The organism is Streptomyces sp. NPDC039480 (genome assembly GCF_055597165.1).
Window position 1 is genome coordinate 171,223 of sequence record NZ_JBVITX010000003.1, and the last position, 110,155, is coordinate 281,377.

Genomic DNA, 110,155 nt, shown 5'->3' on the forward strand with positions numbered 1-110,155 from the left:
CGTGCGGGAGGAGCGCGGCGCCCGGGCCGTGGACGAGCAGCACTTCGCGGCCGGCGGGTCGGCGCGGCCGCGGGAGGTCGTCGAAGAAGTCGCGGAGGGGGGTCTCGGCGAGCTTGGCGTAGTAGGGATCCGCGGCGTCCTCGGGGGATTCGGTGCGGTGGCGCACCGCGGTGGGCGGGGCGTGGTGGGCGCGCAGGTCCAGGGTCCGCACGGCGTTGCCGCGCGCGGTCAGCTCCGCCGTGAGTCCGGCGGCGAGTGCGTCCCAGTCGACCGTCGGCGGGCCGTCCACGGCGACGGTGACGGGGCCCTGGGGCAGTTGCGCGGCGACGGCCTGCCAGCCGGTGGCGAGGACAGTCCCGGGCGCGGGGGCGTAGCGCGGGTCGAGCCGGTACACACGTTCTCCTTCGCGCGGACGTACGGGAACAACGCTCGGGGGCGGGTTTCAGGGGCGTATGGAGGGGTCGGAGGGCGAGTCGTCGCCGGTCAGTCCGGCGAGGGGGGTGGTCCGCTCGAAGAGCACGGCCGTCGTGCCGAGCGTCTGCACGTCCAGCGTCACCTCGCCGCCCGTGCACGCCAGTTCACCGGCGGGGGTGCCGAGGTAGTCCGCCCGGTGTGCGGTGGCGACCGGGAAGCGGGCGTGGATCCGGCAGGCCACCGGCTGCTCCGCGAACGACTGGAGGCGCAGCAGGACGTGGCCGGGGCGCGGTGTGGTGGCGCCGACGAGGCGGACGCGCGGGTCGTCGATCTCGACGAAGCGGTGGAGGTCGTGCGCGTGCGGCGCGCCGTCCGAGCTCCCCCTGGCTCGGACGGCGCGCATCGGGCGGCTCCAGGCGGCGGCCGTTCGCGGACCGAGGCCGCCGGCGCCGGCGCCGCTGGTACCGGGGCCACAGGCGAGGCTGTAGCGGTAGGTGAACTCGAAGCCCTGCTCGCTGGGGAAGTTGGTGTCCCAGAGGTTGTTGTGGATCCAGGAGAAGACGGTGGCGGGCTCGTCGTGGCCCATGGTCTTCGGGAACGGCGCGTAGGGCAGGGCTATGTTGCCGAACTGTACGAGCGGCGCGTCCTGCGTGGACCAGGCCACCGTCAGGTCGTCGTCGCCCAGGGTCACCCAGCGGCGCACGGCCCGCATGTGCAGGGCGGAGCCCGGCACCACCGGCAGTCCGCTGCCCGTGGCGCCGCCGGAGGCCTCCATGCGGACGACCGGGTCGTCGAAGGCGAAGGGGAAGGCGAAGTAGGCGCTCTCCTTGCCGAGCCGGGCGTCCTTGTCGAGGCGGTTCTCGATGTCGAGGCGGGGCACGCCGTGCGGCAGGGTGAGCGTGGTGCGCAGCCGGTTGGCGCCGGCCGGGCGGGTCTCGTATGTGATCGTCTCGGCTGTTGCCGTGGAGCGGCGGGCGATGAGCGCGGCGGGCGGGGCGACGGCGCGGGCGCCGAGGTGTTCGAGGCGGTCGGATGCCGTGGTGCGGCTGGAGTTGTGGTTGAAGGCGCCCGCGGTGGTGTAGCTGTCGTGGAGGTAGCCGTTGAAGCCGACGACGGCGTCGGCGCGGACCAGTTCGCGGCCGGTCCTCTTGTCGGTGATCGACGAGACGCAGGCGTGCGCGAGGTCCACGCGGACGGCGAGGTGCTCGTTCTCCAGGAGGGTCGGGTCGGGGTGGGCGAGTGCTTCCGCCGCGGACTCTGCGGGGTCCTCGCGTTCGGTGCCGCCGGTCGGGTTCCAGCCGGTGGCGGCCTTCACCTTCGCCTCCTCCGGCTCCTCGGCGGTCCCGGTGGCGGCGGCGACGATGTCCAGGCGGACCGATCCGGTGGGCGGCACGTCGTCGACGCGGACGAGGAGGAAGCGCCCCGCGTCGCGGTGGTCGTCGTTGGTCTGCCGCTCCTCCTCGTGGGCGAGTCGCCGTCCGTCGCGGGCGTCGCGGACGGTGACAGGGCGCTCCAGCGGCACGGTGCTCTCGGGCAGGAAGACGCGGACGACGTCGGTGCGCGGCCAGGAGCAGGTGTTGACGACGTGGTACGTCGCCGTCGCGTCCGGCGAGGCGGCGAGCCGCTGTCCGAGGCGGGCGCTCGCGCGGGCGAGGAGGGCGTTGCCGTCGTCGTGGGCGCACATCGCCTGTCCGTACTTCCAGTGCCACTGGTGTTCTCCGGAGTGGCCGCCCTCGTCGCCGTGGGTCCACGGGTCGCCGGCGCCCCAGGTGTGCTCGTCGAAGAGCGACACCGCTTCGTAGACCCCGGCGGCGTCCCTGCTGTCGTCCTCGGCCCCCGTGGCGCCGAGGAGGGCGGCGAACGTGCCGATGGTCTGGGCGTCGGCGACCACGGACTGGGCGGTCCTGGCCAGGGACAGCGGGCGCGCCCCCGACCCGACCCCGTCGACCCACCAGTCGGTCCAGTCGCCCTCGAAGGTGCGGATCTCGTCGCCGAGCCTGGCCTCGGCGTCGGTGAAGAAGTCCTCGTTGCGGGAGAGCCGCAGCCGGGGGAAGGCCCAGGTGTCGTTCCAGCGGCGGACGGTGTCGGCGATGACGCGGCGGGGCGGCGCGTTGTCGCCGAACTTGCCCTGGACGCGCAGGTGGAGCACGTCCCAGGGATAGGGCTCGCGCTTGATCTCCGTCCGGTCCATGGCCCAGCCGAAGATGCCGCCGCGGTAGGGGTAGGGGTTCGTGGCGAGGGAGGTCAGGTAGGCGGGCAGCAGGTCGTCGACGTCCGTGTAGGCCGTGTCGAAGCCGAGGAGCGGGCCTTCCATGTACGCGAGGCCGTGCGGGGTGTCGGTGACCCAGACCAGGACGCTGTTGCCGCTCGGCGCGCGCCAGCGGAAGAGGCGGGGCAGCTTCTCGCCGCCGACCAGGTGGGGGACGGAGCGTCCGGCCCAGTTGTGGGCGACGGAGAGGTACTTGACGCCTGCCGAGGCCAGCGCGTCGACCAGGCCGACGACGGCGCCCGGCACGTCGGTCTGCATGGCGGAGGTGAACTCGACGCCGTGTTCGTCGTGCACGGTGCGGGCCAGGCGCAGGAGTTCGTGCAGTTCGTCCGTGGAGCAGGTCTCGGTATGCAGGTTGAAGGGGAGCGCGGTCAGCTCGATGCGGCCCTCGCGGACCCGGCGTACGAACTCGTCGACCTGCTCGGCGGGCCGGGCCCTCGCCCACTGCTGGAAGGACCACAGCGACTCGACGCACCAACGGAACCGGGACTCGGCGGGCCAGTCGTCGGTGGCGCGGGTGAGCTCCAGGCAGGAGTCGAGGAAGGACAGGTGCTCGGCGAGGACCGTGCCCTGGGGGTCGGTGTAGCCGATGTCGAGGTGGGAGTGGTGGATGAGGTGCAGGGTCCAGCGGCGCTGCGGAGTGAGCGGTACGTCGATGCCGTCGCGCCCGTCGGGGAGGCCGACGGTGACGCGGGTCGCCGCGTCGACGGCGGGCAGCAGCAGCCGTACGGAGCGGCCGGGCCCGGCGACGCGCTCGCAGCGCAGGGCGGCACCGGACTCCGTACGTACGCTCAACTCTTGGGTCAGTCCCGTGCCGTTGACGGGTTCGACGCGCAGCGACTGGAGCAGCGTGCCGTCGTCCGCGTGGCGCAGGAGGGGTTCCTCGGTGAGCCGCAGGGCGGTGCCGTCCGGGAGTGTGCCCTCCGCGCTGACGACGCCGGCGCGCAGGCTGTCGCGGATCCGGTCGTTGTCCCAGTCGGTGGTGCGGACCAGAGCCCGTGTCGTCATGCGGATCTCTCCCGGGGAGGGTGTGTCGGGTCAGCGGGCGGATGCGGTGATGCCGCGCAGGAACAGGCCGCGGAACAGCAGGAAGAGGACGAGGGTCGGTATGGACACGATCAGCGCGCCGGCCAGGATGACGGGTGGGCCGGTCGAGGCGTAGGCGTTGTTCAAGGTGGTCAGGGCGGCCATGACCGGCTGGACGTCGGGACTGCGGCTGAGCGTGATGCCAAGGAGCAGGTCGTTCCAGACGGCCGTGAACTGGAAGATGAACGCCGCGCCGAGCCCCGCCTTCATCAGCGGCACATGGATGCGCCAGAAGATCCGCGGGAAGGACGCGCCGTCGATCAGCGCCGCCTCCGTCAGCTCGGGCGGCATCGTCGTCATCTGGTTGCGGATCAGGAAGAACGCGAAGGGCACCGCCCACGCCGTGTACACGAGCATCAGGCCGAGCCTGGTGTCGTACAGGTTGGCGTCCGCGTACAGGCCGAAGAGCGGGGCGAGGAACATCTGCAGCGGGAAGAGCGTCCCGGAGTAGATCAGCCAGAACCAGAAGGCGGGCTTCGGAATGGGCAGGACGACGACGGCGAACGCCGCCATGGCCGCCACCAGGACGGCGACGAGGCCGCACACGACGGCGTACAGGAGCGAGGCCTGGAAGCTGTCGCCGATGCCCGCCACGTCCCAGGCGGTCTTCGTGTTCTGCCACAGGTCGAAGCCCTGGAAGGTCCAGTCGGGCTTGCCCTCGTACTCGGCCACCGGCGTCAGCGCGTTGACGATCAGGAGGTACAGCGGGATCAGCCAGAGCACCACGCATCCGGCGACGAAGACAGTGCGCACCGCGCGTCCCATGGTCCGCCCTCCTCAGCTCTTCGCCATGCCGGTGTCGGGCATCTGACGGCGCAGGTACATCCAGGACGAGGCGACGACGATCACCGAGAGGACGAGTGCGATCGCCGAGCCGTAGCCCACGTGGAACAGTCGGAACGCCTCGCGGTACATGCTTAACGCGAGGGTCTCCGAGGAGCGGGACGGGCCGCCTTTGGTGAGGATCCAGATCATGTCGAACGCCTTGAGGCTGTTCACAATGGCCATGCCGACCACCACGACGGTCACTGCGCGCAGCCCGGGCAGCGTGATGTGCCGGAACATGCGCCAGCCGCTCGCGCCGTCCAGTTCGGCGGCCTCGACGGTCTCGCGCGGGATGGCGCGCAGTCCGATCGCGAAGAGGACCACGTTCAGGCCGGTCGCCTGCCAGGTACTCGCGACGATCATGGCGAGGGTGTTCTGGGGCCATTCCAGGAGCCATGTCTGGGCCAAGCCGTCCAGACCGACGCCGCGCAGCAGCTGGTTGACCGCGCCGTCCGACGTCAGCATGAAGTTCCACAGGACGGCGGTGGCGGCGGCCGAGATCGCGAACGGCAGGACGATGATCAGCTGCGCGATGCCACCGAACCGCGTCCGGTGGGTGGCGACGGCGATCAGCAGCCCCATGAGGACGGGCAGCAGCAGTGTGCCGGCCACCCACATCAGGGTGTTGAGGACCGACCGGCCGAAGATCGGGTCGTCGGCGAGGCGCGCGTAGTTGTCGAATCCGGTGAAGCTGCTGGTGAAGCCGTTGTCCTCGAAGAAGCTGCCGTAGACGCTGCGGAAGAAGGGGTAGACGAGGAGGACGCCGACGAAGGCGAAGGCGGGCAGTGCCCAGGGCAGGGCGGAAAGGGGGCCGCCGAGCCTGCCGCCGCCCGCCTTCGCGGCCTGGTGCGGAGTGCGGGTGGGCACCCTGCGGCGTGTGCGTACGGTTCGTGCGGCGCCGTGCGCGGGGGTCGCGGTTCCGGTCATGTCTCCTCCGCCTCCCGCCACACCCGCCAGGCGTCGTCGGCACGGTCCTGCATGGTGCGCAGCGTCTTGCGGTACGAGGACGGGTCCAGCAGGAATCCGGCGAGGTCGTCGACGGTCGCCTCGACGAGTTCGGGCGGCCCCTGCTCCCAGAAGCGGTTCAGGAGCCACAGCTTGTCGCCGCGCACCTTGCCCGCGAGGGAGCCGATCACCGGGTTCGCGGCCTCGACCCGCGGGTTGGGGCAGCCGTCCTGGAGGGTGTGCGTGAACGCCTTCATGACGGTGGGGCGCAGCCAGTTCCTGGTGGCCTTCAACGCCTCGGCCCGGTCGGGTCCCTTGACGGTGGCGACGAGTGCACTGGACTCGAAGATGACGCTCGGGCGTGCCTGGGGGTCCGCCATGGGCAGCACGAACGCCTGGAGGTTCTTGCCCGGTTTGCCTCCGGCGGCCGCGAGGGTGGAGCCGAGCCAGGTCCCGCAGGGCACCATGCCGACCTTGCCGCGCAGCATGGCGGCGGCCGCGTCGGTGTGATTCATGTCCATGGGCGTGAACCAGTCCTTGTCGAAGAACGACGCGATGGTGCGCAGCGCGCGTTCCGCCCGTGGGTCGGTGTACCGCTCGCGGCCGCCCATCAGGTCCTGGTAGAAGGCCGGGTCCTGGCGGCTGAGGATCTCCTGGAACCAGATGAAGGACGGCCAGCGCCCGTCGGCCGTGCCGTGCAGCGGCGTGATGCCGCCCTTCTTCAGGCGCGTGCAGGCGGCGAGGAAGTCGTCCCAGGTCACAGGGGGTTCGAGGCGATGCTCCCGGAAGACCTCTGGGTTGTAGAAGAACACCCAGTACGCCAGGTTCATCGGCAGGCCGTAGACACGTCGCCGATACGTGAACGCCCCGCGGAGGGAGGCGTCGACCCAGCCCCTGGAGACGGCGGCTTCCCACTGCCGGGTCAGATCGACGATGCCGCCGGTACGGGCCAGGTCCTGCAGACGGTAGCCCGACCAGTACTTGAGCATGTCCGGCGTCCTGCTGGTCCGCAGCGAGGACTTCACGATCTGCTCGAACGACTCCAGGGACGGGTTGACCTCGGGCACCAGTCGCAGCGCCGCCACCGACTCCATCGCCGAGCCCGCGGCGGCCATCGGCTTCTCCCACGCCGCGCTGTCGCCGAGGACGGCGACCTTGCCCGGCGGCTGGCCTTCGGCGGAGCCGCAGGCCGTGGCGGCCGTGGCGGCGAGCGCACCGGTCGCGGCGGCCCGGAGCAGGGTGCGGCGTTCGAGGGGCGGGCTCGGCGCCAGGGACGCTCCCGCCGCGGGATGCCGGCTGTGACGACTTTCATGACTGTGGTGACTGTGACGACGACGACCTGACATGGATGACTCCCTCAGGTGTGCCTCAGCCCGTTGTTAGCGTTAACACGGGCGTCTTGGAGCTTCACCTCGGGGGCGGCGGATGTCAATGGGTCGAGAGCCGGTCGATCTCCCGGACGACGTACTGGGCGTGCGGCTTCACCTGTGGGAGGAGGTCGTCCCAGTGCTCCTCTTCCTCCCCGAGGTAGACGGCGCGGGCGCGGGCGAGAACGGGCCGGTGCTCGGCGGGCAGGCGGTCCAGGGCCCAGTCGGCCGCGCTGTCCTTGGACGTGATGTCGCCGGTGGCCAGGGTGGTCCAGACGCGGGCGAGGGTCAGCAGGACGTTGCGGGTGTCGGTGTCGAGTTCGGCGAGCAGCTCGGGGACGCCGGCGACCATCGCGCGGGTGACGTCCGCGGCCGGAACCGGGTCGAGGACCCGGTCCGGCTCCGGCCCCAGCAGGGGCGTCCGCCCCCGCAGCACCATCGTGACGAGGAGCGCGAGATCGGGGCTCGGCGCGGGCTCCGGCGTCCGACCGAGCAGGTACGCGTCGCGCAGCCACTCGCCGTACTGGAACTCGCACCGGGGCGGATACGTCCAGGGGCGGATGTCGCCCTGGACGACGACGGTCAGCTCGACGGGGCGCAGGGCCTCGCCCGGGGCGCCGCCGCCGGACAGGGCGAGCAGACCGTCGGTCAGGGCCTGGCGCTGCCCGGCCGTGGTGTGCCGCCGCGCCACGACGAGGAGGTCGATGTCGCTGTGCGGGCGCAGTCCGCCGAGGACGGCCGAGCCGTGCGCGTAGACACCGGCGATGTCTTCCGCGGCGAACACGTCACGAATCAGGCGGACCACGTCATCGGTCTGTGCCACTCGCGGCTCCCGTCGTTCCGTGTTCGCTCGGCTCGGGCTGCGTCGCTCCATCGACGTAACGCATCGTAGACACGGGGCGCGCCCGGCCGTCGGACGGGTCGGAACGGACGGGTCAGAACGGCTTGGTGGGCAGGTACTTGCCGTCGAGAGTGATCACCGCGCGCTCGCCGCCCTCAGGGTCGGCGACCTTCTTCACGTCGAGCTTGAAGTTGATCGCGCTGATGATGCCGTCGCCGAACTGCTCGTGGACCAGGGCCTTCAAGGTGGTGCCGTAGACCTGGAGCATTTCGTAGAAGCGGTAGATCGTCGGGTCGGTCGGTATGCCGCCGGGGATCGAGCCGCGGGTCGGGATCGTCTGGAGCAGGGCCGCCGCGTCGTCGTCCAGGTCGAGCAGGGCGGCGACGGCCTTCGCTGCGGGCTCGGGCAGGGCGTGCTGGCCGAGTACGGCCGCGGTGACGAAGGCGACGGACAGGCCGGCGGCGTCGGCGATCTGCTGCCAGGACAGGTCCTTGCGCGTCTTGGCCTCTACGGCGAGGACGGCGAGGTGCTGGCGGGCGGTGGGGTCGAACTGGGCGTGGATCATGAGGGGTTGTCCTTTCGGGGGGATGCGGGCAGCTGGGGGGTCAGGCTGCCGCGGTGGTGGTCCGGGTGAGGTCGTCGACGGCGCCGGTGGCGATGTCGTAGACCCAGCCGTGCAGCGTCAGCTCGCCGCGGGCGAGGGCGCGTGCCACGGAGGGGTGGGTGGCGAGGTGGGCCAGCTGGGCGAGGACGTTCTCGCGCACGAGGGCCGACACCCGGTCCGTGCCGGTCACGGAGTCGGACGTACGGGCCGCGGCGGCGTCCGCGTGGCGCAGCCAGTCGGCGACGGCCGGCGCGCCGGTGAGATCGTGGCCCTCGGCGAGGGCGGTCATCGCGCCGCAGGCCGAGTGACCGCACACCACGACATCGCTGACGCCGAGGACGGCCACCGCGTACTCGACGCCGGCGGCGACCCCGTCGGCCGCGTACGGCGAGTGGGACGGCACGAGGTTGCCTGCCGTGCGGACGACGAACAGCTCGCCCGGCTCGCGCTGGGTGATCAGTTCGGGCACGACACGCGCGTCGGAACAGCCGATGAACAGCGTGTCCGGCGCATGGCGGGTGGCCAGGCCCGCGAAGAGCTCCGCCTTGGCCGGGAAGACGTCCCGCTGGAAGCGTCTCACTCCCGCCGTGAGGTCTCGCATGGTCACTCCCTTTCGTATTACGGGGGCCCACCCAGGGGCGGAGAGCCCGTAGGGGGGTGGACGGTCCCGGGGTCGGTAGCCCCTGAGGAGCCGGTGCAAACAACCATGCATGACCTGCACCTATAGCGTCCAAGACACAGAAGGCATACCTCTCATCGATGCCATCTATAGTTTCTGTATGGCACCTGAACTACGTCATCTGCGCTATCTGCTCGCGGTCGCCGAGCACGGCAACTTCACGCGCGCGGCCGAGGAGCTGCACATCTCCCAGCCGACGCTGTCCCAGCAGATCCGGCAGCTGGAACGCGCGGTCGGCGTCCCGCTCCTGGACCGCAGCGGCCGCGCGGTGCGGCTCACGGACGCCGGCGCCGCCTACCTGCCGCACGCGCGGCGCGCCCTGCAGGACCTGGCCGCCGCCGAGCGGGCCGTGCACGACGTGACGGACCTGTCCCGCGGCAGTCTGCGGCTGGCCGTGACACCGACGTTCACCGCCTACCTCGTCGGGCCGCTCACCGCACTGCTGCACGCGCGCCACCCCGGCATCACCCTGTACCTCCGGGAACTGCCGCAGGACCGCATCGAACCCGGCCTGCTGGCCGACGAGCTCGATCTCGGCATCGCCTTCCACGGTCCCCATCTGCCGGGCCTGGCCGCGACGGACCTGTTCACCGAGCGGCTCAGCCTTGTGGTGGGCGACCTCCATCCGCTCGCCGGACGCACCGATCCCCTGTCCCTCGACGAACTCGCCGCGACCCGGGTCGCACTGCTCAGCGCCGACTTCGCCACACGGGTCCACATCGACGCCCATCTCGCCGGGCACGCGGTACGCCCGGACGTCGCCGTGGAGGCCACGTCGATCATCGCGCTCACCGAGATCGTCCGGCACACCCCGCTGGCCACGGTGCTGCCCGACGCGCTGACGCGCGACCGCCCCGGCCTGCACACCGTCCCGGTGTCCCCCGCCCTGCCCGCGCGGACGGTCACGCTGCTGTACCGCGAGAGCGGCTACCGGAGCGCCGCCGCGCGCGCTTTCACCGGGCTGGTCCGGGAATGGGCCCACACGCAACTTTCGCCGCAGCACCTGGCCGACGACACAAATAACTTTTGATTTTTGTTTGGCGGCGCTCCGACAGGACACTCGATGTGCAGGAGCGGTTGATCATGACGACTCCCTCCGGTATTCAGATTCCGCACTACAGGTATCGACTAAGGAGTCCTGAATGAGCAACGAAATGTGGAGCTACGTTCCGACCGCCGGTCACGGCCCGGACAGTGACCTCACGGGGTACAAGGTCGAAGCCGCCGACGGCCACATCGGCAAGGTCGACAAGCATTCGAACGAGGTCGCCAACCAGTACATCGTCGTCGACACCGGTGTATGGATCTTCGGCAAGGAAGTTCTGCTGCCCGCCAGCACCGTGACGGCCATCGACAACGACGAACGGCGGATCCTGGTCTCGCTCACCAAGGAGCAGATCAAGAACGCGCCGGAGTTCGACAAGGAAAAGCACCTGGGCGACCCCGCCTATCGCGACCAGCTCGGCGGGTACTACGGCGGTTCGGGCCACTGAGCACGCTCAGAGCCGCGCCGACTCGCCGGTCAGAGCACTGTCTCACCGGTCAGCGGGCGCTCGACAGGCGTACACTTGAATTGTTCTGAGGGTTGGAGGATCCATGATCGCACTCGGCCTCATCCTGCTCGTCCTCGGTCTGCTGACCGGCGTTTCCATCCTCTGGACCATTGGCGTCGTTCTCGTCGTCATCGGTGCGGTCCTGTGGGTTCTCGGGGCAGTGGGACACTCGGTGGGCGGACGGAAGCATTACTGGTAGCGGTGGCTGCCGGAGCCCAATAGCTCCCCATAGGCGCACCAGATCCCTTAGGGGCACGGGAAGGGGGCCGGAGTATTCACTCCGGCCCCCTTCCCGTGCCCCTTTTTTTCGAGCTTTTTTCTCAGTGGTGGCCGTGGTTCTCAGTGGTGGCCGTGGGCGGTGTCGGATGCTCCACCGAAGAGCCGCGCGACCGCGCGGAACGGCAGGGTGACCACCGTGGCGATGGCTCCGCCGATGGATCGGAGAACGTCTGCAATGGCCTTCAGCATGATCGGGCCTCCAAAGAGCAACAGCTCAATAGCGGTCAATTGCCATGTGTCACCACACAGCCTTACACCCGTCGCTTGCCCCCGAAGAGCGCACAAAAACTGCCGGCCCCTGCCCGCCTCTGCTCGTACCCCCGCCCTGCACACGCGTACTCCCTCTGCGGCTGACGAGAGGCGGATGCCGCACCGGGTGGCCAGGATGAGGCCATGGGCAACAGCACGGCACATGACGGAACGCGGCGGACCGACGGTCTCGACGCCGTCACCACCCGCTGGACGGCACGCGACACGTCCTCGGCGCACGGACGCCTGCGCGACGCGCTGCTCTCCTGGCGCACTTCACTGCCACCCGCGTTCGCCGCCCCGCAATCCGGGCGGCCGACCGGTGAGCACGTGCGGCTCGTGGTCGCCCCCGCCGCACCGGGGGCGCCCGAGGACGCGCTGCTCCTGCACCTCAGCCCCGGCGAGGTGGACCGACTCATCGCACGGCTCGTCGACGACGACGTGGGTACCCGGCTTCCATGACGGGAGACCCCACAGACCGCTCCCCCCAGGAAAGGCAGACCCAATGACCCCAACGCACGACGTCGTCGAGCTGATCCTCCAGGACCACCGCACGATGGAGGACCTCTTCCGCGACATGCGCAGCGTGGAGGCCGACCGGGCCGCCGCGCTCAGCGAGTTCGCCGACCTGCTGATCGCGCATGCCCTGGCGGAGGAGGCCGAGGTGTATCCGGCGCTGCGTCGGTTCAAGAACATCGACGACGAAGAGGTCGAGCACGGCGAGGAGGAGCACGAAGAGGGGAACAAGGCGCTCCTCGAACTGCTCCAGGTCGAGGACGTCGGCTCGGACGAGTGGGACGAGAAGCTGGAGAAGCTCGTCGAGGCCGTGAACCACCACACGGACGAGGAAGAGCGCACGATCCTCAACGGCGCCCGCGAGAACGTGGCCACGGAGCGGCGCGAGGAGCTCGGCTCGGCGTTCCTGAAGGAGCGCGACAAGCAACTGTCCGCGCACTGCGGCAGCGTGGACAACATCCGCCGCATCCTGAAGGACTGAGCTCCGGACACCGATGCCGATGGGGGCGAGCAGCCGGTGGGCTGCTCGCCCCCATGGGTATGTGGGGGGCTGCTGAGGGGATGCGGGAGGGGTGGGTGGGGGTGGGGAGGGGCTCCCTGGTGGGGTGGGCGGGCTCGGTCGGCTCGGCGGGGCCGGCAGGTTGGGCAGGGGCGGCGGAACCGGGCGGGTTGGGCGGGGTCTGCGGGTGGGGGGTTTGTCATTCGGGTGCCAATGCCTGCGGCGTGGATGCGCATGCGGGCGCGTAGTGCATCGCAGAATCTTGCTCTACCTTGCACAAGCCTTACCTGAGCACCCGGCCTGCCTCCCCTCACGCACTTGCGCCCCCTCCCCCACTTCCTCCCTCCCTCAGGAGAACCCCATGCGCATGCCCGCCCCGCGTCGCACAGTGGCGGCCCTTGCCGCCGCCACCGGAATCGCCGCTCTCGGTCTCAGCGCCGGACCCGCGGCCGCCGAGGACACCAAGGCTCCCCTGCGCTACGTCGCCCTCGGCGACAGCTACAGCGCAGGTTCGGGCGTGCTGCCCCTCGACCGGGGTGCACCTCTCGTCTGCGCCCGCACCTCGCTGAACTATCCGCATCTCCTCGCCGCAGCGACCGGCGCCCAGCTGACCGACGTGACCTGTGGCGGTGCGCAGACCAAGGACTTCACCACGTCCCAGTACCCGGGTGTCGCCCCGCAGTTCGACGCGCTGAAGAGCGACACGGAGCTGGTGACGCTCACCATCGGCGGCAACGACAACAACACCTTCATCAACGCGATCCTCGCCTGCGGCAGCGCGGGCGTCCTCTCGGGCGGCAAGGGCAGCCCCTGCAAGGACAACTACGGCAATAAGTTCAAGGACGAGATCGAGTCGAAGACCTATCCGGCGATCAAGGCGTCCCTCAACCAGATCAAGGCCAAGTCGCCCAAGGCGAAGGTCGCGATCCTCGGCTACCCGTGGATCACCCCCGCGAAGTCCGTGCCCGGCTGCTTCGCCAAGCTGCCCATCGCGGAAGGCGACGTCCCCTACCTCCGTGACGTACAAGCGCACTTGAACGGCGCGGCGCAGCGGGCCGCGCAGGAGACCGGCGCCACGTTCGTCGACCTGGCCGCCGCGTCCGACGCGCACGACGCCTGCCGGCCGGTGGGCCAGCGCTGGATCGAGCCGGTCCTCTTCGGCACGAACTTCGTGCCCGTGCACCCCAACGCCCTCGGCGAGGCCGGAATGGCCAAGGAGGCTGTCAAGGCGCTCAACCTGCCCTGAACAGAGTGCCCGCGCGGTCGGGCGCCCGGCGCACGGGCCCAGCGCCGGGGCTGCGATCCTGTTCGGGTGAACGGGATCAAGTGGCGTACCAGCAGGAACCGCTCCGCGCGGAGCGGCGAGACCCCCTCCGCGCGGCGGCCGGCAGGCGCGTCGGGTGCCCTGCGCGGCAGGGGCGCACGCCTGCGGGCCGGTGTGAGCGGTGCGCTGCTCCTCGCCCTCCTCGCCGGCTGCTCGACCGGCGGATCGGACGGACCCGGTGGATCGGACGGACCCGGCGGATCAGGTGACGCCGGCACCTCCGGCCGCGACCGCGTCCGGCAGCCGCCGGTCGACGCCCCCTTCGACTACCAGCTCGGCGGCCCGTACGCGCCGCCGTCGAAGGTGCGCGCCGTCTCGCGCGACCGCACCGCCGACCCCGCCCCCGGCCGCTACAACATCTGTTACGTCAACGCCTTCCAGGCCCAGCCGGGCAAGGAGGCCGCGCGCTGGTGGCAGCGCGAGCACAGTTCTCTTCTCCTGCGTGACGAGGAGGGACGCACGGTCGTCGACGAGGACTGGCAGGAGCCCCTGCTCGACATCTCCACCAAGAAGAAGCGCGCGGCCCTCGCCGAGATCGTCGGCTCGTGGATCGACGGTTGCGCGAAGGCGGGCTTCGACGCGGTGGAGCCCGACAACCTCGACTCCTACGAACGTTCGGACGGCCTGCTCACCACCGACGACGCGGCCGCCTTCGCCCGCCTCCTGGCCGAGCGCGCGCACCGCCAGGGCCTGGCCATCGCCCAGAAGAACACCACCGACCTGCTGGACCGCCGCAAGCGGATCGGCTTCGACTTCGCCGTGACCGAGGAGTGCGCGCGTTACAAGGAGTGCCCGGACTTCGTGTCCGCGTACGACGGGAAGGTCTTCGACATCGAGTACGTGACGAAGGACTTCGACACCGCCTGCCGCACCTGGGGCAAGAAGCTGTCCGTCACGCTGCGCGACCGCGACGTCCTGGCCGCCGGCGAGGAAGGCTACGTGTACCGGCACTGCTGAGGACCCCGGCTACCGGCACTGCTGAGGACCCCGGCTACCGGCACTGCTGAGGGCCCCGGCCGCGGGCTCCAGCGGCCAGGGCCGCCAACTCCTCCGCGGTACGCGGCTCCTCCCCCGCCTCCCCCGCGAGGCCGCACGTGCGCAGCAGCTCGCCGACGGCGACGCCCCACGGCAGGTGCAGCCCGGCCTCGGCCAGCAGGTCCCGGCGGGCAAGCGTCTCGGCGACCGGTCCCGTCCGCACCCCGGAGGGTGTGAGCAGCGCCGCGTCGTCGGCCCAGCGCAGCGCCAGATCGACGTCGTGGGTCGCCATGACCACGGTCGTCCCGGCGTCCCGCAGCCGTTGCAGGGTGGCGAGGAGGCGTTCCTGGCCGTCGGGGTCGAGTCCCGCGGTCGGCTCGTCGAGGATGAGCACGCGGGGGCGCATCGCGACGGCTCCCGCGATGGCGGTCCGCTTCCGCTGGCCGTAGGAGAGCAGGTGGGTGGGCCGGTCGGCGAGCGCGGTGATGTCGAGGGCGGCGAGCGCCTCGGCGACCCGGTCCCGGACCTCGGCGTCGGGCAGGCCGAGGTTCAAGGGGCCGAAGGAGACGTCCTGTTCGACCGAGGCGGCGAACAGCTGGTCGTCGGGGTCCTGCACCACGAGCTGCACGGTCGTACGCAGCCGGGTCAGGCCCTTCCGGTGGTACGTCACGGGGACGCCCTCGACCGTCAACTCGCCGGAGGCGGGCCGCAGTCCGCCGCTGAGCAGTCGCATGAGGGTGGTCTTGCCGCTGCCGTTGCGTCCGAGCAGGGCGAGGGCACGGCCCTCGACGACGTCGAAGTCGAGGCCGCTGAGCACGGTGGGCCCGTCCTCGTACGCGTAGGACACCGCGCGCAGAGCGACCACGGCCTCGCTCATGGCGCTCGCGCCGCCCCCGGCGCTCGTGGCACTCGTGGCGCTCATGGAAGGAACCTTTCCAGTACGAGGGTCAGGGCCACCAGGCCCACGAGAAGTGCCGCGCCCGCGGCCAGGAAGGGCCGGGAGATCCGGGCCTCGGGCACGAGGACGCGCAGGGTGCCGTCGTAGCCGCGCCCGGCGAGCCCGGCCTGCAGCCGGCTCGCCCGGTCGAAGGCGCGCACGAACGCGGTGGCGCCGAGACCGGCGAGGGAGCGCCAGGTGGCAGCGCGGGTAGTGTGGCCGAGCCGGGCGGCCTGCGCCTGCCGGATCCGGCTCATGGAGTCCAGGAGCAGGAAGCTCATGCGGTACGTGACGAGTGCCACGTCCACGACCGGCGCGGGCACCCCCGCCTTCACCAGGCGGGGCAGCAGGTCCGACATGGGCGTGGTGAAGGCGAACAGGAGGACGCCGAGCGAGGCCGCGGAGGTCCGCAGAAGCAGACCGCCCGCGCGCGCCGGGCCGCCGTCCGCGAACGCCACGAACCCGTCCGGGCCGCCGACCTGGACGAGCAGGGTCAGGGCGCCGGTCACGCAGAAGCCGAGCGGCACACGGTAGGCGCGCCACAGTTTGCCGGGCGGCACGCCCGCCGGGCCGAGCAGCAGGGCGAGCGCGGCGACCAGCACCAGGACGGCGCCCGGCCAGGGCGGCAGCGAGATGGCCAGGACGGTGAGGCCGAGACCGAGCACGGCCTTGTCCACGGGATGCCGGCGGCGCCAGCGACTGCTGTGCGCCGCCGCGTCGATGGGCAGCACGCCGGGTCAGACCCGCTCGGTCCCGGACCGGGGGCCGTCCACGTCGACCGGCTCACCGGAGCCGGTCGACGTGGACGGCCCCACTGCTTCCGTCCCCGCTGCTTCTGGTCGCGTCGCTTCGTCCCGTGCCTGTTCCGCGCCCTGGCGGCGGCCCTTGCGCAGCCCGAAGTAGTACGCGAGGACGCCCGCGCCGATGGCCGCCTGCAGGGCGAACAGCGCCGACTCGACTTCCCCGGACGGGGGTTCGTACAGCGGCGAGAACCATGGATCATAGTCCGGGTCGATCTCGGTGATCGCCGTCTCGGCCTGGGCGTCGGCGCCGGCGAACGGCTCTTCCTCGTCGTCGCCGAGACCGAGCGCCAGGGGAAGGACCGCGAGCGCGGCGACGATGAGGAGCAGCAGTGTGTTGATCTTCGCGTTCCGGCTCATCAGGCGCTGGCCCCCGTCTCGGTCTTCTTCGTCGTGTCCGCCTTCTTCGCGGTGTCCGCCTGCTTGCGCTGCAGCAGTACGCCGAGGCGGGTCAGTTCGCCCTTGCTGGACTGCACGAGCAGACGCATCACCAGGACGGTGAGCAGGCCTTCGCTGACGGCCAGGGGGATCTGCGTGACGGCGAAGATGCCGCCGAACTTGCCCAGGGCGCCCAGGAAACCGCTGCCGGGGTCGGGGAACGCGAGGGCCAGCTGGACGCTGGTGACGCAGTACGTGGTCAGGTCGGCGACGAATGCCCCGAAGAACACGGTGACCATGAGCGGCACGTCGTACCGCCTCAGGAGCCGGTAGACCGCGTAACCCGCCCAGGGGCCGATGATCGCCATGGAGAACACGTTGGCGCCCAGGGTGGTGAGTCCGCCGTGGGCGAGCAGCAGGGCCTGGAAGAGCAGGGTGATGGTGCCGAGCACCGTCATGATCGGTGGCCGGAACAGGATCGCCCCGAGCCCGGTCCCCGTCGGGTGCGAGCAACTGCCCGTCACCGAGGGGATTTTCAACGCGGAAAGGACAAACGTGAAGGCCCCGGAGGCACCGAGGAGCAGCGTGCTCTCCGGGTGTTCCTTGACTTCACGGGTCAGGGAGCGGACTCCGTGGACGACGAACGGCGCGGACGCTACGCCCCAGGCGATCGCGTGCGCCGGCGGGAGGAAACCCTCGGCTATGTGCATGGCTCAGCAGACCCTCTCCAGCACCTCGTGGATGGACAACGTGCCTTGGCCGGTCTCCTGGCTGACGGGTCGTACCGACCGGACTCCGCCTTCCCGGGTACGTGTGCACCCAGTGGCTGCCGCGAGGGCTGGAGCCGGACTTCCCGATCACAGTGGCGAGGGCCGCACCGGCATCACACCGGATTTCCCGAGCACCAAGGCGTGGTGACACTAGTGCGCAAAGATCTGCCTGACAACTTGCACGCGGGTCGCGCCGGTGGCACACCCGAGCGCACACCACCACCGCGTACGCCCCTGCTCAGAGGCTGTCCGCCCGGTCAGAAGAATTCGTCGAGCAGCCGGTAGAAGTCCAGCTTCTCCTTGTCGGCCGCGGTCGCCGTCTGCTCCTCGTACCGCCGCAGGAACCGTTCGGCGTACTCGGGTCCGAACCAGGGGTCTTCCTCGTGCGCCAACTCCCTTACGAGTATGGCGAGATCGGTGTGCCGGTCCGCCCTGCCGAGGCGGACGACGTCGATGACTCCGGTGACGCGGCAGGTGTCGGGGTCGAGGAGGACGTTCTCCGGGGTGAGGTCGCCGTGGGTGACGACCAGGTCCTCCGCCGCCGGGCGGGTGCGGCGCAGTTCGTCGAGGAGGCGCTGCCCGGTCCATCCGGCGCGCTCCTCGTCGAGATCGTCCAGGTCCAGCAGGCCTTCGGCGACGTGGTGTGCGGCCTGCTCCATGGTGACCGGCAGGGAGCGGTCGAACGGGCAGTCCTCCAGGGGCAGTCGGTGCAGGGCTCCGGCGAGGTCGGCGAGCGACTCGGCCACGGCGTACCGCTGCTCCGCAGGCCACTCGTCGGCGGCCGGTCTGCCGGGCACCGCCTCGGTCACCAGCCACGCCGTGCGGTCGTCGGCGCCCCGCTCGACGATGCGCGGCACCGGGATGCCCCGCCCGGCGAGCCAGGCGAGGCGGTCGGCCTCGCCCTGCAGGTCGGAGGGTGATCCGTCGTGCGTGACGGGGGCGGTCTTCACGTACAACTCGGGTTTGCCCGCGTCCGCTCCGGTGAGGCGGTGCACCCCGGCGCCCGATGCGCCGTTCGTCGCGCGGGTCCAGCGGTATGCGGCGTACCTCTGTCTCAGATCGCTGCTCATGATCGGCATCATGGCAGCGACTTCCTGCGGGGCCCACTTGATATTTCGGAGGGGGTGTTGATCCGTTGCCGGTGCGAACTTTGTCAGTTTGCGTGGGGGGTGACTCCCTGCAGGCTGCAGAGCCCAGGCCGTCCCACCCCACACTGATCGCCACGGCGACATTCGCCGTGGGCGCGCCCCTCATTACGCGGGCACCCCTCGGAGTGCCTCGCCATCGTCCACGTGGAGCGGTCGGAGGCAGCAAGAGCCGCCTAAGGGGCGTGCACTTCAGCAAACTGCCACGGACGAACAGACCGGTGCGGTGCGGCGCGCGTCCCGCCTCGCGCGAGGATGTCGACGGCACGGTGGTGCCGTACATCGGTCTCTGCGGGCCGTTGCTGGCGCCTCGGTTCATCTGCCCTGGAGCCGGGCTGCGGCTTCTCTGATCGTCGGCATCTCGGCGGTCAGGGACGCTCCGGGGCAGGACGTGGCGTAGCCGTCCTTGTGGGCCGCGATCGTGTGGAAGACCGCGTCGGTCCCTGCCGCGAACCGGCTCCGGCTGTTGGTGGAGACCAGCCGCGCCGAACCGCGCGGGTCGACGCCCGAGAGGCCGAGCTTCCAGGCGGCGAGCGCGGCGATGGCGTCGGTCATCGCCTTGGGCACCGGAGTCCCCGCCGTGAATGTGCCGATCGCCGCCACGCCCGTCGAGCCCCGGTTGAAGCCCTGCGCGTGCGCCCCGACGACGGGCCTGTCGGTGCCGCCCGCGCGCCCCTCGTAGAGCGTGCCGCAGCGGTCCACGAGGAAGTTGTAGCCGATGTCGTCCCAGTCCCTGTCCGCCTCCTGGCCGGTGTAGAGCGAGCGGATGATGCGTGGGACGTCGTCGCAGTCGTAGCCGTTCGGGGAGTCGGTGTGGTGGATGAAGACGGCCTCGACCCGGTCCGCGTAACGGGCGGGCGGCGGGGTGGCTGTCCCCGGCGCCAGCCAGGCCGTGCGGGGCAGGATGCGTGGGGGCGCCGCGCGGAACGCCGCGTACGACGAGGGCACCTGGCGCGCGGGCCGAGCGGCGGCGGGCATGACGGAGCGATGTCCCGGGGCGGTCGCCCGGAGGGAGGTTCCGTCGTCGCCGGCGGGCACCACGGGATCGATGCCGGCCGCGCACACCAGCAGCGCTACGACGGCCGCCGCACCGGGCAGCACCCCCAGTGCCCCACGCAGGGCGCTCGGCAGCACAACCTTCGGCAAGTGCATCCCGGGCTGCGCGAGGGCGCTCGGCACACGCGCCCCTGCCCGCGTGAGGGCGTTCGGCACGCACGAACCGGATGCCGCGAGGGGGTTCGGCCCGCGCGACCCGGACCTCACGAAGACGCTCCGCACCCGCGACCCGAACCGCACGAAGACATTCCGCACGCGCGACCTGGACCGCGCAAGGACGTTCCACACGCGCGAACCGGACCGTGCGAAGACATCCCGCACCCGCGACCTGGACCGCACAAGGACGTTCCGCACGCACGAACCAGACCGCTCGAAGACGCTCCGCACGCACGACCCGGACCGCACGAAGACATTCCGCACCCGCGACCCGGACCGCGCGCGAGCGTTCGGCACGCGTGACCGGGACCGCCTGGAGAAGACACGCATGGTGTCACCCTCCGACCGGCCGGCAAGCAGCGCGCTACCGGCTGCGGCAGTCGGCGCAACCGGCGGGCGGCCCGTCCGCGGACGGGGGAGAAGGGCCGGGCGGGCCCCCGGCAGCGGACGCGGGGGAACGAACCGGAATGGCCAGCCCGGACACTTTTCCCCCAGCGGCGACGCGAGGGGGGAGGGAGAGAACCGGGCGGCCCCCGGCGGATGCGAGCGAACGAACCGGGTGGACCAGCTCGGACGCTTCTCCCCCAGCGGCTACGCGGGGGGGGGGAAGAACCGGACGGCCCCCGGCAGCGGACGCGGGGCGAACGAACCGGGATGGCCAGCTCGGACTCTTCTCTCCAGCGGCTACGCGGGGGGGGGGGAAGAACCGGGCGGCCCCCCGCCGACGGACGCAGGGCGAACGAACCGAGTAGACCAGCCCGGACGCTTCTCCCCCGGCGGCGGACGCGGGTGGAAGAGAGCCGGGCGGTCCCCCGGCGGGGACGCGGGGAAAAGAACCGGGCGCCCCCCCCGGCAGCCACGCGGGGAAAAAGAACCGGGCGGACCGGCCAGGACGCCCCCGTCAGTGGGAGTGTCCCGGCCGGCCCGCCCGTGCGGCGGGGGCGGGGTGTGTCAGCGGCCCACGCGGGCCAGCTCCCGGTCCGTCTCCGCGTCCGGCGCCCCCGTGTCGCCGAGGTTCCTGTGGAGCTTCTCGCCCTCCACGTCCACGTTCGGCAGCGCCTTGTCCAGCCAGCGCGGCAGCCACCAGGCGGACTTGCCGAGCAGGGCGAGGACGGCGGGCACGATCGCCATGCGGACGACGAACGCGTCGAAGAGGACGGCGACGGCCAGGCCGAAGCCCATCATCTTGATCATGTCGTCGTTCTCCATGATGAAGCCGGAGAAGACGCTGATCATGATGACCGCGGCCGCGGCCACGACCCGCCCACCGTGGGTGAAGCCGGTGACGACCGACTCGCCCGGGCGCGCCCCATGGACGTACGCCTCGCGCATGCGGGTCACGAGGAAGACCTCGTAGTCCATCGCCAGGCCGAAGACCACGCCGATCATGAAGATCGGCATCATGCTCATGATCGGGCCCGGCTGGTCGACGCCCACGACGTCCGCGAGCCAGCCCCACTGGAAGACCGCGACGACGGCGCCGAGCGCGGCGGCCACCGAGAGCAGGAAGCCGAGCGCCGCCTTGAGCGGGACCAGGACCGAGCGGAAGACCAGCATCAGGAGCAGGAACGCCAGGCCGACGACGAGGCCGAGGTAGGGCAGGAGCGCGTCGTCCAGGGTCTGCGAGAAGTCGATGGTCATCGCGGTCTGGCCGGTGACCAGGATCTCGGAGCCGGTGTCGGAGCCGATGCCGTCGGCGGTCGAGCGGATCGTCTTGACCAGTTCTTCGGTCTCGTGGTCGCTCGGCCCGGTCTCCGGGACGACGTTCATGATCGCGGTGTCCCCGGCCTTGTTGGGCTGGGCGGGCGTCACCGCGGCGACGCCGTCGATCTTGGCGAGCGAGTCGCCGACGGTCTTGGCGGCTCCCGCCACGTCGGCGTCCTTGCTGATGGTGACCATCAGCGGGCCGTTGAAGCCGGCGCCGAAGGACTCCGACAGCATGTCGTACGCCTTGCGCTGGGTGGTGTCCGGCGCGGACGAACCCTCGTCGGGCAGGCCGAGCTCGAGGCTGGCGGCCGGGACGGCCACGGTACCGAGGCCGACGACGGCGACGAGGAGCACGGCGAGCGGGTGGCGCAGCACGAAGCGCGCCCAGCGGGTGCCGAGCTTCGGCTTGGCGTTCGGGTCCTGGAGCTCGCTCGCGGACTTCTTGCGGTCCTTGCGGCGCAGCACCTTGCGGCCCGCGAAGCCGAGCAGCGCGGGGATCATGGTGAGCGCGATGAGGACGGCGATCACGACGGTGGCCGCCGCGGCCAGACCCATCTTGGTGAGGATCGGGATGTTGACGATCGCGAGGCCCGAGAGGGCGACGACGACGGTGAGGCCCGCGAACACGACGGCGGAGCCCGCGGTTCCAGTGGCCCGGCCCGCCGCTTCCTCCGGTTCGCGGCCCTCGGCTATCTCCGCGCGGTAGCGGGAGACGATGAAGAGGGCGTAGTCGATGCCGACGGCGAGGCCGATCATCATCGCGAGCGTGGAGGTCGTGGCGGAGAGGTCCAGCGTGCTGCCGAGCGCCGCGATGCCGGAGATGCCGATGCCCACGCCGATGATCGCGGTCAGCAGCGGCATGCCCGCGGCGACCAGCGAGCCGAAGGTGAGGATCAGGACGACCGCGGATATCGCGATGCCGATGAGTTCGGCGCTGCCGCCCATCTCCTGCTCGGCCATGACGGCGTCACCGCCGGTCTCGACCGTCAGGCCCGCGTCGCGGGTCTGGTCGGTGGCCTTGGTCAGCGCGTCCCGGGCCTCGTCCGTGAGCTCGGTGGCGGGCACCTTGTAGGTGACCGACGCGTAGGCGGTGGAGCCGTCCTTGCTGACGGTCTTGGCCTTGAACGGGTCGTCGACGGAGCCGACCTGCGGGCCCTTGCCGATGGCCGCGACCATCTTCTCGACCTCGGCCTTGGGCTTGGCGGAGTCGATCTTCTCGCCCTCGGGGGCGCGGATGACGACACGGGCGCTCGCGCCGTCGGCGCTGGCGTCGGGGAAGCGCTCCTCAAGGCGGTCGAAGGCCTTCTGCGATTCCGTTCCCGGCATCGAGAAGGAGTCCTCGGGCGCGGCGGGGGCGGCCGAGGCGGCGAAGATGGCACCGGCCATCAGCCCCACCCAGAGCAACGCCACATAGCGGCGGCGCCTGAAGGCAAGGCGGCCTAGTTTGTACAAGAACGTAGCCACGGCGAAAGGGACTCCCGTCGAGTTCGGCAGGCGTGGACGACCCTCTGCCGGTGCGATCGGCGCACGTCAGCGGGTCCAGCAGGATTCCTCTCCATCCTCACTGCCGAAAGGGGGCCGCAAGTCCGCCTGCAAGCCGGACTATCGGCCCACGGTCGCTGTACTGCACTGCGCGCGGAGTCATCCCATGGGAGGAGAGCGGATCTCCCTTTCTAGGCCACAGGGTGCAGTCACGTGTCAACGGTTCTTTCATCATTGGCGCGGAACTTTCGCCTCCTCTTCCGTCCCGCCCCAGCTCGGTCGGCATGTCTGCACCACACACGCATCAGCACCGGGAGGTGACGGAATCAGCTGATGGCTGGATTCCGCCTCAGCGCTCCGGGTTCCGTCTCAGCGAGTGCCCAGGGTTCCGCCTCAGTGCTTGAGGGCCGCCATGCCCTCGGCCGCCTGGTCCGCCGCCGTGGCGCGGGCCGCGGCGGCCCGCGCGCCCTCGCCGAGCGCGTCGGCGAGACGCGCCCGCGCCAGCCAGTTGTACGGGCAGACGGGGCGCAGGTTGACGCGTTCGCTCAGCAGGGTGCGGGCCAGCTTGTGGCGGCCCGCGCGCAGGGCGGCCTCCAGCAGGGTCTTGTGCACGGCGTCGCGCTGGGCGTGACTTCCGCCGTACTCGCCCAGGCGGTGCCGTACGGGGAGCAGGAGGTCCACGGCCCGGTCGTAGTGCTGGTTTCCGTAGGCGATCAGCGCGCGGCACACGGGCAGTCCGACGTCCGCGGTCATGGCGTGGTTGGACAGGCGCGGACCGCTGCCCGCAGCGTACCGTTCGCGGTCGCGCACCAGGCGTTCGGCGTCCGCGGTGCGGCCCGCGCCGGTGTACGCCATCACGGCGTGCACGTCGTTGAAGGCGTAGTACGCGCCGTCGTGGCGGGCGGCCCAGGCGTCGGCGAGCCGCTGCCACCGGTCCCCCGCGTCCTGCCTGGCCAGGTGCAGCCGCCACAGGAGCGCCGCCGCGTCCAGGAGTTCCATCGCCGCGCCCGTCGATCCGGCGTGGTGCAGGGCGCTGTCGTAGATCTCCAGTACGCGGGAGACGTCGCCGGCCTCCAGGGCGTAGAGGCAGTAGTGCCACCAGTTGTGCACGTTCAGGTAGTTGCCCGCCGCCCAGTCCGCGGCGCGTGCGTCCAGGTAGCGGATGCCGTCGGCGAACCGGCCCTGCATCTCGTAGGTGTGTACGACGGCGTGGATGGCCCATACGTCGCGCGGCCGCCGGTCGACGGCCGCCAGGCCGGTGTCCCTGGCCTGCTCGTAGTGGCCGGCTTCCTCCAGGCCGAAGGCGTACATGCCGAGGACGGGGCCGTAGTGCGGGTCCGCCGGGTCCCAGGCGGAGAGCGCGCCGCCGATGCGGTCACGCAGCCGTGGCGCGTTGCCGGTGAAGAAGTCGATCTGGTGGCCGACCGCCAGGGCGAGCACGTCGCGCGGGTACTCCACGGAGATCTCGCCGAGCACCCGGCCCGCCTGGTGGAGGTCGCCGTTGAGCCAGGAGGTGGCGGCGGCGACGTGCATGCGCTCGCGCGGGGTCAGCTCGCCGCGGTGGACGTGTTCCTTGAAGCGCTCGAAAGTGGCGCGGGCGTCGGCGGCGTCCTTCTCCTCAGTGCCGAGCAGGCCGAGGTGGGCGGCGAGGACGTGGCCCATGACCGAGCGCGGTGCGGCGGACAGTACCCGCCCGGCCGCGTCCGCCACGTCGGCGCGGAAGAACAGCAGGTGTTCCAGAGCTTGCTCGTAGTGGTCGACGGCCTCGGTGCTGGTGCGTGACATCGGGTGACCGTGCCGGTCGTCTGCCATGGTCGGCTCCTTCCGCGGGGTGGCGCCGGGCGGCCCGGGGCGCGGGTCGCCCGGCGACAGGAAACCAATCCTGCCCGCCTCGGCGGCTCTTGACGCACCGTGACCGGTGGTGGCAGGGCACGGGAGCGGCCTCCACAGGCACTCTGGCATCGCCGCTGCGGGCGGCCTACCTTGGCAGCGGTGGACGCACCACTCGAACGGCTTGTCATGCACTTGTCCATTTTGTCCCGGCAAGAGGCACGAGGTGAGCCATGTTCCTCCGTCACAGACGCTCCACGCACAGCCGCCCCGAGCACAGACGCTCCGCGCACGGACGCCCGGCCCGCCGGCGCCGCACCCCGGTCCGGCGCACCACCGTCGTAGCCGCCGTCCTCGCCGCCCTCGCGGCCGCCGCCGTCGGCACCGCCCGGGCGACGCCCGACGACACCGGCCGGACCGCCGAGGCCCGGCCCTCCCTGACCCGGCCCATCGACCCGCAGAACTGGCGCAACCCCGACGACATGACCTGGCGCGAGTACCGCTCCGTCCCCGGCACGAACTGGGCCGACCCCGACCTCGAACCCACCGACAAGACCTTCAAGGGCGCACTGGTACTCCTCGACTATCCCGACGAGGGGTTCACCGTCAGCAGACCGCCCGGCTCGACCGTATTCGGCAACCCCCAGACCACCGCCGCCAACGTCCCGCGCGGGCAACTGCCCAAGTTCTACGAGGACTTCCTCAACAAACCGGGCGCACTGAACCGCGGCCACACCATCAACGAGTACTGGATGGAGGACTCCGGCGGCCGCGTCGGCGTCGACCTGGAGGCCTTCGGCGTGTACCGCATGCCGTTCAAGTCCTTCCAGTACGGCATCGAGCCCGGCATGAACCCCGGCGCCTGCCCGACCGTCACGACCTGCGGCAAGGACATCCGCGCCAACGGCAGGGCCGCCTGGGTCGCCCAGGTCGGCGAGCGGAAGGCCGCCGAGTTCGACTTCGTCTTCTACCTCACCGCCGGCCAGGACGAGTCCTCCACCTGGCAGGAGTTCGGCCAGATGAAGTTCGGCTCCGAGGGACAGGTACCGGCCGTCTGGGGGCCGCCCTCCCCCATCGCCTCCGGCGGCAACTCCGCCGCCACCCGCTACGTCCCGTGGACCTCCTGGCAGGCCGCGGCCCGCATCTGGCCGAACGCCACCGCAGGCTCGTCCACCCAGGCCGAGAGCTCCGGCATGGGGGTGTACGCCCATGAGCTCAGCCACATCCTGGGCATCGGCGACAACTACAACAACCCCTACGGCAAGCCCCTGAGCCGCGCCTACACCGGCATCTGGAGCATGCTCTCGCGCGGCTCGTTCAACGGTCCCGGCGGGCCGCACACCCGCTGGAAGATCCCGGCCACCGAAGGCGGCTCGATGGGCTCCCAGCACATCCTGCGGGACAAGCTCCAGCTCGACATCGTCGACGAGAAGAACGTGCTGCGCCTGGACCGTGACGCGCTCGACGAGTCCGGCGTGGCCGTCGCCAAGGTCACCGCCCGCTCCGCGCCGCCCGGCAAGAAGGGCCTGGCCGGCGTCAACATCGCCATGTCACGCGACCGGTCCCCCGCCTGCGACCGCGACACCGACCCGCTGTGCGACGGCGGCGGCTACCAGAACTACACCCTCGAGGTCGTGGACCGCATGGGCATGGACTCCTTCACCCCGGACAACGGAGTGCTCATCACCAAGACCAAGAACGACGACAAGGCTCCGTTCGCCTGGGTGATCGACGCCCACCCCGAGGACATCGACATGGTGGACTTCGTCCGCCCCGACGGCACCCCGCAGAAGATCACCATGGGCGACTACCGCCAGCTCAGCGACGCCCTCTTCCATGCCGGGGCGGACTCCGGCAGTTCCTACGAGTACGTCGACCGCGCCAACCGCCTGCACTTCTACGTCACCGACATCCACCGCACCCGCGCGGGCGTGCTCTCCTACACGCTCGCCGTGAAGTCCCTGGACGGCTCGGGTCCGCAGCGCCGCGGCACGGCGCTGGGCCGCGGCGAGGCGGCGGGCGACCCCGTAAAGAGCCGCGCCACCTGCACCTTCCCGCTGACCAACACCGGCCGCGCCATGACGGATCCGCCGGGCGACCACCCCGAGGACGTCGCCCGGTACCTCGGCTCCGACGTCTACCGGCTCTCCGCCAAGGCCTCCGGCCGCGGCTGGTCCGCCTGGCTGCCCAACAAGCTGACCACCGCCAGGGCGGGCGCCACGGTCGACGTGGACGTCGCCGTCGCCGCGAAGCCGGACGCCCGCCCGCAGGGCCGCCTCACGCTCACCGCCCGCTCGGTGAGCGACCCGCACAAGACCGCCGAGGCCACCTGCACGCTGCCCCGGAAGGGCGGCCGCTGACAGCGCTGCCGCGGATTCTTCCGCCCCTCCAGGGTCCTGTCAGACCGTGGGCCGCAAGGGGCGGAAGAAGGCGCGCAGTTCGCGTGCCACCTGGTCCGGTTCCTCGTGTGCCATGAAGTGGCCTCCGTTGTGCGGGGTGCTCCAGTGGCGCAGGTCCGTGAAGACGCGCTCGGCGAGGCTCTTCGGGTAGTGCGCGAAGGCCGGTTCGTGGCTGAGGGTGACGGCGCCGGGCACCGTGATGGGCGGCACGGGCGTGTTGTGCCGTACGTAGTCGTAGTACTGGCGGAAGGAGGAGCCGATGCTGCCGGTGGCCCAGTAAAGGGTGGCGACAGTCAGCAGGGTGTCCTTGTCCCAGCGCGCCTCCAGGTCGCCGGCGCAGTCGCTCCAGTCGCGGTACTTGTCGATGATCCAGGCGAGCAGGCCGGCCGGGGAGTCCCGCAGCGCGGCGGCGATCGTGTCGGGCCTGGTGCACATGATCTCGCTGTAGCCCTGGTCCTCGGCGTCGTACGCGTCGAGGTGGTCGAGATAGGCCCGCTCCTCGGCGGTCGGCGGTCGCGCGTCGAAGTCGGCGGAGACCACCGCGGAGGTGATGTGCACGCCCACGACCTCCTCGGGGTACAGGGCGCCGAGCCACTGGGTGACGCCTCCCCCGATGTCCCCGCCGAAGGCGCCGAAGCGGTGGTGGCCGAGGGTCTTCGTCATCAGCTCGTGCCAGATCCCGGCGACGCCCCGGCGGGTGAAGGGGCCGCGCGGCAGCTCGGAGTGGAGGAAGCCGGGCAGGGAGGGCACGACCACGTCGAACGCGTCGGCGGGGTCGCCGCCGTGTCCTGCCGGGTCGGCGAGCCGCCGGGCGAGCGGCAGCATCTCGACGTAACTGCTCGGCCAGCCGTGGCTGAGGATCAGCGGCAGCGGCGCGGGCGCGCCCTCGGGCCGCACGCCGCGCAGGTGCACGAAGTGCACGCGGGAGCCCGCGACGTCGGCGACGCGGTGCGGGAAGGCGTTGAGCGCGGCCTCGGCGGCGCGCCAGTCGAAGCCGTCCGCCCAGTAGGAGACGAGCTCGCTCAGATAGCCGGGGTCGGTGCCGGCGGCCCAGTAGGTGGGGTCGGAGGCCGCGGTGAAGAGGGTGCGCCGAAGGCGCGTGCGCAGGTCGTCGAGGACGTCGTCCGGGACGGAGACCTGGAAGGGCGTGGCGTTCACGGTGGTTCGGTTCCTTCGCTCAGGAGGATGCGATATCTCGATCGCGGGGGGGCGCTCCTGGCGGTGGCGTCACGCCTCTGACGGTGAACTTCAGACGAGGCTGTGGACGCGGACTGCGGTCAGGAGGGCCCGGACGGGGTGGTGCGTGCTGTGGCGCGCGGTCATCGGGCTCACCTCCTTGCGTCTCTCGTGGCGCACGGCGCCGGGTGGGGCGCGTGCTCGCCGGTGAGCATACACACGTACCGCCGCACGGCACCCGCGATTTCCCGTCGTCCGAGGTCGTTCTGAAGTCCTAGGGCCCATGGACGGCAGCCCTAGGGCCCACGGACGGCGCGAGGGCCTTCCGAAGGTCATGGCCTCGGCGGCGGCCGCCCGGCGACACTGGTGCCCATGGACACCGAACAGATCGACGCCTACCTGCGGCGCATCGGCATCGAACGCCCCGCGGGCCCCACGACGCAAGCCCTCCGCGACCTGCATCTGGCGCATCTGCGCAGCGTGCCCTTCGAGAACCTCTCGATCCACCTCGGAGAGGACATCGAGCTCACCGACCAGGCCTTGGTGACGAAGGTGGTGGACGCGCGCAGGGGCGGCTTCTGCTACGAGCTCAACGGCGCCTTCGCCGCCCTCCTGAGGGCCCTCGGCTTCGACGTCACACTGCTGCAGGCCCGCGTGTACGACGACGCCGGAGAGCCCGGCATCCCCTACGACCACCTCGCTCTCCGCGTGCGCACCGAGGACGGCGGGGACTGGCTGGCCGACGTCGGCTTCGGCGCGCACAGCCACCTGCCGCTCGCGTTCACCGAGCGTGGCGGGCAGGCCGACCCCGGCGGGGTCTTCCGCATCGCGGAGGCTCCGGAGGGCGACCTCCAGGTCATCAAGGACGACAAGCCGCAGTACGTGGTCGACCGGCGGCCGCGCGCGCTGGCCGACTTCAAGGTGGGTGCCTGGTACCACCGCACCTCGCCGGACTCCCACTTCACACGCTCCCTGGTCTGCTCCCGCGTCACCGGGGGCGGCGGGCGGATCACCCTCGGCGGACGCACCCTGACCACGACCGTGGACGGCGAGCGGCGGACGACCGAGCTGACCTCGGAGGCGGAGGTGCTCGCGGCGTACGACAAACACTTCGGCATCGTGCTGGAGAGGGAGCCGCAGATACGCGAGATTAGGTGATCCGGTGATCCGGTGACGCCGGGCGGCGCGATCCGGTCGCCGTGCGGCGATGACTTCCTGGCGGTGCGAGAGTCCACATAGGCAGACAGGAAGGGCGGACAGGCCCGCCGCGTACCGACAGGAGAGCGCCATGCCCAAGATCACGCCCAACCTCTGGTTCGACCTGCAGAGCGAGGAAGCGGCGAAGTTCTACGTCTCGGTCTTCCCGAACTCGGAGATCAAGAACGTGTTGTACTACGGAGAGGGCGGCCCGCGCCCGGCCGGCACCGTCCTGACCGTGGAGTTCTCACTCGACGGCCAGCTGTTCACGGCGATCAACGGCGGCCCGGAGTTCACGTTCGACGAGGCTGTCTCCTTCCAGATCGACTGCGCCGACCAGGCCGAGGTCGACTACTACTGGACGAAGCTCTCCGAGGGCGGCGAAGAGGGCCCCTGCGGGTGGCTCAAGGACAAGTACGGCCTGTCCTGGCAGGTCGTGCCCACCGTGCTCGGCGAGCTCCTGACCGACCCCGATCCCGGGCGTGCGCAGCGTGCCATGCAGGCGATGCTGGGCATGGGGAAGCTGGATGTGGCGGCGCTGCGGTCGGCGGCGGACGGCAAGGCGTAGCAAGCCTTCGCCGCCCACGGCCGGTCGCGGGCCCGGCGCCGCTAAGCCTTCCTCGCCTCCACCAGGCACCAGCGGGGGCTGCCGTCGGGCCGCCGTCCGAACTCCTCCAGGGGGCGGAGGCGCACGTCGAAGCCCGCGTCGACGAGATCCTCGCGCACTCCGCCGAGCGGGAAGGTCCGGTAGTACATGACGAACGGCGGGCGCCACAGGCGGTTCCGCACGCGCATCACGCCGTCGAAGCCGAGCAGCGCCCAGTACCAGGGCGAGGTGACGGGCTGCGGCGCGCCGATGGGGAAGGCGAAGAGGCCGCCGGGGCGCAGCGCCCGGTGGACGCCCGCGAAGAGGGCGGGCCGCTCGGAGGGCAGAAAGTGACCGAAGGCCCCGAAGCTGACGGCGAGGTCGAAGCCCTCGGTGAACGGCAGGGCGCGGGCGTCGGCCCTGACCCATTCGACCGCGGGCCCGCCGGGACCCGGCGCCGGGACCGTCTGCGCGGCGGTCGCCAGCATGCCCGCGCTGAAGTCCACGCCGGTGACCCGCTCGCGGCACAGCGGCAGCAGCGTCCCGACGCCCGCGCCGGTTCCGCAGCACACGTCGAGGCCCGCGTCGAAGGGGCCGAGGGGGCGCAGCGCGTCGGCTGTCGCCCGCAGGAATCGGCCAGGCGTGCGGAAGGGCGTGCGGTCGAATTTGGGGGCGAGCAGGTCGTATCCGTGCTCGGTGGAGGAGAGCGCCTGAACGGCGAGTTCACGCAGCGTGGGACCCTGGGAGGAGAACATCGGCTCCAGGGTAGTCAGCGGGGCCGGCGCACGGGTCCACGGCGGGGCGGCGCCGTGGCCGGATACCGCCACGAGGTCTACCGGGGGGTGGCAGAGGTCGGGTAGAGGTGCACGTCTGCCCCAGACCCGTTCCCCGCTCCCGGAGGTGCCCCATGGCCACAGACCGGCACAGGACAAGGACCGCATCGGGCAAGACCCGGTTCGACGACATCTACGACCAGCCGGACCCGCGTGCCTACTTCCGGACGCTGGCGCCGTACGAGTACGAGATCCCGCAGCACGCCCAGGCGGTCTTCCGCCGCACCCGTGAGCTGCGGGCGCGGCTGTCCGGCGGCGAGGGTCCGGTGACGGTCCTGGACGTGTGCTGCTCGTACGGCATCAACGCGGCTCTGCTCAACCACGATCTGACGCTCGCCGACCTGTACGCGCACTACACGTCGGACGAGGCCGCCGCGCTCACGCCGCACGAACTCATCGACCGCGACAAGGAGTTCTACGCCTCGCGGCGGCGCCCCGACGCCACCCCGGTCATCGGGCTGGACCTGGCGGCGAACGCCACCCGGTACGCGCTGGACGCGGGCCTGCTCGACGAGGCGTATGCCGAGAACCTGGAGCGGCATCCGCCCAGCCCGCAGCTGCGCCGGGCGGTCGCCCGCACCGGTCTGATCACGGTCACCGGGGGCATCGGCTACATCTCGCACCGCACGTTCGACGCGCTGCTCGACTGCGCTCGGCTGCCGGTCTGGGTGAGCGCGTTCGTGCTGCGGACGGTGCCTTACGGGCGCATCGCCGAGACGCTGGCGGCGCACGGCCTCGACACCGTGACGGACTGCTCACGGACCTATACGCAGCGGCTCTTCACCAGTCCCGAGGAGCGTCGCGACGCCATCCGTCAAGTGAAGCTGGCGGGTGAGGACCCGGTCGGGTACGAGTCGGAGGGCCGCTATCACACGCGGCTGCACGAGTCGCGGCCGCGCGGCGACTGACCCGGGCGTCCCCCGCCGCGGCGCCCGGCGGCTTCAGAGCGTCAGGGCGTAGCCGGTCCCCGGGAGGCCGTCGAGCCGGACGTCCCCGACGGGCACGAAGCCGGCGCGGAGGAGCACGGCCCGCGAGCCCGGGTTGTCCAGCGTCGTGGCGGCACGCAGCACGGTCAGGCCGTACGCGGTGACGGCGAGGTCGCGGACCTGCCGGACGGCCCGGGTCGCGAGGCCTCGGCCCGCGGCCTTCTCCGCGACGCGGTAGCCCAGTTCGGCGCTGCCGTCCGCGACGTCGACGAGGTTGACCCGCCCGAGGATCTCGCCGCCGTCGTCCACCAGCACGTGGAAGAAGCACACCCCCTGCTCCTGCTCGGCCAGGAGGGCGCGGTGCCGTGCGTCGAAGTCCCGGAAGTAGGCGTCTCCCCGGTCGGGCACCGACGCGGCGAAGTAGGCCCGGTTCGTCTCCTCGAAGGCGAGCAGCGCGGGGGCGTGGTCGGCCCGGAGGAGCTGGAGCGCGGGGGTGGTCGTCGGTGCGGACATGCGAGAACTCTACGCAGGGTCCTCGCCGGGCCGTACCTGCTCGTACATCGCCACCAGCACGCCGTGCACGGGCTGTTCGTCCGCGTCCTCCTCGGCCTCGTCGACCAGCCGGGCGAGGGTCTCGGCGAGTTCCCTGGCCTTGTCGGGGCCGAGGCGCACATGCCGCAGGGACAGGGTGGTCCGCGGGGACCGGCCCAGCTCCTGGGCCACGGCGCCGAGCATGGCGGCGGTGCCCTCGGTCCGCGGCTCGGCGACGGCCATGCGTTCGGCCACGCGCTGGTAGTACTGCTCGGTGCCGCCCCTGACCTTGCGGGTCTCTGCGACGCGGACGAGACCGGCGGTGCGCAGCACTTTCAGATGGTGCGCCACGTTCCCCTTGCCGGTGTCCAAGCGGGTCGCCAACTGGCTGGTGGTGGCGGGCTCATGGCCGAGCGAGAAGAGCAGCCGCTGGCGCAGGGGGTGCGCCAGCGCGGCGTGCTGTGCCGGTGACTCGATCTCGACGACCTGGCGCGGCGGGGGTTGTTGGGGCGGTGGGCTCTGCTGGGGCTGATCGGACATGAATCAAGTGTCTAATGTTCTTGACGCTTTCGGAAGGGGGCTGTTCTACTCACCTGCCATGACCACAGTCACCCAGCGGCTCAGCGTCGCCACCGTCGTAGAAGAAACCGCCCAACTCGTCGACCGGCACTACGTGTTCCCCGAGCTCGGCGAACGGCTCGCCGCCCTGCTGCGGCTCCGTCTCACCGAGGGCGCGTACGACGTCGAGGACGCCGCCGACCTGGCCCGCCTGGTCACCGCGGACCTCCAGTCCCTCAACGGCGACCTGCACCTGCGCCTCAAGCACCACGACCGGCCGGTGCCCGCCGAGCAGGGCGAGGCCGCCATGGCGGCGCTGCGCGAGAAGTTCGACTCCTCGCTGGGCGGCGCGCCCAGGGTGGAGCTCCTGGACGGCCGGGTCGCGGTGCTCGAACTGGCCCCGGCCCTGTTCCCGCTGTCCTGGTCCGCCGGGCCGTTGGCGGCCGCGCTCACCCTGGTCGCCGCCGCCGACGCCCTGATACTCGATCTGCGCGCGAACACAGGAGGAGATCCGGACACGGTCGCGTTCGTCTGCGCGCATGTGCTGGACCGGCGCACCCACCTCAACAACATGTACTGGCGCAAGGGCGAGCGTCTCGAACAGTCCTGGAGCCCCGCGCACGTGCCGGGCGCCCGCTTCGGCGGCAGCAAGCCGCTCTACGTCCTGACGAGCGACCGCACCTTCTCCGCCGGCGAGGAACTCGCCTACGACCTCCAGCAGTTGGGCCGGGCGGTCGTCGTCGGCGGGACGACCGTGGGCGGGGCGCATCCCCGCGACGGCTGGACGGTGCATCCGCACCTGGAGGCGACCATCCCGGTGGGCAGGGCGGTCAATCCCGTGTCAGGCACCAACTGGGAGGGCACGGGTGTACGTCCCGACGTGCCCTGCGCCGCCTCCGACGCCCTCGACCGGGCGCACGCACTGGCGCTGGCGCGGCTCGACGCACAAGGTGCCGAGCCGCGCCCACGGGCGGTCGACCCGGCGGACGCGCCGCTGGACTGACCGCGTTCGTGCGTGCTGCGCGTTGCGCGCTACGAGGCGTCGCGCACCGTTCCGGTGACCACCGGACCCGGCTGCGGCTCCCAGTTCTCGTCGTAGACGTGGAGCTGGGCCTTCAGGGACTCGTTCGGTTCGGCCGTCCGGTCCTTGACGGTGGGCACGCGTACTTCGGCGCTCTTCTTGCCCGCGGCCACGGAGACGTACAGGCCCTGGCCCTCCGCCATCTTGGACAGCGGCCGCTCCGGGCGGGGCCGTGCGTCGAACTGGGCCTCCAGCCAGGCCGGGTCCACGTCCAGGGTGGACAGCTCCCTGCCGCCGTCGACGGGCAGGAAGGACAGCTCGGCCATGAGGTCCACGTCGACGGGCTCCGAGAGCGTCATCCGCCACGTCAGCGGCTTGCCCTCGGTGACCCGGTCCTTGACGGGTTCGAGCGTGATCTTCGGCATGGGGTCGTCGTTGCGCGCCGTCACCCCGCCGTGGTGGGAGCCCACCACCGCGCCGCGCACCGCCTTGACGAACGCGTCGTGCGCGACGTCGTAGCCGTAGCGGGTGTCGCCGCGCACCTCGACCGGCACATCGACGCTCTCACCCGGACGCACCGTCAGCGTCCGTTGGGTGAAGCCGTCCGTGCCGGGCTTGGGCACGAACAGCCGGACCTTGCCGCTGCCCTGACCCGAGACGCGCACCGGGACGCTGTAGGTGCGCACGCCGGAGTCGCCTTCCTTGACGCTCAGCCTGCCGAGGTCGACGCGCGGCAGCTCGGCCGGCCGCACGGCGGGCGTGCCGGGGCGCCAGCCCCAGGCGTCCATCAGCCACGCCTTGCCCGAGCGGCTGCGCGGGGTGAGCTCAAGGGTCTTGACGTGCTTGAGGTCGAGCGTGTCCCGGGCCGCCGCCGACAGGGGTACGCGGACCTCGCGCCCCCAGTACGACGAGGTGCGTTCGCTGCCCGGCAGTCCGTCGACGCCGACCCTGCCGAGCTTCGCCCGGTGGCCCGAGGCGTCGACGAGGGAGACGTCGAACCGGGTCCCGGTGGTGTTGGGCGGCACGATCACCCGCAGCGCCACGTCCTTGGCACCCGCGAGCGACACGGGACGTGCGGGACTCATCCGCACGGGCTCTCCGGCCCGCGACCAGCGCATCGCCACGGCGTCACGGCCGGGTTCCGGTGCGACCTCCCAGTGTGCGAAGTGCGGTGAGCTCCCGGCCGTTCGCGACGGCAGGCAGGCGTCGGCGTCCCTGGCAGGCACCTGGGCGCACACGCGTCCGCCCTTGACCTTCGTCGAGGCGCCGGGCAGCAGCGCCTGCGTGCGGTGTCCGCCGACGGCGTGGGTCAGCACCCGCGCGGGGTCGGCGGAGGGCGCCCGTCGGCCGGAGCCGTCGAGGAGGGGCCGCACCCGGTCGTCGCCGGCGACGAACAGCCGGGCCGACGCGGCGATGTAGGTGGCTCCGGCCGCCTGCTGCCGCGTGGCGGTCAGCCTGGTCGCGGTGCCCTTCGAGCAGACCGGGTCGGTGGTGTCGTCGGACGAGAAGTCGTCGTCGGCCGGTGCGGTCGCCTGCCCCGGGGTCCACTCGCTGTTGAAGAAGTTGTGGTTGGCGCCGACCATGTAGACCGCGCTGTGCAGGGCGGCGCCGCGGCTGACGCCGCGCGTCCCGTCGACGTAGATCTCGCCCTGGAGGTCGGAGACGTCTCCGTCGCAGCCCGGCAGGATGGTCGTGGAGGGTACGTCGGGGACCGGGTTCTGGCCGAAGACGGTGGGGCCTATGAGGACGTTGCCGCGGATCTTCCAGCGGACGGGACCGCGGTAGCCGTCCTGGTCGGCGGGCGGCCGGGAAAGGCTGTCCAGCGCGGCGCGGTTGACGCCCTCGCCGCCCCGGGAGTGCCCGACGAGCAGCACGCGGGACAGGTCGGCCGGCGCGACGGCGCGCACCCCGGCGGGGGCGGTGGACCGCTTCTCCGCCCAGTCCGCCCAGCGGGCGAGGTGCAGCCGTACCAGCGAGGAGCGGGCCTGCGCGCCGCCGTCCTCGGCGAGGTCGTCCTGGCCGTTGATGCCGTTGGCGGAGATGGAGACGGTGACGTACCCCTGGGAGGCCAGGAGCTTCTGGGCGCGGTGGTAGCCCTTGTGGCTCGGCACCGGCTTCATGCCGGACGGGCAGGGCCACCCCATGCCCTGGCCGTTCCCCGTGCCGTAGCAGGTGTAGTGGCGGCCGTGCAGGAAGAGCGCCAGCGGCCGCTTCCCCGGGGCGTCGGCGGGACCGATCACGTCGGCCTTCATCTCCACCGGTGCGGGGAAGCCGGGCAGCCGTACCGAATCGAGCGTGTACGAGCCGGTGACGGTGCGGTAGCGGCCCGGCTTTCCGGGGTCGACGCCGTTCGCGGGCAGGGGTGTCGCGGGCCCGACGGAGGGGTTGGGCCGGGGGCCGCGCGACTCTGCGTCGGTTCCGGCCTCATCCAGGCGGCGCCCGGCGGCAAGCACCTTCAGCTGCTTCGCGGGGCCGATGCGGGCGCCGTTCAGCGGCAGCCTGAAGGAGCGCCCGTCCTGCGCCGCGACCGGTCGGCCGAGGAGCTTGGCCCCGGCGTAGAACTCGACCCGCGCGTCCCCCATCGGGACCGGCTCGGGCGAGGCCCACACGAGCTCCTTCCCCGCGCCCTCCCCGGCGAGCCGCCAGCCTTCCGGCAGGCCCTTGCCGTCATCTCCGGCCGACGCGGGCGCCGGGGGCGGCCCGGAGACCGGCGGGTCGGCGGACGGCAGGGCCTGGGCGGCGCCCGGCGACACCGCCGCGAGGGCGAGCACCGCCAATGCCGCGGCCGCCACTCGTGCGACACGTCTCAACGTGGTTCTCCTCGTCATCACTCACGTTCAGAGCACGCTTTCGAACTCACGTGCCCCGCTTACGCTTTCGATGACGGGAATCAATGGCCACGAGTTGCCTCGCGGTACACACGGGTGGCAAGAGGCGGGCCCCCTGCCCCCGGCCGCGCGCCTGCCTGCCAGGATGCGGGCATGCACATCTACGAAGAGCGGCTGAGCGTCCCCCGCTCCTGGTGGGGACTGGTGGCGCTGGGTGGAGCCGGGCTGGCCGTGGCGGCCATTCCCTTCGGCGTGCTCGCCGCGGTGACGGCGGCCACGGTCGGCATCGCGGTGTCCGCCGCGCTCGTACACATGCACGGCAGCGTGCGCATTCTGGTGACGCCCGGCTCCCTCGTCGTCGGCAAGCGGGTCATCCCCATCGAGGCGCTGGGCGCGACGGAGATCCTCGACGAGCGCGAGGCCTTCGAGTGGCGCACGGTCAGGGCGAATCCGTACGCGCTGCTGCTCCTGCGGTCCTACGTCCCCACCGCGCTGCGCATCGAGTTGCGCAACTCCTGGGGAGGCGCGCCCTATGTCTATGTGTCGACACGTCAGCCCATGAACCTGGCCGCAGTGCTGGCGTTCTCCCGGGGCTGACCCGCCGCGCCGTCAGCCCTCCGAGGTGACGCCGTGGCCGCGCAGTGTCGCGGTGGTGATGTCCAGGAAGTCCCGTACGACGCCCGTGCGGTCGCTTTCCGGCACCGCCAGGCAGCTCTCGACGGGCAGCGCGCCGGTCACGCGCAGGTGGACGGCTGACGTGAACTCCTGCTCGAAGGCCCGGCTCTGGCGGCTGAGGACCGGCTGCGCGACGTGGAGCGGCTCGGGCCGCTCGTCGCACCGACGGGAACCATCGGCGTCATCCCGTACTCCCCCCTTTCCCCGCCCCGAGCGCGTCCGCGATTCCTGGGATTTGGCACCGGAAAACCAACGATTCGAAAGTTGTTAGCGCCGTTCAACGATGATTTCCGGACGATGCAGATCGTCTAACGTGGAACCAATTTTTTGTTTCCGCAGGTCAGGCGTTGGTTCTGCGTTATACCAACACCGGTCGTCCACATGTTGGACACACCGGACGGAACCGCTCCCACCACCCCTGAGCTGCCCGAACGAGCGTACGGTCACCGCTCACCGGAACGGCACATCCGGAAATCGACCATCCGGATGGCACTCACTCTCCGCACCGGCAAGACTCCTCACCGCAGTCACCAACCGCAACGATCGAAGGAGAGTCCACCATGCGTCGCACCCTCAAGGCCGTAGGAGCAGCCGCGGCAGCGGCCACCTGCGTCCTCGCCGCGACAGCAGGCACCGCGCACGCCGAGGCCCCGAAGACGAAGAGCCTCTACGCGCCGTCCGCCCTGGTGTTGACGGTCGGCCAGGGCGAGGACGCCGGCTCCGCCGCGGTGGAGCGCGCCGTGACACTCACCTGTGCGCCGCGCCCCGCGGGCAGCCACCCCGCCCCGGCGGCCGCGTGCGCCGAACTCGCCGAGGTCAACGGCCGGTTCACCGAACTCGTGGCCACCACGTCCGACGCCATCTGTACCAAGGAGTGGCAGCCGTACACCGTGACGGTCGCCGGCGTCTGGAACGGCAAGCAGGTCAACTGGTCCACCACCTTCGCCAACCGGTGTGAGATGAAGGCTGGTCTCGGGAAGGGCGTCGCACTGTCCTTCTGAGGGGATCCCTGAACCACACTCAAGGGAGTCCCGGTGACCTTTCGTGGGGGAAGGCGGCCGGGACGCGGGGCGGCCCCCGGTGTCGGGTGACACCGGGGGCCGTAGTGTTTCCCCACACTTCGAAGGACTCCCGGCGGCATGGGGGCGGCTCGACGTCTACGACGTGGCGTGAGCGCTCGCCGTCTCCCTGTCTCCGGACCGTTCGCCCAGCCTCCGCAGGACCCGGGCACGCAACAGCTCGTACTCCTCGCGGCAGTTGCGCATCTCGGGCGGTCGGGTGACGGCTGCACCGTCGACAACGGTCTCACCCGGCAGGAACTGACCACGGGTGAGGTCTATCTCAACCCCGAGGGCCAGCCGGTTCCACCAGTGATATCCCGTCCGCTCGCCGTCCACGTGGACCTCGCCCAGCATCAGCTCACCGCCCAGCAGGTCGTTCAGGACGAGCGCGGTGACGCCGCACTGGTCCCGCTCGGGGTTGTCCTGCGACCACGTCTCGCCGGAGCGCGGATCGGCGGTGTCCGCACCCCAACTCCCCCGCAGCGCCGCCTCGATGTCCGTGAGCCTCAGTGGTGTCATGCCGGCAACCCTCGCACCCGCCACTGACAATCACGCGTCGTCCCAGGTCACAGCCGGTCGCACCACCCCTCGCGCGACCGCCCCGTCGATCTCCTCGTCGTCGAGGCCGCCGGCCGCGAGCACCTCCCGCGTGTCCGCGCCCGCGGCCCGCACCTCCGGCCGGATCCGCGCCGGTGTGCGGGACAGGGAGACGGGCGAGGCGAGGCCGCGGTAGTCGCCGTCCTCGACGACGAGGCCGCGGTGGCGCACCTGGGGCGCGGTCAGCGCCTCGGCGACGTCGTGCACGGGCGAGGCGGGGACGCCCCGTGCCGTGAGGAGCGCGGTGAGGTCCGCGCGGGAGCGGGCGGCGATGGCCTGCTCCAGGGCGGCGCGGAGCTCCTGTTGGTGGCGTACGCGGTCCGGGTTGGTGCGGAAGCGCGGGTCGGCGGCGAGCGCCGGGAGCTCCAGGACGTCGGCGAGCGCGGCGAACTGCCGGTCGTTGCCGACCGCGATGAACAGCGGCCCGTCGGCGGCGGCGAACGAGTCGTAGGGAGCGATGGTGGGGTGCGCGGAGCCGGTGCGGCGCGGGACGGTGCCGTCGGCGAGCCAGGACGCCGAGTGGGGATGGAGCAGGCTGACGGCGGTGTCCAGGAGGGTGCAGTCGACGAGCTGGCCGAGTCCGGAGCGGTGCCGTTCGTTGAGGGCCAGCAGGATCCCGGAGAAGGCGAGGATGCCGGTGACCTGGTCGACGACGGGGACGCCGACGCGCAGCGGTGGTCCGTCCGCTTCGCCGTTGACGCTCATCAGGCCGCCGTAGGCCTGCAGCACCGCGTCGTAGCCGGGTTGTCCGCCGAGTGGCCCGTCGGTGCCGAAGCCGGTGATGCGGCAGTGGACGAGAGCCGGGAAGCGGCGCCGCAACTCCTCGTCGGGGTAGCCCCACTTGGCGAGGGTGCCCGCCTTGAAGTTCTCGATGAGGACGTCGGTGTCGCGCAGGAGGGTGTCGAGGATGTCGCGGCCCTCGGGTACGGAGAGGTCGACGACGATGTTCTTCTTGCCGCGGTTGAGGTTCTGGTAGTACGCGGAGGTGTCCGGCGCGACGAACGGCGGCCCCCAGCCGCGGGTCTCGTCACCGGCCGGGGGTTCGACCTTGATCACGTCGGCCCCGTGGTCGGCGAGCAGTTGTGCGCAGTAGGGCCCGGCGAGGACCCGGGACAGGTCGAGCACCTTGAGTCCGGCGAGGGCGCCGCCGTGCTGGCCGGGGGAATCTGTCATCAGCTGCTCCCAGTTCGGTCGAATCCGTCTGTGCGTGCGCCGTGTCGCGGACCGGTCGGCACAATGCACCCATGATCCCCACCGGCATCCGCACGCCCCGACTCGACCTCGTACCGCTCCGCGTCGACCACGCCGACGAGATGGCGGCCGTGCTCGGCGACCCGGCGCTGCACACCTTCATCGGCGGCGCCCCCGACGACGTCGACGCGCTGCGCGCCCGCTACCGGCGCATGCTCGCCGGCTCCCCGGATCCGGGCGTCTCCTGGTGCAACTGGGTGCTGCGGCTCCGCGAGGGAGAACGCCCGGGGCTGGTCGGGACGGTGCAGGCGACCGTCGCTCCGGAGGGGTGCGCGGAGATCGCCTGGGTGGTCGGGACGCCCTGGCAGGGGCGCGGCTTCGCGTCGGAGGCGGCGCGCGGCCTGGTGGAGTGGCTGGCGGGGCACGGTGTGCGTACGGTCGTCGCGCATGTCCATCCCGGCCACGGGGCGTCCGCGGCCGTCGCGCGAGCCGCGGGTCTCGCCGCCACGGACGTGGTCCAGGACGGCGAGATCCGCTGGGAGTTGAGCCTGAAGGCCTGAGCCGGCCGGCCCGGGTCAGTACGGCCGGTCGCCCGCGATCGCGACGCGCTCGGCGACCCGCCGGTGCGGGGCGTAGTCGTCGACGGCGTAGTGCTGCGTGGCGCGGTTGTCCCAGAAGGCGACGTCGCCCGCCTGCCAGTGGAACCGCACCTGGTACTCCGGCACATGGGCCTGCCGCACGAGGTGGCCGAGCAGCCGGTCGCTCTCCACGCGCTCCATGCCGACGATGTGCGTGGTGAAGGAGGTGTTGACGAAGAGCATCCGCCGCCCGGTCTCCGGATGAGTGCGCACCACGGGGTGGGTGACGGGCGGGAACTCCTCCTGGAGCGGGGCGAGCTTCTCGGGACCGTAGAAGCGGGCGAAGCCGGGGATGAAGTCGTGCACGGCATACGCCCCGTCGATGCGCGCCTTGACGGTGTCGGGGAGATTGTCGTACGCGGCCGCCATGTCCGCCCACATCGTGTCACCGCCGAACGGCGGCACCTCGTGCAGCTGCAACACCGCGCCGAGCGCCGGGCGTTCGCGGAAGGTGACATCGGCGTGCCAGACGTTCTCGTACGTGGGTGTGGCGCTGCCGCCCTTGTCGAAGCGGACGACGTCGTCGGCGGAGCCGCGGGCGAGCAGCGGATTGGTCTCCAGATCACCCCAGTTGAGGGCGAAGGCGCGCTGCTGCTCGGAGGTGATGCGGGCGCCGCGGAAGAACAGCACCTTCCACTCCAGCAGGGCGCGGTTCAACTCCTCGCGCAGGGCGGGGGTCAGCGGCCGCGCGAGGTCGACGCCGCGGATCTCGGCGCCGATGACACGGCCCTGGGGCACGACGTCGAAGAGTTCGTAGGGGCGTTCCTGCCAGTCGTCGGGGAGGCGACGCAGGGTGCGGCGGCCCTCGTACATGCCGTCGGCGGGCACGCGTGCTTCACGCAGGGCGGCGGTCACGGGGGTCTGCGGGGAGACGGTCATGGGGTCTGATCCTTCGGATGCGGGAACGGGCAGGCATGCGTACGAAATGGACTCCGTGGAGCTGATTCCGTACAGCTGAGGAGCTGACTCCGTGCAGCTAGCGGCCCGATCGCTCGCACCCGCGCCGCCACGGGACGTCGAACGTCCGGGTGGCGGCGGTCAGGTGCTGGATCATGGTGGTCATTGTGGGACGCGGATCTCTCCAGGTCAACCGTTCCGCTACGGCTTGCGCAGCACTCCCCCGTACTCGTAGATCCCCTTGTTGGCCTCGGTCACGCCGAGGTAGGGCACGAGATCGGGATCGACCGGTGCGAGGGGCGGCTGGTCGGGGTCCGGGCGCCAGTCGACGAGGTTGACCACGCCGGGCTCGACGGGCTCCAGGCCTTCGAGCAGCACGTCGACCTCGGCGGGCGTGCGGGTCTGCCAGGGCACACCGCCGCCCGCGATGTGCTCGGTCATCCGCGCGCCGCGCTCGGGGTCGTCGCAGACGACCTGCGAGAAGCTCACGAAACTGCCGGGGGCCGCGCGGTCGATGATCGTGCGCAGGATCCGGTGCGGGTCGTCCGCATCGACGAGGTGGTGTCCCACGGAGAGGAACAGGACGGCGACCGGCTCGTCGAAGTCGATGAGGCGCACCACGTCGGGGTGGTCCAGGATCGCGTCCTGATCCCGCATGTCCCCCATGATGACCGTCGTGGAGGAGTCGTCGGCGAGCAGCGCGCGACCGTGCGCGAGGACGATCGGGTCGACGTCCACATACACGACGCGGGCGTCGGGGGCGAAGCGCTGGGCGACCTGGTGGACGTTGTTGTCGGTGGGCAGCCCGCAGCCCATGTCGATGAACTGGCGGATGCCCTCGTCGCGCGTCAGATGGCGCACCGCACGGTAGAGGAACTGGCGGTTCTGCCGGCAGATGTCGACGACCTCGGGGAACGAGGGCACGGTGGAGAGGACGAACTTCCGGTCGATCTCGTAGTTGTCCTTGCCGCCCAGCATCCAGCCGTAGCCGCGCGCCGACGTAGGGACGTCATAGGGAATGGACGGCCCGGTCACCGTCTCGGACTGGTTGTCACTCGCCACAGCGCGCTCTCCACCTCTCCCACGGGATTCACGGAACGTGTTCCTTGTCGCGACACTAACCGGTGATCCACGTTCGGGTGAACGAACTTCGGAAACTCCAACAGCCGTGTCGTGCCCGGGGTTTGGCGGGGCCCGCCGGTCCCGTCCTCGTACCGGAGTTCCGGTACGGGCTGTGGCGTGCCCCACCCGCCGACCATCCGGGCCGCCACATGGCGGATGATCGGGGCAGAGAGCCATCCGCACCACCGGATCCGTACCACCCAGAGAGGACCTCCCCATGGAAGACCGCTTCGACGTCGTCGTGCTCGGAGCAGGACCCGGCGGCTACGTCGCCGCCATCCGCGCCGCCCAGCTGGGCAAGCGGGTAGCGGTCGTCGAGGAGAAGTACTGGGGCGGTGTCTGCCTCAACGTCGGCTGCATCCCGACGAAGGCCCTGCTGCGCAACGCCGAGCTGGCCCACCTCTTCACGCACGAGCAGAAGACGTACGGCATCAAGGTCGACGGGCAGGTGTCCTTCGACTACGGCGAGGCGTTCAGCCGCAGCCGCACGGTCGCGGACGGCCGGGTCAAGGGCGTCCACTTCCTGATGAAGAAGAACGGCATCACCGAGTTCGACGGCCGGGGCACGTTCCTGGACGCGAACACGCTGCAGGTCGCGAAGTCCGACGGCACGACCGCCACGATCGGCTTCGACAACTGCATCATCGCCACCGGCGCCACGCCCCGGCTGCTGCCCGGCACGAGCCGCAGCGAGCGCGTGGTGACGTACGAGGAGCAGATCCTCGCCGACTCGCTGCCGCGGTCCATCGTGATCGCGGGCGCGGGCGCCATCGGCATCGAGTTCGCGTACGTCCTGCACAACTACGGCGTGAAGGTCACGATCGTCGAGTTCCTGGACCGCGTGGCGCCGCTGGAGGACGCGGACGTCTCCAAGGAGCTGGCCAAGCAGTACCGCAAGCTCGGGATCGACGTGCTCACCTCGACGCGCGTCGAGTCGATCGACGAGTCCGGCGAGCAGGTCAAGGTGACCGTCACCGGCAAGGACGGCAAGCAGCAGATCCTGGAGGCCGACAAGGTCCTGCAGGCCATCGGTTTCGCGCCGAACGTCTCCGGTTTCGGCCTGGAGGCGACGGGCGTGGCGCTCACCGAGCGCGGTGCGATCGACGTCGACGGCCGCTGCCGCACGAACGTCCCGCACATCTACGCCATCGGTGACGTCACCGCGAAGCTGATGCTGGCGCACACCGCCGAGGCCATGGGCGTCGTGGCGGCGGAGACCCTCGCGGACGCCGAGACGATGGAACTCGACTACCCGATGATTCCGCGTGCCACGTACTCCCAGCCGCAGATCGCCAGCTTCGGCTGGACGGAGGCGCAGGCCAAGGAGAAGGGCTTCGACGTCAAGGTCGCGAAGTTCCCGTTCCAGGCCAACGGCAAGGCGCACGGCCTCGGCGACACCGTCGGCTTTGTGAAGATCATCAGCGACGCGAAGTACGGCGAGATCATCGGCGCCCACCTGATCGGCCCGGACGTCACCGAGCTGCTCCCCGAGCTCACCCTGGCCCAGCAGTGGGACCTCACCGTCCACGAGGTCGCGCGCAACGTCCACGCGCACCCGACCCTGGGCGAGGCCGTCAAGGAAGCGGTGCACGGCCTGGCCGGGCACATGATCAACTTCTGACGGGCCCGCCGGTGCCCCCGGGCGCCCCGCCGCGACGCGAGTGACCGAAAGTGTGTCGTTCGAGTGGCGGGGCCGCCCGGGCGGGCCGATCCTGGGCGGAACACGACTGTTATGCCTCGGGGGCGAGGAGAGGCAGTAGCCGATGTTCTCTGGCCTGGGCCGATTCGTGGTGCGCCGCCCCTGGTGGATCATCCTGGCGTGGGTGGTGGCGGCCGGCGCCGTGATCTCACTGGCGCCGAAGCTCACCTCCAGCAGCGACGAGGCGAGTTTCCTGCCCGATCACTACGAGTCCATTCGCGCCTCGGACGTGCAGGAGAAGGAGTTCCCCAAACAGCAGAACATCGGCGCGATCATCGTCTTCCAGCGCTCCGACGGCGAGAAGCTGACGGCCGCCGACTCGGCCGACGTGGACCGCGTATCGAAGGACCTGCAGAGCCGGAAGATCCCCGAGGTGCAGGCCGTCGTGCCCGGCGAGGTCTCGCCCAACAAGCAGGTGCAGACGTCCGTCGTCGCGATGCCGAAGATCACCGACCCCGAGGACACCTCGCAACAGGACGCCGTGCAGGAGCTGCGGGACGCGCTCAAGCCTGAGTTGCAGGGGACGGACCTGTCGGCCGGGATCACCGGCTCGGCGGCGCAGGCGCTCGACGAGAGCGACGCGTCGGAGCGGGCGGGGCTGCTCGTCGGCGTCGGCACGATCGTGATCATCATCGTGCTGCTCCTTGTGATCTTCCGCAGCCCCATCATCGCGCTGCTGCCGGTCGTCCTCATCGGCCTGATCTCGCCGATGGCCACCGGCCTGATCGCCTCCGCGAACAAGGCCTTCGACATGAAGGCGGACTCCTCCATCCAGGAGCTCCTGACCGTCGTCCTGTTCGGCGTCGGCACCGACTACATCCTGTTCCTGCTCTTCCGCTACCGGGAGGCGCTGCGCGCGGGCGAGGATCCCAAGAGCGGCATGGTGCACGCCGTCGAGCGGGTCGGTGAGGCCATCACGTCGGCGGCGGGCGCCGTCATCGTCGCGTTCGCCGCGCTGACGCTGTCCTCGCTCGGCATGCTGCAGTCGATGGGCCCTGCCCTCGCCATCGCGGTGTTCGTGACGCTGCTCGCCGGGCTCACGCTCGTCCCCGCGGTGGTGTCGCTGCTCGGTACGAAGGTGTTCTGGCCGTCGAAGTCCTGGCAGCGGGAGCCGCACGGGACGGGGTTCGCCAAGCTCGGCGCGTCCATCGCCCGCAAGCCCGCCGTGTGGACGCTGGTCTCCGCGCTGTTCATGGGGGCGCTCACGCTCGGCGCGCTCGGCTACAAGGCCAACTTCGACCTGGCCGGGTCCTCGCTCCCCAAGGACAAGGAGTCGATGGTCGCCCTGGACGACCTCCAGAAGGGTTTCCCCGCGGGCACCACCGACCCGACCTCCGTGTATCTCACCTCCACGGCCGACAAGCCGGTGCCGAAGCCGCAGGCCGCAGCGTTCCGCGAGCGGCTCTCCGGCGTCGGTGGCGTCGGCGAGGTCGGGGCGCCGCGCCTGAGTCCGGACGGTACGACGGCCTCGTACTCCGTGATCCTCTCGGACCCGCCGGCCTCCGACAAGGCGCTGGCGACCGTCAAGGACCGGCTGCGTCCCGCCGCCCACGAGGACGCGCCGGCCGGCACGAAGGCGCTCGTCGGCGGCACCACCGCGGTGTACGTCGACATCAACAGGGCGGTGGACCGCGACTATTCGGTGGTCTTCCCCGTGGCGGCGCTCGCCATCATGGTGATCCTCGGCCTGCTGCTGCGCAGCCTGGTGGCGCCCTGGTACCTGATGCTGTCCGTCGCACTCGGCTTCGGCGCGACTCTGGGCGCGACCTCCCTGCTCTTCCAACAGGTCGGCAGCCAGCCGGGGTTGATGTTCATGCTGCCGGTGATCATGTACTTGTTCGTGGTCGCGCTCGGCACGGACTACAACATCCTCATGGTGTCGCGGCTGCGCGAGGAGGCCCGCGAGGGCCGCGGGCCGCACGACGCCGCGGGCACGGCGGTGCGGCACTCGGGGCCGACGATCGGCTCGGCGGGCGTGATCCTCGCGGGTACGTTCGCGACGCTGATGCTCGCGGGCAACTCGACGCTCTCCCAGATGGGCTTCTCGCTCTCCTTCGGCATCCTCATCGCCGCGTTCGTCATGGCGTTGATCTTCACCCCGGCGCTGACCGCGCTCATCGGGCACGCGGCCTGGTGGCCCGGCCACGGCGACGAGAAACGGACCGGGCGCGGCGGGTCCGCGCCGCCCGACCCGGACGAGGAACACCTCGGAGGCGCGACGCGCAGCAGGTGAGAGCCGGAGGTCACGCGGGCTCCTCGGCCCGCACGATCCCCGTCAGCGTCCCGCTCAGTGCCACGCACACCACGCCCGCGCCGACGGCCAGGCACACCCGGGCGACCCCGCATCCGGCCGCCCCCGCGGTGACGGCGGCGGCCCCCAGCGGGCCGAGCGAGTAGTGCGTGGTCCAGAACGCGGCCGTGACCCGCCCCAGGAGGTGACCGGGCGTGACCTCCTGACGCAAGGACATGGAGCAGATGCCCGCGACGCCGGTGGCGAGCAGCATGCCCGCCGAGAGCGCGCCGATCACCGGCACGCTGTCGGTGAGTCCGAGACAGCCGACGGCGACTCCGCCCAGCGCGGTGGCGCCGACCCAACTCGGGCCGAAACCGAGGCCCTTGCGCACCCGGGTGACAACGAAAGACGCGAGGAAGGTGCCGACGGTGCCCGCGCTCAGCACATAGCCCACCGTGTCGTCCCCGTGCCCGAGGTCCTTCTTGACGCGGAAGATGATGACGTCGGTCATGCCGTGCGTGAGGAAGATGACCAGGGACAGCAGCACGGTCAGCGGGCGCAGGACGGGGTGTGCCCACAGGAAGCGGATTCCGGCGAGGAACTCCCCGCGCACGTTCCCGCCCGCCACCTCGCCGGACGTCTTCTCGTCGTCGGTGGCGGCGGGTGGCGGTGTCGGGCGCAGCCGGACGAGGAGGAGTCCGGCAGCGGATACGGCGAAGGTGGCGGCGTCGATGCCGATGGCGGCCACGGGGCCGGACGCCGCCGCGACGAAGCCCGCGAGCGTGGGTCCGGCGACCGTCGCCACGGCGTAGGAGCCGAAGAGGTGGGCGTTGGCCCTGGTGATCTGGTCAGGCTCGACGATGGCGGGCACCACGGCCACGTACGTCACCTGGAAGAGCATCGCGAAGCCGCCGGTGAGCGGAACGACCGTGTAGACCAGCCACATCGGCGTCGCGAAGAGCCAGACCAGCGGAATCAGCGCGTACAACAGGCAGCGCGCCACGTCGGCGAGCATCAAGAGTTTGCGCCGGTCGAACCGGTCGGCGATCACACCGGCGAAGAGGCCCGTGACGATCGACGCGACGCCCGTCATTCCGGTGACCAGACCCATCTGGACGACCGAGCCGGTGCTGTGCAGCACGAGCAGCGGTATCGCCACGAAGGAGAACGAGTCGCCGAGTGCGGAGAAGGTCTGGATGAGGAGGAAGACGCGGTAGTTGCGGTTCCGCCACAGGGAGACCGTCGGGGGGCGGTCGGTCACCGCCGCGCACCGGAGCGTTCCGCGGCCAGGGCAGCCGCGACCGCCTCGCGGCCCGCCCGGTGGAACACCCGCTCGTTCGCGTCGACCGCGTGCACCCAGGCGCGGTGCACCCGCACGGTCCGTGCCTCCCCCGCGAGCCCTTCGCGCACCCCCTCCTCCAAAGCCTCGGCGAGTCCGGCGTCGAGCACTTCGGTGCTGATCGGGTTGACGAAGGCGTACGTCCCCGGCTCCCGCTCCACGTCGAGGGTGACCCGCGCCCAGCCGCCGCAGCTGGTCTGACTCCCCGCGGTGGCGGTTCGCCGGAACGGCAGGGTGCCCCACGCCAACTCGGCTGCCCGCGCCGCCAGTTCGTACTGCGTACGCCAGTCGGCTTCGGGGAAGCTCAGGACGATCCTGTCGGCACCGGACCGCGCGAACTCGACGATCTTCTCTGCGGCCCGCTCCGGTGTCCCGTCGACCGCCATCGCGCTCGCGCGCCCGGCGTCGATGCCGTAGCGGCGCAGCACGCTCTCGGCCGGCGGGGGGTTCCGCCGCTCCCCCGCGTCCCCGGCGTCGAGAGTGGCCGGGACGGCGACGCTCACCACGGGCCGGACGACGCGGCCCGCCTCGGTGCCCAGTTCGGCCAGTCGTGGCAGCATCCGCGCGAGGTACGCGGGAGAGGCGAGGTTCGGGAACCAGCTGCCGTACCGGACCGCGCGCCGCAGATCGGCGTCCGATTCGCCGCCGATGAGGAAGGGCGACCGGTTCACGCGCGGCTTCAGGGTCAGCTCGGCGCCGCCGACCTCCGTCGGGCACGCCACGAGCAAGTTCCGCAGCTGCTCGAGCGCGCGCTCGGTCCGCTCGTTGCGCTCCTCGTACGGCACTCCGGTCGCCGCCCACACGGGCGGGTCGGCCGGTCCGCCGCGCCACTGCGCCCAGCCGCTGCCTCCGGTGTCCACGCCCACCAACAGGCGCCCCTGAGAGAGGAACTGGAGGCTCGTGAGCTGCTGGGCGAGGTGGGCGACCCGGTGGACCGGGACCGTCAGGACTCCGTAGCCGACTTTTATGCGGGTGGTGACCGCGGCAGCCGTGGCGAGCGTGACCGTCGGGTCCAGCATCGGGACGCGCCCCGTCAGATGGCCACTCGCCCACACCGATTCGAAGCCGAGCCCTTCCGCCCGGCGCGCGGCCGCGGCGAACTCCCCCGCCTGCCCCTGCCCCTCCGCCTCCAGCACCGGCAGGAAGACCCCGATGTCAATGGCCACTGCCCCTCCCCTCCGTCGACCCGGACGTGAACGTTAGTGCAAGTTGCCATTTCGCGGAAAGTGTGAGCACAACCCGAGGCGCCCCCCGCACCCTCATTGCTCACAGCTCGAACGGAAATGCAAGCGAAATCCATAAACCCAAAAAAGTCGGCAGCCTAGGAAAGCGCGAGAAAAGTCAAGTCCGTGATCGACTGCACTTGCATTCCTCTCACACGGCCTCTACCAGCGCCTTTTGGGTGTTAGGGTTTCCTCTTGTCCCGAGCCGGGCCGCCTTTTCGTCGGCGCACCGCTCGGCTTGCGCAGCGCTGATCCGCTCCTTTGCGGCGGGTCGCCGCAGCCCCTCACACCGGAATGGAAGAAGGTCTTCCACGCCTGATTCGCGTTCCGGCGGAATGTGTCCACGCCTCGTTCTGGAGCTCTTTCATGTCTGCTGACAGCACGGCTGTCACCACTCCCTCACCGGCGGACACGGCCGGTGGCCCACCCGGCGCCGGCCGGCACCTCGGCCTGGCCCTGTTCGTGATCGCCGCGGCCCAGCTGATGGTGGTGCTCGACGGCACCATCACCAACATCGCGCTGCCCAGCATCCAGACCGCGCTGGAGGTGTCCGACGCGAACCTCGCGTGGATCGTCAACTCCTACGCGCTGGCCTTCGGCGGGCTGCTGCTCCTCGGCGGCCGCGCGGGGGACCTCTTCGGCCGGCGCCGGATGTTCCAGGTGGGCATCGCCGTGTTCACCCTGGCGTCGCTGCTCGGCGGGCTCGCCCCGAACGAGGGCCTGCTCATCGGCGCCCGCATATTGCAGGGCGTCGGCGCGGCGGTCGCGGCGCCCAGCGCCCTCTCCCTGATCGCCACGACGTTCCCCGAGGGCAAGCCGCGCAACAAGGCGATGGGGGTCTACGCCGCGATGGCCGGCATCGGCGCCACCGTCGGACTGCTGCTCGGCGGTGTCCTCACCGACGTCCTGGACTGGCGGTGGGTGTTCTTCGTGAACATCCCCATCGGCCTGGCCGTACTCGCCGGGACCAAGACGCTCGTCGAGGCCGAACGCCACCCGGGCCGCCTCGACCTGCCCGGCACGATCACCGGCACGGGCGGCCTGATCGCCCTCGTCTACGGCATCACGCGCGGCGGTGAACACGGCTGGACCGACAGCCTGACGCTGTCCTGCTTCGCCGTCGCCGCCGTCCTGCTCAGCGCCTTCCTGCTCATCCAGAGCCGGACCCCGCACCCGATGATGCCGCTGCGGCTCTTCAAGGACCGCAACCGCTCCGGCTCCTTCGCCACGATGCTGTTCATCGGCGCGGGCATGATGGCCACCTTCTACTTCCTCACCCTGTACATGCAGCTGATCCTGGGCTACAGCGCGGTGAAGACCGGCTTCGCCAACCTGCCGTTCAGCCTCGGCATGGGTGTGGCGGCGGCCCTCAGCGCCAAGCTGGTCACCCGCCTCGCTCCCCGCGTGATCGCCGGACCCGGCCTGCTGGTGGCGGCCGGTGGCATGTTCTGGTTCGCCACGCTCACCCCGGACTCGTCGTACGCGGGACATCTGATGCCGGCCATGTTCGTGACCGCGCTCGGCCTCGGCATGGGCTTCGTCCCGATGACGCTGGGCGCCGTCAGCGGCGTCGACCACCAGGAGACGGGCATCGCCTCCGCGCTCCTGAACACCGCCCAGCAGATCGGCGGCGCCCTGGGCCTCGCCGTCCTCGCGACCATCTCCACGTCGGCCGCCAATGACCGGCTGCCCGAAGCGGCCGCCTCGTTCTACCGGGGCGTGGCCACGAAGGACCACGGCCTCGTGGCCGAGGCGGCCGACGCGCTGACCCACGGCTACACGCTGGCCTTCGTGGGCGCGGGCGTCATGTTCCTGGCGGGCCTCGCCGTCACGGCGCTCGCCATCAACGCCCGGAAGCAGGAGACGGCCGAGGGCGCGGCGCCCGTCCACATGGGCTGAAACCGCGACCGGCCGCGGCAGGTCGGGCCGTCCGGGCTAGGGCTTCCAGTCGCCGAGCCAGTCGACGGTCTCCTGGTTCGCGGCCTGGGCGTCCGTGAGGTGCGGGCGGTCTCCAGTGGGGCCGCCCGCGCCGGGGCCGGTGTTCCGGTACTCGGCGAAGCGGTCGTCCTTCCAGGAGAAGCCGCCCATGTCGGTCCAGGGAGCCGGCTTCACGGCGGCGCCGAGGTGGGTGTCGCGGACGGTGGTCTGCGGGTCGAGGCTCGCGTCACCGCCCGCGTGCCAGGGGCGGCCGAGGTGGAAGCTGCCGGCGGAGACGTCGCCGTTCACCGTCGAGCGGGTGATGAGGAAGCCGTGGCGCCCGGCGGTCGTGCTGGGCGCGGTGACATATCCGGCCGAGGTGCCGTTCCAGCGCTTCTTCAGGGTCAGGACGGACCTGTCGATCACCGCGGTGGCGCGGCCGAAGACGAAGTCGGTGTTGCCGACGACGTACGAGTTGGTCATGTAGACGCGGCCCGCCTTGGCCTTGGCGGCCGTGTCGAGGAGCAGCGTGTCCTGGTCGCCGCTGACGATGAGGGAGTCGAGGCGGACCCGGTCGGCCGCGGTGCGCAGCGCCACCGCCTGGTGTCCGTCCAGGCTCTGGTTCCGCGCCTCGTCGAAGTCGTTGGAGATGGTGAGGTTGCGGGCCCGGAAGTCGTCGGCCTCGGCGGCGAAGGTCGCGCTGCCGCTCGTGCCGTACTTCCCCGAACCGTCCGGCTTCGGCGTCCCTGCCGCGTTGCCGAAGACGATGACGGTGTCCTTGCGGCTGGTGCCGGTGCCTTCGACCGTGACGTGCGGCTTGTTCGCCGGGATCTTCACCGTCTCGCGGTACGTGCCGGGCGCGACCCGGATCACGACGCGCGAGGAGTTGCCCGCGGGGACGGCGTCGACGGCCTTCTGCACGCTCGTGTACTGGCCGCTGCCGTCCTTGGCGACGGTGAGGGTGCGGTCGGCGCGGGCGCCGGCCGTCGTACCGAGGGAACTCCGGGGGCCCGCACCGGACTTGAGGAGCGCGGGGACGTCGGCCGCCTTGTCGAGCTTGTACTTGTAGTACGCCTTCGGGTCGAACGCCGTGCCGCCGCTCTCGTTGCGGCCGCTGGTCTTGGAGAAGACGTTGCCGCGCTGGACGACAGCGGCGGTGGCGTCCTTGATGACCGGGTTGTTGATGCCCTGGAAGTAGCTGTTCTCCAGGACCATCTTCGTCCTGCCGCGCGAGTAGTTGCCGTACGACGAGGTGATGTGGGTGCCCGGGTCGTCCTGGAGGTAGTTGTTGTAGAGGTGGGCGTGGGCGACGTTGTCGGTCGACGGGTTGCGCTGCTCGGTCTCGCGGAACCAGTTGTGGTGGATCGTGAGGTCGGCGGTGGCGTTCTCGGTCCAGCCGATGCCGAAGGTCTTGTTGTTGTCGCTGAGCTTGTTCCAGGACACGGTCACGTAGGTGGTGTCCTTGCGGCTGTCGATCAGACCGTCGGCCATGTGCCGCAGGTCGTTGTGGTCGATCCACACGTGGTGCGCGCCGTCCATCTGGATGGCGTCCCAGTCGTGCTCCTTGTCGTTCCAGGTGCCGTGGTACGAGTCCCGGATCGTGAGGTTCCGGATGATCACGTTGTGGACGCCCTGGCCGAGGAAGAAGCCGCCGCCGACGAGCTGCCCGGAGGTGCCCGCGCCCACGATCGTCTTGTCCGACGCGACCTTGATCTCCTTGCCCTTGGGGTCCATGGTGATCGCCGCTGCCACGACGATGACGTACGGCTCCGGGGCGGTCGCGTACTTCTCCAGCTCGGCGAGGGTCCGTACGGTGACGGTCTTCCCGTCCCGGCCGCCGTACGTCCCCTTCTGTCCCAGCGCGTGGACCGACGCGAAGCCGTCGGCGGTGTCGTCGGCCCAGGCCGGGGCCGCGCCGGTGGCGGTGGCGGCGGCCGCGCGGGGCTGCGCCTCCTCGCCGAACGCGCCGAATGCCGCGCCGTACGCCATCGCGCCGGCCGCGGCGAGGGCCAGCGGGGTGCCCACCAGGAGGGCCGTCTTCTTTCTGCGGTGTCGCGCCTTGCCATGGAGGTCGGTCATGCGTCGCTTCCCGTCTGTCGTACGTGGGGGGCGCCCGTGTCCGGTGGACCGGGCCGCTGAGCAGTCGCCGCCCAAGGCACAGAAGGTTGCCCGCCGATGGAATTCTTTTCGCGCAGACCCATGCCGTCACCGGCGCCCTGCGCGGGGGCCGCGCCGAGCGGCGCGCAGTGTTCGGCGACGGTGTCGGCGAAGGCGCGGGCCAGCGGGCTCAGCGCGTCCCAGCGGCGCACCGCCCAGCCCACCGAGAGTGGCGGCAGCCCCGGGACCGGGACGAGACTGAGGCCCGCGGGGCCGCTCTCGCGCCAGCCGGGCAGCGCGGGCACGACGGCCTGGCCGAGCCCGAGTTCGGCGAGGAGGACGGCGGTGTCCCAGTCGGCGACGCTGGTGACGGTCGGGAGCACCACATCCAACTCGCCGAGGTGTGAGTCGAGTTGACTTCGAGAGGTCGATCCCTCCGGGGGCGTGATGAGCTGTCCCGCGGCCAGCTCGGCGGGCTCGACGCGCGGGCGGCCGGCCAGCGGGTCGTCGGCGCGGACGGCGAGCACCCAGGGCAGTTCCACGACGGGCCGCTGCTCGATGCCGCGCACGGGCTCGCCGAGGGTGATCCAGGCGAGGTCCAGGTCGTCGGCGGCGAGCGCGTCGAAGCAGCCGCGGCTGGAGCTCACGGTCTGGAACTCCAGGCTGACGCGCGGATAGCGGCCCCGGAAGCCCACGACGGCTTCGGCCATGAAGTGCCGTACCGAGGTGGCCCCCGTGGTGATCCGCACCGCCCCGCCGTCACCGCGCACCTGCTCGCGCAGCCGGCGCACCGCGAGGTCGATGCCGCCGATGCCGTCGGATGCGGCTGCCCGCAGGGTGCGCCCGGCCGAAGTGGGCACGACGCCCCGCGCATGCCGCTCCAGGAGACTGACGCCGAGCTCCCGCTCCAGGCGTTTGACGTGCTGGCTCACCGCCGACTGCGTACAGGACAGGTCGCGGGCCACGGCGCTGAGGCTGCCGGCGCGGCACACGGCGATGAAGATGCGAAGGTCGTCGAGGGTCACGAGGGCGAAGTTATCCCTTGGGTGGGTGCAAGGAAACCCGAGGATTGACTTGGGTTTTCCGCGTGCATCAAGATCGTCTATGGCCCGGGCGGCGACCCGGCGACGGGCGTCGACCCGGGGTTCAAGGAGCCCTGGTGCGCGGGCCATCGACTCGGGAGAGGTGACGTGTGGAAGCGCTCGAGATGGTGGCCGTCGGGGCCGCCGGTGTCGCGGCCGGCGGGCTCAACGCGGTGGTCGGGTCCGGCACCCTCATCACCTTCCCCACCCTGCTGGCGTTCGGCCTCCCGCCGGTGCTCGCCAACGTGTCGAACAACCTCGGCCTGGTGCCGGGCACTCTGAGCGCCGCGTACGGCTACCGCCGCGAAATGAAAGGGCAGTTGAGACGCCTGATCCGGTTCGGCACCGCTTCCCTCATCGGCGGCCTGATCGGCGCGCTGCTCCTCCTGCGACTCCCCGCGGACGCCTTCCAGGCGGTGGTCCCGGCACTCATCCTTACGGCGTGCCTGCTGGTTCTGCTCCAGCCCTGGCTGAACCGCAGACTCAAGGAGCGCCGGAGCGAAGCGAACCGCGACGGCGGCGCCCCCATGTGGTGCGGGGTCCTCGTCACCGGCGTCTACGGCGGCTACTTCGGCGCGGCCCAAGGCGTCCTGCTCATGGCCCTCTTCGGCACCTTCCTGCCGGACGACCTGCAACGCCTCAACGCCGCGAAGAACGTCCTCGCCACCCTCGTGAACGGCGTCGCGGCCGTCGTCTTCATCGCCGTCGCCGACATCGACTGGACGGCGGCCGGTCTGATCGCCGCGGGTTCGACGGTGGGCGGCCTGATCGGCGCCCGCTTCGGCCGAAAGCTCCCGCCCCTGGCGATGCGCACGTTCATCGTCGTCGTGGGGACGACGGCATCGGCGATCATGCTCATGCAGTAGCGACTCGTGCAGTAGCGACTCATGCGGTGGCGACGGCGTAACGCAGGTCACAGCCCCGGCCCCCCGGTCGGGGAACCCCGATCTATGGTTTATCGTTGAACATGATGTGGCACCGACCGAGATTCCCCCGTCCGGTCGGTGCCACATTCCATTCACGGGGTTGTCTTCCCCTGTTTTCACGCCTTCGAGGGCGAATATGCCAACCGCACCGCGTCACGGACGCCCGGGCGGCATCATGCGTCCATGGACGGTGCCAAGCCTGTGCAGGTCTTGTTCACGCCCGACGAGTACGCCGCGATCGTGCGTCACGCGGATCGTCTCGGGATGCCGGTGGCCGAGTTCGTACGCCGCGCCGTGACCGTCCGGACCGAGGAGCGGCCCGGCCCGTGCCAGACGTCCGACAGCCGGCGCGGAGCGGCCGTTCCGCCGGTCCAGCGGGGGCTGGGGAGGGACGGGACGCCCGCGCTGAAGCGGTTCCTCGACACCCTCGCCGCCTCGGCGGAGCCGAAGGCCCTGGGCGGCGAGCGGGACAGATGAGGGGCGGGGGCCGGAGTCAGGTGAGAGTGATCTCCGGCTTGTAGAGGTCGAGCCAGAGCGCCAGGTCGAGCGTCCGCTCCAGGTCACGGCGTGAGGCCTGGGTGATCTGCGGCGCCTCCCGGCCGGCGGCCCGCGCGGCCCGCTCGCGGTCCACCAGATCGAAGACGGGGTGGCCGGGCCGGGCGAGCAGTTCCTTGACGTGGCCCTGAAGCGCGGCCCCGTACTTGGGGTCCTGCGTGGACGGGTAGGGGCTCTTCACCCGGTCGTAGACCGACCGCGGCAGCACATCGGCCGTCGCCTCGCGCAGCAGGCTCTTCTCCCTGCCGTCGAAGGACTTCAGCGCCCACGGCGTGTTGTACACGTACTCGACGAGCCGGTGGTCGCAGAACGGGACCCGCACCTCCAGGCCGACGGCCATGCTCGCGCGGTCCTTGCGGTCCAGCAGGACGCGGACGAACCGTGTCAGGTGCAGATGGCAGATCTTCCGCATCCGGTACTCGAAGTCGCTCTCGCCGTCCAGGCGTTGGATGCCGGCGACGGCCGTCGCGTAGCTCTCCTTGATGTAGGCGGGGAGGTCGAGCGCGGCGGTCAGGTCGGGGCGCAGGACACCGGCGTCGTCCCCGAAGTGGTCGGCGAACCGCACCAGCCAGGGGAAGGTGTCGGACGTCCGCGCCGTCTCGTCGAAGAACTGCAGATAGCCGCCGAAGACCTCGTCCGCGGACTCCCCCGACAGCGCCACCGTGGAGTGCTCGCGGATGGCGCGGAAGAGGAGGTAGAGGGACGCGTCCATGTCGCCGAAGCCCATGGGGATGTCCCGGGCGCGGATCATCTTGGCGCGTACGTCCGGGTCGGCGAGGGCGTGCGAGTCCAGGACGATGTCGCGGTGCTCGGTGCCGGCCGACTTCGCCACGTCGTGCACGAAGGGCGTGTCGGGCGTGGAGCGCAGCTCGTCGGCGACGAAGTTGTCCGCCTGACCAACGAAGTCGACCGCGAAACTCCGTACCGTCTCCCCCACTTCGGCCAGCTGACGCGCCGCGAGTGCCGTCATCGCCGAGGAGTCGAGGCCCCCGGAGAGCAGCGTGCAGCGCGGCACGTCGGAGACGAGCTGGCGGCGCACGATGTCGTCGAGGAGCTCCCGCACCTTCGCGACGGACGCATCGCGGTCGTCGGTGTGCGGACGCGTCTCCAGGGACCAGTAGACGTGCCGGCGCAGTCCCGCGCGGTCGACCGTCACGACGGTGCCGGGCTCGACCTCGCGCATGCCGTCCCACACGGCGTGACCGGGCGTCTTGACGACCGTGAAGATCTCACGCAGACCGTCCAGGGTGACGCGGCGACGGGCCAGCGGGTTGGCGAGGATCGCCTTGGGCTCGGAGCCGAACAGGACGCCGTCGGACGTCTCGTAGTAGTAGAACGGCTTGATGCCCATGCGGTCGCGGATCATGACGAGCCTGTCGTGGCGCGCGTCCCAGATCGCGAAGGCGTACATGCCGTTCAGCCGCTCGGCGAGGGCCTCGCCCCATTCGAGATAGCCGCGCAGCACGACCTCGGTGTCGGACTCGGTGGTGAACCGGTGGCCGCGGCCCGCCAGTTCGCGGCGGAGCTCGGTGAAGTTGTAGGTCTCGCCGGAGTAGACCAGGGCGACGGTGCCCGTCGGCGTCTCGACGGTCATGGGCTGGCGCCCGCCGGGCAGGTCGATGATCGCGAGCCGCCGGTGTCCGAGCCCGGCGGGGCCGCCGGTCCAGGTGCCGCGGTCGTCGGGCCCGCGGCAGGACATCGTCTCCGTCATGGCGTCCAGGGTGGTGGACTCGGCCGTCAGATCACGGTCGAAGGAGACCCAGCCGGTGATGCCGCACATGCGCTTTCCTTCCGCTCGCCGAACTAGGTGTAACTAGCACCTATGTGTGCAGCGTGCGCCTCCTCTTGCGTACGGTCAACGCGCCGACAGCCCGGCCGCCTCACCCACCCCGGCGATTCCGGCCGCTCTTTACCAAGGCCAGAGCCGCGCCGAGCGGGGCTGACACCCTTCCAATCCGCCCCGGCGCGCAAGCCGCCCCTTCAGCGGAACGAAACATTCCGGCCATCGGCAAAGACTTGTCAACGATCCCCTTCGGCGACCTTCAACAGCGCTGCGGCAGCCTCGCGGGCCTGCTCGACGGCGGCGGGGAACACCTGGAGGCCGTGCGCCACGAGCGCGCCCTCGTGCAGCAGCATCAGCGTCCGCCCCAGACGCGCGGCCGCACCCGGCGCGACCTCTCCCGCGAGTCCGGTGAAGAGCGCGAGCATCCAGGCCTTCTGACCAGCGATGATCGGGTACGCGGGGTGGGCGGGGTCACTGATCTCGGCGTGCGCGTTGACCATGCTGCAGCCCTTGGCCGAACGCTCGACGGCCCAGTCCCGCGAGGCGTCGAAGACGGCGAGGATCCGGGCGTCCGGCGAGGGCGCGGCCTCCAGATACGGGGCGAGGAAGGCCCGCCAGCGCTCGTCCCGGTCGGCGAGGTACTCGACGACGATCTGCTCCTTGGAGCCGAACCGGTCGTAGAGGGTCTTCTTCGTCACCCCGGCCTCGGCGGCGATCAGGTCCACCCCCACGGCGTGAATGCCCCGCTCATAGAAGAGCCGCCCCGCGGCGTCGAGGGCGCGGCGCGCGCCCGGCGTCATGACGACGCGCCGCGGCGCCGCCACCCCGCCTTCTTCCGTTCCATGCATGCCGTCGCCCATGAACCCATCATAGGGCCCCAGTAAACCGATCTGTATACTCGACGCCACGCAGGTATACAGATCGGTTTACTCACTCACCCCAGCCGCATCGCACGAGACGGGGAGGAATCCATGAACGTCCTGCTGTCGGCCGCATTCGTGCTCACCTGGAGCTCCGGATTCATCGGCGCCAAACTGGGCGCGGGCAGCGCGTCCGCGGTGACGGTCCTGATGTGGCGCTTCCTGCCGCTGGCCGTGGTCCTCGGGCTGGTCGCCCTGGTCCTCGCGCGCGCCTCCTGGCGGGGTCTGACGGCGCGTGACCTCGGACGGCAGGCGGCTGTCGGCGCGCTGTCGCAGAGCGGCTACCTCCTCACCGTTTACTACGCCATCCAGCTCGGCGTCTCCAGCGGGACGACCGCGCTGATCGACGGCACCCAGCCGCTCGTCGCGGGTGCCCTCGCCGGGCCGCTGCTCGGGCAGTACGTCTCCCGCACCCAGTGGATCGGGCTCGGCCTCGGCGTGAGCGGCGTCGCCATCGTCACCGCCGCCGACTTCGCCGGTGGTGGCGACGCCCCGTGGTGGGCCTATCTCGTGCCGTTCCTCGGCATGTTCTCGCTGGTGGCGGCGACGTTCCTGGACCGGCGCGCACCCCGGCCGGTCGGCCCTTCGGTGTCGCTGACCGTCCACTGCGTCACCAGTGCCGTGGTCTTCACGGGACTCGCGCTGGCGGCGGGAGCCGCGACGCCGCCGGCCGAAGCGTCGTTCTGGACGGCCATCGGGTGGCTGGTGGCGCTCTCCACGTTCGGCGGGTACGGCCTGTACTGGCTGATCCTGCGGCGCTCCGGCGTCACCCAGGTCAACACGCTGATGTTCCTCATGGCTCCGGTCACCGCGCTCTGGGGCGCCCTGATGTTCGGCGAGCCCTTCGGCCCGCAGACGGTCTCTGGCCTGGCCGTCGGACTCGCGGCGGTGGTGGTCGTACGGCGGGGAGCGGGCGCGCACCGGTCGGTGATTCCCTGAATTCACATTCCCCGTAGTGGGCGAATGACAATTCACCGCCGGGCATTCGATGCGACTCGCAACCGGGGAACCGAAGACTCCGTGCGTCCGCCCGGATGCCCTCCGGGCCGCCCCCTGCGTGGCCGTGAACCGTCTCGCCGGACGGGCGGATCACCGCCGCGGGAGGTCGCCCGGGGCGGCTTCGGTCATACTGCCGCCCATGAATCGACTCCGTATCGGCCTGGTGGGCACGGGCCCCTGGGCCTCCGCCACGCACGCCCCCGCCCTGGCCCGGCACCCGGGCGTCGACCTCAGCGGCGTCTGGGGACGCCGCCCCGAGGCGGCGGCCACCCTCGCGGCCGCGCACAAGACGACGGCGTACGCGGACGTGGACGAGCTGTTCGCCGTCAGCGACGCGGTGGCGTTCGCGGTACCGCCCGACGTACAGGCGCCGCTCGCCGCGCGGGCCGCGGCGGCGGGCTGCCATCTGCTGCTCGACAAACCGGTGGCGACGACCGTCGACGGGGCCCGGCACCTCGCCGCGGCGGTGGAGCGCGCAGGGGTGGCGTCCGTGGTCTTCTTCACGCTCCGCTTCGCCGCCGACACGTCGGCCTGGCTGTCCGAACAGGTCGCCACGGGCGGCTGGTTCACCGGCCGCGCCGACTGGTACGGCTCGTTCTACGGCCCGGACGGCACCGAGGCGTTCTCGTCACCGTGGCGTGCGAGCCGGGGCGGCCTGTGGGACGTGGGTCCGCACGCCCTGTCCATGCTGATACCCGTGCTCGGCGACGTGAGCGCCGTGACGGCGGCGCCGGGGCCCGGCGACACGGCCCATCTGATCCTGCGGCACACCGGCGGCGCGTCCAGCACGGCGACGCTGAGCCTGACGGCGCCGGCGAAGTCCGCGGGGCTGACCGTCGAGCTGCGCGGCGAGAGCGGCACCGTCACGCTGCCGACGTGGGAGGCGGGCGAGGCGTTCCGGTCGGCGGTCGACGGGCTCGTCGACTCCGCGGGCAGCGGCACCCCGCACCCGTGCGATGTCCGGTTCGGACTGCGGGTCACGGAGATCCTGGCGCAGGCGGAGGAGCAGATCACGGCCGCGTGACCCGCCCGGCACGATCGATGTGAACCGGGATTCGGCGAGAGCGGCCACGGGCATCCGCCCGGGAACAACCACGGGCGGCCGGTACCGTGGCCGCTACGTAATGGCGAGTGACGGCACCGACCGCAGCCGGGGATCCTACGGAACCACCGCGGGAAGTAGCGCCGTGCGGCCCTGCACTGCTCCGATTCCGACCACTCCGACGACTCGGGCCGAAATACGAACAGTTGTCCCACACGCTTCCCGCATCGGCCCCAGTAGGCCTAGGGGGTACCCAATGCCGGGGAATTTCAGCCATTCTCGAGCTCCCCGGACAAGATGCCCCGCTGTTGCGCACGGGCGTCACCCGACGATCAAACCTGCAGGTCGGTGACCCCGCACGCTCCATGATGCCCCAGCGACTGATCGTTTTCTTCGGGCAATGTTTACTACCAAAGCCGATGTGAATATTTAGACTGATCACGCTCCAACTCGGCGTGCACCAAGAGGGATTACCCACCATGAACAAGACGGCGCTCCGCGCTCTGCTCCGCGAACGACGCGCCCTCATAGCCCCCGAATCGCACGGCTTCGCCCGCCCCACAGGTCAGGGCCGGCGCGCCCCCGGCCTGTCCCAGCACCAGGTCGACCAGCTGCTCCACCGCACGTTCGGGACGTATCACCGCCTCGAGTCCGGCAACTACCCCAATCCGCCGACCTCGTTGCTCCGGGACGTGGCCCGCCTCTTCGGGCTCAACGAACAGGAGTGGGTCTCCCTCTGCCGCTACGCACTGCTTCAGGACCCGCCGGGACCGCTCCACCTCTCCTCCGGCAAGGAGGTGCCGGGAGTCTGGCAGGAGGCCGTCGACGGGATCGGTCACATGGCCTACGTGACGGACGCGTCCTGGGAGATGCTCGCCTACAACACGGCCTTCGCGGGCATGTTCCCGGGCGGCAAGGTGCCGGGCAACACACTGCGCTGGATGCTCCTCGACCCGCACGGCCGCGAGACGCTGACGGACTGGCACACCGCCTGGGCCCCGATGGTGCTGCCGCAGCTGCGGGCCGCGCTCGCCACCAGGCCCGACGACGACATACTGCGGCAGATCGAGAAGGAGATCCTCGCCGATCCCGAGATCGCCGACCTCTACACCGCGGGCAACTCCCACCCGCACCCCGACGGCGACGAGCGTCCCCTGCTGCACGCGCTGGAAGGCCCCGGTTGGGTCACCATGTGCGCCGCCCAGCCCCTGACGGCGCCCGGCTCCCGGCTGATGATCCTGGTGTTCCACCGCGGCACGCGGCGCACCCACTCGCGCGCGGCCATTCTCCGCTCGGACTGACGCGCCCGGCCCCGACGCGCCCGGCCCCCGAACGGCCCACCCGCGCACACGCCGCTCAACAGGGCACTCTCGTCCCAGTGCAGTACGTTGGCCACATCCCCACCCGCTCTGCCGATCCTCGGGGAGCCGCCTCGTGACCGCTCACGTACTCAGACCCCGGACCGTCGTCGGCGACCACAAGGTCACCACGGCCGAGATAGCCGACGATGTGAGCACACACCACGCCGACCACCCGCGCCTGCGCGCGATCCTCCGCGTCATCGGCAACAGCGGTGTACAGACCCGCCACTTCACCCGCCCTCTCCACTCCCCCACCGTCTCCGGCACCGCCGACGTCGGGGAGCGTGCACGCACCGCCTTCGACGACGCACTCGCCATGGCGGAACGGGCCGCGACCGCGGCACTGGACGACGCGGGGCTCGCCGCACACGACATCGACGCGATCGTCACCACCCACACCACGAGCTGGGCCGTCCCCCACCTCGACATCGGCCTGGTCTCACGGCTCGGTCTCCGCCCCGACCTGCGGCGCGTCGCACTCGCCACGGTCGCCTGCACGGGCGGCATCCAGGCGCTCGCCCGCGCCACCGACCTCGTCGCCGCGCGACCGGCCAGCAAGGTCCTCGTGGTGGCCGCCGAGGTGCTGTCCAGCATCTACCACCACAGCGACACCACCATCGAATCGATGATCTACAAGGCACTGTTCGGCGACGCGGCCGCCGCCACGATCGTCACCGGCACACCGCTGGGCCCCGGCCTGGCCGTCGACGACACCTTCGAGTACGTCCTGCCGGACAGTGCCGAACGGCAGCGCGGCCGGATCTCCACCGACGGCATCCACTTCGACTCCACGAAACAGGTCCTGGCCGCCGTCACCGACGTGCTGGCACCGCTCCTGGAATGGCTCGGGCCGCGGCAGCCCGATTTCGCCCTCATCCACCCCGGCAGCCCCCGCATCATCGCCGACACGGCGGCCGCCCTGCGCCTGAACGAGCATGCCGCGCGGCACTCCACGGACACGCTCGGACACGAGGGAAACCTCGGCGGCGTGAGCGTGCTGCGCGTCCTGGAACGCACCCACGCCGATCCCCCGCACGACGGCGCGCACGGCGCGGCCATCGCCTTCGGCCCGGGTTTCGCCACGGCGGCCGCGCGCTGCCGCTGGCAGGCATGACCCGCCGCCCGCCAAAATCGGTTGCCGCCGCCCCACCGCCCTGCTGAGGTGGCCCCATGGATCATGCAGCGGTGTTGGCCGCGTACGACCGGCAGCTTCGGCACGACACGCAGGGCGAGGGCGGCGACACTCGGGTCGAGCGGACCGGCGGTGTCGTGCGGGTGACCGGCTCGGCGCACGACTGGAACGGCGTCCTGTGGACCGACATCGACGCGTCGACGGCCGACGCCGTGATCGCGGAGCAGGTGCGCCACTACACCGAGGCCGGGCGCGAGTTCGAGTGGAAGCTGCACTCCTACGACCGACCCGCCGACCTCGCCGAACGCCTCATCACGGCCGGCTTCGAGGCCGAACCGGTGGAGACCGTGATGGTCGCCGAGGCCGCCTCGCTGCCCGCGGGACCCGAACTGCCCGACGGCGTACGGCTGGTCCCCGTGACGGACGCCGAGGGCGTACGGCTCATGTCCGAAGCCCACCTCGCGGCCTTCGGGGAGGACGACGCCGTGCTGAGCGAGCACCTCGCCCAGCGCGTGCTCGCCCAGCTCACCGAGGCGCCCGACGACATCGTCGCGGTCGTCGCCATGGTCGGTGACCGGCCGGTCTGCGGAGCCCGCATGGAGTTCCGCCCCGGCACCGACTTCGCCGGCCTCTGGGGCGGCGGCACCGACCCGCGCTGGCGCGGCAAGGGCATCTACCGCGCGATGGTGGCCCACCGCGCCCGCATAGCCGTCGAGCGCGGCTACCGCTATCTGCAGGTCGACGCCTCCGCCGACAGCCGCCCGATCCTGGACCGCCTCGGTTTCACCACGCTCTGCACGACCACGCCGTACGTCTATCAGCCGTAGCGAAGACGCCCGCGCGGGCGGCGTCGGCATGCCGGTCTAGCGGATCGGCATCCCCGACAGGGTGCGCGCGATGACGAGGCGCTGGATCTCGCTCGTGCCCTCGAAGATCGTGTAGATCGCGGCGTCGCGGTGCATGCGCTCCACCGGGTACTCGCGGGTGTAGCCGTTGCCGCCGAGGATCTGCACGGCCTGCGCGGTGACCTTCTTGGCGACCTCGCTCGCGTACAGCTTCGACATGGAGCCCTCGGCCGACTCGAACTTCATGCCGGTGGTGGCCATCCAGGAGGCGCGCCACACCAGGAGGCGGGCCGCGTCGATCTGGGTGCGCATGTCGGCGAGCTGGAAGGCGACGCCCTGGTTGTCGATGATCGGGCGGCCGAACTGGGTGCGCGTCTTGGCGTACTCCAGGGCCTCCTCGTACGCGGCGCGGGCCGTGCCCACCGCCATGGCGCCGACCGCCGGGCGGGACGCCTCGAACGTGGCCATCGCGGCGTTCTTCACGCGCTCGCCGCCGGACCTGGCGCGCTCGCGGGCGCGGGCGAGGCGCTCGTCGAGCTTCTCCTTGCCGCCGAGCAGACAGTGGCCGGGGACGCGTACGTCCTCCAGGACGACCTCGGCGGTGTGCGAGGCGCGGATGCCGTGCTTCTTGAACTTCTGGCCCTGCGCGAGACCGGGGGTGTTCGGCGGGACGATGAAGGAGGCGTGTCCCTTCGAGCCGAGGTCGGGGTCGACGACCGCGACGACGACGTGGACGTTGGCGATGCCGCCGTTGGTCGCCCAGGTCTTCGTGCCGTTGAGGACCCACTCGTCCTTGGCCTCGTCGTAGACGGCGCGGGTGCGCATGGCGGCCACGTCGGAGCCCGCGTCGGGCTCGGAGGAGCAGAAGGCGGCGACCTTGACGTCGTTCACGTCGCCGTACATCTGCGGGATCCAGGTGCCGATCTGCTCCTCGGTGCCGTTGGCCAGCACGCCGACGGCGGCCAGGCCGGTGCCCATGATGGACAGGCCGATGCCCGCGTCACCCCAGAAGATCTCCTCGGTGGCCATCGGAATGCCGAGGCCGGAGGGGTCGAAGAACTGCTGGGCATAGAAATCGAGCGAGTAGATCCCTATCTTCGCCGCTTCCTGGATGATGGGCCACGGGGTCTCTTCGCGCTCGTCCCATTCGGCGGCCGCGGGGCGGATCACCTCGGCGGCGAATCCGTGGAGCCAGTCACGGACTTCCTTCTGTTCGTCGTTGAGCTCCATGGTGAACTCGGCCATGACCCCTCCAGGACCTGCGATCAACTGCGGCTGCGATCAGCTACGGCGTTACTTGCGGTAACCGCAGTGTGTTACCGGCCAGTAGTCCATGTCAACTCCCGGCGGCCCGTTCGATGCCTCCCGGCCGCCGGGTGTTACGTTGCGCGTGCGTCACCGATTCAGCACGGGCGGGGAGAGACGATGGAGACCACGCAGCGGACCGATCAGCCACGGTCCGCGGATCATCAGCGGCGTCGGCGGGAACTGCTCGAGGCCGCGGACCGGGTCGTGCTCCGCGACGGCCCCGGCGCCTCGATGAACGCCATCGCCGCCGAGGCGGGCATCACCAAGCCGATCCTCTACCGCCACTTCGGCGACAAGGGCGGCCTCTACGCCGCGCTCGCCAAGCGGCACACCGACGCACTCCTCGAAGCCCTGCGCGCCGCCCTCGACGCACCCGCCGAGCGCAGGGAGCGGGTCGAGGCGACGCTCGACACCTACCTCTCGGCGATCGAGGCACGCCCCCAGGTCTACCGCTTCCTCATGCATCCGTCGGAGGCACCCTCACCCGGCGAGCAGGGCTTCGACGTCGGCCTGCACTCGGCCCCCCTGTTGCGCCGCCTCGGCGAGGAGCTCGCCGAGGTCATCGAGGAGCGCGTCGACCTCGGCCCGGAGAGCGCCGAGCTCGCCCGGGTGTGGGGGCACGGCATCGTCGGCATGATGCACGCGGCCGGCGACTGGTGGCTCGGCGAACGGCCTTGCTCACGCGCCCAGTTGGTGCGCAGCCTCGCCGACCTGCTGTGGGGCCGGCTCGCCGCGGCGGGCAACCGCGTCGGCGGCCCCGGGTTCTGAGCCCTTCAGAAGGCCCTCAGGAGTTCCACGGAGCCCTGGCGGCGGCCCGCAGCACCCTGCGGCGCCGCCAGCCGGTCACGCGGTCGGTGTAGACACCGCCGTCCAAGTGGTCGCACTCGTGCTGGAGACAGCGCGCGAACCAGCCCGTCCCGTGCACCCGCACCGGCTCCCCCCGCACATCGACGCCCTCGACCACGGCGTGGTCGAAACGCGGCGTGCCCGCTTCGAGTCCCGGCAGCGAAAGACAGCCCTCCGGACCGCGCACCGTGACGCCGTCCACCTCGACGAGTGTCGGATTGACCACGTGCCCGAGGTGCCGCACGTCCTCGTCGTCGGGGCAGTCGTACACGAACACCCGTCGGCCCACGCCGATCTGGTTCGCGGCGAGTCCCACGCCCCGCGCGGCGTACATCGTCGCGAACATGTCCTCGACCAGGCGCGCCAGTTCGGGCCCGAAGTCGGTGACCTCCTCGCAGGCCGTGTGCAGCACGGGGTCACCGAGCAGGGTCAGAGGTCGTACGCGCCCCGAGGCGCCCGGGATCGTGCCGTGTCGCATGGCGGCAAGAGTACGGTCCTCGGCATGGAGCGGCACCGCCGAGGTGCCGAGGTGGTGCCGTGATTCGGGCTTGCCAGTGGATCTCGATAGGCTGAGCAGCGAAACGATGCCGGGGGCAGGCGCGGCGCCGTACGCAAGGAGGATCTCGACAGATGTCAGGCAACACGGACCCGCTGTCGCCGCGGGCCAAGCTGGCCGTGACGGCGGGCAAGGCGGCCGCGGCGGTGTCGCGGGCTGCCGGCCGCGGCAGCGGATCGGTGATCGGCGGCAAGGTCGCGCTCAGGCTCGACCCCGAGCTGCTCGGACGGCTCGCCACGCACCTGGACGTCGTCCTCGTGTCGGCCACCAACGGCAAGACGACCACCACGCGCCTGATCGCCGAGGCGCTGCGGGCCAGCGGCCCCGTCGTATCGAACGCTCTCGGTGCGAACATGCCCGCCGGAATCACCTCGGCGCTCGCCGGTGGGTCCGACGCCAGGTTCGGTGTGATCGAGGTCGACGAGAAGTACCTCGCGGGCGTCGCCCGTGACGTCGACCCCAAGGCGATCGCGCTGCTGAACCTCTCGCGCGACCAGCTGGACCGCGCCGCCGAGACCCGCATGCTCGCCGAGAAGTGGCGCGAGGGCCTGGCGGGCTCCAAGGCCGTCGTCATCGCCAACGCGGACGACCCGCTGGTCGTCTGGGCCGCCTCCTCCTCGCCGAACGTGGTGTGGGTGGCCGCAGGCCAGGAGTGGAAGGACGACGCCTGGTCGTGCCCGTCCTGCGGTGGCGTCATGCAGCGCCCCGGGGACGACTGGTTCTGCGGCGAGTGCGGTTTCCGCCGCCCGGCGCCCAGCTGGGTGCTCTCCGGCGACCACGTCCTGGACCCGCACGGCTCGGCCTGGCCGATCCACCTCCAGCTCCCCGGCCGCGCCAACAAGGCGAACGCCGCCACCTCGGCAGCCGTCGCCGCCGTCTTCGGCGTGCCTCCGCAGGTCGCCCTGGAGCGGATGTACCAGGTGCAGGCGGTCGCCGGACGCTATGACGTCGTGCAGTTCCAGGGCCGCGACCTGCGTCTGCTCCTCGCGAAGAACCCGGCGGGCTGGCTCGAAACGTTTTCGCTGATCGACCCGCCGCCGACCCCGGTGATCCTCTCCGTGAACGCCCGGGGGGCGGACGGCACGGACACCTCCTGGCTCTGGGACGTCGACTACACCCGCCTCGCCGGTCACCCGATCTTCGTGCTCGGTGACCGCAAGCTGGACCTCGCCGTCCGCCTGGAGGTCGCGAATCTGGACTTCCGCGTCTGCGAGAGCGTCGACGAGGCGGTGCAGTTCGCCCCGCCGGGACGCATCGAGACCATCGCGAACTACACCGCGTTCCAGGACCTGCGCCGCCGCGTCGGCAACTGACCCGCCCGGCCCTCTAGATCTTCGTAGGGACAAATGAGCATGAGCGACAACAGCCTGCGGCTGGTGTGGGTCTACCCCGACCTGCTGAGCACGTACGGAGACCAGGGCAACGCCCTGGTCGTGGAGCGCCGCGCCCACCAGCGCGGCCTCCAGGTCGAGCGCTACGACGTACGCAGCGACCAGCCGGTGCCCACCTCCGGCGACATCTACCTGATCGGTGGCGGCGAGGACCGCCCGCAGCGCCTCGCGGCCGAGCGGCTGCGCCGCGACGGCGGCCTGCAGCGCGCGGTGGGCAACGGCGCGATCGTCTTCTCGGTCTGCGCCGGCTACCAGATCCTGGGCAATGAGTTCATCAACGACCTCGGCCAGCGCGAGCCGGGTCTCGGTCTCCTCGACGTGGTCTCCACCCGCGGCGAGGGCGACCGGTGCGTCGGCGACGTGCTCGGCGACATCGACCCGCAGCTGGGCCTGCCCCCGCTGACCGGCTTCGAGAACCACCAGGGCATCACGCACGTCGGCCCGGCCGCGCGCCCCTTCGCCCGCGTCACCCTCGGCCGGGGCAACGGCACGGGCGACGGCACCGAGGGCGCGTACAACGGCACGGTCTTCGGGACGTACATGCACGGCCCCGTCCTCGCCCGCAACCCGCTCATCGCGGACCTGCTGCTCAAGCTGGCCCTCGATGTGAACGCGCTGCCGCCGACGGACGACCGGTGGTACGAGGCGCTGCGCTCCGAGCGCATCAACGCCGCGCAGCAGCCCGCGTAGCACCCCGGAATATCCCGGGATCGAAGCCCGCTTGACGCCCCGCCCGCACATGTGAGCGGGGCCGTCCAGCCTTCGGACGCGAGGTGCGGCCCCGCCCCCCGGCGCCTATAGGGTGGCGGGGATCCAGCCGGACGACGTGGTCCGGTCACCGACCCACGTTGCAAAGGTATTCCGGGCCATGCGCATTGGTGTCCTGACCTCCGGCGGCGACTGCCCCGGTCTGAACGCCGTCATCCGCTCCGTCGTGCATCGCGCGGTGGTGGACCACGGCGACGAGGTCATCGGCTTCCACGACGGCTGGAAAGGCCTCCTGGAGTGCGACTACCGCAAGCTGGACCTCGACGCGGTGGGCGGCATCCTCGCCCGCGGCGGCACGATCCTCGGCTCCTCGCGCGTCCAGCCGGCGCACCTGCGGGACGGCGTGGAGCGCGCCAGGGGGCACGTCGCCGAGCTCGGCCTCGACGCGATCATCCCCATCGGCGGCGAGGGCACGCTCAAGGCGGCCCGGCTCCTCTCCGACGCGGGCCTGCCCATCGTCGGCGTCCCCAAGACCATCGACAACGACATCGCGGTCACGGACGTCACCTTCGGCTTCGACACGGCCGTCGGCGTCGCGACCGAGGCCCTCGACCGCCTCAAGACCACCGCGGAGTCGCACCAGCGCGTGCTCATCGTCGAGGTGATGGGGCGGCACACCGGCTGGATCGCCCTGCACTCGGGCATGGCGGCGGGCGCGCACGCCATCGTCGTACCGGAGCGCCCCTTCGACATCGAGGAGCTGGCCGCGAAGGTCGGTGAGCGCTTCTCCGCCGGCAAGAAGTTCGCCATCGTCGTGGCCGCCGAGGGCGCCAAGCCCCGCGCGGGCTCCATGGAGTTCGACGAGGGCGGCAAGGACGTCTACGGCCACGAGCGGTTCGCCGGCATCGCCCGGCAGCTCTCCCTCGAACTGGAGCAGCGCCTCGGCAAGGAGGCCCGCCCGGTCATCCTCGGCCACGTCCAGCGCGGCGGCACCCCCACGGCGTACGACCGCGTCCTCGCGACCCGCTTCGGCTGGCACGCGGTGGAGGCCGTGCACCGGGGCGAGTTCGGCCACATGACCGCGCTGCGCGGCACGGACATCACGATGGTGCCGCTCGCGGAGGCCGTCGAGACGCTGAAGACGGTTCCCGAGGAGCGGTACGCCGAAGCGGAGTGCGTGCTCTAGTTTCCTCGCCCCGCGTATGACGCGCCTTACTCGCCTTCCTCGCTTTACTCGCTTTACTCGCCCCCGGTCGCAGCAGCGGCCGGGGGCGGTTCTACTCTGGTGCGGACACACGTCGCACAATCCGCACGAATCAGGAGCCACTGGATGGATCACAGCGGGCACGGCATGAACATGGATCTGCCGCCGTTCACGCTGGGGCGAGGCCTCGAACTGTCGGCCGACCCCTTCTTCCTCATCGGCTGCCTGGTGGCGCTCGCCCTGTACGGGTGGGGTGTGGCGCGGCTCGTGCGGCGCGGCGACAAGTGGCCGGTGGGCCGCACGATCTCGTTCGTGCTCGGCATCCTGACCGTACTGCTCGTGATGTGCACCAAGCTCAATGACTACGGCATGGTCATGTTCAGCGTGCACATGGTGCAGCACATGGTGATCAGCATGCTGTCGCCGATCCTGCTGCTGCTCGGCGCGCCGATCACGCTGGCGCTGCGCGCGCTGCCGGTCGCCGCCCGCGGCAGCAAGGGCCCGCGCGAGTGGCTGCTCTGGCTGCTGCACAGCCGGTACATCAAGATCATCACGCATCCCGCGTTCACGATCCCGCTCTTCATCGCGAGCCTGTACGCGCTCTACTTCACGCCGCTCTTCGACACGCTGATGGGCTCCAAGCCGGGCCACATCGGGATGATGGTCCACTTCCTCGCCGTCGGCCTGGTCTTCTTCTGGCCGATCATGGGCGTCGACCCGGGGCCGCACCGGCCCGGCTACATCATGCGGATGCTGGAGCTCTTCGCGGGCATGCCGTTCCACGCGTTCTTCGGCATCGCGCTGATGATGGCGACGCAGCCGATGATCGGCACGTACATGCACCCGCCGGCCTCGCTCGGCATCGACGCGCTCGAGGACCAGGAGGCGGCGGGCGGCATCGCCTGGGCCTTCAGCGAGATCCCGTCCGTGGTGGTCCTGGTCGCCCTGCTCTTCCAGTGGCGGCGCTCCGAGGACCGTGAGGCGCGGCGCAAGGACCGTGCCGCGGACCGCGACGGCGACAAGGAGCTGGAGGCGTACAACGCCTATCTGGCCTCACTGGCCGCTCGCGGGCGCTAGCGCCAGAGGGTCTTCCCGGGTCACGATGGTCTTCGGACCGCGGTCCGGGCGCTCCGGCGCCGCGGACTGCCGGGAGGAGGCTGAGCGATGCCCGGTTCCACGAAGACCATGGGTGGGTTCACCATCGGAGGCCTGGTCATGGTGACGGCCTATACAGCGGCGCTCGGGAGCAACGGCTGGTTGTGGTTCGGCTGGGTCGTGCTCGGTCTGATCACACTGGCGATGGTGCTGTCGCGCGCGGCATGAGCCGGAGGGCTCGCGTCGTGTGCCCCATCAGCCGGAGGGCCCGGGTCGCGCGCCGCATGAGCCGGAGGGCTCAGAAGCGGAAGACGTGGCCGGTGTCCGCGTCGAGCGAGCAGGCGTTCGGGTACGTCTTGTGCCAGCCGACCGGCCGGCCCTTGTACGACCCGGTCACCTTCACGCTGACCGGCTCGTACTCCTTCGTGCACGCGTGCGGGTCGTCGGGCAGCGCGTCGAAGTTCCCCCGCGCCCGAGCGATCGCCTCGCAGGCCTGGGCCGCCCGCGGGTGGGGCCCCGTCGGCCCGGGCTCGCAGCGCAGCAGCACACCGCGGATCCAGGTGTTCTGGGCGCCCGTGACGGTGAGGAAGAGGCCCCGCTTCGGGTCCGAGACCGTGTCCGCGGCCTGGGCGGGAGCGAGCGCGCCAAGGGAGCCGAGGGAGAGGAGAGCGGCGGTGGCGAGGACGAACGGACGCATGGCGAACCTCCGAGATACACGTCGGATACGACGGCGACAGGCGACGGCGACTGTCTGAGTGACTTCGGCTTCGACTTCGACGGGGACGGCGACATTCCGTGGCGTCGACGACGCCGGGGAGAGCCCAGAGCACCCGTCGCACGGGCCGCCCGGCGAGCCGCCACGCCGGCCGTTCCCCCGCTCGGCCCCACGCAAGGGCCCGAACGGGCTCTCGCATCCGCGCCGCCGATTGGCTACTGTGCGTCGGCACCGGGACCAGGGGGAAGGCTGCCATCATGTTCTACCTGCTGCTCAAGCATGTGATCCTCGGCCCGCTGCTCCGACTGATGTTCCGGCCCAGAATCGAGGGCCTGGAGCATGTGCCGGACTCCGGCGCGGCGATCGTCGCGGGCAACCACCTGTCGTTCTCCGACCACTTCCTGATGCCGGCGATCATCAAGCGCCGCATCACGTTCCTCGCGAAGGCCGAGTACTTCACGGGCCCGGGCATCAAGGGACGGCTGACGGCCGCGTTCTTCCGCAGCGCCGGGCAGATCCCGGTGGACCGGTCCGGCAAGGAGGCGGGGCAGGCGGCGATCCGTGAGGGCCTCTGCGTCCTGCGCAAGGGCGAACTGCTCGGCATCTATCCGGAGGGCACCCGCTCGCACGACGGCCGGCTGTACAAGGGCAAGGTCGGCGTCGCGGCGATGGCGCTCAAGGCCCAGGTGCCGGTCGTTCCGTGCGCCATGATCGGCACGTTCGAGGCGCAGCCGCCGGGCCAGAAGGTGCCGAACCTGAAGCGGGTGACGATCCGCTTCGGCGAGCCCCTCGACTTCTCCCGCTACGTGGGGATGGACAACGAAAAAGCCGTCCTCCGAGCCGTCACCGACGAGATCATGTACGCGATCCTCGGGCTCTCCGGCCAGGAGTACGTCGACAAGTACGCGGCGGTCGTGAAGGCGGAGGAGGCGGAAGCCGAACGCGAGCGCGCCGCGGCGGGCGCCAGGGAACGCCGCAAGTTCCCGAAGCTGCCCCTCAGCTGATCGGCGACTCCCCTGCCCCCGGTGGGCCTGCTGGGGGCAGAACTACTGGCGGCAGGACTATTCGGCCCGGCCATGAGCCGGCAAGAACACGCCCTTCAGCAGAGCCGACGGCCTACTGGGGGTATGCGGGCCTCTCAGAACAGGTGGCTCCTCCACACTGTCGCTGACCACGGAGGTCTCGTATCGCTCCGGGTGGCCAGCCACTTTGTAGGTCAACTTTCGCCCGGGAAAGACCACGCGGTACCACTCGTCTCCGCGTCCGGCAGTCGTCACGTTCACCTCGACGCCGAACTCGCAGTCCTTGTTCTTGGTGAAGAAGGAGAGGTCGAACGCCCTGGCGTCGAAGTCTTCGCCCCCGTCGAGGTAGATGGCCTTGGCAAAGGCGTTTCCCGAGAGCTTCCACGCTCCCTCGGGATTCTCGGTCTGCACCCACCCTTCGTTCTTCCACGGCCTCGGAATGGGTTCCGTGAGGTCGAATGCGACGGTCGTGGGAAGCTCCTCGCCTCCGCTGTCTCCGAAGGCCGGGGGAATCACCGCAGTGCCGGTGTAGCGGGTGGGTTTGCAGGAGAGGTTGCTGATCCGCATGTTCTGGATCACCACTGTGCCCTTGTGGATGGGAAAGATGGTGACCCGCACCGTGACTTCATTGACTCGCAGGCCCTTGTTCTTCGCGAACCAGGAACTGTATTTCTCCGAGAGGAACCCGCCGTCCGGGAGGCTCTCGGCGTCAGTGGTGCGCTGAGCCAACGCGAACCGACGGCCGTAGAAGAGATTCGGCTCACCGGCCGCGATGTCGATCGCAGGACCGACCGTGAGGCGCTTCTCCTTCGCGTCGTCCTGTTTGTCCTTGTTCCGTTCCCGGGCCTCGGCCTCCTTCGCGACCTCCGAGCTCTGCACCGCCGCAGGGAGGCCCCAGATCGCGACGGCCGACGAGACGACGACACCGAGGGCACCGATCACCGCGAAGCCCCTGACGGCCCACTGCCAGGCCGTGTTCGGCCGGGTATGTCCGTCCCCGGCCCCCTCGCCGGGCGCGGTGGGCCGCGTATCCGCTCCGGCGGAAGGCGTGGCGCTGGGCGAGGACGAGGCGCCCCCGGAGGAACCGCCTCTCGGCGGCTCGTTGCCCGAGGGTGGCACTGAGGGAGGTGGTGCGGAAGACACGGGCGCCCCCTAAATGTCGCTGCCGTCAACGCACTTCGGGACCGCCCGCGCCCACACTCTTCGTAAAACACCACATGCATGCATGCTCAGGTTCTGGCAAAGTTTCCGAGCAGCCAAACCCCTCGAGCCTTACGGGTTACGGCTTCGGCGTGGCGTGCGGGGTGCAGGTCACGTTGGAGGGGTCGAGCTTGCCGGTCAGCAGGTAGGTGTCGACGCGGTCGTTGAGGCACGGGTTGGCGATGTTGGTGATGCCGTGCGAACCGGCGTCCTTCTCCGTGATCAGGCGGGAGCCCTTCAGGCGCTTGTGCAGTTCGACGGCGCCGGGGTAGGGCGTGGCGGCGTCACGGGTGGACTGGACGATCAGGGTCTGCGGCAGGCCCTTGTGGGTCCGGATCTCCAGCGGGCGCTGCTGCTTGCTCGACCAGGTCGCGCACGGCAGGTTCATCCAGGCGTTGCCCCAGGTGAAGAAGGGGCTGGTCCGGTGGATGCGGGTGTTGTCGCGGTCCCACTTCTTCCAGCTGCGGGGCCACTTGGCGTCGGCGCACTCGACGGCCGTGTAGACCGCGTTGCTGTTCTCCTGGGCGATGTTGCCCGCGGTGTCGGCCATGTCGGGGCTCGCCGCCTCGACGAGGGGCTTCGGGTCGCCGGCGACGTACTTGCTCCAGTTCGTGGCGATCTCGACCCAGTACGAGTCGTAGTACGGCGCGTTCTGGAAGTAGGAGTGCAGCTCGGCCGGGCCGACGACGCCGTCCAGGGGCTGCTTCTTCGCGGTGGCGCGCAACTTGTCCCACTGGGCGCGGACCTTGTCGTAGGTGTCGCCGAGGTGGAAGGCGGCGTCGTTCTTCGCGACCCACGTCATCCAGTCGATGAGGCGCTTCTCGAAGGCGACGTCCTGGTCGAGGTTGACCTCGTACCAGATCTTGTCCGTACGCGGGTTCACCACGGAGTCGAAGACCATGCGGCGCACGTGCGTCGGGTAGAGGGTGCTGTAGACCGCGCCCAGGTAGGTGCCGTAGGAGACGCCGAGGAAGTTCAGCTTCTTCTCGCCGAGCGCGGCGCGGATGACGTCCAGGTCGCGGGCCGTGTTGGGCGTCGTCATGTGCGGGAGGAGGTCGCCGCTGCGCTCCTGGCAGCCGTCCGCGTACTCGGCGGCGAGCTTGCGCTGGGCGCGCTTGTCGGCCTCGCTGTCGGGGATCGGGTCCAGCTTGGGCGCCTTGACGAACTCCTGCGGGTCCACGCAGGAGACGGGGGCCGAGTGGCCGACGCCGCGCGGCTCGAAGCCCACGAAGTCGTACGCCTTGGCCGTCTTCTCCCAGAGCTTGTTCTTGGTGACGACGCGACGCGGGAAGCGCAGGCCGGAGGCGCCGGGGCCGCCGGGGTTGTAGACGAGGGCGCCCTGACGCTCGCTCTTGCTGCCGGTGTTGCCGATCCGGTCGACGGCGAGCTTGATCTGCTTGCCGTTGGGCTTGGCGTAGTCGAGCGGGACGGTGACCCAGCCGCACTGGATGGGCTTCTCCAGACCCCAGTCGGCGGGGCAGTCCCGCCAGTCGATCCCGGCCTTCGCGGCACGCTGCGCGGCGAGCGCGGCACCTCGGGCCTCACGGTCCTTGCCGGAAAGGTCCTTGCCGGACGGGGCTTTGCCGGAGGGGGTCGCGGCGGCTCCTGCGTCTGCGTCGACGTCGGCGTTCGCCGTGGGGGCGACGACGCCACCCGCTATCAGCGTCGCCACGACGAGCCCGCCCGCGGATCCGAGCACCGCCGTCCGCCGCCTGCGCCCTGGGGTCCTTCTCAAGTGAGGCCTCCCGCACATAGATTCGAACACTTTCGATCAGTACGGGGGATCTTTGCGCCTGAGGGCCGTCGGGGACAGGCGCGGCGGGGGTTCTTTACCAATCCGATAAACGGAATGATCCGACCCGGTGAGTGGTACCGGTCTGTCGCTGGTGGTGGAGCGTCAGCAGGAAGAAGGCGGCCGCGGTCAGCGACCAGGAGAGGACAGTGACGCCTTGGCTGTCTCGCCGTGCAGGGCTCGGTAGCGGATGAAGGGGGTCAGGGATCGTTCCACGGGGAGGGGGCGGGCCGCCGCCGTCAAGGGCAGTCGGTCGGTTCCGTCGGCGTCGTAGCCGGACCGGTAGTCGAAGCCCCACGCGGCCGCGGTGTCTCGGTCGACGGCGAAGTGGACGGCGGCGATGCCGTGAGCGGCGGCGACGCGGTAGCACAGGGCACATGGCTCCCCGGTCGCCAGCAGGGTGGCTCCCCGCAGAGCGGTACAGCCGCGGGCTCGGACGGCCTGCCGCAGGGCGACGATCTCCGCGTGGGCGGTGGGGTCGCCGGTCTCGTGGACGAGGTTCACGCCGGGCTCGGAGACCCAGCCGTCGTCGGTGACGAGCACTCCGACGAAGGGGACCCCACCGGACTCGACCCGGCGGACGCAGGCCTCCACGGCGTCGGCCATGAGAGCCGTGAGCCGGGGCGTCTCCGCGCTCACGCGGCGGCCGCCGCTTCGCGCAGGGCCCGGCGGATCACGCCTTCGGTGGCGACGCCTTCGATGCGCCGGGTGCCGATGACGATCGTAGGGACGACGGTGATGTTCATCCGCGCCGACTCGGTTAGTGCACGCCGGTGCCGCTCCGCGTACTTCTCCTCGTCGAGGGCCGCCGCGTAGGCGGCCGGGTCGAGTCCGGACTCCTCGGCCAGCCGGGCCAGGACCGCGCGGTCCCCGATGTCGAGGTCCTCGCGGAAGAACGCCGTCATCACGCGACGGTGATAGGCGTGGGCCCGCCCCTGCTCGGTGGCGTACTGGGCGCCCCGGAAAGCCAGTTCGGTGTGGGGCTGCGGCGAGACGGTCGGCAGCCGCATCGGCACCTGATGGTGGCGTGCCATCGGGTACACGGCACGCTCCCAGATGTCGGGCAGGTACGGGTCCTCCGGCCGCAGGGTGGGCGTCGGCCGGGCGCGCAACTCGTGGGGGTGGTGGACGACTTCGACATCGGGCCGATCGGTGATCGCGCGCTCGATCAGCTCGTCGGCGATCAGGCAGAACGGGCAGACGTAGTCCGACCAGAGATTGATTTGAACGGTCACGTTGGGCGCCTCCGGCCTCCGAAGCACCCCGGTGGGTGCGACACCGAGATCGTGTAACTTCACGCCGGTGTCAACTTCAAGGAACGAAGTCGGCTAAGAGTTCGGAAGGTTGGTGGCTTCATGCGTATCGGTGAGCTGGCGGAGGCCAGCGGCGTCAGCGCGCGGTCCCTGCGGTATTACGAGTCGCACGGGCTCATACGCTCCGAGCGCACCCCCGGCGGGTGGCGCGACTTCGACAGCTCGATGGTGGAGCGGGTCGTCATGATCCAGCACCTGTTCGCCGCCGGCCTGGGCAGCAGCACCATCGATGAAGTGCTTCCCTGCATGGAGGCCCCGCCCGAAGAGCGCAACGGCGTCATGGAGCAGCTGTTCGCCCAGGAGGCCGAGCGCCTGGAGGCCAAGCGACGCGACATCGACCGGGAACTCGACACGCTGCAGGCGCTCCGCATCGAAACGGCCTTGCCCGGCGAAGCCCCGTAGGCACCAGCGGCGCGCGTCCGCCGTAGAGCGGCCGCCGGTCAGGAGCAGTGGGACCACGCGTTTCTCCTGGGCGTGCCACACGTACTTCTGTGAACTTGCAAACGGCTTGGCATAGGGCTAGTTGTCGAGGGCATACGTACGGCGCCGAAGAGTCCTGGAAGAACAGTGCCTGGGAGGAGTACGTGGTGGTGTCGAAGCCGGAACCGCGCCGCGTGAGGACCTTGCTCGCCCGCTACGCGAACGCACGCATCGCGCTCGCGGAGAAGTCCGACCCGGCGTGGCAGCGAGAGCTGGCAGACGTGACCGGCACGCTGTGCGCGGTGACCCGCACGCACTCCATCAGCAGTGCGATTGCGGCTGCCGACGAGATCCTGGCGGCCCCCGAGCGGCCCGAAACGCCCCCTCAGACCTCACCCGCAGCACCCACGGGCCTCGTCGCCTGAGGTCGGCGAGCCCGACAGCACTCGGCGCGGAGACCTCGACCAGTCCACGTCCCCGCGCCGGGAACAGGTAGTCCGTCCTGCACTGTTGCATCGATCAGGGCCCGCGTCGCGCGCGGTTGGGGAACACGGAGACCGGAAGGTCATCCGCCCCACCCCAAGCACCGGGTCCCTGATGTGCGGTATGCCCGCCGCGCAATTCGATCCAGACATCTTCTGCAGGAGGACCGACCCATGGCTGACCGGCCTTTGACGCTCATGGCAGTGCACGCCCACCCCGACGACGAGGCCACCGGAACGGGAGGGGTCCTCGCGCGGTATGCGGCGGAGGGTGTGCGCACGGTGCTCGTGACGTGTACCGACGGCGGTTGTGGTGACGGGCCGGGGGGTGTGAAGCCGGGTGAGCCCGGGCACGATCCCGCGGCCGTCGCCCTGATGCGCCGTCACGAACTCAAGGCGAGCTGCGACGTCCTGAAGATCAGCGATCTGGAGATGCTGGACTACGCCGACTCCGGAATGATGGGCTGGCCGAGCAACGACGCCCCCGGATCCTTCTGGCGGACCCCCGTCGAGGAAGGCGCCGCCCGCCTCGCGGAGCTCATGCTCCACTACCGGCCCGATGTGGTCGTCACCTACGACGAGAACGGCTTCTACGGCCACCCCGACCACATCCAGGCCCACCGCATCACCATGGCGGCGCTGGAGATGACCTCGCTGACGCCGAAGGTGTACTGGACGACGATGCCCCGCTCGGGAATCGAGCGGTTCGGCGAGATCATGCGCGAGTTCCATGAGGACATGCCCGAGCCCGATCCCGCCGAGGCCGCCGCACTGTCCGAAATCGGGCTCCCCGACGACGAGATCACCACGTGGGTGGACACCACCGCGTTCAGCGGCCAGAAGTTCGACGCACTGGCCGCGCACGCCAGTCAGGGCGAGAACATCTTCTTCCTCAAGATGGGCAAGGAGAGGTTCGGCGAGCTGATGGGCATGGAGACCTTCCTACGCGTCAAGGACGCCACCGGCGCGGCCGTCCCCGAGAACGATCTCTTTGCCGGACTGCGCTGACGCCCCCACCCGCACGGGTCCGGCTCTCCCGAGGTCTTGCCCGAGGTCTTGACAACTTGATTGGTCTGGACCAACGATGCGCACAGCAGCGGTGGCCACCGTCGTTCGCTTCCTCCCCCACCCCTCCCTGGAGGCACCCCGTGGACCGTGTACGTCAGGGCAGAGCCGGTGTTCGACGGAGACTCGGTGCGGCGATCGCCGTCGGCGCGGCCGCCGCGCTCGCCGTCACCGGGCTCGCCGCACCCGCGCAGTCGGCCGACGCCACGTCGGCCGGCGTCACGACAGCCGGCGCAAACGCTGCGGATGTCAAAGCAGACGTCAACGTCGCGAAAAACGCCGGGTTCGAGTCGGACCTGAGCAACTGGACCTGCGCCGCCAACAGCGGCACCGCCGTCACGACCCCCGTGCACGGCGGTTCGAAGGCGCTCAAGGCCACCCCGTCCGGCCAGGGCACCGCCGAGTGTTCCCAGATCGTCACCGTAAAGCCCAACTCTACGTACAAGCTCAGCAGTTGGGTGCAGGGCAGCTACGCCTACCTCGGGGCCCGCGGCACCGGCACCACCGACGTGTCGACCTGGACTCCGGGCACCTCGTCCTGGCAGCAGCTCTCCACCAGCTTCACCACCGGCGCGAACACCACGTCGGTCACCGTGTACACGCACGGCTGGTACGGGCAGAGCGCGTACTACGTGGACGACGTGAGCGTCTTCGGGCCCGACGGGGGCGGCGGCACCGACCCGGTGGAGATACCCGCCGTACCGGCCGGCCTCGCGGCGGGCGCCACGACGCCCACGTCGGTGGACCTGTCCTGGACCCCGGTGTCCAAGGCCACCGGTTACACCGTCTACCGCGACGGCACGAAGGTCGCCTCCACCAGCGGCGCCGCCACGACCGTCACCGGACTCACTCCCGACACCGCCTACAGCTTCCAGGTGAGCGCGTCGAACGCGGCCGGTGAGTCCGCCAGGTCGACGGCGGTGTCCGCACGGACCGCCAAGGGCGACGGCGGCGGGGACAGCACCGTGCCCAGGCACGCGCTGACCGGCTACTGGCAGAACTTCGACAACGGCGCGACCGTGCAGAAGCTGCGGGACGTGTCCTCGCAGTACGACATCATCGCCGTCTCCTTCGCCGACGCCACCCCCACCCCCGGCCAGATCACCTTCAATCTTGACCCGGCCGTCGGCTATGCCTCCACCGCCGACTTCAAGGCGGACATCGCCGCGAAGAAGGCCGCGGGCAAGTCCGTCATCCTCTCGGTCGGCGGCGAGAAGGGCACCATCTCCGTCAACAGTGACGCCTCCGCGACGGCGTTCGCGAACAGTGCCTACGCGCTGATGCAGGAGTACGGGTTCAACGGCGTCGACATCGACCTGGAGAACGGCATCAACCCCACCTACATGACGAAGGCGCTGCGCCAGCTGTCGGCCAAGGCGGGACCGAAGATGGTGCTCACGATGGCGCCGCAGACCATCGACATGCAGTCGACCTCCGGCGGCTACTTCCAGACCGCGCTGAACGTGAAGGACATCCTCACGGTCGTCAACATGCAGTACTACAACAGCGGTTCGATGCTGGGCTGTGACGGCAAGGTCTACAGCCAGGGCAGCGTGGACTTCCTGACCGCGCTCGCCTGCATCCAGCTGGAGGGCGGCCTCGACCCGTCGCAGGTCGGGATCGGCGTCCCCGCCTCGACGCGTGGCGCGGGCAGCGGTTACGTGGCCCCGTCGGTCGTGAACAACGCCCTGGACTGCCTGACCCGCGGCACCGGCTGCGGCTCCTTCAAGCCGTCCAAGACGTACCCGGCGCTGCGCGGCGCCATGACGTGGTCCACGAACTGGGACGCGACCGCGGGCAGCGCGTGGTCGAACGCCGTCGGCCCGAAGGTGCACAGCCTTCCCTAGCCTGTTTTTCCGGGCTTGCCCGGGCGAGCTTCCCTGGCTAGCCCGGGCGAAGGGGTCAGGTCAGGCGGCGTACGGCCTCGTCCATCGCCGCGCGCACCAGGAGCGCGTCCGGCGCGACAGCGGTGACCAGCACTCCCGGGCCCGCGAGCGGCGTGATGGCGGCCCACTCCCCCAGCAGCCCCGCGGGCGGCTTCTCGTGCACGAACTCCGGTCGTACGACGATGAGTTGCCCGAGCGCACGGTGGCCGGCCAGGACCGCCGGGCCGTCCCAGCCGCCGGGCGCGCCGGGGCCGCAGGACAGCTCCTGGTCGAGGAGGAGCTGTCCCGCGCGGCGCACGGTGAGGCGGCTCGTCAGTCGGCCGGAGGCTTCGCCCGTGCGGCCGAGGACCTGCTCCTCGCGCAGCACCAGGCGGGCGTCGGCGGCGAGCTCGGCGCGCGTGGTGACGCGCAGGTCACTGTCGCGCACGGAGATCAACTGCTCGGGCAGCCAGCGCAGTTCGGCGCCGTCGGCGACGGTGAGGCGCACGTCGTAGCGCGCGGTCGCCCGGGTCTGGCCCGGCAGCGCGAGGGTGGCCGCCGCCGAGGCGACGTGCAGTGCCGAGCCCCGGTGGGCGGTGGCCTCGACGGTGAGGTGGTCGCCGCCGAGGGGGCCGCTCATCGCGCCGACGAGCGTGACGCGCGCCGCGTGGCCGGTGGAGCGGGTGCGGCGCAGCGCGAGCGGGCCCTCGCCGTCGAGGACAGGGAGAGATGTGCCGCCGCGGCCGTCGGCACGCGCTTCGAGGCGGGCGGTCGCGCGAATTCCCGCCCCGCCCGCACCGCCTGCCTCACCCGCCGAGTCCGTAACCCTCCGAGGGGCCAGTTCCACCGTCACGCCGACGCGGTCCACGTCGCGTACTGCTCGCGCACCCATGCGGCGACCGGGCCGACGCCCTCGCCGGACCTCAAGGACTGGAAGGCGACGGGGAGTTCGGCGCGCTGCGCCTTCGCGTCGGCGGCCATCCGGGCGAGGTCGGAGCCGACGTGCGGGGCGAGGTCGGTCTTGTTGACGACGAGCAGGTCGGCCGTGGAGACGCCGGGGCCACCCTTGCGCGGGATGTCGTCGCCGCCCGCGACGTCGATGACGAAGATCTGTGCGTCGACGAGGCCCTTGGAGAAGGTGGCCGTGAGGTTGTCGCCGCCGGACTCGACGAGGATCAGGTCGAGCGGGCCGACCTCGTCCTCCAGGTCCTCGACGGCCTCCAAGTTGGCGGAGATGTCGTCGCGGATCGCGGTGTGCGGGCAGGCGCCGGTCTCCACGGCGGTGATGCGCTCGGGCGGCAGGACGGCCTCGCGGAGCAGGAACTCGGCGTCCTCGCGGGTGTAGATGTCGTTGGTGACGACGGCGAGGGAGAGCTCGTCGCGCAGCTCGCGGCAGAGCGCGGCAACGGTCGCCGTCTTCCCGGAGCCGACCGGCCCCCCGAGCCCGATACGCAGCGCACGCCGACGCCCGTCGGGACGGTGAGCATCAGCGGAGACGGCGGCGGGCCCGTCGTGGGAGTGATCGAGGTGCAGCAGCATGAGTGGCCTCCATGGGGCGGGGGTGGGGTGTTCGCCGGGGGGCGGACAGGGGTTCGGGTTGGGGTGGGCTGGGGGGCGTGGTCGACGGAGGGGGCGGGTCGGGGCAGTGGGGCGGGGGTGCGTCGCGAGAGGGGCGGGCCGGGGGCAGCGGGTCGGGGGTCTGTCACCGGGAGGGACGGACCAGGTCAGTGGGTCGAGGGCCCGTCACCGAAGGAGACGGGCCAGGACAGTAGGTCGGAAGGCTCCTCTCCAGAAGGGACGGACCGCGGTAGTAGGTCGAAGGCCTGTCACCGGAGGAGGCGGGTCGGGGCCCTAGGGCGGGGAGCGTTATGAGGCGAAGAGGCGTACCGGCCACGCCGCGTGTACCTCCGCGCTGATTTCCAGGAGCGGCGCCGACGCCGCGGGCAGCGCGTCGACTCCCTCGTCGACGGCGCGTCTCGCCGCGTCGGCGGCCCGGAGCGCCACCTCGTCGACGTCGGGCGCGAGCCTGGCCAGGACCGCCGTGGCGTCGAAGGGGTCGAGGCTGAGGAGGCGCACCGTGGCGGTGGCCGGGCCGCTGATCCCCTCGTACGCCGAGCAGTACGCCGCGTCCTCGGGCCCGAGCCCGGCGGCGCGGGCGGCAAGTCCGAGGACGACGGGCTGGTGGGCGCCCTTGGGGAACCGCCGGGCCAGTGCGTCGAGTTCGGGGTGCGGCCAGGTGGCGCGGGCGGCCCGCGTCATCTGCCGGCCGAGGCGCCGCGCGGCGGCACGCAGTGCGGGTGAGGGCGTGCGGGCGTCTGCCGCCGCGTCCAGGGCGCCCGGGTCGACGCCGAGGGCGGCGGCCGCCGCCAGTGCGGCCGACACGAGACCGGAGGTGTGCAGCCGGCCCCGGCAGAAGGCCTCCAGGCTCGCGGCACCGGTGATGCAGCCCGCCTTGACGGCCGCCTCCGCGCCGCCGGAGTGGGCGTGCCCGCCGGCGGGGAAACGGCCGTCGGCCAGGACGAGAAGTGCTGCTCTGGACATGGGTGGGGTCGCCTGGTGTCGTCGGGCCGTCAGAAGAGGAAGTACCGCTGCGCGAGCGGGAGTTCGGACGCCGGAGACGGTTCGACGAGTTCGCCGTCGATGGTGACGGCGAAGCTGTCGGCGGCGACTTCGACCCGGGGCAGCGCGTCGTTCTCGCGCATGTCGGCCTTGCTGCGGCCACGCGTGGAGCGGATCGCGGCGAACGGCTTGGCCAGGCCGAGGCGCTCCGGAAGACCGTCGTCCAGCGCCGACTGGGTCACGAAGTTGAGCGAGTTGAGTGCCGGGGCCCTGCCGTGCGCCCCGAACATGCGGCGTGGCAGGACCGGCTGCGGGGTGGGGATGGAGGCGTTGGCGTCGCCCATCTGCGCGTACGCGATCTGGCCGCCCTTGAGGACGAGCTGCGGCTTGACGCCGAAGAAGGCAGGTTCCCACAGGACCAGGTCGGCGAGTTTGCCGGGCTCGACCGAGCCGAGCTCGTGGTCGATGCCCTGGGCGACGGCCGCGTTGATCGTGTACTTGGCGACATAGCGACGTGCGCGGTGGTTGTCGGCGCGGGTGTCCCCCGGCAGGAAACCGCGGCGCCGCTTCATGACGTGCGCGGTCTGCCAGGTCCGCATGATGACCTCGCCGATGCGCCCCATGGCCTGGGAGTCCGAGGACATGATCGAGATGGCGCCGAGGTCGTGGAGGATGTCCTCCGCGCCGATCGTGGTGGGCCGGATGCGGGACTCGGCGAAGGCGAGGTCCTCGGGCACGGCCGGGTTGAGGTGGTGGCAGACCATCAGCATGTCGAGGTGCTCCTCGACGGTGTTGACGGTGTGCGGCCGGGTCGGATTGGTGGAGCTCGGCAGCATGTTGGGCAGCGAGACGGCCGTGATCATGTCGGGGGCGTGGCCGCCGCCCGCGCCCTCGACGTGGAAGGCGTGCAGGGTGCGGCCCGCGACGGCGTCGAAGGTGGCGTCGATGAACCCCGCCTCGTTCAACGTGTCGGTGTGGACGGCGAGTTGTGCGCCGGTCTCCTCGCAGACGTTCAGGCAGGCGTCGATCACGGCGGGCGTGGCGCCCCAGTCCTCGTGGATCTTGAAGCTGACGGCGCCGGCGCGGAGCTGGGCGTGCATCGACTCGGCGTTGACGGTGTTGCCCTTGCCGAGGAAGCCGATGTTGACGGGGCTGGACTCCATCGCCGCGAACATCCGGGACAGGTGCCAGGCGCCGGGCGTGATGGTGGTCGCCTTGCTGCCCTCAGCAGGGCCCGTGCCGCCGCCGAACAGCGTGGTGACACCGGAGGCGAGCGCCTCGTCGACGATGGTCGGCGAGATGAAGTGGATGTGGGTGTCGATGCCGCCCGCGGTGAGGATCTTGCCGTTGCCCGCGATGACCTCGGTCTCCGGGCCGATGACGAGATCGGGGTGGACGCCGTCCATCGTGTCCGGGTTGCCGGACTTGCCGATGCCGGTGACGCGGCCGTCACGGATGCCGATGTCGGCCTTGACGATCCCCCAGTGGTCGATGATCACCGCGCCGGTGATGACGGTGTCCGGGGCGCCTTCGGCGCGGGTGGTGCGGGACTGGCCCATCGACTCGCGAATGACCTTGCCGCCGCCGAAGACCGACTCGTCGCCGGAGCGGCCGGGGCCGCCCGAGCGGTCCTCCTCGATCTCGACGAGGAGGTCGGTGTCGGCGAGCCGGATGCGGTCGCCGGTCGTGGGGCCGAAGAGATCCGCGTACGCGGCACGGGACAGCTCAGGCATCGAGAGCACCTCCGGTCTCGCCGCGCAGACCGGGCACGACGCGCTTGCCGGCCAGCGGGACGAGTTCGACGTCGACGGGTATTCCGGGCTCGAAGCGCACGGCGGTTCCGGCGGCGACGTTCAGCCGCTTTCCGTGCGCGGCGCCGCGGTCGAAGTCCAGACCCGGGTTGGCCTCGGCGAAGTGGTAGTGGGAGCCGACCTGGACGGGGCGGTCGGCGGCGTTGAGGACGGTGAGGCGGGTGACCTCGCGGTTCTCGTTGAAGGGGACGGGCTCGTCCGCGAAGAGGATCTCTCCGGGGACCGGGCCGTGGCCGGTGCCGTGCGATGCGGCATGCATGAGGCGCGAACTCCCGTCAGACGATCGGCTCGTGGACGGTGACGAGCTTCGTGCCGTCCGGGAAGGTGGCCTCGACCTGGACGTCGTGGATCATCTCCGGGATGCCGTCCATGACGTCGTCCCGGGTGAGGACCCGCCGCCCCGAGGACATGAGCTCGGCGACGGTGCGGCCGTCGCGGGCGCCTTCGAGGATGTGGGAGGTGATGAGGGCGATCGCCTCGGGGTGGTTGAGCCGCAGTCCCCGCGCCCTTCGCCTCTCGGCCACGTCCGCGGCCACATGGATGAGCAGTCTCTCCTGCTCGTGCGGGGTCAGTTGCACGCGTCCCACCTCACAGTCCTCGCTCCGAACCGTGCGGGGTCCGGCTGCCGCGGCCACCGCGACGGATATAGATGTAACACACAGCGAGTGCGCGCGATCTTGCGCACCCTGCTTAGAGAATCCGCTGGTGGCGTGGCACGGGAGGGTAGTTGGGGGGAGTTTCAACGAGGTTAACCAGCCGTTGACCGACCCATGACCGTCAGCTGGGCTCCGCCATACCCATCGGGGCCCGCGGCCGGTTCGCTCGTCATGCCAGCGTCGGCGTCGGTGTCGGTGTCGACGGGCTGACGCGCGCTCCGCTACGTCGCGTCCGGGCCGCGGTGTTCGGCCGCGATGCCGAACCGCTGCCGCTCCGACGGGGCGGTCGACGTGGACTCGATCGAGGTGACGGTGCTGACCGTCCGCTCGTCGGGGGCTTCCGCGAGCCCTTCGAGGCGTTCCAGATCGGCGGCGGAGACCAGCGCCACGAGCGGCTTGCCGTGCCGGGTGACGACGACGCGCTCGCCGCCGTAGACGACGCGGTTGATCAGCTCGGCGAGCTCTGCGCGGGCTTGCGTCACCGGAATCTCGTAGGCCATGCGTCCAGCTTAGACGCCGCCCTACTCTCCCCTACGTAACGTACGTCCTGTACATTTTTTACAGAACCGGATCGCGCCGCGGCGTCCGGAAGAAGAGAGGCGAGCCATGAACCATCCCTCCGCCCGTCCGTCTGCCCGCCACGTCCTGCCCGAGTTCACCGAACGCACGAGTTCGGGGGCGCGGACCATGGACCCGTACTCCAAGCTCCTCGAAGAGCGGATCGTCTTCCTCGGCACGCCCGTCGACGCCACCTCCGCGAACGACGTGATGGCGCAGTTCATGCACCTCGAGTACCAGGCGCCGGACCGCGACATCTCGCTGTACATCAACTCCCCCGGCGGCTCGTTCAGTGCGATGACCGCGATCTACGACACGATGCGGTTCGTCAGCTGTGACGTGGAGACGATCTGCCTGGGCCAGGCCGCGTCGGGTGCCGCCGTCCTGCTCGCCGCCGGCACCCCCGGCAAGCGGTTCGCGCTGCCCGGCGCACGCGTCCTCATCCACCAGCCGGCCATCTCCGAACCGATCCGGGGTCAGGCCACGGACCTGGCGATCCAGGCCGACGAACTCCTGCGCACCAGGCGGCAGTTAGAGGAGCTGCTCGTACGGCACACGGGGCAGAGCCCGGAGCGGATCGCCGCGGACATCGAACGGGACAAGATCTTCGACGCCCCGGCGGCCCTGGAGTACGGGCTCGTGGACCGGATCATCCCGAGCCGCAAGACCTCGCTCGCCGCCCGCGACCCGAGGTGAGTCACCGATGCTGCCGCCCGAACTGCCTCCGCTGCCCGCCCTCACGCACGCCGAGGCGGAGTTGATCGACCGCTATCTCGAAGTCGTCGACCTGCTCGGCCGCATCAACCCGGCCCGCGTCGAGCACACGTACCGCGGGCTGCGCGCCGCCCAGGCCCTGGTCGGGCGGGCGACCGCGCTGCGGGACGCGCTCGCCCTCATGCACCAGCGGGGCGAGACTGAGGTGCACGCGCCCACGCTGGCCCGGGCGCTGCGCGTCCTCGACGGTGAACGACGGGCGGGGCTACTCACCGTGCCGCCTCCGCAAGGCCCCTGAAATCCCCTCTTCGCAAGGCTCCTCAAATTCCGTCTCCGCAAGGCGCCTGAAACCTCGTCGGCCGCCCCGCTCCCAACACTGGAACGTCCGGCTCCACTTCGAAACGGACCAGTCGGGCTACCCCGGACGGCGTACCAGGACGTCCTTATCCGCACGGTCCGAAGTTGCGTCCAGCGAGTACAGCATGGCCGGAATTACGCATTCCGCTGCTGGTCGAGCGGTCGTCGGAGAAGGCGGCGGAACGTCGAATTCGGCAGTGTCCACCTGAACAGGTCAGTCGTGAGGAGCCTCACAAAACGCCGTTTCGGCTCGGTTTTCGGACCTGTTTCGGGTCAAGATCCCTTCCGACGACAAGCCCCCGCCACAGCGGCGGGGCGGTCCGGGCGGACGCCGAGTCCTGCCGCCACCCGGATGACCGGTCGACATCGGTGCAACGGCAGGAGTGGAGGACCCAGGTACGACGGGCCCGTCCGGGAAGTCCGGACGACGCCCTTGGGGTTAAGCCGCAGAGCATGACGCGGCCGGGCATCTTCGCCTGCCCGAACCCGACAGGTCATCCTTCACAGGCGGCTGACGAAGGGTTGCGCATGACCGCGCTGAATCATGTTCCGTCGCTGCTGAGCAGGACCGGTGCCGCATCGGCACTCACGCTCGCCGTCGTAGGCGGCACCGTCGTGGCCCCCGGGCTCACGGCGGAGGCCGAGGCAGCGACACACGGGACGAAGGCGCTCAAGATCGCGGCGTCCAAGAAGGGCTCCCCGTACGGCTACGGGGCGGTGGGACCCAACCGGTTCGACTGCTCGGGCCTGACGCTCTACTCGTTCAAGAAGACGGGCAAGAAGCTGCCTCGCACGGCCGCCGCGCAGTACAACAAGACCAAGCACATCTCCAGGTCCCAGCGGACCCGTGGCGATCTGGTGTTCTTCCACTCCGGCAGGAACGTCTACCACGTCGGGATCTACGCGGGTAACAACCGCATCTGGCACGCGCCCAAGAGGGGGACCGTGGTGCGCCTGGAGAAGATCTGGTCCAACAGCGTCTGGTACGGCAGGGTGCGCTGACCGCACCGTCCAGCGCGGCACTCGTGGCCCGCGGCCGAGCCGGTCAGCGGGCGTCGTCACACGAGCCGCGCTGGACAGGTGCCTGCCAGGGCAGCGCGATCCACACGGTCTTGCCGCCCTCGTCGGTGGGGCTGACCGAGAGCCTGCCGCCGCACTCGGCCGCCAGCCAGCGGATGATGACCATGCCGCGGCCGTTGTCCTGCTGGACGGCCGCGGGGAGCCGCTTGGGGTAGCGGGGGTGGCTGTCGGTGACACCGATGCGCAATTGCTCGTCACGGTCGAGCTCCAGGTCCACGGTGAAGGTGGGCGACTGGCCCAGGGTGTGCTGTACGGCGTTCGTGGCGAGTTCGGAAACGATCAGCCTGATCGTGTCGGCCACTTCGGCGTCACCGGGCAGGCCCCATTCCGCGAGCACGCGGGATACGAATTTCCGGGCGGCGGGGACCGAGACAGGATCGCTCGGCAGGGTGACGGAGGCTTCCTGATGGTCTGCCATGGCGACGTTGTCCCTTTCCCACCGGGACCGGTCTCCGGCTCGCGGCGGATGACTCGAGGACAGTCCCGGACTGGTGCTTCGCGCCAGCCTGCCACTCCTTGGCCGGTCACGGGTGGCGATCCACCGAGATGTGCATATATCTGTCGCTCGAAGCGGTGAACTCTGCTACGGCAGACCGTATTTGGGCGGGAGAGCGGTACTTCCTCTAATCTCGCCTACTGCCCTGCCCTGCCGCCGGGAGATCCGACGGCTCCGTCCGAAAGGAGACGGGCATGCAGTACGGCCCCGCGGTGCGCCGTCGACAGCTCGGCGCCGCCCTGCGCGCCCTGCGCGGCCACGCGGGGCTCACCAGCAGCGAAGCCGCCGCCAAGGTCGGCTGGCACCAGTCCAAGGTGAGCCGGATCGAGACGGGCCGCAGTGGCGTGAAAGCCGCCGACGTGCGGCTGCTGATGGAGGCATATCAGGTCAAGGATCCGCAGCGCAGCGAGCTGCTCATCGCGTTCGCCGGCGCCGACGATCCCGGCGCGGGGCGTCATCACTGGTGGAAGGCCTATCGCGATCTGCTGCCCGCCACCTACCGCGATTTCATCAGCCTGGAGTCGCAGGCGAGTTGGGTGCGCACGCTGGAGACCTCGGTGGTTCCCGGCCTGCTGCAGACCTCCGAGTACGCACGCGCGGTGACCCGGGCCGCGCTCGGCGAGCTGCCGGAAGAGCAGGTCGAGGCGTTGGTGGAGGTCCGGCTTGCCCGGCAGGACGTGCTGCGCGCGGATCCGCCGCTGCGGCTGAGCGTGGTCATGGACGAGGCGGTGCTGCGGCGGCCGGTGGGCGGGGCGCAGGTCTTCGCGGGGCAGTTGATCCGATTGAAGGAGGCATCTCACATGCCTCACGTTCGGCTTCAGGTGTTGCCGTTCGCCGCAGGTGAGCATGTGGGCCTGATCGGTCCTTTCGTTATTTTTTCATTTCCGGACATTGCTGATCTGGATGTGGTTGTTCTCGACCATTTGACGAGTAGCCTCTACCTCGAACGGAAAGAAGACCTCCAGGCGTACACGGAGGCCTTCAACTCCCTTCAGGTACAAGCGCTCTCACCCGAGGACTCAACGGATTTCATCGCCGGGCTATGCGACGGCGCGTAAGGAGGCACAATGACCGCAATGCCTCGGTACGTACCTTCCAGCACGACAATTCAAGGTGCGCGGTGGCAGCGCAGCAGCTACAGCAACGGAATGAACAACTGTGTCGAGACAGCCACCCTCGACTCAGGTCCGCTGACCGGCCTGCGTGCCGTGCGTGACTCGAAGAACATCGCAGGGCCCGCCCTGCTCTTCTCCCCCGGCCCCTGGGAGTCGTTCACCAACTGCCTCCGATAAGCAGCACCCGGCCCTGCGCGGGCCCGGCACGCTTCATCGGGGTGCGTTGCGGCTGATCACCCGTACCGCACCGACGAGCTGTGCGTCGGTGAGATCGGCGCGGGCGGTCAGCCGCAGCCGTGAGATGCCGTCCGGCACCGACGGCGGCCGGAAGCAGCCCACGGCGAGACCCTCCGCCCGGCAGTCGGCGGCCCACCGCACGGCCTGCTCCGGTGACGGGGCGCGTACGGAGACGACGGCGGCGTCGGGTCGTACCGCCGACAGACCTTCGGCCGTGAGACGGCGATGCAGCTCGGCCGCGACCTCGCGGGCGCGTGCGGCCCGGCCGGGCTCGCGGCGCAGCAGGCGCAGGGCCGCGAGGGCGGCGCCGGCCGCGGCGGGCGCGAGGCCCGTGTCGAAGATGAAGGTGCGGGCGGCGTTCACCAGGTGCTCGATGACCTTGGCGGGGCCCAGTACGGCGCCGCCCTGGCTGCCGAGGGACTTCGAGAGGGTGAGGGTGACCACGGTGTCGTCCGCGCCGGCGAGACCCGCCGCGTACGGGGCGCCCCGGCCGCCCTCGCCGAGCACCCCGAGTCCATGGGCGTCGTCGACGATCAGCCCCGCGCCGAAGCCGCGGCAGACCGCGGCGAGTTCCGCGAGCGGCGCCATGTCGCCGTCGACCGAGAACACCGAGTCGGACACCATGACGGCGGGACCGTCGTGCGCGTCCAGCGTCTTGCGGACCGCCTCGGGGTCGGCGTGCGGCACCACCTGCGTCGTCCCGCGCGCGAGCCGGCACCCGTCGATCAGGGACGCGTGGTTGCCCGCGTCGGAGACGATCAGCGAGCCGTGCGGGGCGAGCGCGGTGACGGCGGCGAGGTTCGCCGCGTAACCGGAGGAGAAGACGAGGGCCGCCTCGACGCCGCAGAAAGCGGCGAGCTCACGCTCCAGTTCGGCGTGCAGCTCCGTGGATCCCGTGACGAGCCGGGACCCGGTGGCACCGCCGCCCCAGCGCCGGGCCGCGGCGGCCGCGCCCTCGGTGACCTCGGGGTGCCGGGTCAGGCCCAGGTAGTCGTTTCCCGCCAGATCGAGGAGGCCGTCCGCCTCGGCGGGGCGCGGGCGCAGGGTGCGGACGAGTCCGGCGTCCGCGCGCAGCCGCGCCTGCTCGTCGAGCCAGCCGAACGCGGTGCGCGGTGCCCGGTCGAGGGCGTCGCCCGGGGCGTCGCCGGGGGCGGTGGACGCGGCCGTCACGGGGTGCCTGTTTGTAGACATTGCACAGACCTTAGTCGTCGTGCCACCTGGCCAGGGTGTGGCAATACCCACACCTCAAACCGTTTCTGTTGTGCGAACTCTCCTTGGCCCGGCAGGCTGCCGTGCGTAAGGATCAGCGCCATGGACCTGCTGAACACGCTGGTGGACAAGGGGCTTCGGCGCGAACTGCCGACCCGTGAAGAGGCGCTGGCCGTCCTGGCCACCTCCGACGACGAACTCCTGGACGTAGTGGCCGCCGCCGGGAAGGTACGGCGGCAGTGGTTCGGGCGCCGGGTGAAACTCAACTATCTGGTCAACCTCAAGTCGGGCCTGTGCCCCGAGGACTGCTCGTACTGTTCGCAGCGCCTCGGCTCCAAGGCCGAGATCCTGAAGTACACCTGGCTGAAGCCCGACGAGGCCTCGCAGGCCGCGGCGGCCGGGGTCGCGGGCGGCGCGAAGCGGGTCTGTCTGGTCGCCAGCGGCCGCGGCCCGACGGACCGTGACGTCGACCGGGTCGCGCAGACCATCGCGGCCGTCAAGGAGCAGAACGAGGGCGTCGAGGTGTGTGCCTGCCTCGGTCTGCTCTCGGACGGCCAGGCGGAGCGGCTGCGGGGCGCGGGCGCCGACGCGTACAACCACAACCTGAACACGTCCGAGGCGACGTACGCGGACATCACCAAGACCCACACGTACGCCGACCGCGTCGACACCGTGCAGAAGGCGCACGCGGCGGGGCTCTCCGCCTGCTCGGGGCTGATCGCGGGCATGGGCGAGCAGGACGAGGACCTGGTCGACGTCGTCTTCTCGCTGCGCGAGCTCGACCCGGACTCGGTGCCGGTGAACTTCCTGATCCCCTTCGAGGGCACACCGCTGGCCAAGGAGTGGAACCTCACGCCGCAGCGCTGTCTGCGCATCCTCGCGATGGTCCGCTTCGTCTGCCCGGACATCGAGGTGCGCATCGCGGGCGGCCGGGAAGTCCATCTGCGCTCGCTGCAGCCGCTCGCCCTGAACATCGCCAACTCCATCTTCCTGGGCGACTACCTGACCAGTGAGGGCCAGGCCGGCAAGGCCGACCTGGAGATGATCGCGGACGCCGGCTTCGAGGTCGAGGGCACGGACCAGGTGACGCTGCCGCAGCACCGCGCCGACGCGACGGCCGCGGTCGCGGGGGGCTGCGGCTCGCACGACGGGGGCGCCTGCGGCTCGCACGAGGGGGGTGGCTGTGGTCCCTGCGGGAGCTCCGAGCCGGCCGCCGAGGCCGCGGCGGAACCCGCGGCGGCGCCCGCGGCCGGTGCCAACGAGGCACGCACGGACCTGGTGGCGGTACGCCGCCGGGGCGCGGGAACGGACCTGGCCCCCAATGCCTGACCTGTCCACGGCGGACCTGCTCGCCCTCGACCGGCAGCACGTCTGGCACCCCTACGGGCCGATGCCCGGCCGCCAGGAACCCCTGGTCGTCGAGTCCGCGAGCGGCGTCCGGATGCGCCTGGCGGGCGGCACCGAACTGATCGACGGCATGTCGTCCTGGTGGTCGGCGATCCACGGATACAACCACCCCGTGCTCAACGACGCGGTGCGCGGCCAGCTGGACCGCATGAGCCACGTCATGTTCGGCGGACTGACGCACGAGCCCGCCGTCGCGCTCGCCAAACGCCTCGTCGACATGACGCCCGACGGTCTGGAGCACGTCTTCCTCTCCGACTCGGGTTCCGTCGCGGTCGAGGTCGCGGTGAAGATGTGCCTGCAGCACTGGCGCTCGCTCGGTCGGCCCGAGAAGCGGCGGATGCTGACGTGGCGCGGCGGCTACCACGGCGACACGTGGCAGCCGATGGCCGTGTGCGACCCCAAGGGCGGTATGCACGAGCTGTGGCAGGGGGTGCTGCCGCAGCAGGTGTTCGCGGACGCGCCGCCGAGCGGGTTCGACGCGTACGAGGAGTCGTACGCCGAGCACCTCCATGAGCTCATCGGGCGGCACGCCCACGAGCTCGCCGCGGTGATCGTCGAGCCCGTGGTGCAGGGGGCCGGCGGGATGCGGTTCCACTCCCCCGGCTATCTCCGCGCTCTTCGGGAGGCGTGCGACGCCCACGACGTGCTTCTGGTGTTCGACGAGATCGCGACGGGCTTCGGCCGTACGGGTGCGCTGTTCGCGGCCGACCACGCCGGTGTCTCCCCCGATGTGATGTGCGTCGGCAAGGCGCTGACCGGCGGCTATCTGTCGATGGCGGCGACGCTCTGCACGGCGCGGGTCGCCGACGGCATCTCTCGGGGCGAGGTGCCGGTCCTGGCGCACGGGCCGACGTTCATGGGCAATCCGCTGGCCGCGGCGGTGGCCGGTGCCTCGATCGACCTGCTGCTCGGGCAGGACTGGCCGACCGAGGTGAAGCGCATCGAGTCGGGCCTGCGGAACGGCCTGGCCGAGGCGGCCGCTCTCCCTTCGGTACGGGAGGTCCGTGTCCTCGGGGCGATCGGTGTCGTACAGCTGGACCACCCGGTGGACATGGCCGCGGCGACGCGTGCGGCGGTGCGTGAGGGTGTGTGGGTGCGGCCGTTCCGCGACCTGATCTACACGATGCCGCCGTTCGTCACGGGCGACGACGACGTGGCACAGATCGCGCGCGCGGTGTGCGCGGCGGCGAAGGAGGGGTGACGTGACGGTGATCGTGGTGTCCGGTACGGGCACGGAGATCGGCAAGACGGTGACGACCGCCGCGGTGGCCGCGGTCGCCCTGGCGGCCGGGCGCAGCGTCGCCGTGCTCAAGCCGGCGCAGACCGGGGTCGCGCCCGGCGGCCCCGGCGACGCGCAGGAGGTGACGCGGCTCGCGGGGGACGGCGTCACCACGCTCGAACTGGCCCGCTACCCCGAGCCGTTGGCGCCCGACGTCGCGGCGCGGCGGGCCGGTCTCGCACAGATCCACCCGCAGGACGTGGCAGACGCGGCGGCGAAGCTCGCGACCGAGCACGACCTGGTGCTCGTCGAGGGAGCCGGCGGGCTGCTGGTGCGCCTCGACGACGAGGGCGGCACCCTCGCGGACGCGGCGCGTCTCCTGGACGCGCCGGTCCTGCTGGTCGTCACGGCGGGCCTCGGCACGCTCAACTCGACGGCGCTGGCGGCGGAAGCGCTGCGGGCGCGCGGTGTACGCCAGCTGGGCCCCCTGGTCGGCAGCTGGCCGTCCGCCCCCGACCTGGCGTCCCGCTGCAACCTCGCGGACCTCCCGAAGGACGCGGGCACACCCCTCCTCGGCGCAATCCCCTCCGGAGCCGCATCGCTCGCGGCCCCCGACTTCCGCGTGGCGGCGGCCGGCTGGCTGGGCCCGGAGCTGGGAGGCACGTGGGACGGAGCGGCGTTCGCGGAGCGGGAGGCGCCGGGGGCGTGGAGGCCGTGATTCAGCGGTCCCTGTGACGGAGGGGGAGGGAGCGCCGCGCCTTCCCCCTCCTCGACGGGTAGAAGTGCAGCGTGAGTGATTCCTATGCCGCGCTTGCGGAGCACTACGACCTGATCATGACGTCGGGGTACTACGACTACGACGCCTACGCACGCGAGCTCTTGTCCCATATGCCCGCGCGCGGGCAGGTACTGGAGCTGGGCGTGGGCACCGGCCTGGTCTGCGAGCGGCTGGTGGAGTCGGCGTCCTCGGCGTTGCGGCTCACCGGTATCGATCACACCCCGAGCATGCTGGACCGGGCCCGCGCGCGGCTCGGCCCGCGGGTGCGGCTCCTCGGTCAGGACATCCTGCAGCCGGGCCTCCCGGGCGAGTTCGACGTCGCCTACTCCGTCGGCGGGGTCTGGCTGTGGCTGCGCGACGAAGCCGGCACACAGCTGGGCAGTCACCTCCTGGAGGACGAGGAGAACGTCACGGGCCTGCGTAATCTCGCCGCCGCGCTCCGGCCGGGCGCCACCCTGCTGCTGTCCGTGCAGAAGGCCCACCGGCCTTACCGGCGGCCCCTGCCCGGCGGGCTCGTATACGCGCAGGACCTGCACGATCACGGCGACGGACGGGTCACCAAGGACTACTTCATCCTGCGCGGGGACGCCGTCGTCGCCCATCAGCGTTCGACCTTCCGTCTCTACCCTCGGGCCGAGGCGGACCGGCTTCTGGAGCAGTGCGGCTTTCACCGTTCCAGGGGCGGTGGCGATGAACAGCTCTTCTGCCGCTACGTGCGCGCGTGACGCCCGCGTACAGCGGGACACGACGTCGCGGTGGGGTCGCTCGGCCCGGTGGCGGGGGACCATGGCCCTGTCCGCTCGCTCCGTCGAGGAGGGTCCATGTCGCCGCGCTCCGCCAAGTCCGTGTCCCGGGACGCTGTGCATCATCCCGTTTTCGCGCGTTTCTACGCTCGGCAGAGCGTGGCCGCCGAGCCTCTCATCGGTGGTCACCGGCGGGAGCTGCTCGCCGGGCTCGCCGGGCGGGTGATCGAGGTCGGTGCGGGGAACGGGCTCAACTTCCCGTACTACCCGGGCGCGGTCTCCGAGGTCGTGGCAATCGAGCCGGAGCGCGTTCTGCGGCGGCTCGCGGTCTCCGCGGCCCTGCGCGCAGACGTGCCGGTGGACGTCGTGCCAGGCGCCGCGGAGGCGCTGCCCGTCAAGAGCGAGGCGTTCGACGCGGCGGTCGTCTCGCTCGTACTGTGCAGCGTGCGCGACGTGCGGCGGGCGCTCGGCGAGCTGCGGCGAGTGCTGCGGCCCGGCGGTGAGCTGCGGTTCTTCGAGCACGGCCGGGCGCCGGGGACGCTGATGTCGGTCACCCAGCGCGTCCTGGACCGGACGGTGTGGCCGCCGCTGTTCGGCGGCTGTCACGTCGCGCGGGAGCCACTGGCGGCCCTGCGCGACGCCGGGTTCGAGCTCGGCGCGCACCGGCGGTTCCTGGTCCCGGCGAAGGGGCCACGCCTGCCGACGTCGTACTGCGTACTGGGCACGGCTCACCGGCCCGACCTGGCCTGACGCCGGCTCACAGGCTCCACTGGCGCAGCTGGTCCGCTATGGCGTGCACGCTCGCGCCGTCCTCCTTCACAAGACGGGCCAGTTCGCGCACCTGCTCGGGCGAGGTGACGACCTTCAGGCCGCTGGAGACGAGGTAGGCGTAGGCGACGGAGGAGGCGAAGAGGGCGTTCGAGCGCTCGAGGGCGGGGATGTGGAGCAGGACTTGGAGGAGCGCCGCCGCGCGGTCGTGCGGGGTTTCGTAGACGGGCACGCCGAATATCTCCGCCTCGTGTCTGCTGACGGCGGCGACGAGCGCGCCCCAGTCGGTGACCTGCGGGTCCCCGGGCGTCTTGTGTTCGGCGACCATCAGGAGCCAGGCGAGGTCGATTCTGAGGTCCAACGGCTCAGCAGCGACCTTCACGCACCGGGCGGCTGCCCTCGCGCTCGACGCCGAACTCCTCGGCGAACACCGACTCGTACTGCTTCATGAAGTCGGCGGCGGCCTCGACGAAGGTATGTCCGATTTCGCCGGCGTCCTGTTTGACGAGCTCTTCGATATAGCGGTTGACGCTCATGCCGCGGGCCAAGGCGCGCTCCCGCGCGGCCCTGGCGGTGTCCTCGTCCACCCGCACGTTCAGCTGTGTCTTCGCCATACCGTCAAGCTAGCGCCGGGGTGCTAGCACCACAAGACCGCCATGACCTTGCCCCTTACATACGTTTCGGGGCCCGACCTCGGAGGGATACCGGACACCCGGGCGGCCCCACTACTCTCGTCGGGGTTACGGGAGTTGGAACGGCCACAACCCAGGAGGCCGCCTTGTCCACACCTGCTTCGACACCGGCCGCGGGCCGCCCGGAGCCCGCCGGGATCGCCGCGCGCGCCCGCGGCCTCACCAAGGCGTACGGCTCGGGCGAGACGACCGTGCTCGCCCTCGACTCGGTCGACGTGGACATCACGCGCGAGCGCTTCACCGCCGTCATGGGCCCCTCCGGTTCGGGGAAGTCCACTTTGATGCACTGCCTCGCCGGCCTCGACAGCGTATCGGCGGGCCAGGTGTGGCTCGGCGACACCGAGATCACCGGTCTCAAGGAGCGCGAACTGACCCGGCTGCGGCGCGACCGCGTCGGCTTCATGTTCCAGTCCTTCAACCTCATCCCCACGCTCAACGCCCTGGAGAACATGACGCTGCCGATGGACATCGCCGGGCAGCGGCCCAACCGCGACTGGTTGGAGCACGTCATCGACACGCTGGGGCTGCGGGACCGGCTCAAGCACCGTCCCGCGCAGCTGTCCGGCGGGCAGCAGCAGCGGGTGGCGTGCGCGCGGGCGCTGGCCGCCAAACCCGAGCTGATCTTCGCCGACGAGCCGACGGGCAACCTCGACTCGCGGGCCGGGCTCGAAGTCCTCGGCTTCCTGCGCGAGGCGGTGGACCAGCTCGGCCAGACCGTCGTCATGGTGACCCACGATCCCGGCGCCGCCGCCCACTCCGACCTGGTGCTCTTCCTCGGCGACGGCCGGATCGTGGACGACATGGAGCGGCCGACGGCGGAGGCGGTGCTCGAACGCATGAAGCGGTTCGACGCCCTGCACGCGGTGGCATCGGGCGCTCCCGGGGCGGCGCCGGGCCCGACCACGGCAGCGCCGGGCACGTCCGTGTCCGTCGACAAACCGTCCGACCAGAGCTGAGCCGGGGGCCGCGGTGCTGAAGGCGACACTCAGAAGCTTCCTGGCGCACAAGGGGCGGCTCGCGCTCTCCGCGCTGGCCGTCATCCTCTCCGTCGCGTTCGTGGCGGGCAGTCTGATCTTCTCGGACACGGTCACGCGCACCTTCGACCGTCTCTTCGCCTCCACATCGGCCGATGTGACGGTCGCCCCGAAGGAGGACCTGGACGAGGCCATGCCGTCCGGGCAGACGCCGACGGTTCCCGCGAACCTCAAGGAGCGGGTGGCCGGGGTCGACGGGGTCGAGGACACGCACGTCGACGTGTCCGTCGAGAACATCACCATCGTCGACCGCGACAACGAATCCGTGAGCTCGACGACCGGCGCCCCCACCATCGCCACCAACTGGTATCCCACCGACCGCAGCCCCGTGGAGCTCACCTCGGGCCATGCCCCGCGCGGCGACGGTCAGGCGATGATCGACGCGGACACGGCCGAAAAAAAGGACGTGGAGATCGGGGACACCCTCACCGTCCTGGCACGGCCCGGCTCGTTCAAGGTGAAGATCGTCGGCATCGCCACGTTCACCACCACGAACCCCGGTGCCGCGCTCGTCTTCCTCGACACGTCGACCGCCCAGCGCGAGCTCCTCGGCTCGGAGGACGTGGCGACGAGCATCTCCGTGACGGCCGCGGACGGCGTCGGGGACCCGACACTGAAGCGCCGCATCGCCGCCGAGCTGGGCTCCGGCTACAAGCTGGAGACCGCCGACGAGCAGGCCGAGTCGGCGGCCTCCGAACTCGGCGGGTTCCTCGACGTCATCAAGTACGTGATGCTCGGCTTCGCCGGGGTCGCCGTGCTCGTGGGCATCTTCCTGATCGTCAACACCTTCTCGATGCTCATCGCGCAGCGCACCCGCGAACTGGGCCTGCTGCGCGCCCTCGGCGCCGACCGCAGGCAGGTGCGCCGCTCCGTGCTCTTCGAGGCGCTGCTGCTCGGCCTGGTCGGCTCGACGCTCGGGCTCGCCGCGGGCATAGGGCTGGCCCTCGGCCTGATCGAGCTGATGGGCCTGCTCGGGATGAACCTGAAGTCCACGGAGATGGTCCTCGGGTGGGCGACGCCCGTCGCCTCGTACGTCGTCGGGGTCGGCGTCACCTTCGTCGCGGCGTACCTCCCGGCCCGGCGGGCCGCGCAGGTGTCGCCGATGGCGGCGCTCGCCGACGCGGAGATCGCCGGTGTGGGGCGGCCGTTGAAGGTGCGGGCCGTCGTGGGTGCCGTCGTCGGGGCGGCCGGTGCCGCCGCGCTGATCGGTTGCGCGACGGCGGAGAAGACCTCGTCCGCGGCGTCGCTGCTGGGGCTCGGCATCGTCCTGACCCTGATCGCCACGGTCGTCGCGGGGCCGCTCCTGGTACGCCCGGTGATCCGGGTGCTCGGCGGTGCGTTCCCCGCGGTCTTCGGCCCGGTCGGCCGGATGAGCCAGCGCAACGCGCTGCGCAACCCGCGGCGCACGGGCGCCACGGCGGCCGCGCTGATGGTGGGGCTCGCGCTGGTCGGCGGTCTCTCGGTGGCCAGTGCGTCGATGACGAAGTCGTTCGACCGGCAGATCGACAAGACGCTCGGCGCGGACTTCGTCGTACAGAACAGCAACTTCATGCCGTTCTCGCCGGAGATCACCGGGAAGGTCGAGGACACCGAGGGCGCCGGTCTCGTCGTACGCCAGCGCTTCACGCCCATCGAACTGGCGCTGCCCGACGGCAAGAACGTCGAGTCGACCGCCGCCGGATACGACCCGCGACTCGACGACGTCGCCAAGGTCACGTACGCGCAGGGCAGTTCACGGGAGGCACTGGCGGCCGGGCGGATCGGCATGGACAAGGACTTCGCGGAGAAGCACGAGGTGCGGCTCGGGGACGCGCTGCCCGCGACGTTCCCCGGCGGACGCGAGACGAAGCTGACGGTCGGCGCGCTCACCGACCAGGACTCCGCCGAGGGCTTCGGCATCGAGGGCGGGCTCTTCCTCGGGTTCGGCACGGTCGAGAAGTACGTGCCGGGCGGCCAGGACTCCGCGTTGTTCGTCAACGCGGCATCGGGCACGGACGCGGACACCCTGCGCGAGCGCCTGGAGAAGACCCTCGACCCGTATCCGCAGGTGCAGGTGCGCGACCAGGCCGACTACAAAGAGCTGATCCGGCAGCAGATCGCCGTGATGCTGTACCTCGTCTACGCCCTCCTCGGCCTGGCGATCGTCATCGCGGTCCTCGGCGTGGTCAACACCCTCGCCCTGTCGGTCGTGGAGCGCACCAGGGAGATCGGTCTGCTGCGCGCCATCGGCCTCGGACGGCGTCAGCTGCGCCGCATGATCCGCCTGGAGTCGGTGGTGATCGCCGTGTTCGGGGCGCTGCTCGGCCTCGCGCTCGGCCTGGTGTGGGGCGTCGCCGTGCAGCAGGTGCTCGCGCTTCAAGGCATGAAGGAGCTGGCGTTCCCCTGGACGACGATCGTCGCGGTGGTGATCGGTTCGGTGGTCGTCGGCCTCGCGGCGGCGCTCCTGCCGGCGCTGCGCGCGTCGCGCATGAACGTGCTGGCGGCCATCGCGCACGAGTGATGCCCCGGCGTCCGCATCCTGAAAAATCCGTGCGCCGGGGCGCCGGCCGATGGTGGGATGCTGGCATGAACGCTCTCCATGTACGGGACAACGACCTGCACGTGCGGACCGCGACGGCCGAGGACCTCGACGCGGTGCTCGCCTTCTGGAAGACGGCCGCCGAGGGCACGAGCATCAGCGACGACCGCTCAGGGGTGGAGCGGCTCGTCGCCAGGGACCCCGAGGCGCTGATCCTCGCGGAGCGTGGCGGCGAGCTCGCGGGCACGGTCATCGCGGGCTTCGACGGCTGGCGCTGCCATCTGTACCGCCTCGCCGTGCACCCGGAGCACCGCCGCCGCGGCGTGGGCTCGGCGCTGCTCGCCGCCGCGGAGGAGCGGTTCGTGCGGCTCGGCGGGCGGCGCGGCGACGCGATGGTCCTGGACCGCAACGATCTCGCCCACCACGCCTGGCGCGCGGCGGGCTACGCTCCCGAGCCGCAGTGGAGCCGCTGGGTGAAGCCGCTCCCTGCCGGGTACGAGGAGTAGACCCCGCCTGGGGTCGGAGCGGCTTTGCCGGTCCTTTACCCTGTACGTACCACTCGTATCCGACTGAAAGGTGTGAGCGTCCGCCCATGGGCGAGCCTCCCAGTACCCGACATCGCGCACTCCTCCCGCTCCTGTCCGATCATGGGACGGAGGTGACCCGATGACCGAAGTGCTCCTGCTCCTCGTGGCGGTGCTGCTCAGCCTGGCGTGCGGTGTCTTCGTCGCGGCGGAGTTCTCCCTCACGACGGTCGAGCGCAGCGAGCTCGAGCGGGCCGTCGAGCGCGGCGAGCGCGGCGCGGCCGGCGCCCTCAAAGCCGTCAAGAACCTCACCTTCCAGCTCTCGGGCGCCCAGCTCGGCATCACCGTCACCAACCTCGTGGTCGGCATGCTCTCGGAGCCGTCCATCGCCAAACTGATCGCGGGTCCGCTGCGTGACCTCGGCGTCCCCGGGTCGGCGGCCTCCTCCATCGCCCTGGTCATCGGCACGGCCCTGTCGACGGTCTTCCTGATGGTCGTCGGCGAGCTGGTCCCGAAGAACTGGGCGATCTCCTCGCCGCTCGCGGTCGCCAAGCGGGTGGCCACGCCCCAGCGACTGTTCAGCGCCGCGTTCCGGCCGTTCATCGCGCATCTGAACAACACCGCCAACCGTTCCGTACGCCGCTTCGGCATGGAGCCCACCGAGGAGCTCGCCTCCGCGCGCGGCCCCAAGGAGCTGGTGGCCCTGGCCCGCCACTCCGCCAGGGAGGGCGCCCTGGAGGCGGACACCGCCGAGCTGTTCGTGCGCACGCTGAACCTCGCCGACCTCACCGCGGAGAACGTGATGACGCCCCGCGTCCAGGTCATGGCCCTCGACGTGCACGCCACCTGCGAGGACGTCGCCAACGCCACGCGCGCCACAGGACTCTCCCGCTTCCCCGTGTACCGCGGGAACCTCGACACGGTCGTCGGCGTCGCCCACATCAAGGACGTGCTCGCCATACCGGCCGAGCGCAGGCAGCGCGTCCCCGTCTCCGAACTGCTGCGCGAGCCGCTGCTCGTCCCGGAGACGCTGACCGTCGACCGGCTCCTCGACCGGCTCTCGGGCAAGCGCACGATGGCCGTGGTCATCGACGAGTACGGCGGGACCGCCGGGGTGGCCACCCTGGAGGACATCGTCGAGGAGGTCGTCGGCGAGGTGCGGGACGAGCACGACCCGCACGAGACGTCCGACATCACCGTCGAGGGCACCGACGACGACGGCAGGACGCTGTACTCCGCCGACGGCGCCGCCCGCACCGACCAGCTCGCGCGGGTCGGTCTGCGGGTGCCCGACGGGCCGTACGAGACCCTCGCCGGCCTCGTCGCCACGCGGCTCGGCCGCATCCCCGCCGTCGGTGACGACGTCGAGGTGGGCGGCTGGCGGCTGGACGTCGTCGACGCCACGGGGCGGCGCGCCGCCCGCGTGCTGCTGCACGCGCCGCCACTGCCCGGCGATCACGACGTCCACGACGCCCGCACGGCCCGCGCCGACCACGAGGAGGACGCCCGATGACCGCCATCCAGCTGCTGATCGGTCTGGCGACGCTCGTCGTCAACGCCTTCTTCGTGGGCGCCGAGTTCGCGCTCATCTCCGTACGCCGCAGCCAGATCGAGCCGCACGCGGAGGACGGGAACAAGCGCGCCAAGAGCGTCATGTGGGGTCTCCAGCACGTGTCGGCGCTGCTCGCCGCAGCGCAGCTCGGCATCACGCTGTGCACCCTCGTCCTCGGCATCGTCGCGGAGCCGGCCATCGCGCATCTGCTGGAGCCCGCGTTCGACGCGGTGGGCGTGCCGCACGGCCTGGTCCACCCGATCTCGTTCGTCATCGCGCTGGCCCTTGCGACCTATCTGCACATGCTGCTCGGCGAGATGATCCCGAAGAACATCGCGCTCGCCGAGCCCGTGCGCTCGGCGCTGCTCCTCGGGCCGCCGCTGGTGGCGCTTGCGCGGGCGCTGCGCCCGGTGATCTTCGCGATCAACGCGTTCGCCAACGGTCTGCTGAAGCTGCTGCACGTCGAGGCCAAGGACGAGGTGTCGGCGAGCTTCTCCGACGACGACCTCGCCCGCATGGTCAAGGACTCCGGAGACGCGGGTCTGATCGACAACCGTGCGCAGGAGCGGCTGCACGACGCGCTCGAACTGGGCCGCCGCCCGGTCAGGGACGTGGTCCTGCCGCTGGAGGACGTGGTCTACGCGCGCGTGGGCGTCACCCCGGAACAGTTGGAGCAGCTCTCGGCCGAGTCCGGGTTCTCCCGCTTCCCCGTGGTCGACGACGGCCGCCGCATCGTCGGCTATCTGCACGTCAAGGACGCCCTGGACCGGGCGCCGCGCGATCTGCCGTTCCGGGTTCCGGACATGCGCAAGATCGCCCAGGTGCGCGAGACGACGCCGCTGGACGACGTGCTGACCGCCATGCGTGGCAGCCGCACGCATGTGGCGGCGGTGCTCGGTTCGGACGGCAGGCTCGCCGGGATGGTCACGATGGAGGACGTGCTGCAGGAGCTGTTCGGCCAGCCGGTGTGACCCGTGACCCGGGCCCGCAGCCTGACCTGCTGGTCCTGACCTGCTGGTCCTGACCTGCTGGTCCTGACCTGCTGGTCCTGACCTGCTGGTCCTGACCTGCTGGTCCTGAGCGGGGCGGCGGAGAGGCCTTCCCGCCCTCCGCCGCACCGCTCAGAGGACCCGTTCGCCCGCCCCCGCCGACGGCGTCGGCTGCTCGGTGATGCCGGGCCCCGCCGCACCGGCCTCCGCGGCCCCGAGCGCCGTCAGGACCGCGAGGACCGCGGCGAGGCCCGCCGTCGCGAAGGCCGCGCCCCACTCGACGTCCAGCAGGCTGGTCGCCCCGGCGACCAGTACGGCGGCCAGCGCCTGCGCGAACGTGCGGATCGCGCGTTCCGCGGTGGCCTTCCAGAAGGCTCCGGTCCACATGGCTGGCTCGCTCTCTCGTGACGACGGCTCGCCTATGGCATACCGCCGTGACGCCACACTGCCCAGGGGCCGGGAGACCCGGGAAGCGGAGGGTGTGGTGCCTGTGGGGACCCTCAGACAGCGGTCGGCTCCGCGGCGGCCAGCAGCGCCACCTCGTCGAGCACGGCGGCCGCCTGCGCGGTGAGCTCCGCCGTGGCCACGAAGCCTCCGTCCCGGCCGGCCAGGCGGTCCTCGATGCCGGAGACCGACAGGCTCCGCCCTGCGGGCCGCAGCCCCACCCTGCGCAGCACCGGCTGGATCATCTCGACGGCGGGGGCTCCTCCGGAGCTGTCCGCGCTGTAGCTGATCAGGCCCACCGGCTTGCCCTGCCACTCCTTCTGCAAGTAGTCGATGGCGTTCTTCAGGGGCGCGGTGAAGCCGCCGTTGTACATCGGCATGACGAAGACGAAGCAGTCGGCGGCCGCGACGGTCGCGCTCCAGTCCTTGGTGTGCCGGTGGATGTAGCGGCCTTCCGACGGGTGCTCGGGCTCGTCGAAGAACGGCAGGCCGACCTCGCCGAGGTCGATCAGGGTGGTCTCGAACTCCTCGCGGGCGGCGGCGATTTCCGCTACCCAGACGGCCAGCGGGCGGCCCGCGGAGGTGGGCCGGGTACTCGCCGAGACGACATACAGACGAGGCATCGTGCCGCTCCTTCACATGGTGGTGCCGTCACCCTTCGAACAGCAGCGGTACCCGCACCGTTAGTGGTTGACGTGTCACCTATTACGGTAGGAGCGAGCTGAATGACATGTCAACCAAATCTCCGATACGGTGGGTCCATGCCCCAGGAACCCCGCTGGCTGACCGACCGCGAACAGCGCGCATGGCAGGCGTACCGCCGCATGTTCCTGCTGCTCAACGCGGAGCTTTCCCGCGATCTCAACCGGCAGAGCGGACTCTCCGACCCCGACTACGACGTCCTGTCCAACCTGGGCGCGAGCCCCGACCACCGCCGCCGCGTCAGCGAGCTCGCGGACCGCATGCTCTGGTCCCGCAGCCGCCTCTCCCATCACCTCGCCCGTATGCAACAGCGCGGCCTCGTGGTGCGCGAAGAGTGCGCGACGGACGGCAGGGGCGCGGTGGTCGTGCTCACGGAGGAGGGGCTGCGCACGATCGAAGCGGCCGCCCCACTGCACGTGGAGTCCGTGCGCAGGCACTTCATGGATCTGCTGACCCCCGAACAGATCGAGGCGTTCACCGACGTCGGGGAAACGGTGGTGGCCCGGCTCACCGAGCCCGGCCCCGGGTGACACCTGCGACGGTGCGCCCCGGCGGGATACCATCGCTTCCGCCATGCAGATGAATGCCAACTACACCAGTCTCGTCGCGGTCGGCGACTCCTTCACCGAGGGCATGTCGGACCTGCTGCCCGACGGCAGCTACCGCGGCTGGGCCGACCTCCTGGCCGGCCGGATGGCGGCGCACAGCCCCGGCTTCCGGTACGCGAACCTCGCGGTGCGCGGCAAGCTCATCGGCCAGATCGTCGACGAACAGGTCGACGTCGCGGCCGCGATGCAGGCCGACGTGGTCACCCTGGTGGGCGGGCTCAACGACACCCTGCGCCCCAAGTGCGACATGCGCCGCGTCCGCGATCTGCTCGAAGAGGCCGTGGAGCGCCTCGCGCCCGCCTGCAAGCAGCTCGTCCTGATGCGCAGCCCGGGTCGCAACGGCCCGGTGATGGAGCGGTTCCGCCCGCGCATGGAGGAGCTGTTCACGCACATCGACGACCTGGCCGACCGGCATGGCGCGCTGGTCGTGGACCTCTACGGCTCCGCCGCCCTCGGCGACCAGCGCATGTGGGACGTGGACCGGCTGCACCTCACGGCCGAGGGGCACCGCAGGGTCGCCGAGGCCGTGTGGCAGGCGCTCGGCCACTCCCCCGAGGACGACTGGCAGACCCCGCTGCCGGCCGCCGTGCCGCCGGGCTGGGCGGTGCGCCGCATCGCCGACGCCCGGTTCGCCAGGCAGCACCTCGGGCCGTGGATAGGGCGCCGCCTCACCGGCCGCTCCTCCGGCGACGGACGCGCGCCCAAGCGCCCCGACCTGCTCCCCTACGACGGCCCGCTCCCCTAGGCCCTGTCCGCCGACTCACGCTCTCGTAGCTTCCGACGAACGGGGGCGTGGCGCTGGCCTGCATGAATGCCCAGTAGAATCCGTACACGTGACTGCTGCGCCTGCAAAGCCCCGTATCCCGAACGTCCTCGCCGGACGTTATGCCTCCGCCGAGCTCGCCACCCTCTGGTCGCCCGAGCAGAAGGTGAAGCTGGAGCGTCAGCTCTGGCTCGCCGTGCTGCGCGCGCAGAAGGACCTCGGGATCGAGGTTCCGGACGCCGCCATCGCCGACTACGAGCGCGTGCTCGACCACGTCGACCTGGCCTCGATCGCCGAGCGCGAGAAGGTCACGCGCCACGACGTGAAGGCCCGCATCGAGGAGTTCAACGCCCTCGCCGGGCACGAGCACGTCCACAAGGGCATGACCTCGCGCGACCTCACCGAGAACGTGGAGCAGCTGCAGATCCGGCTCTCCCTGGAGCTGATCCGCTCCCGTACGGTCGCGGTCCTCGCCCGGCTCGGCAAGCTCGCCGGCGAGTACGCCGAGCTGGTGATGGCCGGCCGCTCCCACAACGTCGCCGCGCAGGCGACGACGCTGGGCAAGCGCTTCGCGACCGGCGCCGACGAACTCCTCGTCGCCTACCGCCGCCTGGACGAGCTCGTCGAGCGCTACCCGCTGCGCGGCATCAAGGGCCCGGTCGGCACCGCCCAGGACATGCTCGACCTGCTCGGCGGCGACGCCGGGAAGCTGGCCGACCTGGAGCAGCGCATCGCCTCGCACCTCGGGTTCGAGACGGCCTTCACCTCGGTCGGCCAGGTCTACCCGCGCTCGCTCGACTACGACGTCGTCACCGCTCTGGTGCAGGTGGCCGCCGCGCCGTCCTCGCTGGCCAAGACGATCCGCCTGATGGCGGGCCACGAGCTGGTGACCGAGGGCTTCAAGCCGGGCCAGGTCGGCTCGTCCGCGATGCCGCACAAGATGAACACCCGCTCCTGCGAGCGCGTCAACGGCCTCACCGTCATCCTGCGCGGCTACGCCTCGATGACCGGCGAGCTGGCGGGCGACCAGTGGAACGAGGGCGACGTCTCCTGTTCCGTCGTACGACGGGTCGCCCTGCCCGACGCGTTCTTCGCGCTCGACGGTCTCCTGGAGACCTTCCTCACCGTGCTCGACGAGTTCGGCGCCTTCCCGGCGGTCGTGGCGCGCGAGCTGGACCGCTACCTCCCCTTCCTCGCCACCACCAAGGTCCTCATGGCCTCGGTGCGCGCGGGCGTCGGCCGCGAGGAGGCCCACGAGGCCATCAAGGAGAACGCCGTCGCCTCCGCGCTCGCCATGCGTGAGCAGGGCGCCGAGCGCAACGAACTGCTCGACAAGCTTGCCGCCGACGCCCGGATCCCGCTGGACCGCGCGCAGTTGGACGAGCTGATGGCCGACAAGCTGTCCTTCACCGGCGCCGCGAGCGACCAGATCGCCGCGGTCGTGGCGCGGATCGAGGACCTGCTGAAGAAGCACCCCGAGGCCGCGGCCTACACGCCGGGCGCCATTCTGTAGCCCCGACTCGGCACAGCGGCCCGTCCACCTGGCTCGGTGGACGGGCCGAGCCGTGTCACGGCCCGCGCGGGGTCAGGCGGCGCGGGCGGCGGTGCCCGCGTCCGCGTAGCCGGCCTCGGCGCGCACGCGGTCGCAGCTGCGGCTGATCAGGCGCGAGACGTGCATCTGGGAGATGCCGAGCTTCTCGGCTATCCGGCTCTGCGTCATGTCCTCGAAGAAGCGCAGGTACAGGATGGTGCGCTCGCGCTCCGGGAGCTTCCGCAGCCCGTTCTTGGCCGCCTCCCGGTCGGTGATGACGTCGTACGCGGTGTCCGGCGCCCCGAGCGTGTCGGCGAGGCTGAACCCGTCGGGGTCGGCGGAGGAGATCTCGGCGTCCAGCGAGAGGGCGCTGTAGCCCTCCATCGCCTGCATGCCGTCCCGCACCTCGTCCTCGGTCAGCCCCGCGTGCGCGGCGATGTCGGCGATGGAGGGCTCGGGGCCGCTGCCCGGCTGGTCGATGAGTTCACGGCGCGTGGCACGGACCTTGTTGCGCAGATCCTGGACGCGGCGCGGCACCCGCACGTCCCACATCCGGTCGCGGAAGTGCCTGCGCAGTTCGCCGGTGATGGTGGGCACGGCGTAGCTCTCGAAAGCGCCGCGGCCGGGCTCGTACCGGTTGACGGCCTTGACCAGGCCCATCGCGGCGACCTGCCGCAGGTCTTCCAGGTTCTCGCCCTTGTTGCGGTAGCGGGCGGCCAGCCGGTGGGCCATGGGCAGCCATGCCTCGACGATCTGCTCGCACAGGACTTCCCGCTCGGGGCCGTCGTCGAGCGACGCGAGCCGGGCGAATTCCGCGGTGGTGTCCGGTGCGTCGTGGTGGGAGTGCCGGCCCGTCGTACGGCGACGGGCGGAGTATGCAGTGAGGTCCGTAGGCATCAGAATCGCTCCTCAACGGTGCCGCCAATAAGTGACCGCGAGAAACGGGGCGCCCCAGTGACAGGCATCCACCAGGAGTGAACACACCGCTCCCGCGAACGCGCCTCCGGTCCGAAGCACGACGTTCGCCTGCCCTGCGTTTGGGGGGTCAAACAGCCGTGTGAGCAAGGAGATCGGGGGTGAATACCTTCGAATGGGTGGGGCATACGGGACGCGGGGTGCGCAGCGCCGGAACGGCCGTCGGGCGCCCGTGTCGCCGACCGGCCGCATTGGGGTGCGGCCGGTCGGTCTTCTTACAGGCCCTAAGTGCCGGCGAGGACCTCGCTGTCCAGGCGGCTCAGCATCTCGGCGGGGTGCGCGTACACGGCCGCGGCACCGGCCTCCTCCAGATCGCTCCGGGGAATGCCTCCGGAGAGCACCGCGACGCTGCGTACGCCCGCCCGGGACGCCGCCCGCATGTCCCACACCGTGTCACCCACGAACAGCGCGTCCTCCGGGGCGCATTCGGCGATCTCCAGGGCGTGGTGGACGGGGTCGGGAGCCGGTTTGCCCGAGGACACGTCGTCCGCGCTCGCGATGCCGAGGATGACGTCGTCGGCGTCGATGGCCCGGCGGAGCGCTTCAAGCTCCGAGCCGCCCGCCGAGGTCGCGAGGACGATGCGCCACCCGCGGTCGTGCAGCGCGTGCAGCAGGTCGCTCGCGCCTTCCAGAGCGGGCAGCCGGTCGAAGTACGTCCCGTACAGGGTGCTGTGCGCGTCGCTGATCGCCTCCTCCTGGCCGGTGTCCCGGTCCTCGCCGAGCAGGTGGGCGATGAGGTCGGTCGAGCCGAGGCCGACGGCCCGGTGGATGTCGTGCATCGCGACCTGGTGTCCCGCTTGGCGGAACGCCTCCCACCAGGTGGTCACGTGCAGGTGGTTGGTGTCGGTGAGCGTTCCGTCGACGTCGAACAGCGCCGCACGTCTCATCACTGCGTACCTTTCTCTCGCTCGGTCACTTCTCTGCCCCGGTCACTTCTCCCGCTTGGTCACTCCGCTGATGACGAAGCCGCTGCGGGGCATGGTCGGCACGCGGTTCAGGGGGATGCGCAGGTCCTGCTCGGGGACGTCGTGGTCGAGCCGCGCGAGGCGCGGGAGCAGG

At 71.0% G+C, this 110,155-nt stretch carries 110 protein-coding genes and 2 riboswitches (2 of these 112 running past the window's edge); of the genes, 54 read left to right on the forward strand and 56 right to left on the reverse strand.

The features are described 5' to 3' along the window. The 8 genes from ACZ56E_RS11415 to ACZ56E_RS11450 all read right to left on the reverse strand — a co-directional run. Positions 1-394 carry the 5' portion of a class I mannose-6-phosphate isomerase gene (locus ACZ56E_RS11415; RefSeq protein ID WP_471213350.1) on the reverse strand. It extends 1,304 nt beyond the left edge of the window, so the window shows 394 of its 1,698 coding nt (coding positions 1-394); its start codon is at positions 392-394; its stop codon lies beyond the left edge, outside the window. Between the two features lie 48 nt (positions 395-442). Continuing rightward, positions 443-3,691 carry a glycoside hydrolase family 38 N-terminal domain-containing protein gene (locus ACZ56E_RS11420; protein WP_471213351.1) on the reverse strand — a complete coding sequence of 1,083 codons (3,249 nt, stop codon included), beginning with the start codon at positions 3,689-3,691 and terminating at the stop codon, positions 443-445. Between the two features lie 30 nt (positions 3,692-3,721). After that, the gene (locus ACZ56E_RS11425; protein WP_471213353.1) at positions 3,722-4,534 is read right to left on the reverse strand and encodes a carbohydrate ABC transporter permease; all 813 of its coding nucleotides are present in this window, start codon (positions 4,532-4,534) and stop codon (positions 3,722-3,724) included. Positions 4,535-4,546: 12 nt separating this feature from the next. Continuing rightward, positions 4,547-5,521, reverse strand: a complete 975-nt coding sequence (locus ACZ56E_RS11430) for a carbohydrate ABC transporter permease (protein WP_471213354.1) — start codon at positions 5,519-5,521, stop codon at positions 4,547-4,549. Further along, a complete protein-coding gene (locus ACZ56E_RS11435; RefSeq protein ID WP_471213356.1) occupies positions 5,518-6,885 on the reverse strand; it encodes an ABC transporter substrate-binding protein in 1,368 nt (455 codons plus the stop codon). Before ACZ56E_RS11435 ends, ACZ56E_RS11430 begins: the two co-directional genes overlap by 4 nt. A gap of 82 nt (positions 6,886-6,967) precedes the next feature. Further along, a complete protein-coding gene (locus tag ACZ56E_RS11440) occupies positions 6,968-7,729 on the reverse strand; it encodes an aminoglycoside adenylyltransferase family protein (RefSeq protein WP_471213357.1) in 762 nt (253 codons plus the stop codon). A gap of 112 nt (positions 7,730-7,841) precedes the next feature. Continuing rightward, on the reverse strand, positions 7,842-8,312 hold the full coding sequence (cynS, locus tag ACZ56E_RS11445; protein ID WP_468088733.1) for a cyanase: 471 nt from the start codon (positions 8,310-8,312) through the stop codon (positions 7,842-7,844). Between the two features lie 40 nt (positions 8,313-8,352). Then, complete coding sequence (locus tag ACZ56E_RS11450) at positions 8,353-8,952, reverse strand: carbonic anhydrase (RefSeq protein ID WP_471213358.1); 600 nt, start codon at positions 8,950-8,952, stop codon at positions 8,353-8,355. Between the two features lie 178 nt (positions 8,953-9,130). Between ACZ56E_RS11450 and cynR the strand changes: the two genes are divergently transcribed. From cynR to ACZ56E_RS11465, 3 genes are all read left to right on the forward strand, one after another. Then, on the forward strand, positions 9,131-10,060 hold the full coding sequence (cynR, locus tag ACZ56E_RS11455; protein WP_471213360.1) for a transcriptional regulator CynR: 930 nt from the start codon (positions 9,131-9,133) through the stop codon (positions 10,058-10,060). Between the two features lie 112 nt (positions 10,061-10,172). Continuing rightward, the gene (locus tag ACZ56E_RS11460) at positions 10,173-10,523 is read left to right on the forward strand and encodes a PRC-barrel domain-containing protein (protein ID WP_398306568.1); all 351 of its coding nucleotides are present in this window, start codon (positions 10,173-10,175) and stop codon (positions 10,521-10,523) included. A gap of 103 nt (positions 10,524-10,626) precedes the next feature. After that, positions 10,627-10,782, forward strand: a complete 156-nt coding sequence (locus ACZ56E_RS11465; protein WP_362990556.1) for a DUF6131 family protein — start codon at positions 10,627-10,629, stop codon at positions 10,780-10,782. A 140-nt stretch (positions 10,783-10,922) separates the two neighbouring features. Here ACZ56E_RS11465 and ACZ56E_RS11470 read toward each other — a convergent pair whose 3' ends face one another. Then, entirely contained in the window at positions 10,923-11,051 is a 129-nt protein-coding gene (locus ACZ56E_RS11470) for an LPFR motif small protein (RefSeq protein WP_267883626.1), read from the reverse strand. Positions 11,052-11,255: 204 nt separating this feature from the next. Between ACZ56E_RS11470 and ACZ56E_RS11475 the strand changes: the two genes are divergently transcribed. From ACZ56E_RS11475 to ACZ56E_RS11490, 4 genes are all read left to right on the forward strand, one after another. After that, positions 11,256-11,573, forward strand: a complete 318-nt coding sequence (locus ACZ56E_RS11475; protein WP_471213362.1) for a hypothetical protein — start codon at positions 11,256-11,258, stop codon at positions 11,571-11,573. A 43-nt stretch (positions 11,574-11,616) separates the two neighbouring features. Continuing rightward, positions 11,617-12,108, forward strand: coding sequence for a hemerythrin domain-containing protein (locus ACZ56E_RS11480; RefSeq protein WP_471213363.1), 492 nt, complete (start codon positions 11,617-11,619; stop codon positions 12,106-12,108). 379 nt (positions 12,109-12,487) lie between these two features. Beyond that, complete coding sequence (locus ACZ56E_RS11485) at positions 12,488-13,372, forward strand: SGNH/GDSL hydrolase family protein (RefSeq protein ID WP_471213364.1); 885 nt, start codon at positions 12,488-12,490, stop codon at positions 13,370-13,372. Between the two features lie 159 nt (positions 13,373-13,531). After that, on the forward strand, positions 13,532-14,407 hold the full coding sequence (locus tag ACZ56E_RS11490; RefSeq protein WP_471214072.1) for an endo alpha-1,4 polygalactosaminidase: 876 nt from the start codon (positions 13,532-13,534) through the stop codon (positions 14,405-14,407). 34 nt (positions 14,408-14,441) lie between these two features. On the opposite strand, the gene ACZ56E_RS11495 is transcribed toward ACZ56E_RS11490, so the two are convergent. The 8 genes from ACZ56E_RS11495 to ACZ56E_RS11530 form a co-directional block, all read right to left on the reverse strand. Further along, complete coding sequence (locus ACZ56E_RS11495) at positions 14,442-15,302, reverse strand: energy-coupling factor ABC transporter ATP-binding protein (RefSeq protein ID WP_471214074.1); 861 nt, start codon at positions 15,300-15,302, stop codon at positions 14,442-14,444. 41 nt (positions 15,303-15,343) lie between these two features. Next, entirely contained in the window at positions 15,344-16,093 is a 750-nt protein-coding gene (gene cbiQ, locus ACZ56E_RS11500; protein ID WP_468610977.1) for a cobalt ECF transporter T component CbiQ, read from the reverse strand. Positions 16,094-16,099: 6 nt separating this feature from the next. Next, positions 16,100-16,522 (reverse strand): energy-coupling factor ABC transporter substrate-binding protein, encoded by a 423-nt coding sequence (locus ACZ56E_RS11505; RefSeq protein ID WP_471213367.1) that lies wholly within the window; start codon positions 16,520-16,522, stop codon positions 16,100-16,102. After that, a complete protein-coding gene (locus tag ACZ56E_RS11510; protein WP_471213370.1) occupies positions 16,522-17,250 on the reverse strand; it encodes an energy-coupling factor ABC transporter permease in 729 nt (242 codons plus the stop codon). Before ACZ56E_RS11510 ends, ACZ56E_RS11505 begins: the two co-directional genes overlap by 1 nt. Positions 17,251-17,280: 30 nt before the next feature. Continuing rightward, positions 17,281-17,464, reverse strand: a riboswitch (cobalamin riboswitch). A 103-nt stretch (positions 17,465-17,567) separates the two neighbouring features. After that, the gene (locus tag ACZ56E_RS11515) at positions 17,568-18,389 is read right to left on the reverse strand and encodes an APH(3') family aminoglycoside O-phosphotransferase (RefSeq protein WP_471214076.1); all 822 of its coding nucleotides are present in this window, start codon (positions 18,387-18,389) and stop codon (positions 17,568-17,570) included. 381 nt (positions 18,390-18,770) lie between these two features. Then, positions 18,771-19,607, reverse strand: a complete 837-nt coding sequence (locus tag ACZ56E_RS11520; RefSeq protein WP_471214078.1) for a peptidoglycan recognition protein family protein — start codon at positions 19,605-19,607, stop codon at positions 18,771-18,773. 1,011 nt (positions 19,608-20,618) lie between these two features. Then, on the reverse strand, positions 20,619-22,838 hold the full coding sequence (locus tag ACZ56E_RS11525; protein ID WP_471213371.1) for an MMPL family transporter: 2,220 nt from the start codon (positions 22,836-22,838) through the stop codon (positions 20,619-20,621). A 411-nt stretch (positions 22,839-23,249) separates the two neighbouring features. Then, positions 23,250-24,668, reverse strand: a complete 1,419-nt coding sequence (locus ACZ56E_RS11530; RefSeq protein WP_471213372.1) for a tetratricopeptide repeat protein — start codon at positions 24,666-24,668, stop codon at positions 23,250-23,252. 251 nt (positions 24,669-24,919) lie between these two features. On the opposite strand from ACZ56E_RS11530, the gene ACZ56E_RS11535 reads away from it, so the two are divergent. Continuing rightward, positions 24,920-27,046: a M6 family metalloprotease domain-containing protein gene (locus ACZ56E_RS11535; protein ID WP_471213373.1), complete on the forward strand. Its 2,127-nt coding sequence runs from the start codon at positions 24,920-24,922 to the stop codon at positions 27,044-27,046. A 39-nt stretch (positions 27,047-27,085) separates the two neighbouring features. Here ACZ56E_RS11535 and ACZ56E_RS11540 read toward each other — a convergent pair whose 3' ends face one another. Further along, positions 27,086-28,243, reverse strand: coding sequence for an epoxide hydrolase family protein (locus tag ACZ56E_RS11540; RefSeq protein WP_468610966.1), 1,158 nt, complete (start codon positions 28,241-28,243; stop codon positions 27,086-27,088). A gap of 390 nt (positions 28,244-28,633) precedes the next feature. Between ACZ56E_RS11540 and ACZ56E_RS11545 the strand changes: the two genes are divergently transcribed. Together ACZ56E_RS11545 and ACZ56E_RS11550 are read left to right on the forward strand one after the other, a co-directional pair. Then, entirely contained in the window at positions 28,634-29,419 is a 786-nt protein-coding gene (locus tag ACZ56E_RS11545; RefSeq protein WP_471213375.1) for an arylamine N-acetyltransferase family protein, read from the forward strand. Positions 29,420-29,549: 130 nt separating this feature from the next. Further along, positions 29,550-30,026, forward strand: a complete 477-nt coding sequence (locus ACZ56E_RS11550) for a VOC family protein (protein ID WP_471213377.1) — start codon at positions 29,550-29,552, stop codon at positions 30,024-30,026. Between the two features lie 41 nt (positions 30,027-30,067). Here the strand turns inward: ACZ56E_RS11550 and ACZ56E_RS11555 are convergent, their stop codons facing one another. After that, entirely contained in the window at positions 30,068-30,799 is a 732-nt protein-coding gene (locus ACZ56E_RS11555) for a class I SAM-dependent methyltransferase (RefSeq protein WP_471213378.1), read from the reverse strand. A 152-nt stretch (positions 30,800-30,951) separates the two neighbouring features. Here ACZ56E_RS11555 and ACZ56E_RS11560 point away from each other — a divergent pair, with 152 nt between their 5' ends. Next, entirely contained in the window at positions 30,952-31,785 is an 834-nt protein-coding gene (locus ACZ56E_RS11560; RefSeq protein ID WP_471213379.1) for a hypothetical protein, read from the forward strand. Between the two features lie 33 nt (positions 31,786-31,818). Here the strand turns inward: ACZ56E_RS11560 and ACZ56E_RS11565 are convergent, their stop codons facing one another. Together ACZ56E_RS11565 and ACZ56E_RS11570 are read right to left on the reverse strand one after the other, a co-directional pair. Beyond that, positions 31,819-32,316: a GNAT family N-acetyltransferase gene (locus ACZ56E_RS11565; protein ID WP_471213381.1), complete on the reverse strand. Its 498-nt coding sequence runs from the start codon at positions 32,314-32,316 to the stop codon at positions 31,819-31,821. Positions 32,317-32,325: 9 nt separating this feature from the next. After that, a complete protein-coding gene (locus ACZ56E_RS11570; protein ID WP_471213382.1) occupies positions 32,326-32,874 on the reverse strand; it encodes an ArsR/SmtB family transcription factor in 549 nt (182 codons plus the stop codon). A 58-nt stretch (positions 32,875-32,932) separates the two neighbouring features. Between ACZ56E_RS11570 and ACZ56E_RS11575 the strand changes: the two genes are divergently transcribed. Next, positions 32,933-33,895 carry a S41 family peptidase gene (locus ACZ56E_RS11575; protein ID WP_471213383.1) on the forward strand — a complete coding sequence of 321 codons (963 nt, stop codon included), beginning with the start codon at positions 32,933-32,935 and terminating at the stop codon, positions 33,893-33,895. A gap of 29 nt (positions 33,896-33,924) precedes the next feature. Here ACZ56E_RS11575 and ACZ56E_RS11580 read toward each other — a convergent pair whose 3' ends face one another. Beyond that, entirely contained in the window at positions 33,925-36,723 is a 2,799-nt protein-coding gene (locus ACZ56E_RS11580) for an alpha/beta hydrolase (protein WP_471213385.1), read from the reverse strand. A gap of 171 nt (positions 36,724-36,894) precedes the next feature. Between ACZ56E_RS11580 and ACZ56E_RS11585 the strand changes: the two genes are divergently transcribed. Next, positions 36,895-37,338, forward strand: coding sequence for a DUF3093 domain-containing protein (locus ACZ56E_RS11585; RefSeq protein ID WP_468610948.1), 444 nt, complete (start codon positions 36,895-36,897; stop codon positions 37,336-37,338). Between the two features lie 12 nt (positions 37,339-37,350). Here the strand turns inward: ACZ56E_RS11585 and ACZ56E_RS11590 are convergent, their stop codons facing one another. Further along, positions 37,351-37,479, reverse strand: coding sequence for a hypothetical protein (locus ACZ56E_RS11590; protein WP_471213386.1), 129 nt, complete (start codon positions 37,477-37,479; stop codon positions 37,351-37,353). Between the two features lie 497 nt (positions 37,480-37,976). Here ACZ56E_RS11590 and ACZ56E_RS11595 point away from each other — a divergent pair, with 497 nt between their 5' ends. Further along, a complete protein-coding gene (locus ACZ56E_RS11595) occupies positions 37,977-38,417 on the forward strand; it encodes an SSI family serine proteinase inhibitor (protein ID WP_471213387.1) in 441 nt (146 codons plus the stop codon). 156 nt (positions 38,418-38,573) lie between these two features. Here the strand turns inward: ACZ56E_RS11595 and ACZ56E_RS11600 are convergent, their stop codons facing one another. Together ACZ56E_RS11600 and ACZ56E_RS11605 are read right to left on the reverse strand one after the other, a co-directional pair. After that, positions 38,574-38,996 (reverse strand): YunG family protein, encoded by a 423-nt coding sequence (locus tag ACZ56E_RS11600; RefSeq protein ID WP_471213389.1) that lies wholly within the window; start codon positions 38,994-38,996, stop codon positions 38,574-38,576. A 30-nt stretch (positions 38,997-39,026) separates the two neighbouring features. Further along, on the reverse strand, positions 39,027-40,247 hold the full coding sequence (locus ACZ56E_RS11605; protein ID WP_471213390.1) for a CaiB/BaiF CoA transferase family protein: 1,221 nt from the start codon (positions 40,245-40,247) through the stop codon (positions 39,027-39,029). 71 nt (positions 40,248-40,318) lie between these two features. On the opposite strand from ACZ56E_RS11605, the gene ACZ56E_RS11610 reads away from it, so the two are divergent. Then, complete coding sequence (locus ACZ56E_RS11610; protein ID WP_471213391.1) at positions 40,319-40,825, forward strand: GNAT family N-acetyltransferase; 507 nt, start codon at positions 40,319-40,321, stop codon at positions 40,823-40,825. A 15-nt stretch (positions 40,826-40,840) separates the two neighbouring features. Here ACZ56E_RS11610 and ACZ56E_RS11615 read toward each other — a convergent pair whose 3' ends face one another. Next, positions 40,841-41,716 carry a TauD/TfdA dioxygenase family protein gene (locus tag ACZ56E_RS11615; RefSeq protein WP_471214079.1) on the reverse strand — a complete coding sequence of 292 codons (876 nt, stop codon included), beginning with the start codon at positions 41,714-41,716 and terminating at the stop codon, positions 40,841-40,843. 285 nt (positions 41,717-42,001) lie between these two features. Then, positions 42,002-42,862, reverse strand: a complete 861-nt coding sequence (locus ACZ56E_RS11620; protein ID WP_471213392.1) for an SAM-dependent methyltransferase — start codon at positions 42,860-42,862, stop codon at positions 42,002-42,004. Positions 42,863-43,139: 277 nt separating this feature from the next. On the opposite strand from ACZ56E_RS11620, the gene lpdA reads away from it, so the two are divergent. After that, the gene (gene lpdA, locus ACZ56E_RS11625; protein ID WP_471213393.1) at positions 43,140-44,543 is read left to right on the forward strand and encodes a dihydrolipoyl dehydrogenase; all 1,404 of its coding nucleotides are present in this window, start codon (positions 43,140-43,142) and stop codon (positions 44,541-44,543) included. A 142-nt stretch (positions 44,544-44,685) separates the two neighbouring features. Then, positions 44,686-46,854: an MMPL family transporter gene (locus tag ACZ56E_RS11630; protein WP_471213394.1), complete on the forward strand. Its 2,169-nt coding sequence runs from the start codon at positions 44,686-44,688 to the stop codon at positions 46,852-46,854. Positions 46,855-46,864: 10 nt separating this feature from the next. Here the strand turns inward: ACZ56E_RS11630 and ACZ56E_RS11635 are convergent, their stop codons facing one another. Beyond that, positions 46,865-48,115 (reverse strand): MFS transporter, encoded by a 1,251-nt coding sequence (locus ACZ56E_RS11635; protein WP_471213395.1) that lies wholly within the window; start codon positions 48,113-48,115, stop codon positions 46,865-46,867. Continuing rightward, positions 48,112-49,359: an LLM class flavin-dependent oxidoreductase gene (locus ACZ56E_RS11640; RefSeq protein ID WP_471213397.1), complete on the reverse strand. Its 1,248-nt coding sequence runs from the start codon at positions 49,357-49,359 to the stop codon at positions 48,112-48,114. Before ACZ56E_RS11640 ends, ACZ56E_RS11635 begins: the two co-directional genes overlap by 4 nt. Before the next feature lie 423 nt (positions 49,360-49,782). Here ACZ56E_RS11640 and ACZ56E_RS11645 point away from each other — a divergent pair, with 423 nt between their 5' ends. Beyond that, positions 49,783-51,315: an MFS transporter gene (locus tag ACZ56E_RS11645; RefSeq protein ID WP_471213398.1), complete on the forward strand. Its 1,533-nt coding sequence runs from the start codon at positions 49,783-49,785 to the stop codon at positions 51,313-51,315. Between the two features lie 36 nt (positions 51,316-51,351). Here the strand turns inward: ACZ56E_RS11645 and ACZ56E_RS11650 are convergent, their stop codons facing one another. Together ACZ56E_RS11650 and ACZ56E_RS11655 are read right to left on the reverse strand one after the other, a co-directional pair. Next, entirely contained in the window at positions 51,352-53,412 is a 2,061-nt protein-coding gene (locus tag ACZ56E_RS11650; protein WP_471213399.1) for a pectinesterase family protein, read from the reverse strand. After that, positions 53,409-54,455, reverse strand: a complete 1,047-nt coding sequence (locus tag ACZ56E_RS11655; RefSeq protein WP_471213400.1) for a LysR family transcriptional regulator — start codon at positions 54,453-54,455, stop codon at positions 53,409-53,411. The genes ACZ56E_RS11650 and ACZ56E_RS11655 overlap by 4 nt, the downstream gene beginning before the upstream one ends. Positions 54,456-54,622: 167 nt before the next feature. On the opposite strand from ACZ56E_RS11655, the gene ACZ56E_RS11660 reads away from it, so the two are divergent. After that, entirely contained in the window at positions 54,623-55,378 is a 756-nt protein-coding gene (locus tag ACZ56E_RS11660; protein ID WP_471213402.1) for a sulfite exporter TauE/SafE family protein, read from the forward strand. Between the two features lie 243 nt (positions 55,379-55,621). After that, positions 55,622-55,915, forward strand: coding sequence for a plasmid mobilization protein (locus ACZ56E_RS11665; protein WP_468610918.1), 294 nt, complete (start codon positions 55,622-55,624; stop codon positions 55,913-55,915). 16 nt (positions 55,916-55,931) lie between these two features. Here the strand turns inward: ACZ56E_RS11665 and asnB are convergent, their stop codons facing one another. Continuing rightward, positions 55,932-57,773, reverse strand: a complete 1,842-nt coding sequence (gene asnB, locus ACZ56E_RS11670; protein ID WP_471213404.1) for an asparagine synthase (glutamine-hydrolyzing) — start codon at positions 57,771-57,773, stop codon at positions 55,932-55,934. Between the two features lie 239 nt (positions 57,774-58,012). Beyond that, the gene (locus tag ACZ56E_RS11675) at positions 58,013-58,636 is read right to left on the reverse strand and encodes a TetR/AcrR family transcriptional regulator (protein WP_471213406.1); all 624 of its coding nucleotides are present in this window, start codon (positions 58,634-58,636) and stop codon (positions 58,013-58,015) included. A 111-nt stretch (positions 58,637-58,747) separates the two neighbouring features. On the opposite strand from ACZ56E_RS11675, the gene ACZ56E_RS11680 reads away from it, so the two are divergent. From ACZ56E_RS11680 to ACZ56E_RS11700, 5 genes are all read left to right on the forward strand, one after another. After that, positions 58,748-59,635, forward strand: coding sequence for a DMT family transporter (locus tag ACZ56E_RS11680; RefSeq protein WP_471213407.1), 888 nt, complete (start codon positions 58,748-58,750; stop codon positions 59,633-59,635). Between the two features lie 199 nt (positions 59,636-59,834). Further along, entirely contained in the window at positions 59,835-60,719 is an 885-nt protein-coding gene (locus ACZ56E_RS11685) for a Gfo/Idh/MocA family protein (protein ID WP_471213409.1), read from the forward strand. 497 nt (positions 60,720-61,216) lie between these two features. Further along, positions 61,217-62,038: an MmyB family transcriptional regulator gene (locus tag ACZ56E_RS11690; RefSeq protein WP_468610908.1), complete on the forward strand. Its 822-nt coding sequence runs from the start codon at positions 61,217-61,219 to the stop codon at positions 62,036-62,038. A gap of 133 nt (positions 62,039-62,171) precedes the next feature. Beyond that, positions 62,172-63,212 carry a PhlD gene (locus ACZ56E_RS11695; protein WP_471213410.1) on the forward strand — a complete coding sequence of 347 codons (1,041 nt, stop codon included), beginning with the start codon at positions 62,172-62,174 and terminating at the stop codon, positions 63,210-63,212. Between the two features lie 56 nt (positions 63,213-63,268). Then, positions 63,269-64,057 carry a GNAT family N-acetyltransferase gene (locus ACZ56E_RS11700; protein WP_471213411.1) on the forward strand — a complete coding sequence of 263 codons (789 nt, stop codon included), beginning with the start codon at positions 63,269-63,271 and terminating at the stop codon, positions 64,055-64,057. Between the two features lie 36 nt (positions 64,058-64,093). Here the strand turns inward: ACZ56E_RS11700 and ACZ56E_RS11705 are convergent, their stop codons facing one another. Further along, positions 64,094-65,320 carry an acyl-CoA dehydrogenase family protein gene (locus ACZ56E_RS11705; RefSeq protein WP_471213413.1) on the reverse strand — a complete coding sequence of 409 codons (1,227 nt, stop codon included), beginning with the start codon at positions 65,318-65,320 and terminating at the stop codon, positions 64,094-64,096. Positions 65,321-65,500: 180 nt separating this feature from the next. Between ACZ56E_RS11705 and ACZ56E_RS11710 the strand changes: the two genes are divergently transcribed. Next, positions 65,501-66,151 (forward strand): TetR/AcrR family transcriptional regulator, encoded by a 651-nt coding sequence (locus tag ACZ56E_RS11710; protein ID WP_468610900.1) that lies wholly within the window; start codon positions 65,501-65,503, stop codon positions 66,149-66,151. Between the two features lie 16 nt (positions 66,152-66,167). Here the strand turns inward: ACZ56E_RS11710 and def are convergent, their stop codons facing one another. Next, positions 66,168-66,707: a peptide deformylase gene (gene def, locus ACZ56E_RS11715; RefSeq protein WP_471213414.1), complete on the reverse strand. Its 540-nt coding sequence runs from the start codon at positions 66,705-66,707 to the stop codon at positions 66,168-66,170. A gap of 152 nt (positions 66,708-66,859) precedes the next feature. Here def and ACZ56E_RS11720 point away from each other — a divergent pair, with 152 nt between their 5' ends. The 5 genes from ACZ56E_RS11720 to ACZ56E_RS11740 all read left to right on the forward strand — a co-directional run bounded on the left by ACZ56E_RS11720 (position 66,860) and on the right by ACZ56E_RS11740 (position 71,411). Continuing rightward, a complete protein-coding gene (locus tag ACZ56E_RS11720; RefSeq protein ID WP_468610896.1) occupies positions 66,860-68,098 on the forward strand; it encodes a MurT ligase domain-containing protein in 1,239 nt (412 codons plus the stop codon). A 39-nt stretch (positions 68,099-68,137) separates the two neighbouring features. After that, complete coding sequence (locus tag ACZ56E_RS11725) at positions 68,138-68,866, forward strand: type 1 glutamine amidotransferase (RefSeq protein WP_468610894.1); 729 nt, start codon at positions 68,138-68,140, stop codon at positions 68,864-68,866. Between the two features lie 178 nt (positions 68,867-69,044). Next, entirely contained in the window at positions 69,045-70,070 is a 1,026-nt protein-coding gene (locus tag ACZ56E_RS11730; protein WP_398306664.1) for a 6-phosphofructokinase, read from the forward strand. Between the two features lie 144 nt (positions 70,071-70,214). After that, positions 70,215-71,165: a cytochrome c oxidase assembly protein gene (locus ACZ56E_RS11735; protein ID WP_468610892.1), complete on the forward strand. Its 951-nt coding sequence runs from the start codon at positions 70,215-70,217 to the stop codon at positions 71,163-71,165. Between the two features lie 87 nt (positions 71,166-71,252). Next, positions 71,253-71,411, forward strand: coding sequence for a hypothetical protein (locus ACZ56E_RS11740; RefSeq protein WP_398306668.1), 159 nt, complete (start codon positions 71,253-71,255; stop codon positions 71,409-71,411). A 70-nt stretch (positions 71,412-71,481) separates the two neighbouring features. Here the strand turns inward: ACZ56E_RS11740 and ACZ56E_RS11745 are convergent, their stop codons facing one another. Further along, positions 71,482-71,880, reverse strand: coding sequence for an SSI family serine proteinase inhibitor (locus ACZ56E_RS11745; protein ID WP_471213416.1), 399 nt, complete (start codon positions 71,878-71,880; stop codon positions 71,482-71,484). Between the two features lie 275 nt (positions 71,881-72,155). Between ACZ56E_RS11745 and ACZ56E_RS11750 the strand changes: the two genes are divergently transcribed. Beyond that, entirely contained in the window at positions 72,156-72,902 is a 747-nt protein-coding gene (locus ACZ56E_RS11750; RefSeq protein WP_468610888.1) for a lysophospholipid acyltransferase family protein, read from the forward strand. Positions 72,903-72,959: 57 nt separating this feature from the next. Here ACZ56E_RS11750 and ACZ56E_RS11755 read toward each other — a convergent pair whose 3' ends face one another. From ACZ56E_RS11755 to ACZ56E_RS11770, 4 genes are all read right to left on the reverse strand, one after another. Continuing rightward, on the reverse strand, positions 72,960-73,862 hold the full coding sequence (locus tag ACZ56E_RS11755) for a hypothetical protein (protein WP_471213418.1): 903 nt from the start codon (positions 73,860-73,862) through the stop codon (positions 72,960-72,962). A 337-nt stretch (positions 73,863-74,199) separates the two neighbouring features. After that, complete coding sequence (locus ACZ56E_RS11760; RefSeq protein ID WP_471213419.1) at positions 74,200-75,855, reverse strand: alpha/beta hydrolase; 1,656 nt, start codon at positions 75,853-75,855, stop codon at positions 74,200-74,202. Between the two features lie 186 nt (positions 75,856-76,041). Then, positions 76,042-76,551 (reverse strand): nucleoside deaminase, encoded by a 510-nt coding sequence (locus ACZ56E_RS11765; RefSeq protein ID WP_471213420.1) that lies wholly within the window; start codon positions 76,549-76,551, stop codon positions 76,042-76,044. Next, positions 76,548-77,147, reverse strand: coding sequence for a DsbA family oxidoreductase (locus ACZ56E_RS11770; RefSeq protein ID WP_471213421.1), 600 nt, complete (start codon positions 77,145-77,147; stop codon positions 76,548-76,550). The genes ACZ56E_RS11765 and ACZ56E_RS11770 overlap by 4 nt, the downstream gene beginning before the upstream one ends. A 120-nt stretch (positions 77,148-77,267) precedes the next feature. Between ACZ56E_RS11770 and ACZ56E_RS11775 the strand changes: the two genes are divergently transcribed. The 4 genes from ACZ56E_RS11775 to ACZ56E_RS11790 all read left to right on the forward strand — a co-directional run bounded on the left by ACZ56E_RS11775 (position 77,268) and on the right by ACZ56E_RS11790 (position 81,039). Further along, positions 77,268-77,627 carry a MerR family transcriptional regulator gene (locus ACZ56E_RS11775; RefSeq protein WP_471213423.1) on the forward strand — a complete coding sequence of 120 codons (360 nt, stop codon included), beginning with the start codon at positions 77,268-77,270 and terminating at the stop codon, positions 77,625-77,627. Between the two features lie 188 nt (positions 77,628-77,815). Then, positions 77,816-78,070 (forward strand): DUF5133 domain-containing protein, encoded by a 255-nt coding sequence (locus ACZ56E_RS11780; RefSeq protein ID WP_471213424.1) that lies wholly within the window; start codon positions 77,816-77,818, stop codon positions 78,068-78,070. A gap of 231 nt (positions 78,071-78,301) precedes the next feature. Continuing rightward, positions 78,302-79,135 carry a PIG-L family deacetylase gene (locus ACZ56E_RS11785; RefSeq protein ID WP_471213426.1) on the forward strand — a complete coding sequence of 278 codons (834 nt, stop codon included), beginning with the start codon at positions 78,302-78,304 and terminating at the stop codon, positions 79,133-79,135. A gap of 140 nt (positions 79,136-79,275) precedes the next feature. Beyond that, positions 79,276-81,039, forward strand: coding sequence for a chitinase (locus ACZ56E_RS11790; protein WP_471213429.1), 1,764 nt, complete (start codon positions 79,276-79,278; stop codon positions 81,037-81,039). Positions 81,040-81,094: 55 nt separating this feature from the next. Here ACZ56E_RS11790 and ACZ56E_RS11795 read toward each other — a convergent pair whose 3' ends face one another. The 7 genes from ACZ56E_RS11795 to ACZ56E_RS11825 all read right to left on the reverse strand — a co-directional run bounded on the left by ACZ56E_RS11795 (position 81,095) and on the right by ACZ56E_RS11825 (position 86,583). After that, positions 81,095-81,949 (reverse strand): urease accessory protein UreD, encoded by an 855-nt coding sequence (locus ACZ56E_RS11795; protein ID WP_471213430.1) that lies wholly within the window; start codon positions 81,947-81,949, stop codon positions 81,095-81,097. Then, a complete protein-coding gene (gene ureG / locus ACZ56E_RS11800) occupies positions 81,907-82,590 on the reverse strand; it encodes an urease accessory protein UreG (RefSeq protein WP_471214080.1) in 684 nt (227 codons plus the stop codon). The genes ACZ56E_RS11795 and ureG overlap by 43 nt, the downstream gene beginning before the upstream one ends. A gap of 333 nt (positions 82,591-82,923) precedes the next feature. Next, the gene (locus ACZ56E_RS11805; RefSeq protein ID WP_471213431.1) at positions 82,924-83,598 is read right to left on the reverse strand and encodes an urease accessory protein UreF; all 675 of its coding nucleotides are present in this window, start codon (positions 83,596-83,598) and stop codon (positions 82,924-82,926) included. A gap of 29 nt (positions 83,599-83,627) precedes the next feature. Then, on the reverse strand, positions 83,628-85,349 hold the full coding sequence (locus tag ACZ56E_RS11810) for an urease subunit alpha (RefSeq protein ID WP_471213433.1): 1,722 nt from the start codon (positions 85,347-85,349) through the stop codon (positions 83,628-83,630). Then, positions 85,342-85,686 carry an urease subunit beta gene (locus tag ACZ56E_RS11815; RefSeq protein WP_471213435.1) on the reverse strand — a complete coding sequence of 115 codons (345 nt, stop codon included), beginning with the start codon at positions 85,684-85,686 and terminating at the stop codon, positions 85,342-85,344. Before ACZ56E_RS11815 ends, ACZ56E_RS11810 begins: the two co-directional genes overlap by 8 nt. Before the next feature lie 16 nt (positions 85,687-85,702). Then, positions 85,703-86,005, reverse strand: a complete 303-nt coding sequence (locus ACZ56E_RS11820; protein ID WP_468610865.1) for an urease subunit gamma — start codon at positions 86,003-86,005, stop codon at positions 85,703-85,705. Positions 86,006-86,304: 299 nt separating this feature from the next. After that, positions 86,305-86,583 (reverse strand): type II toxin-antitoxin system Phd/YefM family antitoxin, encoded by a 279-nt coding sequence (locus ACZ56E_RS11825; protein WP_471213437.1) that lies wholly within the window; start codon positions 86,581-86,583, stop codon positions 86,305-86,307. A gap of 106 nt (positions 86,584-86,689) precedes the next feature. On the opposite strand from ACZ56E_RS11825, the gene ACZ56E_RS11830 reads away from it, so the two are divergent. From ACZ56E_RS11830 to ACZ56E_RS11840, 3 genes are all read left to right on the forward strand, one after another. Continuing rightward, positions 86,690-87,337: an ATP-dependent Clp protease proteolytic subunit gene (locus ACZ56E_RS11830; RefSeq protein WP_471213440.1), complete on the forward strand. Its 648-nt coding sequence runs from the start codon at positions 86,690-86,692 to the stop codon at positions 87,335-87,337. Positions 87,338-87,344: 7 nt separating this feature from the next. Continuing rightward, on the forward strand, positions 87,345-87,653 hold the full coding sequence (locus ACZ56E_RS11835) for a hypothetical protein (protein ID WP_471213442.1): 309 nt from the start codon (positions 87,345-87,347) through the stop codon (positions 87,651-87,653). A gap of 407 nt (positions 87,654-88,060) precedes the next feature. Further along, positions 88,061-88,237, forward strand: a riboswitch (cyclic di-AMP (ydaO/yuaA leader). 3 nt (positions 88,238-88,240) lie between these two features. Next, complete coding sequence (locus ACZ56E_RS11840; protein ID WP_468610858.1) at positions 88,241-88,714, forward strand: C40 family peptidase; 474 nt, start codon at positions 88,241-88,243, stop codon at positions 88,712-88,714. A gap of 43 nt (positions 88,715-88,757) precedes the next feature. Here the strand turns inward: ACZ56E_RS11840 and ACZ56E_RS11845 are convergent, their stop codons facing one another. After that, positions 88,758-89,210, reverse strand: coding sequence for an ATP-binding protein (locus tag ACZ56E_RS11845; protein WP_471213443.1), 453 nt, complete (start codon positions 89,208-89,210; stop codon positions 88,758-88,760). 272 nt (positions 89,211-89,482) lie between these two features. On the opposite strand from ACZ56E_RS11845, the gene ACZ56E_RS11850 reads away from it, so the two are divergent. Next, a complete protein-coding gene (locus ACZ56E_RS11850; RefSeq protein ID WP_471213445.1) occupies positions 89,483-90,346 on the forward strand; it encodes a helix-turn-helix domain-containing protein in 864 nt (287 codons plus the stop codon). Positions 90,347-90,355: 9 nt separating this feature from the next. After that, positions 90,356-90,580 carry a DUF397 domain-containing protein gene (locus ACZ56E_RS11855; RefSeq protein ID WP_471213447.1) on the forward strand — a complete coding sequence of 75 codons (225 nt, stop codon included), beginning with the start codon at positions 90,356-90,358 and terminating at the stop codon, positions 90,578-90,580. 33 nt (positions 90,581-90,613) lie between these two features. Here the strand turns inward: ACZ56E_RS11855 and ACZ56E_RS11860 are convergent, their stop codons facing one another. Next, the gene (locus ACZ56E_RS11860) at positions 90,614-91,831 is read right to left on the reverse strand and encodes an 8-amino-7-oxononanoate synthase (RefSeq protein WP_471213449.1); all 1,218 of its coding nucleotides are present in this window, start codon (positions 91,829-91,831) and stop codon (positions 90,614-90,616) included. Positions 91,832-91,951: 120 nt separating this feature from the next. Between ACZ56E_RS11860 and bioB the strand changes: the two genes are divergently transcribed. From bioB to ACZ56E_RS11885, 5 genes are all read left to right on the forward strand, one after another. Beyond that, positions 91,952-93,178 (forward strand): biotin synthase BioB, encoded by a 1,227-nt coding sequence (bioB, locus tag ACZ56E_RS11865; RefSeq protein WP_471213451.1) that lies wholly within the window; start codon positions 91,952-91,954, stop codon positions 93,176-93,178. Beyond that, positions 93,171-94,457, forward strand: coding sequence for an adenosylmethionine--8-amino-7-oxononanoate transaminase (locus tag ACZ56E_RS11870; RefSeq protein ID WP_471213453.1), 1,287 nt, complete (start codon positions 93,171-93,173; stop codon positions 94,455-94,457). The genes bioB and ACZ56E_RS11870 overlap by 8 nt, the downstream gene beginning before the upstream one ends. Position 94,458: 1 nt before the next feature. Beyond that, on the forward strand, positions 94,459-95,193 hold the full coding sequence (gene bioD / locus ACZ56E_RS11875; protein ID WP_471213454.1) for a dethiobiotin synthase: 735 nt from the start codon (positions 94,459-94,461) through the stop codon (positions 95,191-95,193). A gap of 71 nt (positions 95,194-95,264) precedes the next feature. After that, complete coding sequence (locus ACZ56E_RS11880) at positions 95,265-95,978, forward strand: class I SAM-dependent methyltransferase (RefSeq protein WP_471213456.1); 714 nt, start codon at positions 95,265-95,267, stop codon at positions 95,976-95,978. A 96-nt stretch (positions 95,979-96,074) separates the two neighbouring features. Next, the gene (locus ACZ56E_RS11885; protein WP_468610840.1) at positions 96,075-96,746 is read left to right on the forward strand and encodes a class I SAM-dependent methyltransferase; all 672 of its coding nucleotides are present in this window, start codon (positions 96,075-96,077) and stop codon (positions 96,744-96,746) included. Positions 96,747-96,753: 7 nt separating this feature from the next. Here the strand turns inward: ACZ56E_RS11885 and ACZ56E_RS11890 are convergent, their stop codons facing one another. Both ACZ56E_RS11890 and ACZ56E_RS11895 read right to left on the reverse strand, forming a co-directional pair. Then, positions 96,754-97,125 carry a fic family toxin-antitoxin system, toxin component gene (locus tag ACZ56E_RS11890; RefSeq protein ID WP_398306719.1) on the reverse strand — a complete coding sequence of 124 codons (372 nt, stop codon included), beginning with the start codon at positions 97,123-97,125 and terminating at the stop codon, positions 96,754-96,756. 4 nt (positions 97,126-97,129) lie between these two features. Further along, positions 97,130-97,378 carry an antitoxin gene (locus ACZ56E_RS11895; protein ID WP_362988728.1) on the reverse strand — a complete coding sequence of 83 codons (249 nt, stop codon included), beginning with the start codon at positions 97,376-97,378 and terminating at the stop codon, positions 97,130-97,132. Between the two features lie 164 nt (positions 97,379-97,542). Between ACZ56E_RS11895 and ACZ56E_RS11900 the strand changes: the two genes are divergently transcribed. From ACZ56E_RS11900 to ACZ56E_RS11920, 5 genes are all read left to right on the forward strand, one after another. Then, entirely contained in the window at positions 97,543-98,412 is an 870-nt protein-coding gene (locus tag ACZ56E_RS11900; protein ID WP_471213457.1) for an ABC transporter ATP-binding protein, read from the forward strand. 13 nt (positions 98,413-98,425) lie between these two features. After that, positions 98,426-100,990: an ABC transporter permease gene (locus ACZ56E_RS11905; protein ID WP_471213459.1), complete on the forward strand. Its 2,565-nt coding sequence runs from the start codon at positions 98,426-98,428 to the stop codon at positions 100,988-100,990. 65 nt (positions 100,991-101,055) lie between these two features. After that, a complete protein-coding gene (locus tag ACZ56E_RS11910; protein WP_471213461.1) occupies positions 101,056-101,514 on the forward strand; it encodes a GNAT family N-acetyltransferase in 459 nt (152 codons plus the stop codon). A gap of 160 nt (positions 101,515-101,674) precedes the next feature. Next, positions 101,675-103,045 (forward strand): hemolysin family protein, encoded by a 1,371-nt coding sequence (locus ACZ56E_RS11915; protein ID WP_468610832.1) that lies wholly within the window; start codon positions 101,675-101,677, stop codon positions 103,043-103,045. Continuing rightward, the gene (locus ACZ56E_RS11920) at positions 103,042-104,055 is read left to right on the forward strand and encodes a hemolysin family protein (RefSeq protein ID WP_398306728.1); all 1,014 of its coding nucleotides are present in this window, start codon (positions 103,042-103,044) and stop codon (positions 104,053-104,055) included. The genes ACZ56E_RS11915 and ACZ56E_RS11920 overlap by 4 nt, the downstream gene beginning before the upstream one ends. A 150-nt stretch (positions 104,056-104,205) precedes the next feature. Here the strand turns inward: ACZ56E_RS11920 and ACZ56E_RS11925 are convergent, their stop codons facing one another. Together ACZ56E_RS11925 and ACZ56E_RS11930 are read right to left on the reverse strand one after the other, a co-directional pair. Continuing rightward, positions 104,206-104,460, reverse strand: a complete 255-nt coding sequence (locus ACZ56E_RS11925) for a holin (RefSeq protein ID WP_471213462.1) — start codon at positions 104,458-104,460, stop codon at positions 104,206-104,208. A gap of 113 nt (positions 104,461-104,573) precedes the next feature. After that, positions 104,574-105,140 carry an NADPH-dependent FMN reductase gene (locus tag ACZ56E_RS11930; protein ID WP_471213463.1) on the reverse strand — a complete coding sequence of 189 codons (567 nt, stop codon included), beginning with the start codon at positions 105,138-105,140 and terminating at the stop codon, positions 104,574-104,576. 138 nt (positions 105,141-105,278) lie between these two features. Here ACZ56E_RS11930 and ACZ56E_RS11935 point away from each other — a divergent pair, with 138 nt between their 5' ends. The 3 genes from ACZ56E_RS11935 to purB all read left to right on the forward strand — a co-directional run bounded on the left by ACZ56E_RS11935 (position 105,279) and on the right by purB (position 108,103). Further along, positions 105,279-105,749: a MarR family winged helix-turn-helix transcriptional regulator gene (locus tag ACZ56E_RS11935; RefSeq protein WP_471213465.1), complete on the forward strand. Its 471-nt coding sequence runs from the start codon at positions 105,279-105,281 to the stop codon at positions 105,747-105,749. Positions 105,750-105,792: 43 nt separating this feature from the next. Further along, positions 105,793-106,572, forward strand: coding sequence for an SGNH/GDSL hydrolase family protein (locus ACZ56E_RS11940; protein WP_471213466.1), 780 nt, complete (start codon positions 105,793-105,795; stop codon positions 106,570-106,572). An 88-nt stretch (positions 106,573-106,660) separates the two neighbouring features. After that, positions 106,661-108,103, forward strand: a complete 1,443-nt coding sequence (purB, locus tag ACZ56E_RS11945; RefSeq protein WP_471213468.1) for an adenylosuccinate lyase — start codon at positions 106,661-106,663, stop codon at positions 108,101-108,103. A 72-nt stretch (positions 108,104-108,175) separates the two neighbouring features. Here purB and ACZ56E_RS11950 read toward each other — a convergent pair whose 3' ends face one another. The 3 genes from ACZ56E_RS11950 to ACZ56E_RS11960 form a co-directional block, all read right to left on the reverse strand. After that, positions 108,176-109,018, reverse strand: a complete 843-nt coding sequence (locus ACZ56E_RS11950; protein ID WP_471213470.1) for a SigB/SigF/SigG family RNA polymerase sigma factor — start codon at positions 109,016-109,018, stop codon at positions 108,176-108,178. A gap of 302 nt (positions 109,019-109,320) precedes the next feature. Then, entirely contained in the window at positions 109,321-109,983 is a 663-nt protein-coding gene (locus tag ACZ56E_RS11955) for an HAD family hydrolase (protein WP_471213471.1), read from the reverse strand. Positions 109,984-110,025: 42 nt separating this feature from the next. Next, positions 110,026-110,155, reverse strand: partial view of a cytochrome P450 gene (locus ACZ56E_RS11960; RefSeq protein WP_471213473.1) — the 3' end only. It continues 1,115 nt past the right edge of the window; only the last 130 of its 1,245 coding nucleotides appear in the window; its start codon lies beyond the right edge, outside the window; it ends in the stop codon at positions 110,026-110,028.

What these genes read in the sequence shown, in the direction of transcription:
- ACZ56E_RS11815 (WP_471213435.1), bottom strand. Translation starts at nt 85,686, where the DNA reads ATGCATGCCGCATCGCACGGCACCGGCCACGGCCCGGTCCCCGGAGAG.
- ACZ56E_RS11950 (WP_471213470.1), bottom strand. Translation starts at nt 109,018, where the DNA reads ATGCCTACGGACCTCACTGCATACTCCGCCCGTCGCCGTACGACGGGC.
- ACZ56E_RS11920 (WP_398306728.1), top strand. Translation starts at nt 103,042, where the DNA reads ATGACCGCCATCCAGCTGCTGATCGGTCTGGCGACGCTCGTCGTCAAC.
- ACZ56E_RS11735 (WP_468610892.1), top strand. Translation starts at nt 70,215, where the DNA reads ATGGATCACAGCGGGCACGGCATGAACATGGATCTGCCGCCGTTCACG.
- ACZ56E_RS11430 (WP_471213354.1), bottom strand. Translation starts at nt 5,521, where the DNA reads ATGACCGGAACCGCGACCCCCGCGCACGGCGCCGCACGAACCGTACGC.
- ACZ56E_RS11605 (WP_471213390.1), bottom strand. Translation starts at nt 40,247, where the DNA reads ATGACAGATTCCCCCGGCCAGCACGGCGGCGCCCTCGCCGGACTCAAG.
- ACZ56E_RS11910 (WP_471213461.1), top strand. Translation starts at nt 101,056, where the DNA reads ATGAACGCTCTCCATGTACGGGACAACGACCTGCACGTGCGGACCGCG.
- ACZ56E_RS11650 (WP_471213399.1), bottom strand. Translation starts at nt 53,412, where the DNA reads ATGACCGACCTCCATGGCAAGGCGCGACACCGCAGAAAGAAGACGGCC.
- ACZ56E_RS11700 (WP_471213411.1), top strand. Translation starts at nt 63,269, where the DNA reads ATGGATCATGCAGCGGTGTTGGCCGCGTACGACCGGCAGCTTCGGCAC.
- ACZ56E_RS11940 (WP_471213466.1), top strand. Translation starts at nt 105,793, where the DNA reads ATGCAGATGAATGCCAACTACACCAGTCTCGTCGCGGTCGGCGACTCC.
- ACZ56E_RS11690 (WP_468610908.1), top strand. Translation starts at nt 61,217, where the DNA reads ATGAACAAGACGGCGCTCCGCGCTCTGCTCCGCGAACGACGCGCCCTC.
- ACZ56E_RS11420 (WP_471213351.1), bottom strand. Translation starts at nt 3,691, where the DNA reads ATGACGACACGGGCTCTGGTCCGCACCACCGACTGGGACAACGACCGG.
- ACZ56E_RS11570 (WP_471213382.1), bottom strand. Translation starts at nt 32,874, where the DNA reads ATGTCCGATCAGCCCCAGCAGAGCCCACCGCCCCAACAACCCCCGCCG.
- ACZ56E_RS11645 (WP_471213398.1), top strand. Translation starts at nt 49,783, where the DNA reads ATGTCTGCTGACAGCACGGCTGTCACCACTCCCTCACCGGCGGACACG.
- ACZ56E_RS11535 (WP_471213373.1), top strand. Translation starts at nt 24,920, where the DNA reads ATGTTCCTCCGTCACAGACGCTCCACGCACAGCCGCCCCGAGCACAGA.
- ACZ56E_RS11555 (WP_471213378.1), bottom strand. Translation starts at nt 30,799, where the DNA reads ATGTTCTCCTCCCAGGGTCCCACGCTGCGTGAACTCGCCGTTCAGGCG.
- ACZ56E_RS11835 (WP_471213442.1), top strand. Translation starts at nt 87,345, where the DNA reads ATGCTGCCGCCCGAACTGCCTCCGCTGCCCGCCCTCACGCACGCCGAG.
- ACZ56E_RS11470 (WP_267883626.1), bottom strand. Translation starts at nt 11,051, where the DNA reads ATGCTGAAGGCCATTGCAGACGTTCTCCGATCCATCGGCGGAGCCATC.
- ACZ56E_RS11460 (WP_398306568.1), top strand. Translation starts at nt 10,173, where the DNA reads ATGAGCAACGAAATGTGGAGCTACGTTCCGACCGCCGGTCACGGCCCG.
- ACZ56E_RS11680 (WP_471213407.1), top strand. Translation starts at nt 58,748, where the DNA reads ATGAACGTCCTGCTGTCGGCCGCATTCGTGCTCACCTGGAGCTCCGGA.
- ACZ56E_RS11730 (WP_398306664.1), top strand. Translation starts at nt 69,045, where the DNA reads ATGCGCATTGGTGTCCTGACCTCCGGCGGCGACTGCCCCGGTCTGAAC.
- ACZ56E_RS11740 (WP_398306668.1), top strand. Translation starts at nt 71,253, where the DNA reads ATGCCCGGTTCCACGAAGACCATGGGTGGGTTCACCATCGGAGGCCTG.
- ACZ56E_RS11705 (WP_471213413.1), bottom strand. Translation starts at nt 65,320, where the DNA reads ATGGCCGAGTTCACCATGGAGCTCAACGACGAACAGAAGGAAGTCCGT.
- ACZ56E_RS11485 (WP_471213364.1), top strand. Translation starts at nt 12,488, where the DNA reads ATGCGCATGCCCGCCCCGCGTCGCACAGTGGCGGCCCTTGCCGCCGCC.
- ACZ56E_RS11565 (WP_471213381.1), bottom strand. Translation starts at nt 32,316, where the DNA reads ATGTCCGCACCGACGACCACCCCCGCGCTCCAGCTCCTCCGGGCCGAC.
- ACZ56E_RS11955 (WP_471213471.1), bottom strand. Translation starts at nt 109,983, where the DNA reads ATGAGACGTGCGGCGCTGTTCGACGTCGACGGAACGCTCACCGACACC.
- ACZ56E_RS11595 (WP_471213387.1), top strand. Translation starts at nt 37,977, where the DNA reads ATGCGTCGCACCCTCAAGGCCGTAGGAGCAGCCGCGGCAGCGGCCACC.
- cynR (WP_471213360.1), top strand. Translation starts at nt 9,131, where the DNA reads ATGGCACCTGAACTACGTCATCTGCGCTATCTGCTCGCGGTCGCCGAG.
- ACZ56E_RS11545 (WP_471213375.1), top strand. Translation starts at nt 28,634, where the DNA reads ATGGACACCGAACAGATCGACGCCTACCTGCGGCGCATCGGCATCGAA.
- ACZ56E_RS11935 (WP_471213465.1), top strand. Translation starts at nt 105,279, where the DNA reads ATGCCCCAGGAACCCCGCTGGCTGACCGACCGCGAACAGCGCGCATGG.
- ACZ56E_RS11710 (WP_468610900.1), top strand. Translation starts at nt 65,501, where the DNA reads ATGGAGACCACGCAGCGGACCGATCAGCCACGGTCCGCGGATCATCAG.
- ACZ56E_RS11560 (WP_471213379.1), top strand. Translation starts at nt 30,952, where the DNA reads ATGGCCACAGACCGGCACAGGACAAGGACCGCATCGGGCAAGACCCGG.
- ACZ56E_RS11530 (WP_471213372.1), bottom strand. Translation starts at nt 24,668, where the DNA reads ATGGCAGACGACCGGCACGGTCACCCGATGTCACGCACCAGCACCGAG.
- ACZ56E_RS11520 (WP_471214078.1), bottom strand. Translation starts at nt 19,607, where the DNA reads ATGCACTTGCCGAAGGTTGTGCTGCCGAGCGCCCTGCGTGGGGCACTG.
- ACZ56E_RS11745 (WP_471213416.1), bottom strand. Translation starts at nt 71,880, where the DNA reads ATGCGTCCGTTCGTCCTCGCCACCGCCGCTCTCCTCTCCCTCGGCTCC.
- asnB (WP_471213404.1), bottom strand. Translation starts at nt 57,773, where the DNA reads ATGTGCGGCATCACCGGCTGGGTCTCCTTCGACCGTGATCTGACGGCC.
- ACZ56E_RS11795 (WP_471213430.1), bottom strand. Translation starts at nt 81,949, where the DNA reads ATGGGTGCGCGAGCAGTACGCGACGTGGACCGCGTCGGCGTGACGGTG.
- ACZ56E_RS11750 (WP_468610888.1), top strand. Translation starts at nt 72,156, where the DNA reads ATGTTCTACCTGCTGCTCAAGCATGTGATCCTCGGCCCGCTGCTCCGA.
- ACZ56E_RS11860 (WP_471213449.1), bottom strand. Translation starts at nt 91,831, where the DNA reads ATGTCTACAAACAGGCACCCCGTGACGGCCGCGTCCACCGCCCCCGGC.
- ACZ56E_RS11930 (WP_471213463.1), bottom strand. Translation starts at nt 105,140, where the DNA reads ATGCCTCGTCTGTATGTCGTCTCGGCGAGTACCCGGCCCACCTCCGCG.
- ACZ56E_RS11510 (WP_471213370.1), bottom strand. Translation starts at nt 17,250, where the DNA reads ATGCACATAGCCGAGGGTTTCCTCCCGCCGGCGCACGCGATCGCCTGG.
- ACZ56E_RS11885 (WP_468610840.1), top strand. Translation starts at nt 96,075, where the DNA reads ATGTCGCCGCGCTCCGCCAAGTCCGTGTCCCGGGACGCTGTGCATCAT.
- ACZ56E_RS11515 (WP_471214076.1), bottom strand. Translation starts at nt 18,389, where the DNA reads ATGCCGATCATGAGCAGCGATCTGAGACAGAGGTACGCCGCATACCGC.
- ACZ56E_RS11610 (WP_471213391.1), top strand. Translation starts at nt 40,319, where the DNA reads ATGATCCCCACCGGCATCCGCACGCCCCGACTCGACCTCGTACCGCTC.
- ACZ56E_RS11575 (WP_471213383.1), top strand. Translation starts at nt 32,933, where the DNA reads ATGACCACAGTCACCCAGCGGCTCAGCGTCGCCACCGTCGTAGAAGAA.
- ACZ56E_RS11480 (WP_471213363.1), top strand. Translation starts at nt 11,617, where the DNA reads ATGACCCCAACGCACGACGTCGTCGAGCTGATCCTCCAGGACCACCGC.
- ACZ56E_RS11495 (WP_471214074.1), bottom strand. Translation starts at nt 15,302, where the DNA reads ATGAGCGAGGCCGTGGTCGCTCTGCGCGCGGTGTCCTACGCGTACGAG.
- ACZ56E_RS11585 (WP_468610948.1), top strand. Translation starts at nt 36,895, where the DNA reads ATGCACATCTACGAAGAGCGGCTGAGCGTCCCCCGCTCCTGGTGGGGA.
- ACZ56E_RS11450 (WP_471213358.1), bottom strand. Translation starts at nt 8,952, where the DNA reads ATGCGAGACCTCACGGCGGGAGTGAGACGCTTCCAGCGGGACGTCTTC.
- ACZ56E_RS11600 (WP_471213389.1), bottom strand. Translation starts at nt 38,996, where the DNA reads ATGACACCACTGAGGCTCACGGACATCGAGGCGGCGCTGCGGGGGAGT.
- ACZ56E_RS11915 (WP_468610832.1), top strand. Translation starts at nt 101,675, where the DNA reads ATGACCGAAGTGCTCCTGCTCCTCGTGGCGGTGCTGCTCAGCCTGGCG.
- ACZ56E_RS11665 (WP_468610918.1), top strand. Translation starts at nt 55,622, where the DNA reads ATGGACGGTGCCAAGCCTGTGCAGGTCTTGTTCACGCCCGACGAGTAC.
- ACZ56E_RS11435 (WP_471213356.1), bottom strand. Translation starts at nt 6,885, where the DNA reads ATGTCAGGTCGTCGTCGTCACAGTCACCACAGTCATGAAAGTCGTCAC.
- cynS (WP_468088733.1), bottom strand. Translation starts at nt 8,312, where the DNA reads ATGATCCACGCCCAGTTCGACCCCACCGCCCGCCAGCACCTCGCCGTC.
- ACZ56E_RS11845 (WP_471213443.1), bottom strand. Translation starts at nt 89,210, where the DNA reads ATGGCAGACCATCAGGAAGCCTCCGTCACCCTGCCGAGCGATCCTGTC.
- ACZ56E_RS11425 (WP_471213353.1), bottom strand. Translation starts at nt 4,534, where the DNA reads ATGGGACGCGCGGTGCGCACTGTCTTCGTCGCCGGATGCGTGGTGCTC.
- lpdA (WP_471213393.1), top strand. Translation starts at nt 43,140, where the DNA reads ATGGAAGACCGCTTCGACGTCGTCGTGCTCGGAGCAGGACCCGGCGGC.
- def (WP_471213414.1), bottom strand. Translation starts at nt 66,707, where the DNA reads ATGCGACACGGCACGATCCCGGGCGCCTCGGGGCGCGTACGACCTCTG.
- ACZ56E_RS11615 (WP_471214079.1), bottom strand. Translation starts at nt 41,716, where the DNA reads ATGTACGAGGGCCGCCGCACCCTGCGTCGCCTCCCCGACGACTGGCAG.
- ACZ56E_RS11775 (WP_471213423.1), top strand. Translation starts at nt 77,268, where the DNA reads ATGCGTATCGGTGAGCTGGCGGAGGCCAGCGGCGTCAGCGCGCGGTCC.
- ACZ56E_RS11465 (WP_362990556.1), top strand. Translation starts at nt 10,627, where the DNA reads ATGATCGCACTCGGCCTCATCCTGCTCGTCCTCGGTCTGCTGACCGGC.
- ACZ56E_RS11685 (WP_471213409.1), top strand. Translation starts at nt 59,835, where the DNA reads ATGAATCGACTCCGTATCGGCCTGGTGGGCACGGGCCCCTGGGCCTCC.
- ACZ56E_RS11825 (WP_471213437.1), bottom strand. Translation starts at nt 86,583, where the DNA reads ATGGCCTACGAGATTCCGGTGACGCAAGCCCGCGCAGAGCTCGCCGAG.
- ACZ56E_RS11550 (WP_471213377.1), top strand. Translation starts at nt 29,550, where the DNA reads ATGCCCAAGATCACGCCCAACCTCTGGTTCGACCTGCAGAGCGAGGAA.
- ACZ56E_RS11675 (WP_471213406.1), bottom strand. Translation starts at nt 58,636, where the DNA reads ATGGGCGACGGCATGCATGGAACGGAAGAAGGCGGGGTGGCGGCGCCG.
- ACZ56E_RS11725 (WP_468610894.1), top strand. Translation starts at nt 68,138, where the DNA reads ATGAGCGACAACAGCCTGCGGCTGGTGTGGGTCTACCCCGACCTGCTG.
- ACZ56E_RS11810 (WP_471213433.1), bottom strand. Translation starts at nt 85,349, where the DNA reads ATGCCTGAGCTGTCCCGTGCCGCGTACGCGGATCTCTTCGGCCCCACG.
- ACZ56E_RS11505 (WP_471213367.1), bottom strand. Translation starts at nt 16,522, where the DNA reads ATGAGCCGGAACGCGAAGATCAACACACTGCTGCTCCTCATCGTCGCC.
- ACZ56E_RS11785 (WP_471213426.1), top strand. Translation starts at nt 78,302, where the DNA reads ATGGCTGACCGGCCTTTGACGCTCATGGCAGTGCACGCCCACCCCGAC.
- ACZ56E_RS11895 (WP_362988728.1), bottom strand. Translation starts at nt 97,378, where the DNA reads ATGGCGAAGACACAGCTGAACGTGCGGGTGGACGAGGACACCGCCAGG.
- ACZ56E_RS11475 (WP_471213362.1), top strand. Translation starts at nt 11,256, where the DNA reads ATGGGCAACAGCACGGCACATGACGGAACGCGGCGGACCGACGGTCTC.
- ACZ56E_RS11720 (WP_468610896.1), top strand. Translation starts at nt 66,860, where the DNA reads ATGTCAGGCAACACGGACCCGCTGTCGCCGCGGGCCAAGCTGGCCGTG.
- ACZ56E_RS11925 (WP_471213462.1), bottom strand. Translation starts at nt 104,460, where the DNA reads ATGTGGACCGGAGCCTTCTGGAAGGCCACCGCGGAACGCGCGATCCGC.
- ACZ56E_RS11805 (WP_471213431.1), bottom strand. Translation starts at nt 83,598, where the DNA reads ATGTCCAGAGCAGCACTTCTCGTCCTGGCCGACGGCCGTTTCCCCGCC.
- ACZ56E_RS11855 (WP_471213447.1), top strand. Translation starts at nt 90,356, where the DNA reads ATGACCGCAATGCCTCGGTACGTACCTTCCAGCACGACAATTCAAGGT.
- ACZ56E_RS11870 (WP_471213453.1), top strand. Translation starts at nt 93,171, where the DNA reads ATGCCTGACCTGTCCACGGCGGACCTGCTCGCCCTCGACCGGCAGCAC.
- ACZ56E_RS11850 (WP_471213445.1), top strand. Translation starts at nt 89,483, where the DNA reads ATGCAGTACGGCCCCGCGGTGCGCCGTCGACAGCTCGGCGCCGCCCTG.
- ACZ56E_RS11830 (WP_471213440.1), top strand. Translation starts at nt 86,690, where the DNA reads ATGAACCATCCCTCCGCCCGTCCGTCTGCCCGCCACGTCCTGCCCGAG.
- bioB (WP_471213451.1), top strand. Translation starts at nt 91,952, where the DNA reads ATGGACCTGCTGAACACGCTGGTGGACAAGGGGCTTCGGCGCGAACTG.
- ACZ56E_RS11840 (WP_468610858.1), top strand. Translation starts at nt 88,241, where the DNA reads ATGACCGCGCTGAATCATGTTCCGTCGCTGCTGAGCAGGACCGGTGCC.
- ACZ56E_RS11630 (WP_471213394.1), top strand. Translation starts at nt 44,686, where the DNA reads ATGTTCTCTGGCCTGGGCCGATTCGTGGTGCGCCGCCCCTGGTGGATC.